This window comes from Nocardia speluncae NBRC 108251, from assembly GCF_001613245.1.
GTDB lineage: Bacteria > Actinomycetota > Actinomycetes > Mycobacteriales > Mycobacteriaceae > Nocardia > Nocardia speluncae.
Genome location: NZ_BDBZ01000028.1, coordinates 1 through 115,343, shown reverse-complemented (window position 1 = coordinate 115,343; position 115,343 = coordinate 1). Strand labels below are relative to the sequence as shown.

The following is a 115,343-nucleotide window of genomic DNA, read 5'->3' as shown; positions in this document are numbered from 1 at the left end:
GATGACGATGCCGACCACTAGCGCGGTCAGGATCCCCAGGGCCACCATGATCCACATCATCCGCTGCGACTTCTCGCGTTCGGCGGCCAGCAGTTCTGGGTCGGCCAGCGATTCGTCGGCCGGTGCCGGGGCGCGCTGTCCCAGCCGCAATACGGGGATGAAATCGGTCTTCTGGTCCACCACCGACGCTTGTTCCAGCACGTGCTGGATGGTGGCGGCAGTGCGAACGCCCTTGTTCGGTTCCAGAGAGCGTACGGCCACGGCCGAGATCTCGAAGGGGACCTCCGGCCGGATCTGGCGGGGTTCCACGGGGGTGCCGTCGGAACCGAAATCGGCCAGACGCAGCCCGCCCACCGTGGCGGCGTTCCCGCTGACGCCGACGGTCCGCAGTGGCCACCGGGCGGTGATGAGCGCGTAGAGCATCGCGCCCAGACCGCGGACATCGCTCTGTGGGTCGGCATCGCCGAGGGTTCCGGGGAACGCCAGTACCGCATCACCGTTTGCACTGATGCGGATCCGGTCCGGATGGTCGATGGACAGTGCGCCGCCGCTGCGGTGCGCCATTTCGGTGGCCGAGGCCAGTACTCGGATGGCGCGCGCGGCGCCGATCGGTGACGGGACGATCTCGGCCATTTCACGCAGCGAACGCCCCGGTGTCCATTCGGCCACCACGATGCCGCCGGAGCTGCCGCGCACCACATCCAGTACACGCGCCAAGCCCGGTGAATTGATACGGCCCAAACGCAGCGTGCGGGACAGGATGGCCTGCGGACCGTCCTGTCCGGAGTCGCTCGCCGCCCGCTGATCGGCGTCGACGAAGGTCAGCGCCACTTCCCGATCGAGCTTGATATCGAGCGCCTGCCAGAACTTCAGGCCGCGCGCGCCACCGTGGTCGGCGAGCAGCCGGTATCGCCCGCCGGCCACGGAAGCACCGGCGATGAGTTTTGGCCCACGCTGCACCCGGCTCGCCTGCGTAATCGGTGGTACGGCGATCATCCCGGTGTCGTAGACCGGATCGGTGGCCGATACCGTGGCGCCGGTGCGCTGAACGCGCTCCTCGGACAGGTGATCGTCGGGCTGCTCAGCAGCTATGTCGTCGTACTGTGGCCCGCTGTCCGGCGTCTGCTCGGGCGGGTGGGCGGATTCGGCGGAACCGGTATCCGCACGCTGGGTGCGCGCTTCACCCGGCTCCGAGCGCTCCGGGGGAACATCGGTGGACAAGCGTCCGCTCGCCGGATTCCGCGCAGGATCGGCGGCTGGGACCTTGCCCACCGCGTCGTCGCTCACCCTCGGACCTCCTTCGCCCTGGTATGCCGCAAACTGGGCGGGTCTGCCACTTGTGCCGGTCTGCCGATCAGGGTACGGGAACTGGCCCGGCGCGGTGCGATCAACCGAGTCCGGGCGAATCACCGGTAGCACCATTGTGCTCTGTGCGTCCATGGCCGAATCGAAGCCGGAGTACGCGAGATACGGGTCGGGCCGCCGCAGGATCCGCGTGGTGCGCTCTTCTTCGGCCGGTTCGTCGAGATCCAGCGGGGGCGCCGGTGGGGTGATGCCGAGCCGCCGCGAAATCGCGACCGTGATGGCGACGACCTCGGGGATCCCGGCCAGGCGCATCAGCCCGAACGCCACCGCGAACATCACGATCGCAGTGATCACCACCCGGATGAACGAGCCCGGCCCGCCGAGGGAATCGGTGAGCCGGTCCAGGCCCATCACCCGGTCGGCGATGAGCATGACGGCGCCGCCGGCCAGCGAGGACAGCAGCACCCGGCTGACCGTACGTCCCACATTGGCCATTCGCAGATCGCCCAAGCTGCGGTGCAGCAGCCAGCCGCCGATCACCGCGCCGGTGGTGAAACCGAGGCCGGTGGCGATACCGAGAACGATCACGACCTGGTCGCTGCTGTCGGCGATGAGCGGGGCCAGCGCCGAGAACAGGATCTTGACAGCAGTGATCCCGAGGATGATCCACGTCGGGGTCCACGCCTGTTCGCGTGCGTAGAAAACCCGCAGATGGATCAGTACGAGCGAGTACGGGATCAGGGTGAAGGCCGAGAAACTGACCGCCATACCGAGGCGAGAGGCGTCCTCGGCGAAACGTGCGTACCCGAACAGTGCATCGCCGACCTGGGGCCCCGCGAAGGTCAGGAAGGTGACGATCGGGATCAGCGCGATCATTGTCAGCCTGGTGGCAGCCGACAGGTCGTCGACCACCGCGGGGGTGTCGTCATTGGCGGCGTTACGGCTGAGGCGCGGCATGATCGCGGTGAGCAGGGTGACGCCGATAACGCCGTACGGCAACTGCAGCAACAGCCAGGCATTTTGGTAGATCGCCGGCCCGGCTTCATCGGCGCGCGAGGAGATGTTGTTCGCGAAAATACCGCCGATCTGGCTGATCAGCACGTACAGAATGATCGCCGCGGCCATGGTGCCGAACTGTTTGAGCCGGTTGTCCATACCCCAGAGCGGGCGCAGATCGATACCTTGGCGGCGGATGGCCGGCAGCAGGCTGACCGCCTGCACGATCACGCCGAGGGTGACGCCGCAGCCGAGGACGAGCAGTTTCGGATCGCTCATCCGGACCGGATCCAGGGTGATCTCGCCGGGTGTCAAGGCGTAGAGCCCGAGCACCACCAGCACCACCACATTGTTGAGGACGGGAGCCCACGCGCCGGGTTTGAACGCCCCTCGAGTGTTGAGGATGGCGGTGAACAGGGCAGACAGCCCGTAGAACAATACGGCCGGGACCAGCAGGAAGGTCAGTGCCGTGGTGAGCGACGTATTGACCTTGCCGTCTGCGGAGACGAAAACGTGGGTCGCCAGAACCGGCGCCGCGGCGGTCGCCAGGACGGCAGCGGTACCGAGGATGACGGCAGCGGCCGTGACGAGCCGCCGGATGAACGCGGCGCCCTGATCGGGGTCCTCCTGTTCGGCCCGGACAAGTGTGGGCACCACGATGGCAGTGAGCACGGCGCCGAGCACCAGTTCGGCGATCATGTTCGGAATCAGGCTGGCCGACGTGAACGAACTGGCGATGGCCGGGCCGAGCACCGCGAGCAGCAGCAGCTGTTTACCGAATCCGGTGATGCGGCTGATCAGGGTGGCGATCGCGATCGAACCGGAGTCCTTGAGCAGCCTGGACTGGCTGTTGTCCGGCTTGTCCCCCGTGACGCCCGCCTCGCCCGGCTCGGCCACGGCAACTGCGGGCAGCGGGCCGGTGCATGGCCGGTTACCGGCGGCCGCCGGAATCCGGTTGGGCGCGGCGCGCTGCGGTTCGCGTGCAGGGGGGACCTGGCGCAGCGGCTGCGACGGCGGCGCCTGCCGGCGCGGTGGGGGCTGCGGATTCCCGGGCCGCGGTGCCTGCGGCCCCGGCCGGTTCGGCTGCCGCGGACCGGGAGCACCCGGATTCTGTGTGGGTGCGGGGTTCTGCCGATCGGCCGGGCGCGATGGCCGTTCGGGAACACGATTCTGCTGGATCGGCCGCATCCGCTGGGCCGGAAATGGTTCGGAAGCGGGCCCACTCGGGGGAGCGCCGGGCTCGGGCCGCGGCTGTTGCGGGGGCAGGGGCGGAACGGAACGCCGGTGGCCGGCATCGGGTTGTGCCTCGTATGGCCGGCCGGGTCCTGGCTGCGGACGCCCGGCGGGGGGTGCGGGTGGCCGGAACGCCGAGGGGCGATTCGCGGGCGGCACTGCGGGATGCGGTGCCGAAGGCGGTGCGGACCGTATCTGGTCGGGCCGTGCGCCGGCCGGTGGTTCGAGCGGCGGCATACCGGGCCGACCGCCAGGCCGCGGATTCGCAGGAGGCACCGGGGGCCGGCCGCCAGGAGGCGGGGGCGGTACGGCAGGCCGCGCGCCGGACGGCGGGTTTTGCGGCCGACCGGGCGCTGGGTTCCGGTTATCGGGCGCGGGGGGCCGCTGCCGGTTCCCGGCATACCGATCCGCCCCTGGATGCGGGCCCGGACCGGGGTCCGGATGCCGGGCCGGCGGGCCGGGGCGGGGTCCGGGATCGGCCGGCCGGTCGGGCCGGCGCAGCTGAGGTGGCGGCTCGCGGAAGGAATCGCGGTCGGTATCGCGCGGGTGGCCGGTCATCTCCGGCTCCGCTCCGGGAGACGGAGGCACCCGCTCCCACGGTGCGCTGGGTGCCCGCCGGCCTCGTGGACCGTCGGGCTGTGTACCGGGCTGCTGCCGATGAGCGGAGGATTCATCGTCGCTCATCATGCCTCCTGTATCGCCCGGACCCCCGTTTGCCGGTTGTCCCCTGTGTCGTGCCGAACACTTCGCCGCCGCTGCTGCGCGCAACGAACTGTACGGTGCGGACGGCATGCCGTATCCGGCCGCGCACCGGTACCCCGGACGGACCCGAAGCGCCGGTGCGCGCACCCCTCTATCTTCCATGCGACACCCGCGCCGGTCATCTCCCCAGGTCGTCCGGTGGATGACCTATCCGCGACATCGAGGAGCCCGGTTTACACCCGTTCGCGGCGCTGCACCGGGTGGCGACCGGTTTCCTGCGCTTCGGCACTCACCTCGGGATCGGTGTGACGGGTTTTGCGCCGCCGGGCCCGGCCCAGCCGGATCACTCGCCGCCGGATCCCCGGATCCACGCCCTTGTCGGCCGGATCGCGTTCGCCGTGGAACCGGCGCCACAGCCTGCGGCCGGCGAGCAGGAACAACAGCGCGGCCGCGCATGCGGTGATGATCGCCAGAATCTGCCCGTAGGCGTTGGAACGCACCGAAATCGAGGTGGCATGGCCGAGCGGGACCCCTTCGGGTGTGCTCAGCGATATCGGTACGACGAGGTTGCGGCTGTCACTGACCTCGGTCGGGATCTGGAACGAGCGGGTTCCGCGGGGTGGGAGCAGCTGTTCGCCGATATCGGTGATCTTCGTTTCCGGCGGTGCGTCGATCCGGAAGCGGATCCGCATCGAAATGGGCAGGTCGTTGCGTGCCACCAGCAGCAGCGGGCTCGATTCCGAGGCCAGCGTGTACACCCCGCCCGGTGGCAGCACCGTCACCGCGCGGTAGATCTCGTCCACCGCCGCGGTGGTTTTCTCGATTCGCCGCTGCGCGAATACCTCGGCCTGCCCGGTGGGGCCGCCGCGCCGATCCGACAGCGACAGCGCACGCACCAGATCGTCACGTAGCGGATCCAGGTAGGCGCGGGGGGTCGGTTGCGTGTCGGGTACCTCCACCATGGCCTGCATCAGCTGGGACAGGCGGTGCGACTGATCGCGGGCGGGTATCGCGAAATGCCCGGGGACTGCCTCGAGCGCGGCTTCCGGGAACGGAGACAGTTGATAGGGCGCCGGGTCGGGTGCCTGCCCGACCAGATCGTCGAACGGACGCGGATTCACCAGTTTGTTGTCCACCAGCAGTTCGAGCTGGCGCAACAGCGCGACGGCCTCGTCGCGGTTGGCGCCCCACTGCTGGGGCGGCATGATCAGCTGGGAGCGCGGGCGCCCCGGGGCGGCGTGCAACGCCTGCCAGGAAACCGCGCCCAGCGCATCCTGCAAACGTGCGCTGCGCGAATCGTTGGTCACCGGATAGCGGGCCGATTCGGGGACGTAGGCCGGGGTCGGTGGGTTGGAACCGATACCGGCGAGTGCCGCGGCGGGCCAGATATCGTAGGTCGCGACTCGCAGCGCGGGATCACGCGTCGAGGCGCCACCACTACCCGCCTGCTTTTGCGGTGCCGCAGCGTCGGGGGTCGGGGGCTGCCCCTCGGCCGGTACCGGACCACCGGCGGGGACGGCCTGCTGTCCGGCCTCCGCCCCCGGTGCGGGGGCGGCACCCGCGATACCGGGCAACCGCACCACGTCCGGCACCGGGGCGTAGGGGTCACCGGCCCCGCCCTCCGGCGCTACCGCGTTCCCCGCGAGCACCGCGGTTTCGAAACCCTGTGATTTCAGGAGCTGTGCCGCGGCCGGGTCGAGGCTGCTCGCATCGGGCAGGCTCACTCCGCGCACGGACCTGGTGTTGAGGACGGAATCGACGATCTGCGCGGGAGCTTCCAGTGCCCGTGCGGTGAGCGCCGGATCGTTGGCCGCCGCCAGCGCGGAAATATCGACCTGCGCGAACGGCAACGCCACCGTGCACATCGACGAGGCCAGCCCCCGCACTCGATCCAGCCACTGTTTCGCCGCCTCGGTACCCGTACCCGGCCGCGTCGCGCCATCGGGATCCGACGGACTGGCCAGGACCCGGTAGTCCTCGGTCATCGCCCGCACCGTGAGCAGCAGATCGGGGTCGACGGCCAGGCATATCGCCGAGGCCGGACCGTCCGCCGAGCGGTCGTCACCGACGACCGATTCCAACGCTGCGATCAGTTCGTCCAACCGGCCGCCGCGGCTCAGCGAGGCCGCGAGCTCGTCGTCGGTCAGTTCGACCGTCCGGTCCAGCTCGCCGGTCTGACCGGCCACCATCCGCGGCCGGTCGGCCACCGGCCACAGCAGTGTCGTCGACACCGCGGGGTTGGCCGGCGCGGGTAGCGGTGGGGCGCTACCGTCCGCGGCCGCGGGCAGGCCGAGTACCGGTAGCAGGAAACGGGCATCGTCCAACCGTGCCTGGCCACCGTAGTCCGGGGTTCCGTTGACATTCAGCAGTAGCGGATAGACACCGGGTTCGGTGATGTTCAACGATTCCGCGGACGCGTCCCGCAACGGCACCGACAGTGTGAACTGCTGACGCCCGCCCGGCTCCAACCGCACCGCGATGTCCTGGAATGGAGTCGGGTGGTCGTAGCTGGCCTGATCCAGCTTCAAAGTGGTGCGCAGCTCGCTGGGATCGGCGATGGCCTGCGACCGCTGCACCCGGACCGTCACGTCGTCCACGCCGCGGTCGCCGATATTGGTGACGGTGCCGGTCAGTGTCAGCAGCGGTTCGCTCGCGGTGGTCACCGTGCCCGGACTCACCGAATCCAGCGACAATTTCAGGAACTGGGGCGCATCGGAATCCTCGGCCGACCCGGTCGGCTGCGCGTGCGCGACGGTCAGTGGCAGCGCGGCCAGCGCCGACACCGCACCGAGGATGGTCAGGATCACGAAGATGATCCGACTCGGTCCACGCGTCATCGCTTACCGGTCTCCATCCGGTCGATCAGGCGGTTCGCCACCTCCGCCAGCCTGCGCTCGTCGGCGTAGGCGAGCCTGGAGTTCAATTCGCTCAACGGCACCCAGTCCACCTGGGTGACCTCCACATCCGCGTCGGATAGTTCACCACCGACCGAACGCAGCAGAAAATGGTGCACTGTCTTGTGTACCCGCCGCCCCTCGGTGACGAACCAGTAATCGATACTGCCCAATTCGGCGACCACCACGCCCTGAATACCGGTTTCCTCGGCGACCTCGCGAATAGCTGTCTGTTTCGAGGTTTCGCCCTCTTCGATATGTCCTTTGGGCAGCGACCATAGCAGCCGTCCCCGGCGGTCCGTCCGGCCGATCAGGGCGGCGCAGCGCTTCTCGGGTGGACCGTCCAGCCCATCGACCACCAATCCCCCGGCCGATGTCTCTCGCACCGTGCGCATACGCGGTTTCGCCGCACCACCGGCCGAACCACGGCGCCGGGGCTGGCGACGTCGACTGTTCGCGCGATCGGCCGGAGACACTACGCAATACTAGAGCAGTATCTTTTTGCGCCGCCTCCGGCGGCGCGGGGTTTCGGCCCCCGCGCGCCCGAGTCGCGCAAATAAACACAGTAAGGTTTTGCTGTGGTTTCGACGGAGTCCGAGGATGTAGTGCTGGATCGCCGTACTCGTCTGCTGGCGGCAGCGGCTGTCACGCTGGGCCGGCTTTCCGAGGTGCTGACTCCGTTGGGGGAGATATTCGCCGCTCGTGGTTTCCACTTGTATCTGGTGGGGGGCAGTGTGCGGGATGCGGTGCTGGGGCGGCTCGGCACCGATCTGGATTTCACCACCGATGCACGGCCCGAGCAGGTCCAGCAATTGCTGGACGGCTGGGCGGATCAGTTGTGGGATACCGGTGGGCTGGCGTTCGGGACCGTGAGTGCGGCCAAGAGTGGTCAGCAGTTGGAGATCACGACCTTCCGTAGTGATGCCTATGACCGGGTTTCGCGGAATCCGCAGGTCAGTTTCGGGGACAGTCTGGAGGACGATCTCGTTCGCCGCGATTTCACCGTGAATGCGATGGCGGTGAAGATCGCGGCCGACGGCGCATTGGAATTCGTGGATCCGTTGAACGGGATGGAGGCGCTGCTGGCGGGGGTGTTGGATACGCCGGCGGCTCCCGAGGATTCGTTCAACGATGATCCGCTGCGGATGCTGCGTGCGGCCCGGTTCGTTTCCCAATTGGGTTTCACTGCGCATCCGCGGGTGCGGGATGCGATATCGGAGATGTCGGCGGAGATCGAGCGGATCACCCCGGAACGGGTCCGGACGGAGCTGGACAAGCTGATCGGGGGCGCCTACCCGATAGACGGCATCAACATGATGTGCGAAACGGGGCTGGCGCAGCGGGTGCTGCCCGAGGTCCCGGAGATGAAACTGGAGATCGACGAGCACCATCAGCACAAGGATGTCTACTGGCATTCGCTGACCGTGCTGGAGCAGGCGATCGATCAGGAGGAGGGCGATCCCGACCTGGTGTTGCGCTGGGCTGCGCTGCTACACGATATCGGCAAACCGGATACCAAACGCAATGAGCCCGGCGGCGGGGTCAGCTTCCATCACCATGAGGTCGTGGGCGCCAAAATGGTGCGTAAGCGGATGCGGGCGCTGAAATATCCCAAGCAGTTCACCGAGGATGTGGCGCGGCTGGTGTTCCTGCATCTGCGGTTCCACGGTTACGGGAAGGGACAGTGGACCGATTCCGCGGTCCGCCGCTATGTCACCGACGGCGGGGATCTGCTGCCGCGGCTGCACAAGCTGGTGCGCGCCGATTGCACCACCCGCAACAAGCGTCGCGCCGCCGCGTTGCGCGCCACCTATGACGATCTCGAGGCCCGGATCGCCGCCCTGCAGGAGCGGGAGGATCTGGCGCGGGTCCGGCCGGACCTGGACGGTAACGCGATCATGGAGTTGCTGGGGTTGCCGCCGGGGCCCGAGGTGGGCCGCGCGTGGCGTCATCTGAAAGAGCTACGGCTGGATCGCGGTCCGCTGACCCACGACGAAGCCGAGGAGGCGCTGCGGCAGTGGTGGCAGTCGCAGCAGTGAACCGGCCGGTCAGAACACGATCAGGGTGGTTCCGGCCACGATGGCCGCGCGGATCTGCGCCAGGTCGAACGATCCGCTGACGGGTGCCACTTCGATCCGGAAGCGGACGAGTTCGCCCTCGCGGGCAGCGCGCCGTACCCGCGCCCCGCTCGGCAGTTCCGGTATCCGGATGGGTTCGGTGGTCCGCCACCGACGGGGCACGGGCATACCGAACCAGGTGGCCCGGTGGACATCGAGTTCGAGGAAGTCGTCGGTGATGGAGGCGTCCAGTTCGGCGCTGATCCGCCGGCGTCGATGGACCGCGCGGACGCGTCCCTGCTCGGTCGGCGTCAATTCCCATTCCCGCGCGCGGTTCGCGAAGCGGCCCAGCAGTGTCGGCAAGGTGACGGTGCCGTCGATATCGACCCGGGCCGCGCGGATCCTGGTCGGTACACCCGGTACCAGCCGGACCTCGTGGGCGATGACGGTGACCTCGGCGAGCGCAAGGCCGTCCCAGTCCAGATCCTGCAGCACGGTCTTGGTCTGGAAATGCGCGCCGCGCCGGCGCACTTTCAGTACGTCGAGAGTGCCGGTGAGGTGATGATCGAGCAGGGTCGCGCTGATCTCCCTGCCGCCGAACCGGCTCAGGATCCCCTCGCTGAGGATGGCGAGCACGGTATCCGGCAGCAGTGCGGTGACAGTGCCGGCGCCGAGGTCGGCCATGGGTTCCACCCAGGTGGTGGTATAGGTGATCCACTGTTCCAGCCGGGACTGCTCGAACAGTCGTTTGCCGAGGTCGACCGCCCACAGAGGGGAGAACAGGGAGGCCGCTCGGGGGTCGGAATGTGCCGCCATGATCATCTCCGAGGGTACTGGCCCGGACCGGCACGACACCATATGTAGTCGGCTGCGTCACCGTGCTGGACGAATGAGCGATCCGTGGCATCCGGCCCGGCGTTACCGGTGCGTCCCGATCATCAATGAGCACGATAGCGGCGAGGCTCGGGTAGGTTCACTGCGACAATGGCACTCGACAGGAGACAGTGAGCTGTTGACCGAGGTGGTGTGGAGTTTCCGTCCGGGTCGTTGCCGGCTCGTATTCCTCGGATTGGTACTGACGGGGTATGTGGGGATACCGGTGCCCGCACAGGCGGCGCCGCATCCGTGGGCTCCTCTGCCGGTGAACGAGTGCGGTGAGGCCGGGTTCGATCCGCTCGACCGCGCACCCGATCCATCCGCGCCTCCTCCCCCGCTGGTCCCGGTGCCACCACAGATCGATATCCCGATCCCGGTACCGCAGCTCACTCCCGTGCCGGTTCCCGATCCACCGCACGACAACACCCGGATCGTCGCGGATCCGCTTCCTGCCGACCCGTGCCGTAACCCGTGTCCGGATATCCGCGATACTCCCGAACCGGAGTCCTCGGACGAGGACGAGGACGGGGCCGCGCCGCCGGAGTCCGGTTCCGGCAGCGGTTCGGCCGCCGGTAGCAGTTCGGGTAGTGGTTCCGGTGATCCGGTGAAGTTGCCGAGAATCCAGATCGAACCGGAGATCGAACCCATTCCGATCCCGGTGCCCGGCGGACCGGGTGAGCCACCGCAACCCGCCCCGCCACCCGTGGTCAATCCGGCCGAACCAGGTCCCGTCGCGAGTCCGGCGGCGCTGCCCCGGGTGGAGTCGGCGCGCCTGGTCGAGCAGGTGACCGGGCACGGGTCACCCAATCGGACCGATATGCGCTGGCAGGTCGACGGAACCGATCTGGGTTTGATGTGGGAGACGAAACCCGGCGAGATCGCGGTGGTGTTCGGCGATACCTTCGGTGCGGGGTGGGTGCCCGGCGGCGCCGGCGGTGACGACGCGGATTGGCGCAGCAATATCCTGGCCTACAGCACCGACCGCGACCTTTCCGACGGGCTGCGCCTGGACACCATGGTGCAGGACAGTCGTTGTCATGCCGCCGAACTCCTGGGCAGCCGCAAGATCGAGAACTGGGAGACCACAACCATTCCCACCTCGGGTTTCGCCCTCGGTGAGCGCCAGTACATGAGCTATATGTCGGTGAACCGCTGGAGTCGCATACCGGGCCTGTGGTGGACGAACTACGGCGGTATCGCCTACTCCGACGACAACGGCAGCACCTGGGTCAAGGATCAGCACGCCAAATGGGAGAACCTGTTCGGGCTGAGCCGGTTCCAGGTCGCGGCGATGGTGCCGCACGGCGACCACGTGTATATGTTCGGAACACCCAACGGCCGGGTCGGTGTGATCGGGCTGGCCCGGGTGCCCAAGGACCACGTGCTGAACAAGACCGCGTACCAGTACTGGGTGAACGGCACCTGGGCGCCGGCATCGGAGAACTTGGCCACTCCGCTGGTTCCGGGTATCGCCAGTGAGCTCTCGGTGCGGTTCGATACCGAATCGGGACTGTGGCAGATGTCCTATCTGGACTCCGCGCGCGGTGCGATCGTGTTGCGCACCGCCGCGCAGCCGCAAGGACTCTGGACAGAGCCGGTGCCGCTGGTTTCCACCGCCGACTATCCCAAGGCGTACGGCGGGTTCATCCACCCCTGGTCCACCGGCCGGGATCTGTACTTCACGCTCTCGGAGTGGGATTCCTACAACGTGTACTTGATGCACGCCCGCCTGGCTCCGCCGGACTGATCCACCACTCAGACCGTACCGGCGCATCGGAACCGTATCCGCTGACCAGGCCGGGCTTGCGCAAACAGGTCGATATCGGCGTCCAGGACCACCGCGATCACCGGATAGCCACCGGTGATGGGGTGATCGGCGAGGAAGACCACCGGTTGCCCGCCAGGAGGCACCTGCACAGACCCGAGCGCCACCCCCTCGGTCGGCAACTCCGTTGCGCAGGCTTGCTGTAGTGCCGGCCCGTCGGCGCGCTCCAGGCGTGCTCCGACGCGGTCGGTGTCCCGCCCGACCGTCCAATGCCCGGTGAACAAGGCCGCCGGGTCGGTGAACCAGTCGTCCCGTGGGCCGAGCAGGGCACGGACCTCCATGAGGTCCGGGAGGCCGGGTTGTGGTGCCTGATCGATGTTCGGCCAGTTCAGCGGCGGCGGACCAGTGGGCAGGCGGGTCCCGGCGCGTAGCGGCGGCGGCCCGATACCGGAAAGGGTGTCGTAACTGCGTGAACCCAGGACCGGTGCGATATCGATGCCGCCGCGTACTCCGAGGTATGCGCGCAGGCCGGCCTGCGCGAAACCCAGCCGCAGGACCTGCCCCGCATTCAGGTACAGCACGCCGGCATGGCCGACCGGAGTCCCGTCGACGGTCGCCGGTGCCCGCGCCCCCGTGACCGCGACCAGCGTCCGCTCCTCGGCACGTACCACCAGGCCGCCGAGGAGAACCTCGATACCCGCATCGTGCTCCGGGTTTCCCACCAGCCGGTTCGCCAGCCGCAGTGCCCCGCGGTCGGCCGCTCCGGCCGGTCCGACACCGGAATCGAACCAACCCGGCCGCCCCAGATCCTGGACGGTGGCCGTTGGGCCGACTTCCTCGATCACGATCATCGGTCGACAGCCGCATCGACGAAGCGGACGAGTCCACCGGCCCGGATCAACGCGGGCGGGTCGCGTTCGGTATCCCACATGACCAGATCGGTACGGCCGATGAGTTGCCAGCCACCCGGGCTTTGCCGGGGGTATACGGCCGAATAACCGCCGGCCAGCGCTACCGAACCCGCCGGAATCCGGGTGCGCGGTATCGGCCGCCGCGCGACAGCGAGCCGTTCGTCCGGGGGTTCCAGATAACCGAAGCCCGGCGCGAAACCGACGAAGGAGCACCGCCACACCGTGCCGGTATGCGCTGCGACGACTTCGTCGGGACGCAGGCCCAACGCACCGGCCACCGCAGACAGATCCGGCCCGTCGTAGTGGACCGGAACCCGTACGGTTTCGTCGCGTGGCAATGTTCCACGGGAAACATCGCCGGGAACGGCCTTGTTCACCGCGGCGACCAGCCGCTCGATTTCCGGTCGCAGCCGATATGCCGACTCCGGCGAATCCAGGGTCACCAGAACGGTTTCCGCTGCGGGAAGTAGATCGACAACACCGGGCAATGACCGTTCGCGCAGCTCCGCGGCCAGATCGGCTACCCGGTCCGCGTTCGGGATGCACAGGTATGCCCGATCACCGGCGGGCCGCAGCAACGGACCGGCCTCGTCCCGGCTGCGTGATGACCGTGACACCGCACTCACCTCGTTCCCGCTCGTTCAGGTGAACGACGCTACCGCGATCCCCCCGTCCTCGAGGGTGGCCCGGATCCGCCGGGCCATCTCCACTGCCGCCGGAGTATCGCCGTGTACGCAGATACTGTCGGGCGACACCGTGACCGTGCCGCCGCCCGCGGCTCGCGCGGTCCCGGTTTGCGCCAGCGTCACAGCTTGGGCGAGTGCCGTATCGGCGTCCAGGACCGCCCCCGGGGTGTCGCGCGGAGCCAACCCGCCGGTCGCGGTGTAGGCGCGATCGGCGAACCCCTCACTCACGAACCGGATACCCGCGAGCGCCGCCGATTCCGGCAGGTGAGTTCCTGCCGGTCCGAGCAGGACCAGCGCAGAATCGTATTCGCGGAGCGCGGCGACGAGGGCGTCGGCGAGGGCCGGCTGCGCCGCCGCGGCATGGTAGAGCGCCCCGTGCGGTTTCACATAACGCACCCGATCCCCTGCGGTGCGGGCGAAACCGTCCAATGCGCTGATCTGGTAAAGCGTTTCGTCCCGTAGTTCCGCCGGGTCGACGGCCAAGGCTCGCCGGCCGAACCCCGCAAGATCCCGGTAGCCGATATGCGCTCCGATCCGGACACCTCTCTCCACGGCCTGCGAACAGGTGTGTCGCATGATGGAAGGGTCGCCGGCGTGGAACCCGCAGGCGATATTTGCGCTGGTGACGATATCCAGCATGGCGGCATCGTCGCCCATTTTCCAGGCCCCGAACCCTTCGCCGAGGTCGCTGTTCAGATCGAGTCCCACTTCGGTCCTCCTTCCGCCTGCTCCTATTGTTCCCGCCCGCCGGCCAGGCGACACCCTCGACCGGCTCGTGCCTGTGGGCCGGATTCGAATAGTGCGGTGAGAAGCATCGATGTGTTCAATTTCCGGGTCGCGATTGCGGCGGTCCGGTCACCGGACGATCGCTCTCGAATTTTGGGCAGTTTTCGAGTATCTGCGCAGTCGCCGGCGACGTTTGTCTACGCCGGCTCACCGAATGTGCGGCGGGTGATACTTTTCACACAATAAGTCGGCTTCGTATGGAACCGGGGCGGACGCATGGGAATTTCATCCGATGATCACCACGGCAATTACCGGGTGCCGGCGAATCGGTGGGAACTGCCGGCAATTGCTGTGCGGCCGGACTTTCGGCACGAGTACCTCGCATTGTCCGGTTTTCAAGTGTTCTATCGGCCCATGAGGCGATCATAAAGTTATTCCGTGGCAAATTCTCGGACGCAGAAGCCGAAGCCGTTGCCGCGCATCAGGGCTCGAACAACCTCGCCGAAGTTGCGGAATCCGATCGGGCCCGTAGTACTGTCTGGCCGCGGCCGGCCCAATACAGGGTGGCCGAATTCTGGGGAGGATCGAAATGAAATTAGGAAAATTCGGTGCTGTCGCATTCATGGCAGTCGCCGCCGTCGGTATCACCGCCGGTGCCGCGAACGCCGCGCCCGCCACGGCCGAGGGGGTGACAACCGCTGGACAGCAGCAGGGCATCGAGTACCAGAGCACGCTCTCCAGCGATGCGCGCGAGGTGACCACCACCGTCGACGCGGGAACGTTCACGCTCACCGACAACGGCACCACCGTCAGCCTGATCGCCGCCGACGGCGCGGAGATCGCCGAGGTCCCGCTCACCTTCGAGGTGGCGGGCCGGTCGATCCCGGTCGGTCACGATATCGCCGACAACGGCCGCAGCCTGACACTGACGCCGGAGGTCGCGCCGGCCGATATCGCCGAGCTGAAGAACATCAGCTCCTTCGACCGGTTCATCGACCAAGCCAATCAGAACCTGATCGGCATGATCGCCGGCGGCGTGCTCGGCGGCTTCATCGGCGGTCTGGTGGGCCTCGGCATCTTCAGCATCATCACCGGTCCGGTGGGCATGGTGACAGGCGCCCTGGTCGGTGGCGCCGCGATGGGTGGCCAGCCCTTCATCGATGCGCTGACCGCGGTCGCCACCGGTCAGCCCTGATCCCCGACCACCGCGGATCCAGCGGGCGCATCCCGGCCGGGATGCGCCCGCTGTCGTTTGTGGCGCCGGTTGTTCAGCAGCAGGGCGACTATGCCCGCCCCGTAGCACCCCGCCCCGGTCACGATCACCGCAACCGATCTGCCGTCCGCCGGGACGACCACCGCGGTCAGTGCGACCGCCAGCACGAACGCGATATTGAAGACCGTGTCCTGCAGGGCGAATACTTGTCCGCGGCGGTCATCGGCGATATCGATCTGCATGGCCGCGTCACCGGTGAGTTTGATGGTCTGGCCGGCCAGGCCGAAAAGGAATGCGCCGGCGAGCAGCAGGTGGTGCGCGCGGCGGGTGGCGTCGGCGGAATCGGCCAGGGCGGTCGGCAATACCAGCGCGAGTTGCACGACGATCGCGCAGGACAATCCCAGCAGAACCGTGCGTGCCCGGCCCAGCCGGGGAATCAGGAACGGGGTCAGCAGAGCGGCGAGCAGCATACCGGCGGCGGTGGCGCTGATCGCGACACCGAAACCGATGAGCCCGCCGTCGACCGTGGTCGCACCGGACGGCGATTCCCGCAGCACCAGCACCATGATCAGCGTGTTGGCGCCGAAAACGATGCGGTGGGCGCCGATACCGATCATCGCGGTGGATACATCCACCGAGCCGCGTACCGCCCGCGCCCCCACCAGCAGCCCGGTGAGCACCGCGCGCACAGCACCCGCCGTCCTACCGGGCTGCATTTCCGGCCCGAGGGTGTGCGGCCGGAACCCGGTGGCGAGTAGCGCACCGGCCACCGAACCGGTCGCGCTCAGCGCGACTGCCACCGCCGAGCTGGTATCGCCGGCCCCCACCGCCCCGATAACGGCTACCGCCGCAGCCGCCCCCACCGCCGCGCAGGCCGAGCCCGCTGTCGCCAGTACCGAATTGGCCGGCACCAGCCATTGTTGCGCCAGCACTCGGGGTAGCGCCGCCGAGACACCGGCCGCGGTGAACCGGCTGATCCCGACCACCGCCAGAGCCAACAGCAACAGCGGACTCGCACCGATGCCGGCCAGCAGCCCGAGCGTTACCGCGATGATCAGCAGCCCCCGCACGATATTGGCCACCAGCAACACCAGCCGCCGGTCCCACCGATCCAGCAGGGCGCCCGCATAGGGCCCGATGATCGAATACGGCAGCAGCAACACCGCGAAACCGGCTGCGACCGCAAGCGGGTCGGTCTCGCGTTCGGGGTTGAACAGAATCGCACCGGAGAGCGCGGCCTGGAACATCCCGTCGCCGAACTGGCCGGCGAACCGCACCAGGGTCAGCCGCAGTGCGCCGGGGCTCGCCCGGACCGCCGCGCGGATAGCCCGCAGGTCGTGTCTACGCTTGCCCGTATCGGCCACCCGGTCCGGTGCGGCAGGTTCGGGCGCAGCGGTGGACACGGCCGCGACGCTACCTGTTCGGCGGACCGGATCGTATTCCGGCGGGTCCGCACTCCTCGGTGATCAGCAGGTCCACGGCCTCGCGCATATCCGGGGCCATGGGCAGGGTGCCGAGGGCGGCGGCGTCTATCCAGGCGTAGGCGTCGTGCTCGCTGGGGTCCAGAGTTACTTCACCGGGTTCGGCTTCGGCCAGGAAACTGAATTTACGGACCTTCGGTTTCGTCCGGGTGGCGTAGTCGAACCAGCCGAGGAATTCGGTGACCGAACGTGCCACCAACCTGGTTTCCTCGAAGAGTTCGCGCACCGCGCTCTCGGTGAGTGTCTCCCCGTTCTCCACTCCCCCGCCCGGCAGTTCGTACATTCCGCCGAGGTCGGCGCCCGGCACCCGCCGGACCACCAGGAGCTTTCCGTTACGGAACACCGCGACACCGACCACCAGATCGGTGACACCGTCGCGGCGCGCACCGGCACGAAGCCGCTGCTCGATCCGTGCTAGTCCTTCGGGTCGCATCGTTCACCTCCCGGTCCGGTATATCCATTTTCGACGACCGCGTGCCATAGCGCCATTACCGTTCGCAGCTGCTCACCGGCCGTTCACCCCGAGGTCGCTCGCGTAAAATACCGGGAGCGGACAATCCGACCGAGTGGGGGTAATCGGGGTGTCCCTGCGGAAAAGGTAATTGTGCCCGAGAGCCGGAAGGGAGGCGTGTGATGTCCACACCGCCCACCTCGCATATCGATGTCCATCGTGGCGGCGATCGGATGAAAACGCGGATATCCTGGCTCGACTCCAAACACTCGTTCTCCTTCGGCGAGCATTACGACCCCGAGAACACCCATCACGGCCTGCTGCTGGTGAATAACGACGATATCGTCCTGCCCGGTCAAGGCTTCGACACCCATCCACACCGGGATATGGAGATCGTGACCTGGGTGCTGGAGGGCTCGCTGGTCCATCAGGATTCGCTGGGACACAGCGGTGTCATCTATCCGGGCCTCGCGCAGCGGATGAGTGCCGGCACCGGGATCCGGCATTCGGAGAAGAACGATTCCTGGCGAGTCGACCCAGGCAGCGCCGTTCACGAGCAGCCGGTGCATTTCGTACAGATGTGGGTGCTGCCCGACGAACCCGGTATCGAACCGGGCTACCAGCAGCTCGAGATCGACGACGAACTGGCCGGGGGCGGCCTGGTCACCGTGGCCTCCGGTCTACCGCGCTACCGCGACCGCACCGCGATCGCCATCAACAGCAGTCATTCGGCGCTGCATGTGGCGAAGCTCTCCCCGGACGCCGAACGCAGCGCCGACCTCCCCGAGGCCCCCTATCTGCACGTCTTCATCGCACGCGGCGCCGTGGATTTGGAGGGGGTGGGCCGCCTGGACACCGGCGATGCCGTGCGTCTCACCCATGCCGGGGGGCGGCGACTCACCGCTGCCGAACCGGCGGAAGTACTGATCTGGGAGATGCACGCCCGCCTCGGCGCCGGGTGATCCGTAACCGCTCGGCCGCGCCGAATCGGGTGCGGAACACACGGCTGCCGCGGTGACCGTCGACAATGGTGTAGCGAACTCCGCGTGTCGTTGCGGCGACACCGCGGCACTCGTGACCGCCAGCCGAGGAGGAACGATGACCTACCCACCGCCCCCGGGATACCCAGCCCCGGAGCCGTACCCGGGGCCCGGACAACAACCCCAGTACTGGCAGGAATCGCCCAAGAGCAAGGGACTCGCGATCGCCGCCCTGGTCTGCGGCATCCTGGCCGCGATCAGCTTCTGCACCATCGTCGGCGGCATCCTGTTCGGGCTCCTCGCCGTCGTCCTCGGTGCGATTGCCGCGGTGAAGGTCCGCCGGGGTACCGGAGGTGGCGGAGTGATGGCGGTGATCGCCCTGATCCTGGGCGTGGTGGCGATTGTCGCAGCGATCGTGTTCGGCGTGTTCTTCTGGAATTTCTGGGAGGATTCCGGCGGCAAGGATTTCACCGACTGCGTTTCGCGAGCCAATGGTGACCAGCAGCAGATCACACAGTGTGAGGACCAGTTCAATCAGCGTCTCGAAGACCAGTTCGGGGTGACGATGGTGCCCCCGGCTCCGACGAACTGACCGGCCCGGCCTCACAGATCGCATCGCACTACAGCGGACACCGGCATACTGGTTTGTGTGACTTCCGACGTGACCAGCCCCTCCGGTATCGATCTGACCCATCTCGACTCGGCCGTCCGGGTACAGGACGACCTGTTCACGCATGTCAACGGCGCCTGGCTGGCCGGGTACGAGATCCCGGCCGACCGGGCGGTCGACGGTGCGTTCCGCACGTTGTACGACCGCGCGGAGCTCGATGTGCAGGAGATCATCCGCACTGCCGCGGGCGAGCCGGGCAGCGTTGCCCGCAAGATCGCCGATCTGTACACCTCGTTCATGGACACCGAAACCGTCGAGGCGGCCGGTCTGACACCGGTGGCCGAGGAACTGCGCGCATTGGCGGCCACCACCGACCGTGCCGAGTTCGCCGCACTGATCGGCCGGTTGCAGCGGACCGGAGTTTCCGGCGCGGTCGCGGTCTACGTCGATACCGACGACAAGAACTCCCAGCGCTACCTCGTCAATGCGACCCAGTCCGGTATCGGGCTGCCGGACGAGTCCTACTACCGCTCCGACGAATACGCAGATATCCGGGAACGCTATATCGCGCATATCGATCGGATGTTCGCACTGGCCGCCGCCGACCCGGCCGTTGCGGAACTGCTCGACGTGCAATCGGCGGGGACGCGGATAGTCGAACTGGAACGCAAGCTTGCCGCCGGACACTGGGATGTGGTGCGCCGCCGGGACGCCGAACTCGGCTACAACCTGACGACTTTCACCGCGCTCGCCGAGCAGAATCCGGAATTCGATTGGGGCGCATGGGCAGATGGGCTGGCCGCCGGTGTTTCGGGCGAGGGTTCCCTGCTGCTGTCCGAACTGGTGGTCCGCCAACCCGATTACCTGCGCACTTTCGCGCAGGCATGGGAATCGGTGCCGCTGGCCGAGTGGCGGCTGTGGGCGCAGTGGCGGGTGCTGCGGGCGCGCGCACCGTATCTCACCGAGGCTCTGATCGAGGAGAATTTCGATTTCTACGGCCGCACCCTGACCGGCGCCCAGGAGAACCGCGAACGCTGGAAGCGCGGGGTTTCGCTGGTTCAGGATCTGCTGGGCGAGGCTGTCGGCAAACTGTATGTCGCCCAGCATTTTCCGCCCGAGGCCAAGGCGGCGATGGTCCGGCTGGTGGAGAACCTGCGTGAGGCCTACCGGCGCAACATCACCGAACTGGACTGGATGACCCCGGCCACCCGCAAGGCAGCGCTGGCCAAACTCGACAAGTTCACCCCCAAGATCGGGTACCCGGACCGCTGGCGTGACTACTCCGCCGTCACTGTGGATCCGGCCGATCTGGTGGGCAACTACCGTCGCGGGTACGCCGCCGAACACGACCGGGACCTGAACAAGCTCGGTGGCCCGGTGGACCGCGACGAATGGTTCATGACACCGCAGACGGTGAACGCCTACTACAACCCGGGGATGAACGAGATCGTCTTCCCGGCCGCCATCCTGCAACCCCCGTTCTTCGATATGAACGCAGACGACGCCGCCAACTACGGCGGTATCGGTGCGGTGATCGGCCACGAGATCGGGCACGGATTCGACGATCAGGGCGCGAAGTACGACGGCGACGGCAATTTGGTCGATTGGTGGAGCGATTCCGACCGCGCCGAATTCGGTAAACGCACCCGCGCGCTGATCGACCAGTACGACATCCTCTCCCCCGCCGATCTGGCCGATGAGCACACCGTCAACGGCGAGTTCACCATCGGCGAGAACATCGGTGACCTCGGTGGCCTGTCGATCGCGCTACAGGCCTACCGGATCTCCTTGAACGGGCAGGAGCCGACGGTGATCGACGGTCTGACCGGTTTGCAGCGGGTGTTCTTCGGCTGGGCCCAGGTCTGGCGGACCAAAGCGCGGCCGGAGGAGGCCGTGCGCCGCCTGGCCGTGGACCCGCATTCCCCGCCGGAGTTCCGCTGCAACGCGGTGGTCCGCAATATCGACGCCTTCCACGAGGCCTTCGAGGTGAAACCCGAGGACGCCCTCTTCCTGGCCCCCGAGAGCCGGGTCAAGATCTGGTAACCCACGCCCGGTGGAAAGAACGGTGGTGCATCCATTGGATGCACCACCGTTCAAAGTTTGTCCCGGTAGGTCCGCCGCGCTGGTGGCGCCGGACCGCTTCGAAGTTGCTCCCGGCCCCCAACCCCTGCACGCTGAGGTAGCCCCCAATCGTTCCCAGCGCGTAGGTGTCGGGTCGCGCCGGACTAGGCGGTGTTCCAGTCGCCCAGTCCGTCGCCCGCGTTCAACGTCGCGCCCTGGGTGTTCTGCACGATCACCGCGTCACCCTTGCCCACGTTCTCGTAGAACCATTTGCCGTCCTCGGTGCTCACGTTCAGGCAGCCGTGGCTGGTATTGGCGTACCCCTGCGATCCGACCGACCACGGGGCAGCGTGCACGAAGATTCCGCTGTTGGAGATGCGGGTCGCGTATTCGACATCGAGTTTGTAGCCCTCGGGGGCATCGACGGGGACCCCGTAGGTGGAGGAATCCATGACCATTTCGCGCCGCTGTTCACCCACGATGTAGGTGCCGTTGGGGGTTTCGTAGCCGGTTTTGCCCAGGGAGGTGGGCATGGTCCGCACGACCTCGCCGTTGCGGGTGACGGTGATGGTCTTGGTGTTGTCGTCGGCGGTGGCGATCACCGCATCGCCGACGTGGAAGGCGCTGCGGCTACCGCCGGCCTCTACCACCACATCGGTCTGCGCGGGCCAGAACTCGGTGGGCCGCCAGCGCACCTGCTTATCGCTCCACCAGTAGAAATTCCCGGCTACCTCGGTCGACGGGGTGATCTTGATGGCTCGTTCCGCCGCGGCGCGATCGGTGATCGGCTCCTTGAAGTTGATGACGATCGGCTGTGCGATGCCGACCTGTTCGCCCTCGGAGGGGTTGATTGCCGGCGGTGCGAAGTTCGCCGCCGGTGGGGTTGGCTCGGTGAACCCGGCCGCCGACCCCGTGGGCAGTTCCGGCAGTGCGTAGGCGGGCGCGGTGGCCACGGTGGTGGCGGTCGCGATCGCGGCCGTCAACAGGACACCCTGCCGGATCCGGCGCGCGACTCGGCGAGTGGTCGGCAGCGACCCGGTGTTCTCGGTGACATGCATAAGAGTGTTCGTCCGTCCATTCGACTCTGGAGCGTACGGCGGCCGGTGGCGCACCGGTACGTGGAGTTGCGGAGCGGTCCCGACGGGCGGTGGAGCATCGCGGAAGTCGTTCCATCCATGCTGGTGCGCCTCCGCTCCGAGCTCCTTCCTACTGCCTTCATCTCTTCGTGACCAACCTACGTTCCCGTTACATAGCTGTTATGCATGACCGGTGGTGTGAGCCACCTACGCCCGGTGATGGGATCGATCACGGCCCGCGCCCACCCGCTACCCGCGCCTTTTCCCGCCATCGACCGCCGTACGTCCGATAAAGGACACGTCGGCAGTCAAACCTGTGGATGACATATGTCACTCGGGCTCAGCGGTGACGAGACACGGTCGGCAGGCCCGGTGGGATCCCCGGTGGTGCGAGGTCTCACCGAGTCGACGCTCGCGCCGCCATGGTGTATTGATGGCGTGTTGTTCCAAGCAATAGCTGTAGTGAGGTTCGGATTCGACGGGGGAAGGGTTCGGCGTCGCAGCGGGAGGACTGTGCGTGTCAGGATGGACTTCGTCTCGATGGACGGTGGCGCTCGCCGGTATGGCGGCGGTGATAGCGGTGGCGGGTTGTAGCTCCACGATCGACGGCCGGGCGCTGCCGGCGACCGAAACCGGGACTGTGGATGCCGTGGATGTGACGACCACCCCCGATGCCGGTGACCGGACCACCACCACAACAACCACCACTGCCCCGACCACTACTGAAGCCGATGAGGACGGTATCGCCGGCTTCGATGCCGAGGTCGGCGATTGCGTACAGCTCGGCGGCACCACTACCGATGCCGATATCGAAGAGGCGTCGTGCGGTACCGCCGCTTCGAACTACCGGGTGATCAGTAAGGCCGCGCGCAGCAGCGACTGCGTCAGCGACGCCGACAACTACTACGCCGAAAGCCGCAACGGGGTCGAGACGGGCGCCCTCTGCCTGGATATCGACTGGGTGATCGGCGGCTGCATGGACGTGGGCAGCGGTAGCACCGGGCCGGACCGGATCGATTGCACCGAAACCACCGCGGTGGATGGGGTCAAGGTGGTCGCGATCGAGGAGAACGCCGACGATGTCAACGCCTGCGGGGCCGGCAGCAGCGGGTACGTGTATACGGAACGCCGCTTCGTGGTGTGCGTAGAGGAACTCTGAGCTTCGCGGGATACGAAAAAACGAGCGGGCCCCATGGGCTCGCTCGTTTTTTCGGTACCGGAGGATCCGGTGTCAGATGGGCCGGAAGCCCGAACCGATACTGGCCCGGCTGTCGATATCACCCATGATGGTGGAGATGTTCGTACCCACCTCGGGACCGAAGCAGGCGACGGCGAGATAGGCGTTGACCATGCCGACCAGCGTCGAACCGACGACGACCGGCGCGCCGGAATCGCCTTCCATCACACACATCTGGGACCAGGTCTCGATGCTGCTGGCAAAGATATCGCCGTAGGCGATTCCGCAGGTGTTGCCGGTGGTCCGGCCTTCCTTGCAGACGATATTCGGGAACTGTGCGGGCCCGCCGACTCCGGTGATGCTGAGGTTGCCGACCCGGTTGACCGGGGTGACCCGGCCCGGGTCGAACTGCAGGACCGCGTAGTCGAGTTCTTGGTTCGAGTGGACGAACCGGCCGAGCACTCCGGCCCCCGGATCCTGTTCGGAATAGATCTCGTGCCCAGGTGTACCGCAATGTCCCGCGGTGAGCCCGACCAGGCGGCCGGCTCCGTCGTGGCCGATCGTGGTGAGCGTGCACTGAATCGCCATATCGGACATGCGACCCGATTCCGAAGAGACGATCAGCCCTGATCCGCCGCCGAGTACGGGTCGGCCGGGATCGGCGACCGCCGCCCCCGGGCCGAGTAGTGCCGCACTCAGGGCGACGGCGAAGACGGCACCGGCCGCCTGGGCTAGTTTCCTGAACATATCCCTCCAGACCTCGAAGCCCGCACGATATCAATGTGTGGCACCTCATCGTGGCAGCATCGGCCGCGACGCGCGCCCCGAGAGCCTGTTACCCGCGGGTTGGCTTGCGGCCCTGGGTAATTCAGCTGTTCGGTCGAGCATTCGGCCGGTGAGCGCCATGTTCGGCGGAGACTGCGCGAAATTCCGGCCACGATACCTCCGGAAGAATAGCTCAACGCTATTAATTGCCCTCGTTCCTGCTACGCGCGTCGAGTAACGGTCGAATCTCCATGTCGGCGCGAATCGGTAATTTTCAGGAAAATCATCCGTTATTTATGTGAACGGCCATTCTTTGCGGATCTGCATCTCTGGCGCGCTTTATCCGCCGGTCAGCTGTATGTTCGTCCAAAATCGTGGAGCGCCCATTGGGATACGTACCAAGAAGCGCTGGATAACTCGATGGTCACGCCGCGGAGTGATGAACGTCTGTGATGGCCCTCACCCGTCTAAGGTGTGTTCCGCACTACTACGTAGTAAGGTTCCTCAAGCAAACCAGCCGTCGGGGTAGGTAACCGACGTCGAGAGGGGTTAGTCAGTGCAGTCGACCAAGAGTCCACCAACAGGTTCTCGGTTGAGCGGAGCGGTCGAGTGGACGCGGGACTACTGGCGCGACCACCCCAGGCGTTCTTTGGAGACCCTCGGTCGTCAGATGACGATGGGTGTCGAGGCCGTTACCGAGCTCGTGGTCAGTATCTTCCGCGGCCGATTCCCGCTCGCGGAGTTCATCAGGCAGTGCGCGTTCATGGCCAATGTGGCCGCGGCACCCACTCTGCTGGTGGCCATTCCGATCGGTGTGATCGTATCCATCCAGGTCGGATCGGTTGCACAGCAGGTCGGCGCCACCTCGTTCATTGGCGCGGCCAATGGTCTGGGCATCATTCAGCAGGGTGCACCACTGGTCACCGTTTTGATGATCGCCGGTGCTGTCGGTTCGGCCATCTGCGCCGATCTCGGATCCCGGACCATTCGCGAGGAAATCGACGCCATGAAAGTCATGGGTGTCGATCCGCTGCGCCGACTGGTCGCGCCCCGGCTCGGCGCGGCAATGCTCGTCAGCGTGCTGCTCTGTGGTTTCGTTGTCTTCGTCGGTTTTTTGACGGGCTACATTTTCAATATTTTCGTCCAGGGCGGCACCCCGGGGTCGTATATCTCGACCTTCGCATCGTTCGCAATTTCGCTCGATCTGCTTGTCGCTCTGCTGAAATCGCTGCTGTTCGGTCTGCTCGCGGCAATCATCGCCTGTGATACCGGATTGAATACCCGCGGTGGTCCGGGTGGTGTCGCCAACTCGGTGAATACCGCCGTTGTCATGTCCGCGGTGATGTTGTTCGGAGTGAATGTGATCTTCACCCAGGTGTACAACACCTTGTTCCCGCCTCAGGTGGTGTGAAGCGGTGTCCGCAACCTATGTACCCCCGCTGCTGAAACCCTTTCAGCAGCTGCGAAAAGCGGCCGGTGCTCCGGTCGATATGCTCGCGCGGCTCGGACACCAGGTCTTCTTCTTCCTGCGGGCCATCGGTTCCATGCCGCTGGCATTCAAGCATTACCCGAAGGAAGTGTGGCGGCTGCTGTCCGACGTCACCTGGGGTAACGGAAACCTCATCGTCGGTGGCGGAACCATCGGCGTAGTGCTCATCCTGAGTGCGTTCGGTGGTATCACGGTCGGACTGCAGGGCTACACCTCGCTCGACCTGCTCGGCCTGAGTCCGTTGACCGGCGCAATCTCCGCATTCGGCACGACGCGCGAATTGGGGCCCCTGCTCGCCGCACTGGCCTTCGCCGCCCAGGCAGGTTGTCGTTTCACCGCGCAACTCGGCGCTATGCGGATCTCCGAAGAGATCGATGCGCTGGAATCGATTGCGATCCGGCCGCTGCCCTACCTGGTCAGTACTCGGATGATCGCCGCGATGATCACGATCCTGCCGCTGTACTGCCTCGGCCTCGCGATGGCCTACATCTCCTGCTCGCTCACGGTGCAGGTGATCGGTGATACCGCCAGCGGAACATACCAGCACTATTTCTATCAGTTCCTGATCCCGACGGATGTCCTGTATTCGCTGCTCAAGGCAATACTCTTCGTCGCTATCACTACGTTCATCCAGTGCTACTACGGCTTTTTCGCCTCCGGTGGCCCCGAGGGTGTGGGTGTGGCGGCCGGTCGCGCGATCAAGATGTGCATCATCGTGGTCGTTTTCGTCGACCTCTTCATGACCTTGGCAATCTGGGGTGTCGACCCCGGTATCAGGATCTCGGGGTAGCGCCATGATCATCGATCCGAGTGGGCGTGGGCCCACGATGAAGCAATTGCTGATCGCCGGTGTATGCGGCCTGCTTGTTTTCGCAGTGGTGCTCGGTTTCCTGATGGCCCGTTATCAGGGCTTTTTCGTGGAGAAGGTGCGGGTCACCGCGAACCTGACCACCACCGGTGACGGGCTGCCACAGAAAGCCGACGTGAAGTTCCGCGGCGTCCTGGTGGGCGCGGTCGAAACGGTGTCGGTGGCCGCCCAGGGCGAACTTCAGCAGGTGAATATCGAGCTGAAGCCCGAGTTCGTCGAGCAGATCCCGGCGAACGTCACCGCCCGGGTGGTGCCCAGCAACCTGTTCGCTGTCACCTCCGTGGAGTTCCTCTACAACGGTCCCGCCGGGAACCACCTCGAAGAGGGTTCGCAGATCTCGGAGGACAAGAGCCAGGGCACCATTGCTCTCCAGGACACGCTGACCACGGTCCAGAACATTCTCGACCGGGTCGACCCGATGCAGTTCGGCCGTGTCCTGGGCACGCTCTCCTACGCCCTCGACGGTAGCGGCCGGGCGCCCGGATCGACCATCGAGCGAATCGACCACTGGTTGACCTCGGTCGACGAATCGATTCCGGACCTCGGCGTCTTCCTACAGGACTTCGCGAATTCGACGCATGCGCTCAACGAGTCGGCGCCGGAACTGATGGACGTTCTGGCCTCTTCGGTGCAGACGGCGAGCACCATCGCCGATCGGCGCGAGCAACTGGTCGACCTGATCAGCGGTGCCGGCAGCATGGTGGATCAGGTCAACGACCTGTTCGCGCGGAACCCGAATACCGGTAAAGAGCTCACGGTCGGACTGAACCAGACCTTCGGCGCGCTGGCCGCGAACCCCACCTCCATCACCAATGCGATCAGCAATCTGAACACTTCGTCACGCAACCTGCGGACGACGTTCAGCTGGGGTCCGCAGCAGCAGATGGTGTGGAACGCCGGGGTTTCCTTCACTCCGTTCAACCCGAACACCGTCGCGGACTGCCCCCGCTACGGTGAGCTGGCCGGACCGAGTTGCTTCACCGCGCCTGCCGTGGCCGATCCCGGGTACCTGCCCGAGCAGATGAAACCGCGCCGGCTCCCCGCCGCAGACGGACTGCCGGTGCTGCCGCCTATCCCTGGACTGCCGCCGATCCCCGGCATCACCACCGAGGCAGGTGCTCCCGCGCCGGCCGCGTCGCCTGCGAACAATCCGTTCGCCGGTACGCCGCTGGAGGGGCTGTTCCCGCAGGGGCTGCCGCAGATCCCCGGCCTGCCCGGCGTGCCGGCCCCCGCGCCGGCCGCCCAGCCCGGTGACCAGCCGCCGGCCCCGCCGGCCGAACCCGGTGCGGCGGCACCGGCAGCGGACAGCGGCAACGGCGCCGCGCCCGCGGCCCGGCCGATCGCCTCCTATGAGGGCGATGCCGCAGTGGCGGCCCTGCTCGGCCGGCAGCCCACCTCAGTGGAGTACCTGATGTTGAGTTCGATTCTCGAAGGCGGAACCTTGCGAGTGACCGAGGAGGCGTCCGCATGAAGGGGGTCCGGAAACCGCTGATCGGATTCGGCCTGTTCGCGCTGGTATCGGTGCTGGTCACCGTGCTGGTGTGGAATACGCTGGCCCGCACTGTGGACGGTGGTACGAAATCGTATTCCGCGGTCTTCACCGATGTGCTGGGTCTGCGTGAGGGCGACGATGTCCGGATGGCGGGTGTGCGCGTCGGGAAGGTCGAGAAGATCGAGCTGACCGGCGAGTCGAATGCCGAGGTGAGCTTCATCGTCCAGGACGATCAGACCCTGTTCGGTAATACCAAAGCGCTGGTGCGATACCAGAATCTGATCGGCCAGCGCTATGTGGCGCTGGCCCCCGGCTCCGGCGGGGATACGTCCCAGTTGGCGGAGGACGCCACCATTCCCGTCGATCGCACCGAGCCGTCCTTCGATGTCTCGGCGTTGCTCAACGGATTCCAACCCCTGTTCGAGGTGCTCGAACCCGAACAGGTGAACCGGCTCTCGGAGACCTTCATCCTTGCCCTGCAGGGCGACCGGGTCTCGTTGAGTTCGTTCATCACCCAGGCCGCCACCATGGCCACAGATTTCCAGCGGCGTGACGCCATTCTCAGCGATGTGATCACCAACCTCAGCGGCGTGATGGCAGGCCTGGCCAAACGGGGGGGTGAATTGGAGACGCTGATAACCCAGACGAGGGCGCTGATCGGCGGCCTGTACGAGCAGGGGCAGTCGCTGCTTTCCTCGACCGAGCAGATCGCAGGTGCCACCACTGCGCTCGTCGGGATGGTGGGCAATATCCAGCCCAAGTTGGAGGCGGTCCAGAATTCGACACGTGACGCTTTGACCCTGTTCCTGGCCAACGGTGCCAAACTGGATCAGGCCGCGATCGACCTGCCCGCGATCCTCGCCGACGCGGGACGCTTCACCTCCGAAGGCGCTTACGCGAACGCGTATATCTGCCGGTTGGATGTCTCACTGTACGGAGTCCTGTTCCCCCGCGGTCTGTTCTCGCAGATCGGCGGCAATTCGCAATCGGCGGTGTGCCGGCCATGATGACCGATTTCAAAACCTGGTTCAACAACAATCGCAACTTCGGGCTCGGCATCATGGGCGTCATCGTGGTTGCCGCCCTGGTCCTCGTGTCGAGTGGCTTCCGTAGTCTCGGTATCGGCGAGCAGTCGATCAAGGCCGAGTTCGTCCAATCCGCGGGTATCTCCGTCGGTGACAAGGTCAATGTGGCCGGTGTGCCGATGGGCCGGGTGTCGGCGGCCGAACTCGAGGGTGATCACGTTCTGCTCACCCTCCAGGTCTCCAACGATGTGGAACTCGGACCCGATGCGCGGGCGGCCATCAAGATGGCCACCCTGCTCGGCGCCCGCTACGTCGACCTCGTACCCGGTGACGGTACGGGCCTGTCCGACAACCGGATCCCGAAGACCAATACCGCGGTCCCCTACGACCTCGCCGATGTGGTCGACAAGGGCACCCCGGAATTCCAGGAGCTCGATCCCGGCAAACTGGCCGAATCGCTGAACCTGTTCAACGAACAGTTGCAGGGCTCCCCGGAGCTGGTCGTCCAGTCTCTGGACAGTATCGGCGCCCTGGCCAAGGTGATCGACAACCGCAAGGACGATGTCGAGCAGCTGCTGAAGGACCTCGACCGGGTGACCACCATTCTGGCCGACAACCGCAACAGTGCCCTGCTGATCATCACCCAGGGCGAGGCCATCGCCGCACGGGTGGTGGAACGCCAGCAACTGCTGCGGACCCTGCTGGACAATGTGGCGACCCTGACCGCGCAACTGCAGGCGATCGGCGCGCAGAACAACAACCAGTTCGGCACGACGCTCGATCAGCTCAACACCATGGCCGCAGGCTTGCAGAAGAACAAGGACAACCTCGACCGGTTGCTGTCGATCATGCCGCCGTCGGTGCGCTACCTGGCCAACGCCTGGGGTAACGGCAACTACGCCGAGGTCGGTATCCCCTGGTTGTTCCCGGACAACTGGTTGTGCTTCGCCCAAGTCGCCGAGGGGTGCCAGGGATGAATCCGTTGAACATCGACCTCGTGAAGAAGAGCGCGAAAGCTCTGGTCATCGGCGCATCGGCGCTGGCTCTGGGCAGTTGTTCGATGGTGAACAGTCTGGTCGGCGGCGATATGTTGATCACCGCGGATTTCGAGAACATCGCCGGTATGTACGAGGGCAACCCGATCACCGTGCTCGGGCTCGAGGTCGGCAAGGTCGACAAGATCATCCCGCACGGTGATCTCGTGGAAGTCCACATGAGCATCGACGGTGATGTGGAGATCCCGAAATCCGCCAAGGCCGTGGTGATCTCCCCGTCGATCGTCACCAACCGGCATATCGAGTTCACGCCGCGCTACGTCGAGGGCGAGACACTCGAAGACGGCGACCACCTGCCGCTGGAGAAAACCGATGTGCCGGTGGAGCTGGACACCATGCTCAAAACCATCGACCAGTTCGCCGATGCACTGAAACCGCAAGAGGGGCAGGAAGGTGTCGGCCCACTGTCGGGCCGGGTGCTGTATCCGATGCTCAACGGCCAGGGCGGGAAGATGCGCGACACCCTCAACGCGCTGTCCGGCGCGCTGAAGGTCGGTGTCGACAACAAGGGCGCTATCGCCAACATCATCACCAAGCTCAACGAGCTGACCACGATGCTGGCCGAGAACGATCAGGCCGTCCGCGATTTCAGCAATCAGGCCACTCAGATGACGACCATGCTGGCCGAGCAGGCGCCCGGCCTGCAGGCCACGCTGCAGCAGCTCTACGACTTCCTGAACAACACCAGTTCGATCTTCGGGCAGCATCAGGATCAGCTGGTGGACACGCTGACCAGGATGAACACGGTGATCGACCAATTGCGGCAGAACTCGCACGGGGTCACCGAAGTGGTCGACGTCGCGCCGATGCTGCTGCAGAACATCCACCGCTCGATGAACTACGAGCAGGGCTACGTCCGGTTGCACGCGCTGATCGGCACCAACCTCGCGGGCGGCGAAATCGTGAGCCTGTTCTGCGAACGGATTCAGATGCGATCCGACGGCTGCCGGACCGGCCGGCCCGAAGATTTCGGACCGGACTTCGGACTCACTGCCGCACTGCTGGGACTGACGAAATGATGCGAACAATCCGCCGCGCCCGCCGCACCGTAACCGCCCTGGTAGCGGCCGGTACGGTGGCGCTGGCCTCCGGTTGCGGCCTGACGGTGGAGGATATTCCGCTGCCGAAGCCGGGCGCGAGCGGGGAAACCCTCGGCCTGCGGGCGGTATTCGACAATGCACTGAATCTGCCCGACCAGGCCAAGGTGAAGGTCGGCGGTTCCGATGTCGGCGTGGTCACCAAGATCGAAACCAAGAATTTCCAGGCGATCGTGGATATGGAGATTCGCAAGGACATCGAACTCCCGGTCGGGACCACCGCCGAACTGCGCCAGGCGACCCCACTCGGTGATGTCTTCATCGCGGTCGCCAAACCACAGACCGAACCCGGAACGGCCCTACTCGAAGACGGCGACACCCTGCCCATCGAGAAGACCTCGGCCGGCGCCACGGTGGAGGAACTACTGCTGTCGGTATCGCTGATGTTCAACGGCGGCGGCATCGCCCACCTCACCCGGCTGGGCACCGAACTCGATTCCATTGTCGGCGGGCGCAGTGACCAGTTGGTCCATCTGGTCAACGAGATCACCGGCGTGGTTTCCAGTATCAACGCGAACTCCGCGCGGGTCGACAGTGTTCTCGGCGAATTCAGCGTGCTGGCAGGTACTCTCGAAACCCGCCGCAACGAACTCGGCCAGGTCGCCGATACGCTGCCGGATATGATCGGCGCGGTCGCCGAGAACAACCGGGCGCTGGGCGATCTGCTGAGCAAGATCTCCACCACCAGCGCGGCGCTCGGCGACTACGCGAACACCACCGGCGGCGATCTGGGGGGCACCCTGGACAGCCTGAACAGCTTGATGGCGGCGCTCGCGGCCACCGGGGACAAGTTCGGTGCACTGATGGATATCCTGCACGAACTGCGCGGTCCCGTGGATGCCACCTTCCGCGGAAGCAGCCTGGCCGCCCAGGTCAATGTGACCAATCTCGATATCGCGATGCTCACGGCCCCAGGCACCAGCCACTTCTACGATGTGCGCGATCTACAGGATTTCGCGGGCAGCCTGATCCAGATCCTCCAGGTCGTCCAGCAGCGTGTGGGAGGCCACTGATGCTGAAGAACAAGATTCTGTGGTCGAACCTCGGTATCGTCCTGGCCCTGCTCATCGGCGGAACCTATCTGATGGTCAACGTCATGCGGGTGAACCCGCTGCGCAGTACCTACACCGTCATCGTGAACCTGGATCGTTCCGGTGGCCTGCAAACCGGGAACGATGTCACGCTGCGCGGCTACCGGGTCGGCGAGGTGAGCAGTCTCGAACTCGTCGACAACGGCGCCGGAATCCAGGCCGAAGCCGAGATCGAATCCAAATGGGATATCCCGGTGGATACGAAGGTCGCGGTACAGGCCCTGTCCGGCGCCGGCGAGCAATACATCGATTTCCGGCCCGCCGGGAACCAGGGGCCGTTCCTGGCCGACGGTTCGGAGATCACCTTCGACCCCGAACGGGTCAGCACTCCGGTGCCGATATCCGCGGTCCTGGAGAACTCCAGCGACCTTATCGCGCAGGTGAACCCGGAGCATTTCTCGGTGATCCTGAACGAACTCGATATCGCGCTCAGCGGTGGGCCCGATCAGCTGCGTTCGCTGATCGAAGGCGTCAGCCTCGTATCGGCCGGGCTGGAGAATCTGCTGCCGCAGACCACGAACCTGATCACGAATCTGCGCACCATTGTCGCGACCACATCCCAGGCCCAGCCGGACCTGGGCACCCTGACCGCGAACTCGCAGGTTCTGTTCGACCAGTTCAACAAGGCGAATGCCGAACTGGTGAAGGTGCTGGATCAGGCGCCCGGACAGTTCGCCAGTGTTACCGCGACGCTGGATGCCACCAGCGATCCGATAACCACGCTGGTGAACAATTTCGTCGCCGTCACCCGTGCGGCGCAACTGCGCCAGCCGGCGCTGGCGGCGCTGTTCCCCGCGCTCGAACTCGGTGGCGCGGCATTGGGTGTACCCGCCCATGACAACGAGTTCCACGCCATGCTCGATATCTGGTTCCGGCCCTACTGCCAGTACCAGTCCACTCCGGTGAAAACACAGGTCGTCCAGGACGGCACGCTGCCGAAGTGGAACTACTGTGACAACCCAGGACCCGGTCAGCAGATCCGCGGCGCGGCCAACGCACCGCGACCGGACGTGCCGGACAACGGCGCGCACATCCCGCCGGGTGTGGATCCGAACGAGCGTACGCTGCCGCCTGTGCGGTAGTAGGAGACCGGTCGTCCGGTGCCGGGTGCGACGGTGCATACTCTCGCAGAGATGCCCGCCACACCCGGCGCTTGTCTTCCGGCCGGCAGATTACGGCGCGTCCGCAGAGATGCGCCGGGAAGGTGTGAACAGTACAGATGTCCTCGAAAAAACCCAGCTCCGACCCATTGGAGCCGGAAGGCACTGGTGTGCCGGCGGACGACGCGGCTGAGCACACCACCTCCGGTAGTCCATCGACCGACAGTGCTGCGACCGCAGACTCGACCGGTTCGGGTGAACCCGCGGATAAAGCAGCCGGGGAGTCCGCTGATCCGGACGCTACGGTGAAGGTCGACAAATCCGCCGATCCCGACGCTACTGCGAAGGTCGACCCCCCGGACTCGGAACCGACGGTTGCGCTCGGGAAATCCACGGCCGGAATATCGGGCGAGCCGGGGAGCGAAAACACCGTGCAGTCGGCGCAGCAGTCCGGTGCCGGCGAACCGGAAACCGGTGCGGAAGAAAAGAAGTCTTCCGGCCGGTTCCCGCTGCCGGTGCTGGCCGGGGCGGCCGTGCTGGTGATCGGTGCCCTTGTCGCGGTCGGTGTTTTCTTCTATCTCGCCAATGATCGCCAGTCCGAGCTGGACCGGCGTGCCGCGGCCACCAAGGCCGCCTGCGATTTCGGGAACAGCTTCGCCACCTACACCGGCGACGAGGCCGACGACTACGTGAGTCGGCTGGATCGGACTGCGACCGGTGACTGGAAGAAACTGGTGTCGCAGATCGGACCCGATCTGAAGGCCCGGTTCGCCGAAACCCAGGTCAACTCCACCGCCAGCGAGGTGCAGTGCGGATACGAATCCGGTGACGGCGACAAAGCGCGCGTGGTGCTGGTGATCGACCAGCAGTTCACCACCGTCGGCGGCCCGCAGGAGCAGGGGCCCGGCCGGGTCAAGGTGGCGGCCAATGTCGATATGGAGAAGGTCGAGGGTCGCTGGCTGGTGGCCGACTTCGATACGCCGATGATGCAGCAGTAGTGGCAGCCGCGAGACGAAACAGAAGTTAGGACTCGAAGCTATGGCGAAGAACGAGACCGCGGCAGCGCAGGACCCCGACGGCAAATCCGGTCTGCTCCCGGTGGTGATCGCCTTCGTCACCGGTGTGGTGCTGGTGGCGCTGGTCACCGCGGGGGTGCTGTATTTCCGCGCCTACCAGCAGAACAGCGGTGAACTCGCCACGCAAGACGAATCCACGCGGGCAGCATGCGATTTTGCCCGGTCGACCAACACCTACGATTTCGAGGGTGATCTCGACGGGTTCCTGAAGGCCATGAAGGACGGCGCCACCGACGATGTGGTGGGCTCGATGGAGCAGAACTGGGATGTCCTGCGCCAGCTGCTCACCGAATCCAAGGTGAAATCCTGGGTCGACGAAACGACCTGCGGTTTCCAGTCCGGCGACGAGGAAAGCGCCAAGGTCCTGGTGAATATCGGCCTGATGAAGACGAATGCCGTGACCCCGGAACCGAAGCGGCAGGACATCGCGGTGGTCGCGGGGCTGGAGAAAGATGGTGACCGCTGGATCGTCAACCAGTGGGATCTGGCCATGCTGGCGGGTGGAGCCGCGGGCCAGCCGGCCCCGGAGGGTGAGCCGGCACCGGCGCCGTTGCCGGGCAACTGATTCAGGCGCCTCCGTTGGTGGCCGCGCCACCAACGGGGGCCCTGGTCGGGGCGATTTCTAGGCTGTTTGGGCACACTCCGCCGGAGCGTAGGCGGTATGAATGCCGTCGGCCGGCTTGTCCAGGTCCGTGTCGAACAGGTCCGTGTATACCTTCAGCGTGATCGCGCGATTGGAGTGCCCGGCATCCTCGCCAGGGCGGTCGTTGCGGGATGGCCGCTGTCCCGCTGGACTCGAGGCCAACTACTGTCCGACGCCGCACCACGCAGCGAAGCCGCGCAGGCTCTCGGTACTCCGTGCTTCCTGCCGCGCCAACACCCGCACCGTCTCGTGCACCATCGGGTGATACCGGGTCTGTATCGGCGCCGTCTTCCGGGCCGTGTTCAATGCGTCCAGAGTCTTTGCCCGGTCGCCGTGCAGCAGGAAGCCGCGCGCCAGGTCGATATATAGATGACCCGCCCGAGACTTCGGCGTGGACGCCGGCACCGGCAGATTCCGGGCCCGGTTGATCCCCTCGGTACCGTCCAGCATCTCTACAGCCAGCCCGACCGACCAGATACCGACATTCGTCGGGCCGAAGTAGAACACCGGTTCGTGGTAGTTCGGATCCCCGACCCGCGCGGCCGTCTCCCGCGCTTCGGCCAGATGAGCGTCCGCGGTATCCCGATCGCCGGCGCGTGCAGCTGCCAGACCGGATTGCAGGTGTAGCCCGCCCCAGCTGACAAGATGCTCGATATCGTCGCTGGCCAGTTCGGATTCCAGTTCGGTCCGGCAGCGCTCGAGGTAGACCAGTGCGGTGTTCCAATCGCCGGTCGAGGTGAGGATCGATGCCCGGAAGTACTGCGCCGAGGTCACCCATAGCCGGCTGCCTGTGAACGCGGCCGCCCACCCGAGACGCTCGATAGCCACCGTCATCAGATCGGTGTATCCGAGCTTGTGCGCCAGCCCGCGGGCGCACAGGTACATCTCGCACAGCAGGCGATATGCGCGCTGCAGGTTGCCGCCCTGCTCAGAATGAACCAGGGCACGAACTTCGGTCATGAGTACGGGCAGGTCCTGCGACATCTGCCGCAGACTCGACGCGCGCCGCAAGGTCCGCATTCGCTCCACGTCCGCGGCTATCTCCGCGATTGACCGTGGCCGGAGCCCGGCCGGCGGAATGTCGTACGCGGCAAGTTCGCTGCGGATCAACGCGATACCGGAGGATACCTCGGTTTCGTCACGTGTCGTTCGCGGGTACGGCTGGCCGAGGATTTCGGCCGGACTGGTCTTGAATGCCTTGGCGACCGAGGATACAAACGCTGGTGAGGCCGGCGCCCGTCCCTGCTCCACGGCGCGCACCAGCGACACCGACACGTTCGCTTCCTGAGCCAACCGGGGCTGTGTCCACCCGGCAAGCTTTCGTTCTTCTGCTACCCGCTGGCCTATGCCACGCTCCATGTCCCTGCTCATCGTGGCTCCCATCGTGACCGTCCCCTACCAACCAGTGTGACAAAACAATTGGTAATCCACAGCCGGGCCGAGGTTGAACCTGAAATCAGCACGCGGGGCGGGTACCCCGCGCGCGAGGGTGGGGCTACCCGAACTTGGGTAGTGCTCGACCTGCTCAGTTGTGCCAGGAAGCCGGTATCGACCGGGTGACATGGAATGCTCGGCACGAGAACGACCCTTGGGGTGTCGGATCGACCTCGATATCCACTGGCATGCCGATATCGGCGGTGCCGTCATCGAGCGCTGATATGTGGAACCAGACGAGCGTTCCGGGGTCGGTGCGAACTACGCCGGTGCCCTTGGCCGGGTTCCAGCGCCACACGATGCCGCGTTTCATGTCGAGCCTTTCTCGATGACCCTGTGCCACGCGACCGCGCAGGTCACCCAGCTTGTCCACGTCGACAACCTGGGGTGATTCCGAATCACACCAGGGGCACACCGTCAGAGTTCTCGGCGATCGCCGGAATCGGTACCCCGTGGGCACATTTTGGGCACAACTTCTCGTGATTCGGGGTGATCTGGAGTGAGGTCGAATCCGCTATCACGGCACGTAGAGATGCATTTCCCCTGCCCCGGGCGCCTCCGGCGGTGGGTCGAGCCACCACCGCCGGAGGCTATTCGGGCGGTATCCAAATATCCGTACCACGACGACAACAGCGCGGGCGCCGCATCTGATTCAGAACAGGTGCAGCGCCTGCGCTGTTGTCGCGTAGTCGGCGGCCGGGCCGGCCGCCGGTTCCGCAGCCTTCCCTGCTGCCGCGGAGGTCTCGAGCACCGGGCGCGGACCGGACGGGTCTCCGGTGGACGTGCCGATGGTGGTTTTCTCGCTGATGGACGGGCGGGCGCCGGTGGCAGGGCGGTTGTCGCGCGGCGCGGTTGCCGCTGCCTTGCGGGCGGCGGCACCGGCCAGTGCGTCGGCCTGCTCGTTGAAGTAGTTGCCCACATGTCCGCGCACCCAGCGGAACCGGACCGGGCCCGGCCGGGCGGCGATGGCGTGGTCGATATTGCGGATGAGTTCGACATTCTTCACCGCGCCGCCGGTGGAGGTACGCCAGCCGTTGTTACGCCAGTTGTGTAGCCATTCGGAAGCACATTTGATTGCGTAGAGCGAATCGCTCTCGATCAGCAGTGGGTCGGAGCCGGGGTGGGACCGGATGGCCTCGAGAACGGCTCGTAACTCCGCGATCTGATTGGTACCCGTTGCGGCGCCGCCGCTTTCGGCGCCACCCGCATGATCGACCCATGCCCAGCCGATAGCCCCGCCGGGGTTTCGCAGGCATGAACCGTCGGTACTCACGATGATCATGGCAGTACCCTACGCAAGTCGGCCGACAAGGTCTGTACCGTGCAATTCTTCGATGGCCGCGCGCAACCTCGATTCGCTGCGGCGCAGTGCGTTGCGCAGCAGCGCCTTGCGTGGACGGTCGCGCAAGGGGGCTGCGAAACCCCGTGAACCGGTGTAGTCGAGCTCCGAGGTGAGCACAGATCTTCCGCGGCCCAGTGGGTCGAAACGTAGTGTCAGACAGGCGGTGAGCGGCCCGCCGACCAGGGTGTAGCCGATTACCGCGTCCTGGCGGTGCTCGGTGACCTCGCAGTTCAACACCGGACGCCACAGCCCGAACCGGAACCGGATGCCGTACTGGGCGCCGAGCCCTCGGTCGGCTTCGCCTCGGCGTGAGACGTGTTCGGCACCTGCCAGCCACTCCGTCATGGACCGGGGATTGTCTGCATAAGCGAAAGCCACGGTGATCGGCGCCGTCACATCGCTTGCGTACTTGATGAAGCCCACGGGCCCTCCCTCCACGGCTGCCCGACAAAAATACTATAGCCTTCCGCTTTATTTGTGGCAGTCCGGGAATCGATAGCCATGCGACGCATATGTGATGTACGGCCGAATCGTGCCGGAATCCTATCAGAGCAGATGGGTATCGAACCTGCTGTGACCAGCATACGTTTTGCGGAGACGAGCGTCACAGTGGCGTCGCTGTCGTTCGATCCGGTGATCGGATGCGCCGCAGGTTTTCGCGGGCGCTGTCAGGGGTACATAACAGCAGCCGGCGAGCGCCGTACTCGACTGCCGCGCGCAGGCACTCCGGCCAATGATGTCCGGCTGCGCGGGAACCTGGTCCGGCGCTCGCCGGCCCCCGTCAAACCGGCATTCCGGGCTTCCGGCCTTCCCCCGGCGGCCCGGCGAAAGCTTGTGCGATGGTCAGCCATCGGGCTGCGTCGCTGCCGGTCGCCCGGAGCGCCAGATCGTCCGGATGGCGCCGCTGAGTCACCAGCAGGCAGAAATCGAGCGCCGGTCCGGTGACCCGCTGCTGAGCCTCCTGTGGACCCCAGGACCACAGTGTGCCCGAAGGCGCGATGAGCTCGACCCGGAATTCCGCCGCCGGAACCGGCAGCTCCCGGACGATGTAGGCGAAATCGCGGGTGCGCACGCCGATATGCGCGACGGCGCGTAGCCGATCGGTCGGTTCACGCCGGACGCCGAGCGCGTCGGCGATATCTTGACCGTGGGCCCACGTTTCCATGAGTCGCGCGGTGGCCATCGACCCCGGGCGCATGGGCGGCCCGAACCAGGCGACCTTGGCATCGCCGGGCACGGCGCGTAGCGCTGCGTCGAGGGCCGTCCGGCCGTTGCGCCAGCGTTGTAGTAGGTCGGGGACCGGCGTTTCGGCGGCTTCGGCTGCGGCGTCGTCGACGAAGGTGGCCACGCGGTCGGCGGCCTCGGTCAGCAGTTCGGTGAAGGTCGTACCCCCGGTGCGCGCGTCGGTGGCGGATAGGCCGGCGACCTCGTCGGTCCAGGCGAGATGGCCGATCTGATGGGCGACGGTCCAGCCGGCGGCCGGGGTGGGCCGGGTCCATTCCGCGGGTGGTAGCGGTGCGACCAGCGCATCGAGTGCGGCGCTCTCGGCGGCCAGGTCATCGAGCAGTGTGGACAGGTCGGCCATGTGCACAGCATTCCAGCGGCCCGGGTCAAATACAAGCAAGCGTGCTTGAATTTTCTGGCGGACGCCTACCAGCCGAAGATCAGCAGGTGGGTTGCGCCTACGAACAGGCCGAGTACCGCACCGTGCAGATACAACAGCCAGGCATCCTGTTCGACCGACGCGTAGAACATCTCCATGAACTCGCCGGGGGTCAGCAGCTGGAGTTTGCGGGCGGCGAACTCATCGATCTTCTCGGCCTGCTCCCGGATGAAATCGGCATCCCCGACCAGTGCCGGAGCCAGCCCCACGGCCGCACCGGCCGCACCCACTTTCAGATTGTCGAACTGCCGGCGCCCGAACGCGGCGCGCACCACCGAGGTGGTCCGGCCCAGTTGCCGGTGGATCTCGTCGGAAATGAGTTGTTCGAGCAGCAGCCGGGTCTTGTCGCCGTTCGGCCCGTTCAAAAGCTCATTGGACAGGTTCGGCAGGGTCAGTACCTGATAAGCGAGAATATGCGCCAGATCGGTGGCCGCCTGCGGCTGCCGTTTGGCCAGCAGGGCCTGTTTCCACAAATATTTGTAGCGCGGTTGCGGATCGCCGGGTGTGAACACCACTCGGATGGCGATGATATTCACCACCACACCGATGAGCGCGGTGACGAGCAGGACGATCACCCAAGCCGGAACCCAGCCCCAAACCGGGATGTCCTGGTGAATATGCAGATACAACGCGAGCAGCAATCCGAACGGCGCGCCGAGCAGACCGACCCGGACCATGAATTTCAGCTCCGGCGCCGCGATAGTGGTCGTGAGGTCTTTGAGGATATGAGGGTTGTCCTGAAGATAGCGGATCACGAAACCCTTGATATCGATCAGCTGATCGACATTGTCGCCGAGCGAGGTGAATGCCCTCTCACACAGTTCGGGCATCTCCCGCTCGACCCGCTGGTAGATGAGCTGGCGCATCGGCCGCGGCAGGCTCTTCCATAGATCCGGATTCTCCCGGTTCATCACCTCGTCCACGATGGATTCGACCTGTTTACCCGCCAATGCGGCGACATAGTCGGCGATGCCGTCGAGATCGAGCTCGTGGATGAAATCCCGCGGACTGCCGATACGCATCAATGCCTTGTCGACACAGATACTGGCCATTTTCTCGGCCCGAGCCGGAATGAAACCCTGGAAGCCGATCCGGGAGCCGTCCTCGGAGAATGTGGGCAGCACCTGCACTCGGCGCGGGAGATAGGGGTAGAGCACCGCGAGCCCCGGAATCCGGACCCCGCGGAACAACAGCGGCCAGAAGAGCATCACCACACCGGTCCAGTTGGTGAACCAGCCGGCCGCCGCGCTGAATATCGGAAAACTGATCAGGTCGACCACGAATTTGGACTGCCCGGTGAGTTCCTCCCAGTCGATCAACACTCCGGACGAGAGTGTGATCATCGCGCGCTCCCCTTGGGCCGGATTGTGGATTCGATGATCACATTGTCACCGGGCCGTCCCGAGTGTCAATCAGGGCCCCGCCCCCGGCGGTCGCCCATCGTCGCCGGGCCTGCGGCCCGAGGCCGGCATCCACCGCCCCACCGCGGTCGAACGGGAATAAGGTGCCCGTATGACCGATCCTCAGGCCGCAGCCACCGCGCTGTCGACCTTCCTCGACGCCGTCACCACCGGAGACCTGGAAGTGGTCGACCTGACTACCGCGCTGAGCAGTTCGACCCCGGCGCTGCGCCTGCCCGCCCCTTTCGCCAACCTCATCGATTTCAGCCTGGAGGAAGTCAGCGCCTACAACGAACCCGGCCCCTTCTGGCGGCACAACAACATCCATACCGGGGAGCACGTGGGCACCCACCTCGACGCACCGGTGCACTGGGTCACCGGCCGCCACGGCGACGATGTATCGCAGATTCCAGTGCGGCGGCTGATCGGCCGGGCGGCCGTTCTCGACCTCGCCGAGCAGGTCGCCGCGGATCCCGATTACCTGCTCACCGTCGCCGATGTGGAGGCATGGGAACGCAGCCACGGCCGGCTGACGACGGGTACATGGCTGCTGCTGCGCACCGGCTGGGAATCCCGGGGCGATTCCGAGGCGGCTTTCCTCAATACCGACGGGACCGGCTCCCATACGCCCGGCGTGGCGGTCGATTGTGCCCGGTGGCTGGCCACCGAACGCGAGATCACCGGGCTGGGGGTGGAGACGGTCGGGGTGGACGCGGGCCTCGCCGGTGGGTTCGACCCGGCCTTCCCGGTGCACCACTACTTCCTCGGCAACGACAAGTACGGAATCACCTCATTGCGCAATCTCGGCCGGCTGCCGGCGGTGGGTGCGATGCTGGTGGTGACCCCGTTGCCGATAGTCGGCGGTACCGGCAGCCCGGCGCGGGTGCTCGCCGTGATCGATCCGGACGGTGCGCTCGGATGACTGCTGCGCAGCGCGGCGCCGAGGGGGAGTCGAGCTACGGCCCCACCGTCGCCGATGTAGTGGGCCGTGCACTGGCCGACCTGGGTGCCGGGCATGTCTTCGGCGTCGTCGGCAGCGGGAATTTCGTACTCACCGAGGCGCTGCGCCGGGGCGGTGTGCCCTTCACCGCGACCCGGCACGAGGGTGGTGCCGCGACCATGGCCGATGCGTATACGCGGATGTCGGGGCGGACAGGTGTGGTTTCGCTGCACCAGGGCTGCGGATTGACCAACGCGATCACCGGTATCGGCGAGGCCGCCAAGAGCCGCACCCCGATGATCGTGCTGACCGCCGACAGCCCGGCCGCGGCGCTGCGATCCAATTTCCGGATCGATCAGGACGCGCTGGTCCGCAGTGTGGGCGCGGTGAGCGACCGGGTGTACTCCGCCGCGACCGCCGTCGCCGATGTGACGCGGGCGTTCCGGACCGCTGCCACACAGCGGCGCACCGTGGTGCTGAATGTGGCCATCGATATTGCTGCCGCGCCGTGTTCGGCGACCGGGCCGGTGGTGGCGGTGGTGGCGCCGGCGCGGGTCCGGCCGGATGGCGACTCGGTGGCGCGTCTCGCTGAGACGCTCTGTGCCGCAAAAAAGCCGGTATTCGTCGCCGGGCGCGGCGCCAGGTCGGCCGGACCCGATGTTGCCGAGCTGGCGCGGGCTTGCGGTGCGTTGGTCGCCACGTCGGCGGTCGCGAACGGATTGTTCGCGGATGAGGAATTCGCTCTGGGCATCTCCGGTGGTTTCTCGTCCCCGGCCACGGCCGAGCTCATCGCCGGCGCCGACCTGATTGTCGGCTGGGGGTGTGCGCTGAACGACTGGACCATGCGGCACGGCCGCCTGATCGGTCCGGGTACCCGGGTTGTTCAGGTCGATGATGATATCGATGCCATCGGTGCGCACCGCCCGGTCGATTTCGGGGTGTTGGGCGATTGCGCCGCGACAGCCCGGGATGTCCTCGCCGAATTGCGTTCGTCCGCTTCGGCCGGCCAGATCGGTTACCGCACCGGCGATATCGCTCGGCGGATCGCAAAATCATCTCGCTGGCAAGATGTTCCGGTTTCGGATAGTTCCACCACGGAACGGATCGACCCGCGTGTGCTGACGATCGCGCTCGACGAGATCCTGCCGCCGGAGCGGATCGTTTCGATCGATTCGGGGAACTTCATGGGCTACCCGGCGACCCATCTGTCGGTTCCCGACGAGTTCGGGTTCTGTTTCACCCAGGCCTTCCAATCGATCGGCCTCGGACTGCACACCGCGATCGGCGCAGCCTTCGCGCAATCCCGGCGGCTCCCCGTGCTGGGTGTCGGCGACGGCGGATTCCTGATGGCGATCGCCGAACTGGAGACTGCGGTCCGTTCCGGATTACCGCTGGTGGCGATCGTGTACAACGATTGCGCCTACGGCGCCGAGGTTCATCATTTCGCCGATGCCGACCACACCACCGTCACCTTCCCGGAAACCGATATCGCCGCCATCGCCGCGGGTTTCGGTGCCGCCGGGGTGACGGTACGCACGGTCGAGGATCTGGCGCCGGTCCGCGAGTGGGTCGAGCGGTATCGCACGGATGGGCAGTCGCGACCGCTGGTGATCGACGCCAAGATCACCAGCGACGGCGGTGCCTGGTGGTTGGCGGAGGCGTTCGCCGGCCACTGATCAACCTCGATGGTTGCGTTTCACGGCCGGTGGGTCACTGCCGGGGCCGGGCTGAGGGGAAAAGTCACGCCGGTGAGTTCCTCGGAGATCGTCCACAGGCGCTGCTGGACCGCTCGGTCGTGGGAATCGGGGCTGGAGGCGACCGGTTTCGGATATCCCCGGATCTCCCCGCGGCCGCCGGGACCGTAGTACTGCCCTCCGGCGACGGCCGGGTCGGTGGCAGCGCGCAGGGTGGGCAGGGCGCCCATTTCGGCGGTCTGGGTGAGCAGCGGCGCGAGCCAGGTTACGGGCAGGCGGAGTGCGGTGGGCGTATTGCGGACGAGTTCGGTGTTGGATACGCCGGGATGGGCGGCGACCGCGACGGTGGTGCCGTGCGTTGTGAGACGGCGCTGAAGCTCGTAGGTGAACATCAGGTTGGCGAGCTTGGCCTGGCCGTAGGCGGCCATGCGGCTGTAGGAGTGCTCCCACTGCAAGTCGTCGAAGTGAATGGCGGCCCGAATGCGGTGGCCGGTGCTGCTGACCGTCACGACGCGGGAACCGGGGACGGGCAGGAGCCGGTCCAGTAGCAGGCCGGTCAGGGCGAAGTGGCCGAGGTGGTTGGTGCCGAATTGCAGTTCGAAGCCGTCGGCGGTGGTCTGGCGCGGGGTGTACATCACGCCCGCGTTGTTGATCAGCAGGTCGATGCGCGGGTGAGCGGCGCGTAGGTCGGCCGCCGCGGACCGGATCGATTCCAGGGAGGTCAGGTCGAGGGGCTGGACGGTGACTTCGCCGGTCATGCGCGAGGCCGCCTGCCTGCCCTTCTCGAGGTTGCGGACGGCCAGGACCACCGCCGCCCCGCGTGCGGCGAGTATCCGGGCGGTTTCGAAACCCAGTCCGGTATTGGCGCCGGTCACGATTGCCACTCGGCCGTGCTGGTCGGGGATGTCCTGCTCGGTCCAGTTGCTGTTCATGCCGCGCTCCTTATTACGAACCATCGGTCTCTTATGTGCACCAACATAAAAGACCGTCGGTCTTCTGTCAAGGGACCGGCGGTCTTTAAGTTAGGGTGAGGGCGTGACATTCCAACGGGCACGCAGTGAGGAGCAGCGGGAAATCCGCCGCCGGGCGATTCTGGATACGGCGGCGGCGATGCTCCACGAGATGCCCGTGGCCGAGGTGAGCCTCAATGAGCTCAGCCGGCGGGTGGGCCTGGCCAAGTCGAACGTCCTGCGGTATTTCGAGTCGCGCGAGGCGGTGCTACTCGAACTGCTGGACGACTTCCTGGGGAGCTGGCTCGCCGAGCTGGCGGACGAACTGGCCGCAGGTATCGACGCGCAGGCGGCGCCGGAGGTGCGGGCGGATCGGCTGGCCGAAATCCTCAGCCGGTCATTGGCGGAACGGGTGGTGCTCTGCGACCTCTTCGGTGCGCAAGGCGGCGTCCTCGAGCGCAACGTTTCGGTCGAGGTCGTCAAACGGCACAAACGTTGCTCGCTCGCGAGACTCGCGGCCATGGTCGATCTCATGCGCCGTCATCTGCCGGAGCTGGGCGACGACGCGCAGCTGTTCTGCCTGATGAGCCTGGTCTCGGCGGGTGCTCTGTCGGCATACTTCCCGCCGCCGCCCAGCGTCCTCGCTGCCTATGCGGACGATCCCGCCCTCGGCGTCCTCGATACAGAGTTGCGCGACGCTCTGCGGCACTCGTTCACTGCGGCGCTCGTGGGCGTGCTGCCGCGCACCTGAACATTCCGTTCGCGGCAATGCAGAGTCTGGATACTTGCCCCGGCCGCCGCGGCGAGTTCGCTGGTACGCAACCCGCTCATCGCGCGCCGCCGAACCCGGCCTGCACCCGGGCGGCGAAGGCATCGAGGACCTCGGCGTAGGCGGCGGCAACATCGACGCCCACCACCGAACCGTCGGTGGTGGGCGGCCCGGTCGGCCGAGCGCGACGTCGAGGCTGCAGTGAGGTCGTCGTAGCTTCACCCCATCCGGCTTGTATTTCGAACATGCGCTGATACATCTGCTCGAATCGCCCCTGCTGGGCGGCCGCTTCCACAGCCCGCGCGGCACGTTCGGAGTTGAAGTGCGAGGGAATAGGGAAGTAGCGCACGACGAAGGTCACTCGCCCATCCGGAGCAGTCGATAGCCGGTGGCTGTCGGCCCGCGCCGCGGAGGCCGGCGCAGCGCCGGGCTCGCCCTGAGGGGCCTCGTCGTCGTTGCTACGGGCCGCTGTGATCGCCGCGGCCGTGATCAGCACCGCGAGCACGGCCGCGAGGGTAGCCGAGATCCGCAGTTTCCGCGAGGAACACCGGACCAGGCGCCCTGGTGAGTGGGCGCCTGGCCCACGGTGCCGAGATCGGCCCCGTACCGTCCGATCAGCGTTGGGTCAGCGGGTTATGGAGACGCTGACGCCGGGAGTGCTCGCCACCGGTTGATCGATCACCACCGACAGTGTCGAGCCGGGGGTTCGGGCTGCCCGGGCGGCGAATCGGGAGATGTTGTCGGCGAGAGCTTGTTTGGCTTGCGGAGTGAAACCGGGAGGCAGTGCCCCCAGGACAGGGCCCAGATCGAATGCGGTGATCGCTGCGGCTTCGGCCTGGGTCAGTTTCACGGTGACCGTGCTGTCGGACGGCGTTACCGATACTGCTGCCGCCGGCGCGCTCGTCATCAGAAGACAACCGAGAGGGGCGGTGAGAACGGTAAGTGCAGCGAAGAGTTTCACAGTATTCCTTTGCTGTGGTGGCCGAACAGGAGGGATTCGGAGGTTGAACCGTCAGACCGGTGCCGGCTCCGGCTGGGTCTGTTTCACAGGGCGGGACCGATCGAGGCGATGCAGAGCCAGGACGGAGACCGCGCCGATAGCGGCGAGGCCGACCCAGACGAGGATTTCGGCATCGGCTTCTCGGGCGGCGCCCAGGACCGCCCCGGTGGCCAGGTTTCCGATCAGGATGCCGACACCGACGATGGTGTTGTAGAAGCCGTAATGGGTTGCGACGAGCCGATTTCCGGCCAGCGAGACCACGCTGTCCATTTCGAACGGGAACACCGTGGCCGTACCGACGGCCAGCAACGCAGCCGAAATCAGCAGCGCGGCGTAGGCGGCGACCACGCCGAAGGTGCCGACACCCGGCACGATGGCCAGTGGTAGGAACGCGACGGTGAGAACGCACATGCCGATCACCAGGGAGCGCCCGTTTCCGAAGCGGTGGCCGAAGAACGCGGTGATGCGCAGTTGCCCGGCGATCGCCACGACCGCGGACACCACGAACACGGCGGAAACCAGAATCTGGGCACGATCGCCCGCGATGGCCTCGGCCTGCAACGGTAGTGCCAGATAGGTCTGGAACGACAGCACATAGGACCCGATCATCGCGACGGAGAACCAGACGAAGCGGCGATTGCCCGCAACGATCCGCCAGTCGTGGAGCACCGAGGTCTTTTCCGGGGTCTCCGGGGCCTGCCGGGTGGGCAGAGCGCACAGTTGCGCCACGGTGAGTGCGGCGAAGACCACGGCCGCGGCGCCGGCGGTGACGCGGAAGTCCAGCGCCATCAGTGCCAGCCCGACCAGCGGGCCTGCCAGGATTCCGGCCTGGTAGAACACGTTGAATACGGCGAAGGCCTCGACACGGCGTGCGCCGGTATCGGCGGCGAGGTACGCCCGGACCGCTGGGTTGAACAGCGCGCCCGCGAAACCGGTCGCCGCCGAGGCGATCAGTATCGCCGGTAGTGATGTCGCGAAGACGAGCAGCGCGAAACCGCCGGTGCGCAGCAGGCATCCGGCGACGATGAGCGGTTTGTAGCCGAGTCGGTCGGCGAGGGTGCCGCCGATGAGGAACATGCCCTGCTGGGAGAAGTTGCGGACCCCCAGCACCAGGCCGACTGCCCACGCGGCGAGGCCGAGGGGACCGGCCAGGTACCCGGCGAGGTAGGGCATGAGCATGTAGAAACCGAGATTGATGCCGAACTGGTTGATCATCAGCAGTCGGGCCGGCAGGTCGAAGCTGCGGAACTTGCCCAGCAGGGTCATCGCGTCACCTCGGAGTAGGTCGTGAGGGCGCGGGGGTCGACCACGGTGGTGCACCGGGTCCAGGTCTGCACCACCTGTTGCTCGGGATGATCGATGGTTTCCGGGGCGAGTGGGGGTTCGGCGTCGAGTAGTCCGTGCTCGGCGCAGTAGCTGTCGTTGTAGACAGTGTCGAAATAGCGGTGCGGTCCGTCGGGGAACACCGTGGCGATCCGAGTGCCGGCCGCGTGCGTGCGCGCCACCCATCCGGCCACCAGCGCGGCCGCGCCCACGCTCCAGCCGCCGCTGGCGTAGTGCGTCTGGGCGAGGGCGCGGCAGGCCCAGACGGCGTCGGCCGGTCCGACCCAGTGCACTTCGTCGAAGGCGCCGTAGTCGACGTTGGCCGGGTAGATACTGGAACCCAGGCCGCGCATCAGGCGCGGCTGCGCTGGTTGACCGAAGATGGTGGAGCCGATGGTGTCCACCCCGATGAGTTTCATTTTCGGCTGGAACCGCCGTAGTACGCGGGCCACCCCGGCGGAGTGGCCGCCGGTGCCGACTGCGCAGACCAGAACATCGACGGCACCGACCTGGTTCACGAGTTCCAGTGCCAGCGATTCGTAACCGGCGACGTTGTCGGGGTTGGTGTACTGGTCCGGGCACCACGAGCCGGGCTCGGCGGCCAGTAATTCTTCGACTCGGTCCCGGCGGGCCTGCTGCCAGCCGCCGACCGGATGAGGTTCGGTGACCAGTTCGACCTGTGCGCCGTAGGCGGCCAGCATTCGAGAGACGATCGGTTCGAGTCCGGGATCGGTCACCACCGTGGTCGGGTGCCCGGTGACGATCCCCGCGAGCGCCAGTCCGAGGCCCAGAGTGCCGCTGGTCGATTCGATGACCCGCGCTCCGGGCGCCAGATCGCCGCGTACCTCGGCCTGCCGCACCATGTGCAGAGCGGGTCTATCCTTCATTCCGCCCGGGTTCGTGCCTTCGAGCTTCGCCCAGAACCCTCGGTCCGGAGGTGCCAAGGGCATCTCGATCCATTGCACCGGGGTGTTACCGATCAATTCGTGGGGAGAACGGGCGCGGCGTAGCGCTTCTCCCCAGGGCTCGGTGAGGTCCGTCAGGGTTCCGGACACGACGACATCGTCCATGGGTGTCGCTTTCTGTATGTGCGCCGATGCGGCGCAGACGATTTCGGGCAGCGGGCACCGGCCGCGCGACCTGCGTGGGTCGTCGGCCTGGCGCTGGCCTGTCAGCGTCTGGAGATACAGAAACGGGTCAAGGTGTCACGGCCACCCGCACAGGTCGGTGGGCCGGTAGTGAGCGGAAAGGCGGACGGCGCGAGTGCGCCCTCGACCGCAGCGTGCCCGCGCTGATCGGGGGCGATGCGAGCTTTCGGGGTATCGGATCCGGCGGCAACGAACTCGTCGGAGGCGATGTGGCGGGCGTGCGGTTGTTCGTCGGGCCTATCCGACGGGGTGCAGAACTCGGCTTCTTCGGGGCCGAAAGTCTCGGCGCCGGCGAAGGAGGTGGTCGTCTGGTGGAGATAGTCGCGTTCGCCGTCGCAGCCCGCCAGCGAGAACACCAGAACCAGAATCGCGGTAACCCATGTCACGGCAACGCGGCGGTATGGCTGGTGTCGAGGGCTCGCCGGAGTCTCCACCCGGTATTTCATCGCTAGCGGGTGACGAGCTGTTCTATGCGCAGGTGCACTGTCGCGGCGGAGCTGCCGGCCAGAGGTCTCGCCGCCGGTACAGGAAAAGGATGATGCCCGGGTCGTTGCGCTGGGGTCCGCTCCGAGACGTGATGCGCCGAGAAGTTGTGTACCTCGTTCGCTGCGCGGCAATTCGTGAAGGCCCGGCCGAAGCGAGCCTTCGAATTTGCCGGGGCCCGGAGAGCACAGGATGTGCCGGGTGAACCGGTGCGGGTGTCGAGCACGGGTGAACCATAGATGCCCACGCCGCCGCGTCCTGTGTCCGTGATCACCGTGTACAGCCATTCTCAGAAAATTCTCAGTCACGTGCCCGGCACGCGATTCGTGTCATGGCGAGGTGATCGTGATATTGCCGAAATGGGCAAGGGTTGTTTCGGTAGCAGGCCGCACCGGCCCCGGCCAGTAACCTGCGCCGTGAGGCGGTCATGGCCGAACCCCTTTCGATCTCTGTCGGCGTCCGTATCGGAGCATCGGTGGCCGTGGCGGGGACGCGGTTGCCGGCACGAGTATCCACACCTGTTGGCGTGTATGCAATTTCGCGAATTACCCACCAGTGGAAGTCCGGCGGTAGGTGAGCACTACCTCTTCGCCCTGGGCGAACACGGGGCCGGGTTGGAACAACAGCGAACCTCTCGAAGTTGAGTCGAGATAGCTCAACTATTGGAGGTTGTGTTCGTGACTACACCACTGAATCTTCCGGTGCTGTTCCTGACCGATCCCATCGTGCTGCCGGGCATGGTCGTCCCGATCGAACTGGACGAATCAGCGCAGGCGGCGATCGATGCCGCGCAGGCCGCGAAAACCGGAACCGTACTGCTCGCCCCCCGCCTGACCGAGGGGTACGCCGCCTACGGTGTGCTCGCCACCATCGAGCAGATCGGCCGGATGCGCGGCGGTACACCTGCCGCCGTGCTCAAGGCGGAACGGCGCGCGAAGATCGGCCACGGGGTTACCGGCCCCGGCGCCGCGCTGTGGGTGGAGGCCGAACCGGTCGAGACCCCCGACGCCGACGGCCGCACCCGTGAACTGGCCGACGAATACAAGAAGCTGGTGGTTTCGGTACTGCAACGCCGTGAAGCGTGGCAGGTAATCGATGCCGTCAACCAGCTCAGCAACCCCTCGGCCATCGCCGATACCGCCGGTTACGCCGCCTACCTCACCGCCGAACAGAAACGGGAACTGCTCGAAACCCCCGACGTCGCGGCGCGGTTGAACCAGCTCATCGAATGGACCCGGTCGCATATCGCCGAGGCCGAGGTCACCGAGAAGATCGGTGACGAGGTCCGCGAGAACATGGAGAAGAGCCAGCGCGAATTCCTGCTGCGCCAGCAGCTCAACGCCATCCGCAAGGAACTCGGCGAGGACGAGCCGGACGGTGCCGATGACTACCGGACCCGCGTCGAGCAGGCCGGCCTGCCCGAATCCATCCGGGAGGCGGCATTACGCGAGGTGGCCCGGTTGGAGCGGTCCAGCGACCAGAGCCCGGAAACCGGTTGGATCCGCACCTGGCTCGATACCGTGCTGGAACTGCCGTGGCAGGTGAAGACCACCGACTCCACCGACGTGGCCGCCGCTCGGGCCGTGCTCGACGCCGACCACCACGGCCTGGACGAGGTGAAGGACCGGATGGTCGAGTACCTGGCGGTCCGGGCGCGGCGTGCCCGGCGTGGGCTCGAGGTCGTCGGCGGGCGCGGGTCGGGCGCCGTGCTGGTACTGGCCGGACCTCCCGGCGTGGGTAAGACCTCGCTCGGCGAATCGGTCGCCCGCGCGCTGGGCCGCAAGTTCGTGCGGGTCGCGCTCGGTGGTGTACGGGACGAGGCCGAGATCCGCGGTCATCGGCGCACCTATGTGGGCGCGATGCCCGGCCGGATCGTGCGGGCGATCAAGGAAGCGGGTTCGATGAACCCGGTCGTCCTACTCGACGAGGTGGACAAACTGGGTGCAGACTTCCGCGGCGACCCCGCGTCGGCGCTGCTCGAGGTACTCGACCCGGCCCAGAACCACACCTTCCGGGACCACTACCTGGATATGGACCTGGACCTCTCCGATGTGCTGTTCCTGGCGACCGCCAACGTGATGGAAACCATCCCCGGCCCCCTGCTGGACCGGATGGAAGTGATCACCGTGGACGGCTACACCGAGGACGACAAGGTGGCTATCGCCCGCGACTTCCTGCTGCCTCGCCAGCTGGAACGCAATGCGTTGACCGCCGAGGAAGTCCAGGTCACCGATGCCGCACTGCGTGAGATCGCCGCCGATTACACCCGGGAAGCCGGGGTTCGGCAGATGGAACGGCTCATCGCCAAGGCGCTGCGCAAGGCCGCTACCCGGTTGTCCGAAACCACGATGTCCGCTGCGAGCGGCTCCGGCGCAGACGCCGCCGGCGATGAGGATGCCGTGCGCGGTCCGGATTACGACCTCGAACTCGGGTACAGCCCGGTCGGCGGGCACCGGGGCGGTACGACCGCACTGGATACCGGCGGACCCCGGGAAACTTTGCGTATCGATGTCGCCGACCTGAAGGAGTACCTGGGCCGTCCCCGGTTCACTCCGGACTCGGCGGAACGCACGGCCGTGCCGGGTGTGGCGACCGGACTCGCGGTCACCGGACTCGGGGGTGACGTCCTCTACATCGAGGCGAACACCGCGGAGGGAGAACGCAATCTCACCCTGACCGGTCAGTTGGGTGATGTGATGAAGGAATCGGCGCAGATCGCGCTGACCTACGTGCGCTCGCATCTCGGCGAGATCGGTATCGAGCCCGGTGTCCTGGACCGCAGCCTGCACCTGCACGTCCCCGCGGGCGCGGTACCCAAGGACGGTCCCTCCGCCGGGGTCACCATGGTGACCGCGCTGGTGTCGCTGGCGCTCGGGCGTCCGGTGCGGTCGGATGTGGGTATGACCGGTGAGGTCACGCTGAACGGCCGGGTACTGCCGATCGGCGGGGTGAAGCAGAAACTGCTCGCCGCGCAGCGTGCGGGTCTGAAGACGGTGTTCATCCCGGCACGTAACGAGGCCGATCTGGACGATGTCCCCGCGGATGTGCTGGCCGAACTGGATGTTCGTCCGGTGGCCGACGTGGCCGAAATCCTGGCCCACGCCATCGAGCCGATCCGGGAACCGGCCTTCGACAACCGGTCCCTGGCGGCCACCGCCTGACCGTTGCGCAGTTCCGCGGGCCGCGGCAGCCATCACCGGCTGCCGCGGCCCGCACTCGTTCAACCGAATGGTTCCCATCCGCCCGGCAGGTCCACCCGAACTCCGTCCAGCAATGTTCGCGGTACGACCGGCAACGTGGTCGTCCTGGCCGAAAGTGATGGAAACTCATGAAAAGCATGCAACGCGCTGTGCTTCTGGCCGCGGTGGTCTCCACAACCGCACTTCTGGGGGCGACAGCATGTTCCGGTGACGAAGGGGAAACGGCAGCATCGACGAGCAGCGCTCCCATGTCGTCGGCGGCGACCGAGCCCGCCGCCGGTGATCCCGCGGCCGGCCTTGTCGGGCCCGGCTGTGCCGATTACGCGGCTCAGGTGCCCGACGGTGCGGGATCGGTCGGCGGGATGGCGCAGGATCCGGTCGCGGTGGCGGCCTCGAACAACCCGATGCTGAAAACCCTCACCCAGGCTGTGTCGGGCGAACTGAATCCGCAGGTGAATCTCGTCGATACGCTCAACGGCGGCGAATTCACCGTTTTTGCTCCGGTCGATTCGGCCTTCGCGAAAATCGATCCGGCGACTCTGGAGTCTTTGAAAACGGATTCCGCCACGCTGACCGATATCCTCACCTACCACGTGGTACCCGGGCAGATCGCGCCCGACGATATCGCCGGGGATCATGCGACCGTTCAGGGGGGCACGGTGACCGTGACTCGCGAGGGCGAGACGATCGAAGCCGGGAAGGCGTCGGTGGTCTGCGGCGGCGTGCAGACCGCGAACGCGACGGTCTACATGATCGATGAAGTCCTCATGCCGCCCGCGTAACCGATTTTCGTGCGCGCCGGCGCCGGGTGCCCGAGACTGGGCCCATGACGCATCGCGGCCGTAGGTGTGACCTGTGCTACAACCCGGGGTCGGCGTCCATCCTCGCCGCCGCGGGTGGCGAACACCTTGCCATGCAGTCGAGGGCACGATCATGACGAAGTGGCCGGAATCCGGCTCCGGGGCGATCCGGCTCCGCAGCGTCGACGCGGAGCATGCCGGTACTGAAGACGGGGCGGCCTGCCCCGCCCGCCGCGCCGGCCACGACGACGGCGCAACCCAGCGCCGGCTCGCCGATCTGCTGCAGGCGGCCGGCAACGGTGACCGAGAATCGTTCACCCTCTTCTACCGGGAGACCAGTCCTCGGGTGTTCGGGCTGGCGCGGCGGATTCTGCGCAGCCCGGCGGCGGCCGAAGAAGCCACCCAAGAGGTGTATCTACAGGTGTGGTCGGCCGCCGCTCGCTACGACCCGGCGCGGGCGAGCGCGATCGGATGGTTGATGATGATCGCCCACCGGCGAGCCGTCGACCGGGTCCGCGCCGAGGAATCGGCCGCCGTCCGGGATGTCGTCTACGGCCACACCCATTTGGGACGCGACCATGACATCGTCTCCGAAACGGTGCACCAAAAGTTCGACGAGCAGGCTGTCCGCGATTGCCTCGAGGTGCTCACCGCCACGCAGCGGGAGGCGGTCGCGCTCGCCTACTACAGCGGGCGCACCTACCGTGAGGTCGCCGATCAGCTCGAATCCCCACTGCCCACCATCAAGAGCCGCATCCGCGACGGTCTGAAACGGCTCCAGAACTGCCTCTCAGGGGTTGTCTCCGATGCCTGATACTTCACCGCCCGATTCGCCGGACAACCACGGTGACCTAGTGGACCTGGCCTTCCCCTATGCACTCGACGCCGTCTCGGCGGTCGAGAGCGCCGATATCGAACAACGATTGCGCGCCGCCGATCAGGGCACTGTCCGCGCATTCGACAGTGTCGTACGCGATGTCCGCGAAGCGATGGGCGCCTTATCGGTGCTCGACGCGCAAGAACCGCCCGCCTCGGTGGAGGCGCGCATACTCGCCGCCCTCGGCTCCCGCCCCGGCGCACGTTCGGATGTACACACCGGTGCGCGCAGACCCGGTCCCGGTGAACTGTCGCCATCCAGGCAGCCGCAGGATCCGCGGGCAGATGCAGCAGTATCCGACCCTGGCGGCAGACCCGCGGACGCCGATGAACTGGCCCGAGCCCGTCGGCGCCGGCGTCGGCTGTCGGGACTTGCGGCCGCGGCCGCGGTGGTGGTGGCCATCGGTATCGGTTTCGGGGTCCTCGGCCGGCAGACCGGAGACGAACCGGGCGGAGCCGTCACCGCGCAGCAGATTCTCGCGCAGCCCGACGCCCGCACATCCACCACCCCTATCGGTGCCGGCGGGACCCTCACAGTGCACTTTTCCGCCGAACTGGGCGCGGTCACCGTCGCCTTCGATGCCGTACCGGCCCCACCGGACGGCAGCGACTACCAGTTGTGGTTGATCGATGCGACCGGTGTTCCGCAACCGGCCGGGGTGCTGGCCGAGCTGCCTGCGGCGAACGCACCCTATGTCACCGAGTTCACCGGTTCCGAACAGCTCGCGGTGACGCTCGAACCCGATGGCGGATCGCCCGCCCCGACCAGCACACCCCTCGGGGCGGTCGCGCTGGGGTGAGCCACCCGGTCGGCTCCGGCGAGAAACAGGGCACCTGCTTTCCGTGTCCGGCCGGGTCACTGCGTGGCCAAGGCCGGCCGCCGATTCCTGACGGTTCGGTGACGCTGTGCCCGCGCATCTTCCCGAACCGTGCCCGCAATGACACCATCCGCACCTGGGTAGTACGACGAACACCGAGGCAGGCGGGCCCGCCGGGGCCCGATGGCGGAACGAGGGTGCTGATGCAGGACGTACCGGACCCGGCCGGGATCGCGCAACGACCCCGGGCGTCGGCGGCCGACCCCACTCCCGGGGCGGTAGCGGCGGGTTTGTGCGGTCTCGTGGCCGCCGGGATGGTGCTCGGTATCGCGGAACTGATCGCCGGACTGATCGATCCGGACGCGTCACCGTTCGTCTCGACCGGCGCCACCGTGGTCGACCACACACCGAAAGCGGTGCGTGAGTTCGCCATCGAACAGTTCGGCACCGCTGACAAAGCCGTGCTGTTCGCATCGATGGCGGTGGTGATGGCCGTGCTCGCCGTCGTGGTGGGCCTGCTGGAACGGCGGCGGCCCTACGGAAGTGCGTTGCTGATCGCCTTCGGGCTCATCGTCTGCGTGGCCGTGCTGGGCCGGCCCACCGCGACTCCGGTGTTCGCGATTCCGATCCTGCTCGGTGCTGCGGCGGGTGTTGTCACCCTGCGCTTTCTGATAGCGCGCGCCCCGGATCCGAAGCCCGCGGACGAAGTATCGGCCGACGACCCGTCTCGGCGCCGGTTCCTGGTGCTGGTGGCCGGTGCCGCCGTTGTGGCGGCCGGGAGCGCGGCCGCCGGACGCTGGGTCGGTGAACGGATGCGGGCCGTAACCGCCGATCTGGAGCGTTTCGTGCTGCCGCGTCCGGTGACAGCGGCTGCCCCGCCACCACCGGGTACCGATCCGCCGGTACGCGGTCTCACCGAATTCGTCACACCCAACGAGACGTTCTACCGGATCGACACTGCCCTGCGTATTCCCGCGGTGACCAGCGAAGACTGGCGGTTGCGGATCCACGGAATGGTGGATCGCGAGATCGAACTGACAATGGACGAGCTGCGCCGCCGGCCCGCGGTGGAGAAGATGATCACCCTCACCTGTGTCTCCAACGAGGTCGGCGGCGACCTGGTCGGAAACGCTCGCTGGATCGGATACCCGCTGGCAGACCTGCTCGCCGAGGCCGGGGTTCGTCCTGACGCGGATATGGTGCTGTCCACCAGCGCCGACGGATTCACCGCGGGAACACCGGTGGCGGCCCTCACCGACGGTCGCGACGCGCTGCTGGCCGTCGGGATGAACGGGGCCCCGCTGCCGGTCGAGCACGGATATCCCGCCCGGCTGGTGGTCCCCGGGCTCTACGGCTATGTGAGCGCGACCAAATGGGTGGTCGATCTGGAGGTCACCAGATTCGACAGGGCCCAGGCGTATTGGACCCGGCGCGGCTGGTCTGCGCGCGGCCCGATCAAAACCGCCTCACGAATCGACGTACCCGCCCCGTTCGCGAAGATCGCACCCGGGCCGACCGTCGTCGCCGGTGTGGCCTGGGCGCAGCAACGCGGTATCGCCGCTGTCGAAGTCCAGGTCGACAACGGACCGTGGCAGCCTGCCGAGCTCGCGCCGGAATACTCCTCGGACACTTGGCGGCAGTGGACCTGGCGCTGGGACGCGGTCCCCGGCGACCACACCCTGCGGGTCCGCGCCACCGACGGGGAAGGTCGCGTACAGACCGAACAGCGGGCCGATCCGGTACCCGACGGCGCCACCGGCCGGCATACCCGAACCTTCCGGGTCGAGTAAGTGCCGTACCGGTGGTTCCACGCCTGGGTGACCACTCTGCCGCACTCTCGTGGACACTTCAGCGCACGGCGGGCGCGGCTCACACTGCGGCCGGTTCCGGTGCGCCGGCGAATTGGGTGCGGTAGAGCTCGGCATAGCGGCCGTCCGCCGCCAGCAGTTCCGGATGTGTTCCGCGCTCCACGATCTGTCCCGCTTCCACCACCAGGATCTGGTCCGCTGCGCGCACCGTGGAGAGCCGATGTGCGATCACCAGGGCAGTGCGGTCCTGCAATGCCTCGCTCAGCGCTGCCTGCACCGCCGCCTCGGAAGTGGAGTCCAATGAAGCGGTGGCCTCGTCGAGAATCACTACCCGCGGCTGTTTGAGCAGAAGCCGGGCGATGGTGAGACGCTGGCGTTCGCCGCCGGAGAGCCGATAGCCGCGTTCACCGACCACGGTGTCCAGGCCGTCGGGCAGCGAGGCGATCAGATCGCGTAGCCGCGCGCGGCCGAGCGCATCCCACAACTGCTCCTCGTCCGCTTCGGGGGCGGCCAACAGTAGGTTGGCCCGGATGGTGTCGTGGAACAGGTGCCCGTCCTGGGTTACCAGGCCCACCGTTTCCCGGATCGAGGCCGTGCTCAACTCGCGAACATCGGTGCCGCCCAGCCGTACCGAGCCCGAGTCCACGTCGTAGAGTCGCGAAACCAGCTGGGCGATGGTCGATTTACCGGCACCGGATGATCCCACCAGGGCGATGAGCTCACCGGGTTCGGCGCTGAGGCTGATTCCGTGCAGCACCTCCTCGCCACCCCGGGTGTCCAGGGTCGCGACCTCCTCGAGCGAAGCCAGCGAAACCTTGTCCGCCGCGGGGTAGCCGAAGCGCACATCGTCGAATTCCACCGCGACGCCGCCGGCCGGAACCGGCCGCGCATCGGGTGCGTCCTCTATCAGCGGTTCGAGGTCGAGGACCTCGAAGACGCGCTCGAAACTGACCAGGGCGGACATGACCTCCATCCTTGCGCTCGCGAGCGCGGTGAGCGGCGAGTACAGCCTGGTCAGCAGCAACGAGAGCGCGACGACTGCGCCGGCGTCGAGCTGCCCGCGCAGTGCGTACCAGCCACCCAGGCCGTACACCAGTGCCACCGCGAGGGCCGAGACCAGTGTCAACGCCGTGACGAACACGGTTTGCAGCATGGCGGTGCGTACCCCGATATCGCGCACCCGCCGCGCGCGCAGCGCGAATTCGCCGGACTCTTGATCCGGCCGGCCGAACAGTTTCACCAGGGTCGCGCCCGGTGCCGAGAAACGTTCGGTCATCTGGGTGCTCATGGCCGAGTTGTGTCCGGCTGCCTCGCGCTGGATATCGGCCAGCCGGTCACCCATCCGCCGGGCCGGTATCACGAAGACCGGCAGCAGCAGCAGGGCCAGCAACGTGATCTGCCACGACAGCTGGAGCATCACCACCAGTGTGAGTAGGACGGTCACGAGATTGGCGACCACCCCGGAGAGAGTGTCGCTGAAGGCACGCTGGGCCCCGATCACATCGTTGTTCAGGCGGCTGACCAGGGCACCTGTCCGGGTCCGGGTGAAGAACGCGATCGGCATGCGCTGTACGTGATCGAACACGGCAGTGCGCAGATCGAGGATCAGTCCCTCCCCGATGCGGGCCGACAGCCACCGGATCGCCAGCCCCAGCCCCGCATCGAGAACGGCGAGGCCGGCGATGGCGAGGGCCAGCATGATCACCATCCGGGTGGTGGAGCCGTCGATGATCTCGTCGACCACCCGGCCCGCCAGCAGCGGTGTGGCCACCGCGAGAACCGCCGCAACGACACTGAGTATCAGGAACGCGCCCATCCGGCGCCGGTGCGATCGCGCGAATGCCGCGATGCGCCGCGCTGTAGCGAGGCTGAACGCCCGCTGTTCCTCTGGGGCGTGCATCCGCCGATACATCTGATCCCAGGCAACCGATTCCATGCTCATCCGACATGTCCTTCCGCTCCGGAGCCCGATTCAACTCCAGTGCACCGACACTAAAAGCTCAACCATTATTTAGGTCAAGCCGGCGGGTCGGGAACAGGCGCCAGTTCGAGCCGGACACCGAGGAGCCGGATCGGACGGTCCAGTGGAAACCGGTCCAGAATGCGTAAGGCGGTCTCGACGATCGTGGCCACATCCGTGGTGGGTTCGGCGAGTTTCGACTGCTTGCTGCGGGTATAGAAGGTGCTGGTCCGCACCGTGACCGCCACCCGAACTGCGATCCGGCCCGCCGCGGCGATCTCCGCGGCGACGTCCGAAGCCAGCCGGGCGACCTGCTCGCGCATCTCGTCGCGCTCGGTGAGGTCGCGCGGGAAGGTCTCCGATTTGCTGCGGCCCACCGGTGGCGGCGGTGCGGTCACCACCTCGGTATCGCCGGCCCCACGTGCCATGACCCACAGATACGGGCCGTTGCTGGGCCCGAACTCGGCGGCCAGCACGGCCCGGTCCGCGGCCATCAGATCGCCGATGGTGTGGATCTCCAATTCGGCCAGGCGGGCCGCGATCCGGGTACCTATTCCCCACAGCGCGTTCGTCGGCCGATGCGCCATCACCTGCGACCAGTTCGCCGCCGTCAACCGGAACATGCCGGTGTGGGCTCCCAGTTGCTCGGCCGGCGCATCGGCGGATTTGCCGACCGATTTCGCGAAACCGGTGGCCAGTTTGGCGGTGAGCTTGTTGTCCCCGATACCCACCGCGCAGGTCAAGCCGAGTTCGGCGACCTCCGCGCGGATCGTGGTCGCCAGGCTTTCCGGGTCATCGGTCTCGGCCGCCACGAACGCCTCGTCCCAGCCCCACACCTCCACTTGATCGGTAAAGGTACGCAGCAGCGCCATGACCTGCTCGGAAGCCTCGTCGTAGCTGGGCGGATCCAGGGGCAGGAAAACCCCTTCGCGACATTTGCGCGCCGCCGTCCGCAGCGGCATCCCGGCGCGGACCCCGTATGCCCGAGCCGGGTAGGACGCGCAGGTCACGACCTTGCGAGGTTCCTCGGGGTCGCCGTTTCCGCCCACGATCACCGGCAGTCCACGCAGTTCGGGATGCCGCCGGAATTCCACCGCGGCCTGGAATTGGTCGAGGTCGACATGCAACAGCCATCTGGCCACGTCTGCAGTCTTACTCCTCCGGGGTGACAACAAGGTGGATGTCGCCCGGAGTGGGCGGCGTATTCGCCGGACTATCCGGAGGCATGCGCAGGCTCCATGCATTGCACGAGCCCTCAGGTCCGCCGGGAGGCAGACTGGACGCGCCGCCCCGGCACGGCTCGATTCAGTGGTGTTTCACCGAGCCACCGCGCGGCATACTCGTTCACCGACCGAAAGGCGAAGATGTCCGATCCAGCCCCCCTCGATTTCGACATGGCCGCGAAAGTGCTGGCCGCCCAGCCGTTCGCGAATCTGGTCGGCACCGAGCTGGCCGCCTTCGAAACCGGTGCAGCGACCCTGATCGTGCCGGTCCGCCCAGAACTCGCCCAGCAGTTCGGCTATGTCCACGGCGGCGTGCTGTCCTACCTGGCCGATAACGCGATCACCTTCGCCGCCGGAACTGTACTCGGCGCGAATGTGCTCACCGGCGGTTTCTCGGTCACCTACCTGCGTCCTGCCCGTGGCGACCGCCTGCGGGCCGTCGCCACGGTCGCTGGATCCACCCGGCGCCAAGCCGTGGTGAACTGCGTGATCACCGCCGAATCGGAGGGGTCCGACCCGGTGCAGTGCGCGCTCGCCCAGGGCACCGTGCGCTCCGTCGAACGAGACCTCGGCGACTCCTGATCCGCGCCGTGCCTGCGCTCCGATCGTCGGCACCGGCCGGATCCGCGGGACCAGCACAATTCGCTCGATATCGCGGCAAGCCTCGGCCGTTTCGTCCGGGCCTCGGGGATTGTCCGGTCTCGGAGGGCCTTCCATCGGGTGGCTTGTCGGGCCGGCCCTTCGTCGTGCACTACGGCCTAGGCTGGTCGTCGTGACCGACCACGACAGGCGGCGGGATGTGCTCGCGCGGGAGCTGCGTGCCCGGCTCGGTGCGGATGCGGTGGATATCTCTCATCGCCGCCGGGTGGAGTACTCCTCCGATGCGTCGAACTATCGGGTGCTGCCGGAAGTCGTCGTGTTTCCTCGCGGGGACGCCGATGTGGCGGCTGCGCTGGAGCTCGCCCGTTGCGAGGGTGTGCCCTTCACCCCGCGCGGCGGTGGGACTTCCGTGGCCGGTAATGCCGTCGGGCCCGGTATCGTCTGTGATTTCAGCAGGTACATGAACGGTATCGCCGGAATCGACACGCAACGTCATACCGCCCGGGTGCAGCCCGGTGTCGTGCTCACCGATCTGCAACGCCGGGCCCGTGCGCACGGTTTGCGGTTCGGTCCGGATCCCTCGACACAGGACCGCTGCACTCTCGGCGGGATGATCGGCAACAACGCCTGCGGTCCACATGCCATCGCGTGGGGACGGACCTCTGATCGGGTTCGTGAACTGCGGATTCTCGACGGAACCGGGGCCGAGCGCCGGCTCGCCGACGATCTGGCCGCGGTGCCGGGATTACCCGAATTCACCAGCGCCTCGCTCGCGGTTCTGCGCACCGATCTGGGCCGGTTCGAGCGGCAGGCCTCCGGCTACGGTCTGGAGTACCTGCTTCCGGAGCGGGGTAATTCGGTCGCCGGCGCCTTCGTCGGTACCGAGGGCACCTGCGGTGTGCTGCTGGAAGCCGAAGTGGAGCTGGTACCGATACCCGCCGCGACTCTGCTCGTCGTCCTCGGCTACGAGGATCTGGCGACTGCGGCCGACGATATCGCCGCGGTGGTCTCGGTGGGGCCGGTAGCAGTCGAGGGTATCGATGCGCGCCTGGTCGATATGGTGCGCGCCCACGGCCGGCGCGTACCGGATCTTCCGCGGGGCCATGGCTGGTTGTTCGTCGAACTGGCGGGTGCGAGCCCGGCCGATGCCCGGGCTGCCGGCGACCGGTTGTGCCGGACGACCGGTGCTCTCGACGTCCGTGTGATCGACGAGCCCGGCGCCGCCGCGGCGCTGTGGCGGATCCGCGCCGACGGTGCCGGGCTGGCCGGACGTACCCGCGACGGGCAGCCCGCCTGGCCCGGTTGGGAAGATGCCGCCGTGCCGCCCGCTCGGTTGGGTGCCTACCTGCGGGATTTCGAGGAACTGACGCGGGAGCACAAGGCCGACGGGTTGCTCTACGGGCATATCGGCGACGGTTGTATGCATGTGCGGCTGGATCTGCCCATCGCCGACGCGCCCGGCCGCTTCCGCGCATTCCTGACCGATGCAGCGCATCTGGTCGTGCGTCACGGTGGTTCGCTGAGCGGTGAGCACGGCGACGGACGAGCCCGTTCGGAGCTGCTGGAGATCATGTACTCGCCCGAGGCGCGCGCCGTTTTCGCCGGTTACAAGGCACTGTTCGATCCGGCAGGTGTCCTCAATCCGGGAGTGCTGGTGCAGCCCCGGCCCCTCGATGCCGATCTCCGGTTACGCGGGCTGGGGCCGGTGGCCCCCGCTGGTGGTTTCGCGCTCGACCGCGACGGTGGCGACTTGTCCACCGCGGTGCATCGCTGCGTGGGGGTCGGCAAATGCCGGGCCGATACCCGCGCGGCCGGCGGCTTCATGTGTCCGTCCTATCTCGCGACGGCCGATGAGAAGGACACCACCCGGGGCCGGGCCAGGGTGCTGCAAGAGGTGGTCCGGGGGGAACTCGACTGGTCCGCGCCCGAGGTGACCGAATCCCTGGATCTGTGCCTGTCCTGCCGAGCCTGCGGTACCGACTGCCCGGCGGGCGTCGATATGGCCACCTACAAATCCGAGACCCTGTACCGCCGCTACCGGCGCCGTCCCCGCCCGCGCGACCACTACGCGCTGGGTATGCTCCCGCGCTGGCTTGCCGGAGCGACTCGCCTACCGCGTCCGGTGAACGCCGCGGCACGGGTGGAGCCGCTGCGCCGCTGGGGTATGCGCGCGGCGGGCGCAGACCCGCGGCGCCCGGTGCCGAAGCTCGCCGCCCGCCCGTTCCGCCGCATCTGGCGAAAGGAATCGTCGCAACAGCAGGTGAGAGGTCCGGAGGCGGGCATCGTGATGCTCTGGGTCGATACCTTCACCAATGCTTTCGACCCGGAGATCGCGCAGGCCGCCGTCACGTTGCTGAATTCGCTGGGGTACCGGGTCGTATTGCCCGAGCGGCAGGTGTGCTGCGGGCTCACCTGGATCAGCACTGGGCAATTGGACGGGGCGCGGGCCCGGCTACGGCGGACTCTCGACCAGCTCGACGCTCATGTCGGCGCCGGCGGCCTCGTGATCGGTCTCGAACCGTCGTGCACGGCCGCGCTGCGCGCCGACCTACCGGAGCTGCTCCCCGACGACGTCCGTGCCCGGCCGGTCGCTGCCGCCGTGCGTACGCTCGCCGAGTTTTTGCTGGCGCAACCGGATTGGTGTCCAGCCGTCCGCCCCGAGCACCCGATAGTGGTGCAACCGCACTGCCACCACTATTCCGTTCTGAGCTTCGAGCCGGATCGCCGAATATTTGCCCGAATGGGTATGGATGTGACCGAAATCGCAGGATGTTGCGGGCTTGCCGGTAATTTCGGAATGCAGCAGGGGCACTACGAAATATCGGTGTCGGTGGCCGAAAACGGAATGCTACCGGCGCTGGCGAGTGCAGCCCCGGATGCAGTGTTCGTGGCCGACGGCTTCTCGTGTCGTACCCAGGCTGCTCAGCTGGCTGCCGTCCGCGGCCGGCACCTCGCTCAGATCCTGTTGGACCACTGGTGATTTCAAATATCCAAGGTTCGGCCGTGCGCGCGGGTGACCGAGCGCCCGGCGCCCGGTCACCCGCTGTCGGGGATCAGCTTCCGGACGGCAGAGTGCCCGGCTGGATTTCGTAACCGGAACTACCGGCGAAAACACTGCCCCACAGATCGAGCATCCAATTGAGTGCCTCGGTGATCATGAAACCCTCCAATCGTGGCAGCAGCCACATATTTGCTCAACTCGGTTCATATCGTCCCGCAAACCACCGTCGTTACCGGGCAAGGAAACGACCGAGTTCTCTCTTTGCGGGCACAATGGCGGAGTGCCTCATCGATCCGCAGGATCCCCGGCCGAGTCCGTGCGGACCACCCGTGTGCTGACGGCCGGTGGGCCCGTCCACCTCGCGCATACCCTGGCGCCGTTACGCCGCGGGCCCGCCGACCCCTGCCATCAGATCGACGGCGACGGCGCGCACTGGCGGGGATCGCGGATGCCGGCCGGGCCCGTGACCTACCGGCTGACCCAGACCGCACCCCACATCGTCACGGCGGATGCCTGGGGCCCGGGCGCCGCGGAATTTCTGGACCGGCTCGATTCGATGTTCTGCCTGGACGAGAATGTGGACGATTTCGTGCCCATCCACCCGACGATCGCCGCCGCTCATCAGCGGCACCCGGGTTTGCGCATGCTGCGCACCGGACGGGTGTTCGAGGCTCTCGTTCCGGCGATCCTGGAGCAGAAGGTCACCATCGTGTCGTCGCATGCCGCGTGGCGGACACTGGTACATCGTTTCGGTGATCCGGCGCCCGGCCCCGCACCGGAGGGGATGCGGGTTCCGCCGGACGCCGCGACATGGGCGCGAATACCCTCATGGAGCTATCACCGCGCCAATGTGGGTCCGCAACGCTGGCAGACCATCGTACGGGCGGCGCGGGTGGCCGATTCGCTGGAGCGCACGGCGGGACTCCCGCCGGCGGAGGCCGCCCGCAAATTGCGAACCCTCCCGGGGATAGGGGAGTGGACAGCCGCGGAAACCGCGCAGCGTGCGTTCGGTGATGCCGATGCCCTGTCGGTGGGCGATTTCCACCTGGCATCGGTGGTGGGCTGGACCCTGCTCGGCCGGGATATCGACGATACCGAGATGGTCGAGTTCCTCGAGCCGGTGCGTCCGCATCGTTATCGGACGATCCGGTTACTGGAGATCAGCGGTCAGGCCCGGAAACCGCGGTTCGGCCCACGCGCTCCGATCACCGACCACAGCCGGCGCTGAGCTGTATCTATGGCGCCGCCTTCGGCGGCGCGGGGTTCGGGGCCCTTTGGGTCTCGTTCTTCACTCCGACGCTCCTCCGCAACGCTGCACCGCTCTGTCGCTCCAGAACGAGACGGGCCCCGAACCATTGGGGTGGGCCGGTGGGTCGTGGCGGTTGTGGCGGCGGGGGTGGGGTGACCTATTGGAGTGCGCGATTGTCCAGGACGCAGCGGCCGGAGTCCACCAGTGTCGCTCGGGCCCGGCGGCGTACCCGGCACATATCTACCGTGCAGTCCAAGTGCAGTTGCATCGCCGAATGCGCTTGTTCGGCGCTCATGTCTCCCGGATCGTCCCCGCAGTCGAGCAGGGTGGGGATCTGGGTACTCAGATTCAACCGCATCACACACGACCTCCTTGTGAACCCGCGGCGATCCTGTTGCCCGCGGTGGGTTTCCGGGTGTGCATATACGACCAACAGCTCACCATAGGCCGAGAACCTCCCGGAACGGGTGATATTCGGTGGTTTTGCCCGCATCGAATTCGCATTGCACTGATACACCACCGCTATCCGCACCGGTGTGGCCGTCCGTGCGCGTAGCATCGCGCTCGGTACCGGCGCCGGGTGGCGCCGCCCCTCGACGGAACGTATTGCGGCTGACAGAGGAGAACCGAATGAGCGTCGACAACGGTACAAATGTGGATCTTTCCGGCGCCGAATGGCTGAGTAGCCCCCCGGACGGTGCGCCCAGTTCGGACAGTGTGGAGATCGCGATGCTCGCCGAAGGTCATGTGGGTATGCGAGACGGAAAGAATCCCGACGGTCCGGTGCTGGTCTTCACCCCGGGGGAGTGGGCGGCATTCACGGCCGGCGTACGGGACGGTGAGTTCGATCGTCCGTGACCTCTCCGGGCCGTGTGAATCGTCCGATACGACCCGATCACGGTGGGTTTACCAGGTCGTATAACGGGTAGACAACGATATGTGGACCGAGGAATCAAGAATTCCCATCCTCGGCTGCGCAAGTTGGGGCCCAGCGACGGTGTGGCGTGGCTGATCGTCGGGCTGCTCTTCGCGGCGGCTGCGGTGGGGGTGTTCGTACTCACCGGATCGGTGCTTTCGGCACTGTTCATCGGTGTGCTCGTGGCTTTGGTGGCCACGGGTGTGGTCACAATGCTGTGACCACTCCCGAGCGTTCGTGAACGCTGTCGCCGCGTCTGTACTCAGCGCCGGAACAGTTTGTTGCCGAGCCAGACGATCGGGTCGTACTTGCGGTCGGCGACCCGCTCCTTCATCGGAATCAACGCATTGTCGGTGATCTTGATGTGCTCCGGGCACACCTCGGTGCAGCATTTGGTGATATTGCAGTAGCCCAGGCCGTGCTGTTCCTGCGCCTCGTCGCGGCGGTCGGCCACATCGAGCGGATGCATCTCCAGCTCCGCGATACGCATCAGATACCGCGGCCCGGCAAACGATTCCTTGTTCTCTTCGTGGTCACGGACCACATGGCAGGTGTTCTGGCAGAGGAAGCATTCGATGCATTTGCGGAATTCCTGCGAGCGCGCGACATCCACCTGCTGCATCCGGTACTCGCCCGGTTTCAGATCCGCCGGCGGCCTGAAAGACGGGATCTCCCGCGCCTTTTCGTAGTTGTAGGACACGTCGGTCACGAGGTCGCGGATCACCGGGAAAGCCCGCAGCGGTGTCACAGTGACAACGTCTTCGGGGGTGAAGGTGGACATTCGGGTCATACACAACAGGCGCGGCCGGCCGTTCACCTCGGCCGAACACGACCCGCACTTCCCGGCCTTGCAGTTCCACCGGACAGCCAGATCAGGCGCCTGTGTCGCCTGCAGCCGATGGATGATGTCGAGAACCACCTCGCCCTCGTTCACCGGCACCGTGAAATCTCGGAGCTCCCCGGTCTCGGAATCGCCGCGCCATACGCGGAACTGGGCGTCGTAACTCATCGCCTCACGCCTCCTCGGTCTTCGCTTCACGGCCCGGCCCGGCCGTACCGTCCTGAGCCGCCGGATGCCCGGCGAGTTCGTCCGGGGCGTAGTACTTCTCGAGCTCCCCGAAGTCGAACAGGGCCAGCAGCTCGGGCCGCATCGGCGTTTGTTCGAGTTCGGTCACCGAGATATCGGGGACACCCGCTTCGGCCGCTTCGCCGTCGATCGCGCAGACCAGCAGTTTGTTGCGCCACTGCGGGTCCATGCCCGGATGGTCGTCGCGGGTATGGCCGCCGCGGCTTTCGGTGCGCAGTAGTGCTGCCTGCGCCACGCATCGACTGACCAGCAACATATTGCGCATATCGAGGGCGAGGTGCCAGCCCGGATTGAACTGCCGGTGCCCTTCGATGGTGACGTGGGCGAACCGCTCCCGCAGCTCGTCGAGCCGGGCGATCGCCTCACGGACCTCCTGGTCTTTACGGATGATGCCGACCAGATCGTTCATGGTCTGCTGCATATCGGTGTGCAAGGTGTAGGGGTTCTCACCCGAACCGCCTTCCGGCGGGTCGAACGGGGCGAGCGCGATATCCGCCGCGGCGGCGATATCGGTCTCCGATACCGCGGGCCGGCCGGACAGCTGCCGGACGTACTCGGCCGCGCCGAGCCCCGCCCGGCGGCCGAACACGAGCAGATCCGACAGTGAGTTGCCGCCGAGCCGGTTGGAGCCGTGCATACCCCCGGAACATTCCCCGGCAGCGAACAGACCCGGTACGTGCGCCGCGCCGGTATCCGGGTCGACCTCGATACCACCCATGACGTAGTGGCAGGTCGGGCCCACCTCCATGGGTTCTTTCGTGATGTCCACATCCGCCAGCTCCTTGAACTGGTGATGCATGGACGGTAGCCGGCGGGTGATCTCCTCGGGGGTCAGCCGGGAGGCGATATCGAGGTAGACGCCGCCGTTCGGGGTGCCCCGGCCGGCCTTCACCTCCTCGTTGATCGCCCGCGCCACTTCGTCACGGGGGAGCAGGTCAGGGGTGCGCCGGGCCGAATCGTTGTCGCGCAGCCACTGATCGGCCTCCTCCTCGGTTTCGGCGTACTGGCCTTTGAATACCGCGGGAATATAGTCGAACATGAAGCGTTTGCCGTCGGTGTTCTTCAGCACCCCGCCGTCCCCGCGCACTCCCTCGGTGACCAGGATGCCCTTCACGCTGGGGGGCCAGACCATCCCGGTGGGATGGAATTGCAGGAACTCCATATTGATCAGCCGAGCCCCGGCCCGCAGGGCCAGCGCGTGCCCGTCACCGGTGTACTCCCAGGAGTTCGAGGTGACCTTGTAGGATTTGCCGATACCGCCTGTCGCCAGGACCACCGCCGGTGTTTCGAACAGCACGAACCGTCCGGATTCGCGCCAGTAGCCGAAGGCGCCGCTGATCCGGTCGCCGTCCTTGAGCAGATCGGTGACGGTGCATTCGGCGAAGATCTTGATCCGCGCCTCGTAGTCACCGGTTTCGGCATAATCCTCCTGCTGCAGCGAAACGATCTTCTGCTGCATGGTGCGGATCAGTTCGAGACCTGTCCGGTCGCCGACATGGGCCAGCCGGGGATAGGTGTGGCCACCGAAATTTCGCTGACTGATCCGGCCGTCGGGGGTTCGGTCGAACAGGGCGCCATAGGTTTCCAGCTCCCAGACGCGGTCCGGCGCTTCCAGCGCATGCAGTTCTGCCATCCGCCAGTTGTTCAGGAACTTCCCGCCGCGCATGGTGTCGCGGAAATGGGTTTGCCAGCTGTCCTTCTCGTTGGCGTTCCCCATGGCCGCCGCGCAGCCGCCCTCGGCCATCACGGTATGTGCTTTGCCGAACAGCGATTTGCATACGACCGCCACCGAGAAGCCCTGTTCGCGGGCCTCGATCACGGCGCGTAGTCCGGCACCTCCGGCACCGATCACGACCACGTCGTAGGTGTGCCGTTCCACTTCGGGCATAGCCGTCCATACTCCTCAGTCGATGATGCGAAGATCAGAAATCGTGCCGCTCGCCACCAGCATCACGTAGAAGTCGGTGAGCACGAGAGTGCCGAGCGTGATCCAGGCCAGCTGCATATGCCTGGTGTTGAGCTTGGAGATCTGGGTCCAGAACCAGTACCGCACGGGGTGGGCCGAGAAATGCTTCAACCGGCCGCCCGCGATATGCCGGCAGGAATGGCAGGACAGGGTGTAGGCCCACAGCAGGATCACGTTCCCGGTGAGGATCAGGCTGCCCAGGCCCATCCCGAAACCACCGGATTTCCCGTGGAAGGCGCCGATCGCGTCGTAGGTGTTGATCACCGAGATGATCACCGCGGCATAGAAGAAATAGCGGTGCGCGTTCTGGATGATCAACGGCAGCCGGGTCTCCCCGGTGTACTTCGCGTGGGGTTCGGCCACGGCGCAGGCCGGCGGGGAGAACCACACCGACCGGTAGTAGGCCTTGCGGTAGTAGTAGCAGGTGAGCCGGAACCCGAGCAGGAACGGCAGCACCAGGAACCCGAGCGGAATGAACATCGGGAGATCGCCGAACGGCGTGCCGAAATGACTCGCGCCCTCGACACACGAAGTACTCAGGCAGGGTGAGTAGAACGGCGTCAAGTAGTGATAGTCGGGCACCCAGTACGCGGTGCGCACGAACGATCTGACGGTCGCGTAGACGACGAAGGCGCCCAGCCCGATCACCGTGATCAGGGGCGGTAGCCACCATCGGTCCGTACGTAGGGTGCGGGCGCTGATCCGGGCCCGGGTCTTGCTGAAAACACCTGTTCCCGATTCGGGAGCGGTCGTGGTTGTCGCGGCACTCACTGGTCGATGCCTCACTGATCGGCGGTGCGGAAGGCCGGAAGACCTCCGCGATCGAATGTGATGCTGAGCACCATACGGCAGGGTTGCTATCGGTCGAGCCGGGTCCGGGCAATCTCGAGGGCCCGTAGGCGTAGTGATTTGCGACACATTTACTGCCGATCTTGTCGGGTGAATACGCCGCAAACACGAGCGGCCGGCCGCCTTTCCGGCGACCGGCCGCTCTCGACGCCCCGGCCTGCGGCGCGGGGCGGAAGGTTCAGTTATCCGGTGGTGAACCCGGTGGCGCTACTGGGTGCGCGGCCGCGAATGGAAGCCGAGCCCCTCGTCTTGGGCGCCCATCCATGCCGATTCGTCGGATTTGCTGTCGGGTACGTAGATGGGCTCCTGGGCGCGCCCGGCCACTGGTGGCGGCGGGCTCTGTTCGAACTCGTCGGCATCGATGCAGAGCCGCTCCAGGTCGTTCTCCAGCCGACGGATCGTGCCCGCGTCCCCGTAGTGGGCGCGCAACACTCCGATGGACTGCCGTAGTTGGTTTACGGCGTACCGGAGTTCCGCGAAGTCGCTACGTGTCATGGATACCTCCTGATTTGCTCACCGGTCGCGGTAGGTGACGCCGCGTGGGCTGCACTGGCCATCCGGCGTAGCTTGTGACCGACCACACAAGGTGATCTACAACACAGTACGGCAAAAATCCGATTCCGGCTCGTCGGATGGTCAAGATCAGATTTCGGTTGGGAGCCGATGTGCACAACTGCCGGGTCCGGCGACGGCTGCGGCATCCGTCGGCGGAGATGTGCTGGTGGTGCCGAGGTGTTCCCAGGGGAACCTACGGTTTTTGCTAGAGCAGGGAATGAATACGCATACGGGCTGGAGGTGAGCTCGATATTCAGGTTTCTTGAGTAATCACTAGATACTGTTAGAAAGTCCGATCGTCGCGCTCATGATCGCGTGGTTCGGTGCGCAGCCGGCCCATCGGGTTCTCTGGCCTTGTCTAGCGCAACCGTTAGATGGCCGCATAAACCGGAATGAACGACTCAGGTGGTCACACTGCGCAGGTAACGCCCGAAATGGGGCACCGTGAACCCGATTGTCCCCCGCTCGGCGGAATAGATGAGTCCCTTTTTGATCAGGCCGTCGCGAGCCGGCGACAAGGATGCGGGTTTGCGAACCAGTTCCGCCGCGACCGCCGCGGTCGCGACCGGGCCCTCGTCACCGGACAGGTCGGCCATCGCGCGCATGTATTCGCGCTCTGCCGGGGTCGCGCGTTCATAGCGGGAACCGAAGAACCCGACAGCCAGCTCCTCCTCGGCGGTCGGCGCGGCGACGTCCACGTCCTCGGCGGTTATCGGGCTACCGGGTGCCTGGTCCCAGGTCGCCTTGCCGTAGGCCTGGACGAAATACGGATAGCCGTCGGCCTTGCGGTACAGCGCCGCCAGCGCCTCGTCGGAGAACTTCACGTCTTCGCGTTCGGCCGGGGCGATGAGGGCCAGATCGGCCGACTCCCGATCGAGCCGGTCGATCCGGTGATAGCTGAACAGTCGTTCGGAATAGCTCTTCGACGCCGACAGTACGGCCGGTAGGTGCGGCAACCCCGCGCCTACGACGATCAGTGGCGCGGCGTCTTGGCTCAACTCATGGCAGGCGCCGCAGATGGCCGAGATATCCGTCGCCGCGAGGTCCTGCATCTCGTCGATGAAGAGGGCAATACCCACACCGATATCCGCGGCCAGGCTCGCCGCTTCCGTCAGCAGTTCCACCAGATCGATTTCGATATCGCCGGAGTCGGCGCGGCCGGTGACGGCCGGGACGTCGATACCCGGCTGCCAGCGTTCCCGCATTCCCTTGTCTGCGGTGGCGCGCAGGGCGAATGCCTTGAGTATGCCGAGGAAATCGTCGACGCGTTCACTGTTGCTGTGGGTTTTCGCGATCGCGCGGGCAGCCATGTGCAGAGCCGATGACAGCGGCCGCCGCAGTTCCTGGTCCGGTCGCGCCTCGATCTTCCCGGTGCCCCACCCGCGCCCACCGGCGGCCGATCGCAACTGATTGAGCAGAACGGTTTTGCCGACGCCACGCAGTCCGGTGAGCATCACGCTGCGCTCCGGCCGGCCCCGCGCAATGCGTTCGCAGACGACGTCGAATGCGTCGAGTTGCTTTCCGCGCCCGGCGAGTTCGGGTGGACGCTGACCTGCGCCGGGTGCATACGGGTTCCGCACGGGGTCCATAACTGTCCCACCGTAGCGCGCCTATCCGGATTTATGGGCGAATCTACGCCGTGTCCTAGATACGGCTATCCGGCGACAGTCGGGGAGTCGCCTTCGCGTCCGTGGAGAGGCCCATAACGGAACGACACGCCCGCCGATATCTCGCCGTGATCTATCACCGTGCCGAAAAACCCTTCGCGCACAGTGCTTTACACCTGTACTCCCAGCTCGCGAGAAAAGTCGGCCCCTTCGGCTGGACAACACCGGGCAGGCATCGTAACCTCTTTGTGACTTAGTGGAGTCGAGTCGTTTCGTCAGTGAGGCGGCGCCACTGGTCGCTGCCATCGCAAGCCGTCGCGATATGCGTAGGACGTGCATCCGACGATGGTGGAAGAGTACGAGGATCGGAGACGGAGCTCGGTGGGTAAGCACAGCTTGCAGCGAGAATCCAGGCTGCCAAATTCTGTCAAGGGCGCGCTCGTCATGGGCACCCTCGCCGCGACCACGGGCACCATGCCCGCCATCGCGTCGGCCGCGACCACCACGATCGACGTTCCCGGTGTCGGCAAGTTCGACGTCGAGGTTCCGGATCAGTACGCAGCCCAGGCAGATCAGCTCAACCAGCAGCTGAACCAGGCACTCTCGGCGGCCCCGCAGGCGATGCCGTCGGCACCCGCACTGCCGAATTTCGCCCCGCCGGCCCAGGCACAGCCGCAGACGGCCGGTGATGTCGCCCTCGACGCGGCCAAGACGAAGGTCGGCGCCATGTACTCCTGGGGCGCCGCGGGCCCCTACAACTTCGACTGCTCCGGCCTGGTGCAGTGGGCGTTCAAGCAGGCCGGCGTCAAACTGCCGCGCACCAGCTTCGAACAGTCCCACGTGGGCGCGCCGGTGGCATTCCAGAATCTGCAGCCCGGCGATATCGTCATCACCAATGGTGGCGGGCATGTCGGCCTGTATGCCGGTGACGGCAAGCTCCTGAATGCGGTGCAGTCCGGTGACCCGGTGAGCTACACCAGCCTGTCGGCCGACGATGTGGTCACCGCGCGTCGCATCGCCTGAGGGTGAGTCCAGCTCCCACTGTTCCGGACAACGGTCCGGCTCAAGTCCGGGTCGACTCTTGGATATGGGCCGTGCGGTTGTTCAAGACGCGATCGGCTGCCGCGGCTGCGTGTCGTGGGGGTCATGTACGTGTCAATGGTGCAACAGCCAAACCGGCTCAGCCGGTGCGGCCAGGTGACGAGATCCGCATTCGCAGCTCGGGGATCGAGCGGATCGTCATCGTGGAACGGGTGATCACCAAACGGGTCGGTGCTCCGATCGCCGCCCAATGCCTGATCGACCGCAGTCCACCCCCGCCGACGCGGGAAGTCCTCGCCTCCCTTCCGCAGCGTGACCGCGGGGCCGGGCGCCCCACCAAGCGGGATCGCCGGGAAACCGATCGCCTGCAGGGGCGGACCGGCGACTGAATTCGCACCGCGATTCGCCCCCGACCGGAATCGTGCTCCGTCGAAACAGCTCCACCGGATGTGACCCGGGTACTGGGTTCCGCGCCCGGCCAGGGTACCTACCTCGGCGTATTTTCCGTTCCGGGCGACGAATCATGTCCGAGTGCCTCCACCGACGTGAGGGTGTTGATCTCCCGAGACGTCGCGATACCGCCGAAAGGTGTCGAGAACACGGCAAAGAACGTCACCGGATCGGCGGCGGTGAGCTCGATGAGGTTGGCCGCGGCCGGTGAGATGCGCGCGAATCGCCGCGCAAGTCGCCCCGCATCCAGTGCCGGCTCCGGCGATTCGGGTGGTGCCGGCCCTATCCGAGCGGACCCCGGCACGGCATTCGCCGAGAGCGCGGCGACCACGGTGTCCTCGAAAACCTGAGCCGCGTGGACGACGCCGCGGATGGTGCACCCCGATTCGCGGATATCGCGCAGTGCATTGTCGAGATCGTGACGGTCGGCGGTATCGCAGCGCACCACCACAACCCTGTCCTCGAATCCGTCGAGCAGTGGGGGCACCGGGCGCGGTGAACGGGTGGGCACCAGAACATCGCGGGCGCCGGATGCCAATAGCCGGCGCACTATGACCGAGCCGAGTGCGCCGAGCCCGCCACTGACCACATAGGTGCCGGCGGTATCGATCTGCATCGGCGGATCCAGTGCGACCTGGGCCGCCAGGAAGCGGATAGCCCTGTTGGCGTCGACCATTCGAGTCCATGCGATGATATCTGTGGGTGGGAGGTTATCGGTGGGCCGTATCGAAGCCAGCGTTCCGGCAGCCGTGGCCTCCGCCCGCATATCTCCCCGAACCGGGCCGATTCCCGCGACTTCCGGATCCTGATGGTCCCGGCCCGTCGACAGGCCGGCCGCCGTTTCCTCCGACGCCCCGGTTCCGGCCGAAGTAGCCGGAGTGGAAGCGATTACGTATCCTCCGCCGAACTGTGTCCGGCCGTTGCCCGTTCCGGCATACGGTCGGCGGCCGGTGAAGCTTTCCTGGAGCTGCCGCGTCCGGTGTGGTGTGGTCGCCCGAATCGCCTGCACCTGAGCCAGACAGGTCAGGAAGGTGGTTCCCTCGTCGTCGTCACAAGCGGTGGGGTAGGTCGTATGGGTGAACCGCGGGAGTTCGCGCACCACATCGCAGAGAATCGGGTGCGGGGCGACCTCCAGCACGATGGTCGTATCCGAGCCCGCGGCCCGGTCGAGTGCGGCCGCGAATTGTACTGGTTCGGTGAAGTTCTCGATCCAATAGCTGCCCGTAGTGATCGGTGCATCGATAATCGCACCCCGACGGACCGTGGAGTACATCGGGATATCCGGGGTGGTGGGGTGCAGCGGGCCGAGGGCGGCGAAGGATTCTGTCGCGGCCGCCGATCGGCAGATCGCCGGGGCGAACCTATCGCAACGCCACGCGGGGATATCGCGGCGTCCGGCCCGGCGCACCACGGCGTCGATATAGCGCGGCGGCCCGGAGACGAGTACTGAGCGCGGTCCGTGGACGGCGGCAACCGTGACCTGTTCGCGGACGGGATCCACCAGGCGCCGCACGTCGGGCACCGGAGCCTGCAGTTCGGCGACAACATCGGTCTGCGCCCCCCGGCGCGCGGCGCGGCCGCGGGCGAGGACTACGCGGACGGCGTCGGACAGCGGGAGAGCGCCGGCGGTCACCGCCGCCGCAACCTCCCCGATACCGTGCCCGATGACCGCGTCGGGTCGCACACCCCACGAGGTCAGCAGCGTCGCCGTGGCCACCTGGTGAGTGAACAGGGCGGTCTGGGCGAACACCGGGTCTCGCTGCCGCCGGTCCGGCCACTGCGGACCGCCGGGGTGGCGGAAGCCGTGGCGCGGAGTCCATACTCGCGGTCCGCCCGCCGCCACCACGGCATCACTGGTGTCGAGCACCGCCGCGGCGAAAGCGGGGTATCGCCCGGCCAGGGTGCGCCCCATCCGCGCGTGTTCGCCACCTTCCGGCGAGAACAGGAAAACCACGCCGCCTGCGGAATCGGTCATCGGCACGACAACAGGTACGACAGGGTGCGGCTACGGCCGTGGCGAACGGTGCGCATGCGCCACCGGCCGCTCGGCGAGCCGTGAATCCAGCACAGCAGCTGAGTGTCCCGCCTCACGCTACGATTATGCCGGAAGAATCCGCTGTGCCGGACCGGCCGCCGGTGACGAAACCCGCTGCTGTCCGAGAGAATTCGGCGCAAATGTTCGGCAAACATTCGGCGGCCGCACTGGATCCGGCGAACCGTGTCCCGGTCCGGCCGCCACCTCGGCGAGCGGCGGCAGCGGAGCGCGCTGTGGTGGTGCCGAAGCGCCGATACGGGCGACGATCTGTTATCGGCGGCCGGCCGCATCGACAATATCGAACCCGTCCTCGCCCTGGAGGAGAAATCTGTCTGCCGTCGCACCGGACCAGGTGTTCGACGCCCCGCCCGAGCCCCGGGCGGCCGGTACCGTGGCGATGTGGCTGCTTCCGCCGACGGACGAACCCCGACCTTTCCCACGCTGCTGCGTTGCTGCGCGGCCTTGGCGGCCACACCGGCGCGGCTGCTGCGGCCCCGCAAGGCCGACACTCTGCTGCTGGCGCGGCTGGAATCGGTTGCCCCGCCGCCGGCCCGGGTGAGCGTGGAACTGACCGTGCTGTTGCAGGGCCGGATGCAGGCGCCGACCGCCATCGTGGCCGAAGGTGTCCGCAGCCTCGGGCATCTGCCGATGGCGATGGGGGCCTATCTGGTCGAACACCCGAAGGCGCGATTCCTGGTCGATCCCGCGCTTTGCGCCCACGTTCATCGGCGGGTGCTGCCGGATCTGCCGTTCCCGATCCCCCTGCTGGTCGCGCCGGACAAGCCGGTGCTCGGCTTGGCCGATGCGCTCGCCGCCCGCGATATCGATCCCGCCACCATTGATTTCGTTCTACCGACCCACCTGCATTGGGACCATATTTCCGGCCTGCTGGAACTACCCGGATCCGTGCCGGTACGGCTGCCCGTGTCCGAGCTGAGCTGGGCACTGGAAGGTCCGCACGCGCCGGCCGGGGTGGTGCGGGGCCCGTTGCAGGGGCCATCGCTGGATCCGCTCGAGTTGGACGGACCACCCGTGCTCACCTTCGAGCGCAGCCTCGATCTGTTCGGCGACGGGTCGGTGCTGCTGGTGGACCTGGCCGGGCACACCCCGGGCAGTGTCGGCGTACTACTGGCGGCCGCCGGCGGTCGCCGGGTGCTGCTGGCCGGGGATGCGGTGTGGAACCGGCTGCAGATCGATCTCATCCGGGAGAAGGCGCCGATGCCCGGTCAGTTGTTCGACGCCGATCGGGACCAGGCCTTCGAGACCATTCACCGACTGCACGCGCTACCGGCCGATATCGAGGTGGTAGCCGCGCACGATTACGACGCCGTCGCCGCACTGGCCGCGCACTGATCCCGCCGGCGGGGCCGCAGGCATTCACGGCCGTGGACGCATCCGCTCGCGGAGGGGGCACACAGCACTCGGGCCGCGACGGCGGGTGGGGCGCTTCCGGCCGTGACGTGGCGACGTGCTCGTCGTCGAGCCGATGTGGTTACAGCGCGGGAAGCCGACTGCTACGAGACGGCTTCCCGCACCCGGCGCCGGATCGATCGCCATCCTTCCGGCGCGGCTTACGGGTCGATTCAGGCCGAAACGAACCGGGCCAGCCGGGCGTTGATCAGTTCCTCGGCCTCCGAAACCATCCGGCCGATCAGTTCGGCGCAGGTCGGGATGTCTTCGATCAGGCCCTGGCACAGGCCGACCGACCAGATCCCAGCGTCCAGATCGCCTTCCTCGAACACCCGCCGGCCGCGTGCGCCGGAGACCAATTCACGGACGTCTTCGAACTTGCCGCCGGCCTTCTCGATCTCGACGACCTTCCGGCTGATCTCATTGTCGGCGACCCGTGCGGTGTTGTGCATGGTGCGGAAGATCAGCTGGGTATCGCGCTCCGAGTTGGCGACGATCTGCTCCTTGACCTGCTGGTCGATGGAGGATTCCTGGGTGCACAGGAACCGGGTGCCCATATTTACGCCGTCGGCGCCCAGTGCGAGCGCCGCGACCATGCCGCGGGCGTCGGCGATCCCGCCGGAGGCGACGATCGGGATGGTGAGCGCGCGGGCGGCCGCGGGAATCAGCACCAGACCGGGCACATCGTCCTCACCCGGGTGTCCGGCACATTCGAAACCGTCGATGCTGACCGCGTCGACGCCGATCTTCTGTGCCTTGAGCGCGTGTCGCACGCTGGTGCATTTGTGCACAACCTTGATGCCCGCTTCGCGGTAGGCAGGCAGGAACGGCTCCGGGTTGCTCCCGGCGGTCTCGACGATCTTGATGCCGCTGTCCACGATGGCCCGCACGTACTCCTCGTACGGCGGCGGGTTGATCGACGGCAGGACAGTCAGGTTCACCCCGAACGGCTTATCGGTGAGTTCGCGTGTGCGCTCGATTTCGCGCCGGAGGTCGTCGGGGGTCGGCTGGGTGAGTGCGGTGATGAAACCGAGCCCCCCGGCGTTGGCCACGGCGGCGACGAGTTCGGCCCGGCCGACCCACATCATTCCGCCCTGCACGATCGGATGTTCGATACCGAAAATCTCGGTGAACCTGGTCCGCAGCATCGCCTGCACTCCTCACTTTCCGCGGATAGTCCGCGCATGCTGCATGGTGCCATGCCGATCATGACCCGATCAACCCCAGAAGTGAGCCGTGATTCGCATAAGTGACCGAGTTTGCCGGTAGCTGGCAGGTATGCCTCTGTGCCGGTATCGCCGCAAATACGCGCGTCAGCGCGTGTGAACCTGTTAACCGGACCGGTTCCTCGGAATTAACGGCCATTCGGGCTCGATTTCCTTGCCGGTGCCGATGTGAATTGTTATTCTGCCGACATGTTCACACCGCGTGTGGCGCCGGACACTCCGGTGGGTCACGCGGTACCGAGAGGAGTACGTGGGATGACCACCGGTGCGCAGGCCCTCGACGAGCCGATCCGTTCGCGTCGCAACCACTGGAACAACCAGATCGCCACGCATGCGGTGATGCGGCCCGACGAGGTCGCGATCCGTTTCCGCGGTGCCGACACCACCTGGCGGCAGCTGCACGAACGGTCGCAGAAGTTCGCTGATTCGCTCGCCCGCCGCGGCGTCGGCTCCGGCGACCGGGTGCTCCTCCTGGCGCTCAATCACCCCGAATACTTGGAAGCCGTTTTCGGGATCAACGCGCTCGGCGCGATCGCGGTCCCGGTGAACTTCCGGCTCACCCCGCCCGAGGTGGCTTATATCGTCGGCGACAGTGGCGCCAAGGCCGTCGTCACCGATACGGTGCTGCAGCCGCTGGCCACCGCAGTGCAGGCGCAGGCCACCGGGCTCGACCACTGCTTCGTGATCGGCGGGAGCAGCGGTGAAGGAGTTGTCGGCTACGACGACGCGATCGCCGAGGAGGGGGCCGCGCACACCCCGCTCGACATCCCTGAGGACACTCCTTGCCTCATCATGTACACCTCCGGAACCACCGGCAGCCCCAAGGGGGCGGTCCTGTCCTACGGCAATATGAATGCACAAGCGCTCACCTGTATCCGGGCGTTGGCGATCGACCAGGAATCTGTCGGTTTCTGCACATCGCCGCTGTTCCATATCGCAGGTATCGGCAGCCTCGCGCCGGCCTTCATGCTGGGTGCGAAAACGGTGCTGCATCCGCTGGGCGCCTTCAGCGCCACCGAATTCCTCGACGCCGTCGAGGCCGAGCAGGCCACCACGGCGTTCTGCGTACCGGCGCAGTGGCAGCTGATCTGCGACGAGCCGACGGTGAAACAGCGAAAACTGGCGCTGAAGGCGCTGAGCTGGGGCGCCGCTCCCGCGTCCGATACCGTGCTGAAGGCGATGGCCGACGCGTTCCCGGACGCGTTCAACGTGGCGGTGTTCGGGCAGACCGAGATGTCGCCGATCACCTGCGTTCTCGACGGTAAGGACGGCATCCGCAAACTCGGCTCGGTCGGCAAGGTCATCCCCACCATCCAGGCCCGGATCGTCGACGACGAGATGAACGATGTGGCGCCCGGCGAGGTCGGCGAAATCGTCTATCGCGGCCCCACCATGATGTCGGGGTACTGGAACAAACCGGAGGCTACTGCGGACGCCTTCGCCGGCGGCTGGTTCCACTCCGGCGACCTGGTGCGCCAGGACGACGAAGGCTTCGTCTACGTCGTGGACCGCAAGAAGGACATGATCATTTCCGGCGGTGAGAACATCTATTGCGCCGAGGTGGAAAACGTCTTGTTCGCGCACCCGAAGATCCGGGAAGCCGCGGTTATCGGCAGGGCACACGAGAAGTGGGGTGAGGTTCCGGTGGCCGTGGTCGCGCTGGACGATGCGGACGGCACGCTCACCCTCGAAGAATTGGAACCGTTTCTCAACGAGAACCTGGCCCGCTACAAGCACCCGAAGGAACTGGTGATCGTCGCGGAACTGCCGCGCAACGCCAGCGGCAAGGTCGTGAAGGTGGAACTGCGCAAGGACGGCGCGTAGTCCCCGTACCGCCTGAGCACGGGCCGGGTCGGGCCGGTTTCCGGCCCGGCCGACCCGGCCGGCATTTCTCGTAGCGCCGATGTCCTGGTTTTTCTCCGACCCGTTGTGCGGCCCCGCGGCCGATAGTCGATCATCTACGGCATGCCGGAACAAAACGCTGCTGTTCTCGCCCTGCACTGGCAGGTGAATGTCATTCGGCCGGAAGGCTTCTTCGGCCCGATGCTCGCCGAACCGGTGGCCGCCAGCGGAGTGGTGCAACGCGCCGCCGCCTTCCACAAACAGGCCGCTGAGCTGGGGTTACCGATCGTCTTCACCCGGTTCATCGTTCCCGAGGACGAGGGCCGGCTGGTACGCAACACCGGGTTGATGGAATCGGTCGGCGCGGCGCAGCACGAGTTCCGGCCGGATGCCGCCGGCAGCCGGCTCATCGATGAGATGGCCGACCAGGCCGACCATATCGTCGACAACCAGAAACTCTCGGGTCTGGCCGGGAACACCCTCCCTCGCTGGCTGGTGGAAAACGATATCGACACCCTGTACCTCACCGGTGTCGCGACGAACCTCACGGTCGAGCAGACCGCGCGCCACGGCACCGATCTCGGCTTCACGGTCTACACGGTCGCGGATTGCGTGACGGCGGCCGACCCGCACGTACACACCGCCTCGCTGGCCAATATCGCGCTGGTCAGCGCCGGCCTGCGCACCACAGCGGACGCCTTCGGAAGCAACTGACCCCTCCCCCCAAAAAAACCTCCGTTGCGGCAAACCCAACCCCGCGCCGCCGGAGGCGGCGCCATAGATACAGCTCAGATCATGTTTTTATCGGTCATCCATCGCATTACCTGCCAGCCGCAGAAAACCGGAATCCAGCAGGTGAGCACCCGGTAGAGCAGAACCGACGGCACCGCTACCTCGGCGGGCAGACCGAAGGCGGCCAGGCCACCGATCAGCGCGGCCTCGACCGCGCCGACACCACCCGGTGTGGGCGCGGCCGAGGCCAGGGTGCCGCCGATCATCGTGACGATCGTGACGGTGACGAATGTGGTGCCGCCACCGAACGCCTGCACACTCGCCCACAGGGCCAGCGCCTGCCCCAGGGTCAGGGCCGCGCAGCCGAGCACGATCACCGCGCAGCGTTTCGGGTCGCGGGCCAGCCGGGCCAGCTCCCCGACGACCTCCTGGAGCTGCGGTAACACCGAGGTGTTCAGCCAGCGGCGCAGTTTCGGCACGAACGTGAAGGTGCCGATGATGCCGACCCCCACGCCGCCGATCAGGTACAGCACGGTGGGCGAGGGCACGAAATGCGAGAGGTTCGCCGAGGTTCCGGCAGCCACACTGAACAGCACCAGCAGCCCGATATGGGTCGATACCTGTACTGCCTGCTGTAGGGCGACCGCCGCGGTGGCCCGGACCGCTCCGACACCGCCCTTCTGCAGGAAGCGCACGCTCAGCGCCAGGCCGCCCACCCGCGCCGGTGTGGTGGTGGCGGCGAACGTATTCGCGATCTGCATGAGCACCAATGGCCAGTACTTCACCACGCCCGAGGCGCACGCCCACAACGCGGCCGCCGTGCCGAGGTAGGTCAGCGACGACAGCGCCAAACCCGCCAGTGCCCACCACCAGTTGGCCTCCCGCAGCTGTGTGAAGAAGGTCGGCACCGCGCTGATGAACGGGTAGGCGACATAGACCAGGCCGATCAGCAGCACCAGCTGGAGCAGGCTCTTGCGGTTGAACCGGGTGATCTGCTCGGCTTCGATGCGGTCCTGGCCGGTTTGCGTCCGCACTTCCTCGCGGGCCGCGGTCACCACCGATTTCCACTCGGGAATGGAGGCTCGGATACCGCGCGGCATGGCGAATTTGGTGAGCCGGCGCGAGGCGGTGAGCACGGTCTGTTCGCCGAGGACCTCGATCGCCGCGCGCACCGCGGCTTCCGGCCCGAACACCGCGGTCATCGAGACGAGCAGCTGGGCGATATCGGATTGCAGCTGGGCGTCGGAGGCGCATAATTCGGCCGCTGTGAAACCACCGAAGACCGCGCCCTGCTCACCGACCCGAATCTCGGCGGGCCGTAGTTCGCCGTGCGCGATCCCGCGTTCCCGCAAAACCGTGAGGGCCCGCCAGACCGCGTCCAGCGCGGCGGTATCGGACGGATCCTGTTCGATCGAGCGGCCGGCGGGCAGGGTGTGGGCGTAGAGCATCCAGCCGCGGGTCAGCGCCGCCACTGTTACCGGCCGGTGCGCGGCCACCCCCAGTTCGTCCAGCGCGATCGCCATCAGGGCCCGGTGTTCCACGGCGCGATGCATGGACCCGTGCAGCGGCGCGGTCTCGCTGGAGCGGAAAGTGAGCCGGCGCCACAGCTGGCGCACCGCGCTGAGCGTGCGCTGGTTCTTTCCGTACAGTTCGACCACCAGCGCCCGCTCGCGCTCTTCGATCGTCGCCGACAGCATGAGCGCGCCTGGACCGGCCGGGCGGACAACAGTGAGCCGGTTGACGGTGTAGCCACGTTGGGCCAGCTGGCGGACCGCCGCCTCCAGCGGCACTTCCAGCGCCGGGGTCCCGACCAGCAATACGATCACCGCGCCCACCAGCCAGCCGACGGCCAGGCCGAACATGGCGCGTGCCGGGACGACGGTACTGACCACCAGGTGCATCGGCGCGAAGGCCAGGATCAGCGCCCACAACCAGCGGCGGGGTCGTACCGGCAGCCACGGACTCGACACGGTGAGCACCGCGGCGAGCATGGCAATCCAGCGTGGATCGTCGAGGAACTGCTGGAGAAAGGTTTTGTCGGCCAGATTCTCCGGTACCTGCAGATGCCACTGCGGGGCCGAGAAACCGTTCGGCGTGATGGACAGCAGCAGCCCGGCCACCAGACCGGCGGTGGCGTATCCGGTGAGCAGTTTCCACTGTCCGCCCCACACCAGCTCCACCAGGATCGCGAAGGGCAGGATCAGGATGGCGATTCCGTACAGCAGATAGACCAGGTTCGACTGGTCCGGGTTCAGGAAGCCGACGATATTGGACACGGAACGCTCCAGCGCCAGCCATTCGGGCCGGGTGATCAGCGATCCGGCGATGACTACGGCCACCCCGGCGATCGCGAAGACGACACGCAGAATATCGCTGGTCCGCCTGGTGAGCGGTTGTAGCAGGCTGCCCGTTACCGGGATCTCCCGCCCATCGACTCGCATGTCGTATCGGTACTTTCGGATCGAGGTGCAGCCGGTCGGCCGTCCGCACACACCAGTTCGTGAGTATGCAGGAGACCGAGCCGGACGATACACACCAACACGCTGCCAGAATCTGTGGGTGAGTAATGATCTGCGCGTCTGTTTCGTAGGGGATTCCTTCGTCGCCGGAGTGGGGGACCCCGAGGCGCTGGGCTGGTGCGGGCGGCTGGCGGTCGATGCGCACGCCGCCGGACTCGCGCCCACCGCCTATAACCTCGGTGTCCGCCGGCAGACTTCGACCGATATCGCGGGTCGCTGGCAGGCCGAGTGCCGGCACCGGCTGCCCCGGGAAGTCCAGGGACGGGTGGTGTTCTCGTTCGGGGTCAACGACACCATGCTGCTCGATGGCCGGGCCAGGGTGGGCGCCGGTACGTCGGTGGGGAACCTGCGCGAGATGCTCGCCGGTGCGCACGCCGAATCGTGGCAGGTCCTCGTGGTGGGCCCGCCACCGGTGGACGATGCGGAGCACAACAGCCGTACCGCCGGACTCGACGAGCGGTTCGGCCGGATCTGCGCCGAGCACGGCGTGCCCTATATCAGTAGTTGTCACCGGCTGGCGGCCGATCCCGCCTGGATGGACCAGGTACGGGCAGGCGACGGGGCACACCCGGCGGCAGCCGGATACGCCGCTTTCGCGGAACTGCTGCTGCCGGCCTGGCGCGAATGGCTGGGGTACTGACCCCGGACATCCGGGACGGTTGCTCCGCCGAATGGATTTCCGCCCCGGAAACGTCCCAGACGGTGCGGTTTTCTCCCCGGTACGTCGTGACTCAGCTCGCGGATACGTCCGATACGAAACCGTGCCGCACCGGGGCGAAGACCCCTCCGAGTTCGGGAACCGACCGCACCAGTTCGGCGCCGTAATCGCATTCGCATTCCAGCTGGCTCAACGTCCCGACCAGGGTGAGCGAGGCACGGGCGAACGGTGTGCACGCCGGTGGCAAGGTCAGCTCCCGCATCACATTGGTCAGCCGCAGGCTCGTGGTGCGCAGCACCTGCTTACGCAGCCAGGACGTGGTCAGCCGGAAACGGTCGTGGCGGACCGGCTCACCACAGGCCGAAAGCGCCGATTCCAGCGCGACCGGGTCGAACTCCCGGCCCGGTAACGCGAACCCGTGCGTACGCACCGCCGATTCCAGCGCCGCCGGCCCGCCGTTGAAGATCGCATCGCACATCTGCACGACCAAATCGATGAACCCCGGATGCGGCCATGGCGCGCAGGCCCCGAAATCTGCCACCCCCAGCCGACCGTCCGGCAGCAGGAACAAATTGCCCGGATGTGGATCGCAGTAAAGCAATCCGTGCCGCTCCCAGCCGGTGAGGACGAACCTCATCATCAGTTCGCCGACCCGGTCGCGCTGCTCCCGCGTACCCGAAGCGATGATCCGCGTCGCCGGTGTCCCCCGCACCCATTCCGAAATGAGCACATCGCCGCGCTGCTCCAGCACTGGCGGGACATAGAACTCGGCACTGTCCTGGTAGAAGGCCGCGAACGTTCGCTGATTCTCGGCCTCGCCCGCGTAATCCAGTTCCGTGCGCACGCTTTCGCACAACGCCTCGGTCACCGATTTCACATCCGCACCCGGCAGCAGCACCGACGCCAGGATCGAAACCCGCCGCAACTGCACCAGATCCGATTCCACTGCGGCCCGAGCACCCGGATACATCACCTTCACTGCGACCGCGCGGCCGTCGTGCCACACCCCGCGGTGCACCTGACCGATCGAGGCTGCCGCGGCCCGGCGATCGTCGAACTCCCGGAACAGGTCGCGCCAGTGCGGGCCGAACGTATCGGCCATCACCCCATGCACGGTCGGTGGCAGCATCACCGGCGCCGAATCCTGCAGCCGGGACAGCGCCGCCTGATATGGCGCCGCGATATCGCGCGGCAGTGCGAGCTGATAGATCGCCAGCAGCTGCCCGAGTTTGGCGGCGCAGCCCTTCAGTTCACCCAGCACCGCAAACATATGCTCGGCGGTGCGGCTCTGGATATCCCGGTTCACCTCCGGCGCGGGCCGCCCGAGCGCCCGGCGGCCCGCCCCGGCCGCCTGCCGGCCCGCATAGGCGACCGGCAGCGCCATGAGCTTGGCGCTGCGCAGGGCCGGGCGTACCGGAGGCGCGCCCGAATCGCGTCGATTGCTCATAATCCCAATCCCCGAACCGAATCGCTTGTTCTCCCGTGCAGTCTGGCATATTTGTGCATAGACTGTCTGGGACGTAACAGCTGCCGAGAGAGGTGTCTCCATGGGGTCTCGCACGGTGGTCGCTGACGTCGCCGACGAACTGGCCCGGCGGGTCGCCGCGGGGGAATACCAGCCGGGTGAACTGATGCCCTCGGTCCGCCAGGTCGCCGACGAGTTCGAAATGAACCGAGCCACCGCACAGCTCACGCTCGGCCGGTTGGAATCCTACGGCTTCGTGGAGGCCAGGCGCGGTAAGGGCTTCACCATCCGCGAGGTGCGTCAGGCCGGTGGTCTGGACGTCTACCGCCACCTCTTCCGCTTCTCCATCCCGATGCCCGAGGTCGCGATCGAGATGTTCCGGGATATCGTCGAGGTCGAGCGGGGGATCGTCATGGACGCATTACTCGCCTACACCGGCGCGGCGCCGGGCGGTCCCGTCGCCGCCGGCTTCGATCTCGCCGAACTCAAGACCGAAGTCGATGCACTCGAAACCCTCGCCCGCACCGATGTACCCGATCACCGCCGCATTCTGGCCATCGAAATCGGTATCGTGCGGCGGTTGCTCGTCACCCTCGAATCCAGCCTGCAACGCGCCATCTTGAATTCGATCGGCGATATGGTCCTCGAGGTGCCGCAGGCAGTCGAGGCATATTTTGCCGGGGCGGCCGATCTGCACGTACTGGTCTGGCGGGCGCTGATCGCGGTGTGGGAATCGGAATCCGGGCCCTCGGCCGCGCAACTGGCACTGTTCGAAGATCTCTTCGGGATCTATCACCACAAGGTGATCAATCGCTTCGAGGAACTTCTCGGAGCCCAGGGGCAGCCGGAGATCCACGCCGTCACGGCCTGAGCAGGCCGCATTCCGCAGGCGGTTCCTGCGGTGCTCGTCGGTCCCGGGAGCACTGTTGAGCGTGTGTTCTGGGTCGCTTCAGCGCCTACACGGGACTCGGAGCTCTGCGGGGCGGGGACTCGGTCTCGCCCGGATCGTTCGAGGTCGGCTGTCTCGATTCAGTGACTCCACCAGGGGCCGTTCGGCCGGGCCCGACCATATGGCCGGGCCTGGCCGAACGCGGCGATCACTCGGCGTTGTTCAGATTGTTCAGCCGCTCGCAGGCGTTGACGTAGTCCTCGATGAGGCGGTTCATCACGTCGGCCGAACGCTCGGTCTTGTTCATCATGCCGACGATCTGGCCCACCGGGTTGAAGTTCACGTCCTTGGCGGCCTCCGGGTAGCGGTGTCCGCGCTTCACGCCGTCCAATGCGACCATCATCTGTAGCGGCATGGGCAGCGGATCCGGATTGTCGGCCGATTCCCAGGCGTCGGTCCATTCGTTGCGCAGCATCCGGGCCGGTTTACCCGTCCAGGACCGGGAACGAATGGTGTCGTGGCTGGACGCATCGATAAGCGTCTGCATCTGCGCGGGTGGCACATTGGCCTCTTCCACGGTGAGCCAGATGGAACCGGTCCAGGCGCCGGCAGCGCCCATCGCCATGGCGGCCGCGACCTGGCGACCGTCGCCGATACCGCCCGCGGCCAGCACCGGCAGATCGCCCACGGCGTCGATGACCTGCGGCCAGAGCACCAGCGAGGAGACCTCACCGCAGTGTCCGCCGCCTTCGGTGCCCTGACACACCACGAAGTCCAGGCCTGCGTCCTTGTGGTTCAGCGCGTGCTTCACCGAACCGCACAGCGCGCCGATGAGGCGCCCGGACTCCTGGATCTGTGAGACGAACTCCGGCGGCGGGGTGCCCAGTGCGTTCGCGACCAGTTTCGCCTTCGGATGCCTCAGGATCACCTCGACCTGTGGCGCGGCGGTGGTGGCGGTCCAGCCGAGTAGCTGCGGGTGCACCTCTTCTTCGGGCAGCTTCGGTACGCCGTGGTCGGCCAGGATCTTCTCGGCGAAATCGCGATGCCCCTGCGGGACGTGCTTGGCGAGTTCGGTTTCGAGCTCTTCGGGGGAGAGCCCGTCGATGCCCTTGCCTTCGTACTTGGAGGGGATCACCAGGTCGACACCGTAGGGGTTGTCGCCCACGTGCTCGTCGAGCCAGGCCAGCTCGACCTCGAGTTGTTCGGCTGTGAACCCGACCGCGCCGAGTACACCGAGACCACCGGCGTTGCTGACCGCGGCCGCTACGTCGCGGCAATGGGTGAAGGCGAAGATGGGGAACTCGATCCCCAGCCGGTTGCAGATATCGGTACGCATGGCGCTGCTGGTCTCCCTATGCCTGGAACAAGTTACATAATTGCCGCGCGGCGGCTGACCCGGCCGCTGTCACCTCGCGGACCCGAAATTGCCGCGTACCGACGGTACGGGCGGTGCTTGCGCGCGGATCCGACAGGTGTCATACCCTGAATGTAACACGTTCTAGTTTTAATGGAACGGATTCGCCGGTGCGATTGCCGGCCCGGGTTCGAACCCGCCCGTCGGAGCCCCGGCCGGCGACACCCATTCGGGTGGCTTCCGCAGCGGAACCTTCAGGAACAGAACGAACAGGAACACCAGCAGAGTGGCCCGGCCCCACACTCCGAAGCGCACCACGGCTTCCATCAGCTCGACCGAATGCCCCGTGCCCATCGCATAGAAATAGCGGAAAACCCCCACCCCGATCGCGATATCGGCGACGAGATAGCTCCACACGACCGGCCACGGCACCGCCAGGACGACAAGGAACGGAATCAACCACAGTGTGTACTGCGGTGAATGCACCTTGTGGAACAGCAGGAAACCGCACAGCATCGCCCCGCTGACACCGATCCACGGATACACACCCGTTTCGAGATACCGGCGGCGCCCGATCCACAACGCCAGGACGAACGAGGCAATGATCAATATCGGCGACGCGATAGCCACGGTATCGGCGAACGCCGCAGCACCGGAGCGATCGGTGCCGAACAGCGGCCGCAGCCCCCAGAACCAGATCGAATTCGTGGTGATATCTGCCTGGCGCTGCTGCTGGAATTCGATCGACGCCCGCCAGCCGTCGTATCCGCTGAGCGCGAAGGGCAGATTGACCACGACGACGGTGGCCGCCGCGGCAGCACCGGTCCACAGTGCGCCCCGGATATCGAGGCGGGTGCGGCCGTTTTCGCCGGGACCCCGGTCGCCGTCGGTCAATACGTACAGCATCAACGGCAGCACGAAAATGGCCGGATAGATCTTGAAACAGAACCCTGTCCCCAGGAGTACCGCCGCGAATATCGCTCGCGACCGCACCGGCCGCCGGCTCGGCGCCATCACCGCCATCGCCGCCACGGTCGTGCACACCACCGGCAGTTCCCAGTTGTGGAATGCGTAGAGCACCAGCGGCGGTCCCACCGCCCACAACAGGGCGGCCCGGCCGGCCATCCGGGCCAGCAACCACGCCGTCAACAAGGCGAACGGGGCCAGCAGTAGCGCCGAATACAGCAGGAACATCGCATCGTTGTCCGCACCCAGGGCGCCGAGCCACATCAGCAGTCCGCTGAGCACCGGGTATTCCACGGCCCCGCCGATCAGGGATCCGTCGGCGGTGATGCCGCCGTGGACATACGGGAAAATATGCTGATCGATATCGCGCCCCAGCCAGAGGAACTGGATATCGGAGTAACAGACCCGGGCATCCTTCACATAGTCGAACGCGACACTGCGGCCGTCGGCGCGAAATGGCGCTCCGGCACAGCGGGCCTTGTTGAGAAACGCCACTGTCAGCGTGATCGAGCACAGCAGAACCGCCGCAATCACCGCCGTCTGCCGGGAAACGCGACCGGTCACGAACGCGCGCGCGGCCGCTCCGATCGACATACCGCTCACCTTAGTGGTCGTGGGTTCGGTGAAGAGCGGCCGAGCGCGAGCACTCGAACCTGTAATACCGGGTTGCACCCGGCCGTATCGGCGCCGAATTCCGCTTCATTCCCTATGCCGGGAAACGGACTTCCACACGGCCCGGAGTGTGGTCGCGAAGTCCGCTGGATCGATTTCGTGGTGACCTACCCCCTCAGGTAGTCTTGCCCGGTTGCTGACGCGACGACCTCCTGCCACGGACCGTCCGTGGCCGAATCCAGACCACAGGAGGTGATTGGTTCGTGCGTCATTACGAAGTGATGGTTATCCTCGATCCGAGCATGGACGAGCGCACCGTCGGGCCGTCCCTGGAAACTATGCTCAGTGTTATCCGCACCGAGGGCGGTAAAGTCGACAAGGTCGATATCTGGGGCCGTAAGCGCCTCGCCTACGAGATCCGCAAACAGGCCGAAGGTATCTACGCGGTTGTCGACCTGACCGCCGAGCCCGCCACGGTGAGCGAACTCGACCGCCAGCTGGGCCTCAACGAGCAGGTGCTGCGCACCAAGGTTCTGCGCAACGAAAAGTAGTTCCGGCGGCATCGCGGTTCAGTCGGAGTCTGTCTCTAGGCTCTAGCGCAAACAGCGAGTGCACCGGACTGCACACCGAGCAGGAGGAACCCACCATGGCAGCAGGCGATACCGTAATCACGGTCATCGGAAATCTGACGGCCGATCCCGAGCTTCGATTCACGCCCGCAGGCGCGGCAGTGGCGAATTTCACCGTCGCCTCGACGCCTCGCATCTTCGACCGGAACACCAACGAGTGGAAAGACGGCGAGGCACTGTTCCTGCGGTGCAATATCTGGCGCGACGCGGCGGAGAATGTCGCCGAAAGTCTGACCAGGGGCTCCCGGGTGATCGTCAGCGGACGGCTCAAGCAGCGCTCCTACGAAACCCGCGAGGGTGAGAAGCGCACAGTCGTCGAGCTCGAGGTCGACGAGGTCGGTCCTTCGCTGAAGTACGCCACGGCCAAGGTCAACAAGACCAGCCGCGGCGGTGGCGGTGGTGGATTCGGTTCCAACAGCGGTGGTGGTGGAAACTACAACGCCGGCAACAGCGGCGGTGGACGGTCCGAACAGGGCGCAGCGGAAGACCCGTGGGGTAGCGCGCCCGCGGCCGGCTCCTTCGGGGGCGGCGGCCGGACGGACGATGAACCGCCGTTCTGAGACGGCCCGCATAGACCCGCGTCGCCGGGTCACCAAGAAGACGGAGTGAACGAAAATGGGCAAGGCACCGGCGCGCGAAAAGGTGCTCAAGAAGAAGGCTTGCACTTTCTGCAAAGAAAGCAAGACCGGACCTGTCAATATCGACTACAAGGATGCGCCGCTGCTGCGCAAGTACGTCAGTGAGCGCGGCAAGATCCGTGCCCGCCGGGTCACCGGCAACTGCGTGCAGCATCAGCGCGATATCGCCATCGCGGTGAAGAACTCGCGTGAGATGGCGCTGCTGCCCTACGTTTCGACGGCTCGCTGAGGAAGGTAGGTCAAGCATATGAAGCTCATCCTGACTGCCGACGTCGACAATCTCGGCGCCCCCGGCGATACCGTTGAGGTCAAGGACGGCTACGGTCGCAACTACCTGCTGCCCCGCGGGATGGCGATCGTTGCCACTCGTGGTGCGCAGAAGCAGGTCGAGGGAATCCGCCGGGCCCAGGAGGCCCGCCGGGTGCGCGATCTCGGGCACGCCAACGAACTGAAGCAGGCGATCGAGAACCTGGAGTCGGTAACGCTGTCGGTGAAAACCGCCGGCACCGGTAAACTCTTCGGTTCGGTCACCCAGTCCGATATCGCCGCGGCGATCAAATCGGCCGGCGGGCCGGTGCTGGACAAGCGCAGCATCGAACTGCCGAAGTCGCATATCAAGGCCACCGGTAAGCATCAGGTTACGGTGCATCTGCACCCTGATGTCGCCGCGAAATTCGGCCTGGAGGTCGAGGCCGCGGGCTGACCGCGGGTATCGGCATGCTTCGACCGGGGATCACGTGATGCGTGATCCCCGGTCGGTGTGCTCTTTTCTTCGGGGGTGTTAGCCAGTAGTTGGCTGGTCTTGTTGGTGGATAGATCCTCACGGCTGCGTCGTCGAGGTTTGTCTTCGGCGTGTCTGCGTTATCCACAGGATGTGAATCCTGTGGATCAATCACAAAACCAACCGGGCGTATTGTGACCCAGCTCATAACTGTTCGCTCGTCTGTTAACTCAACACGCCCGGCTGTTCAACAACTACGACACGCCGACGCTTTGTTTATCCACACTGTGTCGACCTCGAAAACCCCGGTCTAGCTGGGTATTTTTCCGGCCTGACCTGCGTTTTCCCCAGGTTGTCCACAGGTTGTACACAACAGGGGGTGAACTATCCCCAGGTTGTCCACAGGTCTATCCACAGGGCTGTTTGGCATGTGGATAGAACCTCGCCTAGGTTCATCCCAGCACCCCGTCGACGCTTCCGCCGGAAGCCGGCGGAACGGATCTATCTGGGTGATAGCTGGGATGTCTGAACACTGGTCGCAGACAGTTCTCGCCCCGACGAAACTGTCGGACCCGTGCAGTAGAACCATTCGGCACAGGGGTGCGTCCGGTCTGGAGGAGAGGACGGTCGAGTCTGATGGCAGTCGTCGATGACCGCGGGCACACGGACTTCCCACCCGAACCGCCCGGTGAGGATTTCGGGCGTCAGCCGCCGCACGATATGGCCGCCGAACAGTCCGTCCTCGGTGGCATGCTGCTCAGCAAGGACGCCATCGCCGATGTGATCGAGGTGCTGCGCTCCGGGGATTTCTATCGCCCCGCCCATCAGGCGGTCTACGATGCGATCCTCGATCTCTACGGCCGCGGCGAACCGGCCGACCCGGTCACCGTCGCCGCCGGCCTGGACCGCAGCGGCGAACTGAAACGAATCGGTGGCGCGCCCTACCTCGTCACTCTGACCCAGACCGTCCCCACCGCCGCGAACGCCGGCTACTACGCCGAGATCGTCGCCGAGAAGGCGATCCTGCGCCGCCTGGTCGAGGCCGGCACCCGGATCGTGCAGTTCGGCTACGCCGGCGCCGACGGGCAAGACGTCGCCGAGGTCGTCGACCGGGCCCAGGCCGAGATCTACGAGGTCACCGAACGCCGGACTTCGGAAGATTTCCTCCCGCTGGAAGACCTCCTCCAGCCCACCATGGACGAAATCGACTCCATTGCCTCCCGCGGCGGTATATCCCTCGGTGTCCCCACCGGCTTCTCCGAACTCGACGAGCTGACCAACGGCTTGCACCCGGGGCAGATGATCATCGTCGCGGCCCGGCCCGGCGTGGGAAAAAGCACGCTGGGTATGGATTTCATGCGCAGTTGCTCGGTTCGGAACGGGCTGGCGAGCGTGATCTTCTCGCTGGAGATGAGCCGGACCGAGATCGTCATGCGTCTGCTCTCGGCCGAGGCGAAGATCAAGCTCGGGGATATGCGCTCCGGGCGGATGAGCGACGACGACTGGACCAAGCTGGCGCGGCGGATGAGTGAGATCAGTGAAGCGCCGCTGTTCGTGGACGATTCACCGAACCTCACCATGATGGAGATCCGGGCGAAGGCGCGGCGGCTCAAGCAGCGCCACGATCTGAAACTCGTGGTTGTGGACTACCTTCAGCTGATGAGTTCCGGTAAGAAGGTCGAATCGCGGCAGCAGGAGGTCTCCGAATTCTCCCGGCATCTCAAGCTGCTGGCCAAGGAACTGGAAGTTCCCGTGGTCGCGATCAGCCAGCTCAACCGTGGGCCCGAGCAGCGGACGGATAAACGCCCACAGGTCTCTGACCTGCGTGAATCGGGATCTTTGGAACAGGACGCCGATATGGTGATCCTGTTGCACCGGCCCGACGCGTTCGAACGAGACGATCCGCGTGGTGGTGAGGCGGACCTGATCGTCGGTAAACACCGTAACGGCCCCACGGCAACCATCACTGTCGCTCACCAGTTGCATCTCTCCCGGTTCGTGGACATGGCCCGCGGCTGATCCGTGGGGGCGATTGCCGCGGAATCGGCAGGTGCTGTAGCGGCCGGCCTGCACAGTTCACAGGGGTTCGAGGTCGCGAGGTAGACGTTGTACGCGGCGGCTGCGTGGCCGGGTTCGGGGAGTATCGCGGTGCGGTTTGGGGGCAGACCGGGCGGTAATTCCCGTGTCGTAACGGTTGCGAGGTGTGCCGCTGCAATTCTCGCTCCGCTTGCTTGAATACCTAACGGGGGTAATGTATTCATTAACTGTCCCGCCGCAGCCGTTCGGTCATCACTGTCACCGGACGTCCGCGGATACTCACCAGATCGGCAGGAAACGATATGAGTACCGAGATCATCACCGTCACCGGAATGACCTGTGGAGGATGCGCTTCCAAGGTCCGCAAAGAGGTCGGTGCCGTCGCCGGTGTCACCGGTGTCGACGCGGATCCGGCTACCGGCCGGGTCACCGTCGAGTCCGGCGGTGAGGTCGACCCCGATGCTGTCAGGAAGGCCGTAGAAGCCGCCGGTTACCGAGTCGTCGTCTGAGCAGTCCGCTTCCGGGGTGATCCCTGTACCTCGGCCGGGTGCGGCGACTGCTCGTCTCCGTGGGGGCGACGCGGACCGGAGGCACCGCTCCCGGCGTCATCGGTGGGTCCGGTCGCAGGAGCCCCGGCGAGGATGAGTGTGGCGAGTAAGTTGTTCGGTGACCGCTGCGTTTCCGTTCGCCGACACGGGTCCTCGGCGTGAGAACAATTGAGCGAGACGAAGGAGGTGGTGCGGTGCCCGAGATATTCGGATACGTCGATGTACAGCGCGAACGCTCAGATCATGCTCGACATCGCGGCGCACCGTCTCCGGAAGCCGGGGCGCCGATACGCGGCCGCCGGGGCTCGGATCCGAGGGATTCGCGGTGAACCTGTGGGTCCGTGTGCGACGCATATCGGTGGCGCTGGTGATGGCGGTGCTACTGATCGCACCGATCCTCGACTGCACCCTGCACCTGGCAGGCGAGCACAGCCCGATCGCCGCACCGGCCGCCGGTAGCGCATATGCCGGTCACCTGCACGGCGTGAGCGCTCACTTCGACCACTGTGATCAGCACATGATCCACTGCATCGAGAAATCCGTGCTGCCTTCCGGTAGCGGGACTGTCCAGCAGTTGCTGTGGATGGTCCTGATCGGGTCGGTCACCGTCGCCGCGATTGCCCTGGTCTTCGCCGTTGCGCGCGGAATAAGGGGTCCGCCCGGCGGCGGCTTACCGGTATTGAACGGGCAAGCCGTTCTCACGAATTTCTGTATCTCCCGACGCTGATCGGTCAGCGCCAGGCCGAGACATTCACGTCGTCGGCCGGTGTTCGCTGCCCGCTCACCGTCTCGGCCGCCCTGTGTGGCGGTTCGGATACAGAAAGCGACAATCATGAACGACATCGTGTTCGGCAGGTCTGCCGAATCTGTTTCGACTGTGCTCACCCCGCCTGCTCCGGTGCGGGAGTCGAGTTCGCTGGTCGGCAATACCCCCGTTCTGTGGGTGGGGGAGCCGCTGGCTCCCGCAGGCCGCGGCTTCTGGGCGAAGCTCGAGGGTTTCAACCCCGGCGGGATGAAGGACCGGCCCGCGCTGCACATGGTCCAGCGGGCGAAACAACGTGGAGACCTGGCACCGGGGGCCCGCATCATCGAATCCACCAGTGGCACTCTCGGATTGGGGCTGGCACTGGCGGGAGCGGTCTATCACCACCCCGTCACCGTGGTGACCGATCCGGGGCTCGAGCCGATCGTGGATCGCCTGCTCGCCTCCTACGGTGCGCGGGTCGAGATGGTGGCCGAACCCCATCCCAGCGGCGGCTGGCAACAAGCACGCCGCGACCGGGTCCTCGAACTCATGGCGGCCGAGCCCGGGGCATGGTGCCCCGACCAGTACAGCAATCCCGACAATATCGACGGATACGAATCGCTCGGACTGGAGCTGATAAAGCAGCTCGGCGAGGTAGATGTGCTGGTGTGCGCTGTCGGGACCGGCGGCCACTCCGCAGGCGTGGCGCGGGTGCTACGCCGATCCAACCCGGACCTGCAGCTGATCGGTGTGGATACGGTCGCCTCCACAATCTTCGGCCAGCCCGCCGGACCGCGGGTCATGCGCGGGCTCGGGTCCAGCATCTTCCCGCGCAATGTCGACTACTCGGCCTTTCGTGAAGTGCATTGGGTGGCGCCGGCCGAAGCCGTATGGGCGTGCCGGGCGCTGGCCGGAACGCACTACGCGACCGGCGGCTGGAGCGTAGGTGCCGTGGCACTGGTCGCCGGATGGGCCGCACGCACACAGCCGGAAGGCTCGCGAATCGCCGCGGTCTTCCCCGACGGCCCCCAGCGCTACTTCGACACCGTCTACAACGACGACTACTGCCGCGAGCACGGCCTGCTCGATACCGATCCGCCGATCGAACCGGACGTTATCGAGCATCCCGGTCAGCGGGTGGTGCGCTCGTGGACCCACTGCACCACCGTTGTCGACCCGTACGCCACCGACCCGGCAGGAGGAGCCGCATCGTGACCGTACTGAGGAGCTTCCGCAGCTTCGACCTCGCCGCTCGGTTACTGATGATCAACCAGTTCGGCATCAACCTCGGCTTCTACATGCTGATGCCGTATCTGGCCGGCTACCTCGCCGGACCGCTCGGCTTGGCGGCCTGGGCGGTCGGCCTGGTGCTCGGTGTCCGAAACTTCTCCCAGCAGGGCATGTTCCTCATCGGCGGCACCCTCGCCGACCGGCTCGGTTACAAACCCTTGATCGTCGCGGGCTGTCTGCTGCGTACCGGCGGGTTCGCGCTCTTGGCGTTCGCCACCTCGCTGCCGTGGGTGCTGATCGCATCCGCCGCAACAGGGTTTGCCGGAGCTTTGTTCAACCCGGCAGTACGTGCCTATCTGGCGGCCGACACCGGGGAACGGCGCGTAGAAGCGTTCGCAGTGTTCAATATCTTCTACCAAGCCGGCATCCTGGCCGGTCCGCTGGTGGGCCTGGCATTGATGTTCCTGGATTTCCGCGTGACCGCCGCGGCCGCGGCGGTCGTGTTCGCAGTCTTGACCGTTGCGCAACTGTTCGCGCTGCCGGCGCGCCGCGAGCAGAAGGCGGCCGAACACACCTCGGTGCTGCAGGACTGGCGCGCGGTGGCGGCCAACCGCCGCTTTTTGTTGTTCTCGCTGACGATGATCGGCTCGTATGTACTGTCGTTCCAGGTGTATCTGGCCCTACCGCTGCAGGCCGAATATCTGGCCGGTGCGCATGCACAAGTGCTTGTATCGGCGCTGTTCGTGGTCTCCGGTGTGGTCGCCGTAGCCGGGCAGCTGCGGATCACCGGATGGTTCCGGGCGCACTGGGGAACCGGGCGCAGCCTGGCGGTGGGGATGGCAATACTGGCTGCGGCGTTCCTGCCGCTACTCGTGATACCCGGCCCCGGGCGATTCGGCGTCCCCGCCGCGATCGTCGCACTACTCTTGTCCACTGCGGTGCTTGCGGTCGGAACCGCCGCGGTGTTCCCCTTCGAAATGGATACCGTCGTTTCGCTCGCGGACGGAAAACTGGTGGCCACCCACTACGGTTTCTACAACACGATCGTGGGTGTCGGAATCCTGGCAGGCAACCTCGCCACGGGCGCGGTCGTCGGGGCTGCGCGCGCCGCGGGTGCGGATTGGGCGGTATGGGCCGGGCTCGGCCTCATCGGGGCAGTGGCGGCCGTGACGTTGTATCGGCTCGACCGGTCGCAGCCGGAACAAGCAGCTGGTGAAGGCGTGCCCGGTATCCGAGGCGAACCGGTGAGTCCGATACGCCGCTGAGCCCGGCAGCCGGGTCCGGCGCGGCCCGCCCGTTCGGAGTACCCGCCGGGTGGGCCGCGGTGCTGCTCTGCTCGGGTCTCGATTCGGGCCGGTGACGAAGCCGGGACCGGTGGTCGAGCAGGCCGGTCGTGCCTGGCATGTGCAGGAACTCGCCCGGTTGTACAAGACCGGTACGGCATCACGACGGTTCGGACGGTCCGGTGGTCCGGTTCCGCCTCCTAGAGTCGCGGTGACCAGACTGGGAGGTAGGCAATGACCGCAGTTCAGGTGCCTGACGGGGCACAACCAGACCAGGTACGCCGCATCCGGACCGAAATTCCCGGACCACGTTCGATGGAGCTCGCACAGCGCCGGGGCGTTGCGCTGCCGGCGGGTTTGGTCAGCAGCGCGCAGGTGTACGTGCAAGCGGCGGGTGGTGGAGTGGTCGTGGACGCGGATGGTAACTCGTTCATCGACTTCGGTAGCGGTATCGCGGTGACCACGGTCGGGAACGCGGCACCACGGGTAGTCGAACGGGTGACCCGACAGGTGCAGGCATATACCCACACTTGTTTCCTCGCGACACCGTACGAGCCGTATATCGCGGTGGCCGAAGAGCTCAACGCAGTTGCCCCGGGAGACCACGCGAAGCGGACCGCACTGTTCAACACCGGCAGCGAAGCGGTGGAAAACGCGGTCAAATACGCGCGTGCGTTCACTGGGCGGCCCGCCGTGGTGACCTTCGATCATGCGTTCCACGGCCGGACCCTCATGACGATGAGTATGACGGCCAAGAATCGGCCGTACAGGCAGGCGTTCGGACCCTTCGTGCCGGAGGTGTACCGGGCTCCGCTGCCCTATCCGTATCGGTGGCCGAGTGGTGCGGCCGCTGCTGCCGACGAGGCGTTCGCACATCTGGAACTGCTCGTGGATTCGCAGGTCGGAGCGGAATCGGTGGCGTGCCTGATCATCGAACCGATCCAGGGGGAAGGCGGATTCATTGTTCCTCCGGATGGCTTTCTGCGGCGGGTATCGGATTTCTGCCGGGAACGCGGCATCGTTTTCGTCGCCGACGAGGTACAGACCGGGATCGGCCGGACCGGTGCCTGGTTCGCATCCGAACACGAGGCTTTGGTCCCTGACCTCGTGGTGACTGCCAAAGGGCTGGCGGGCGGTATGCCGCTGGGTGCGGTAACCGGCCGGGCGGACATCATGGACGCGGCCCCCCCGGGGGGGATAGGCGGCACGTACAGCGGAAATCCCGCGGCGTGCGCGGCTGCGCTCGCGGTGTTCGAGACGATCCGTGCGGATGGGCTTCTCGAACGTGCCCGCGCCATCGGCGCCGGGATGACCACCGAACTGACGGCCATGGCGCGGGATTGTGCCTCGATCGGTGAGGTCAGGGGCCGGGGCGCGATGATTGCGGTCGAACTCGTGCATCCCGGTACGAAACGCCCGGACGCCGCCGCGGTGGCGGAGCTCGGCCGGTACTGCCAGGAACGCGGCCTACTGACCTTGTCTGCCGGAACATACGGCAATGTGCTGCGTTTCCTGCCGCCGTTGACCATCTCCGACGAACTGCTTGCCGAGGGGCTCGGAATTCTCCGTGACGGCTTCGCCGCCAGGAGCAGTTGACGTACTGCTGCGGGGGTTGCGGCCCAGCGTGATTCGCCGATCGTGCTCGGGGTGCGCCCTACGGCGCCGGCGTGCCCTGAGGGTCTGCTGACCCCGGCCGCGGTGTTTCGCCGGTGACTCGGGCTGGGGAGAACTGTGGACAACCTCGGACCTCCACCGCCGATCGTCGCCGGGCAGCCTGATCTGCGATCCGGGAGTGGGATGCTGCGAGGTGTCCGGCGCAGAGTCAGGTCGCTGTTCTGCCGCGGAAATCGAAAGACGATCAACAATTCGGTCGCGGGCCGTGGTGGCTTTACCAGTGTTGGTAGCCGACAGCTATTTCAGATGTGAAATAGGGTTACTTGAACGAAATACACAATTGCAAACCCGCAGCTATCCTCGCTGGACAAGCTAGGAGGTCAGCGGTGGATTCGACGCTGCGCAGCATTGTCGGTAACGGGTCGCTCGGGATCAGGGTGCTCGTCGGGGAGGATCGGCTCGATATCGATGTGTCGTGGGTGGCGACCAGTGAACACGAAGACCCCACTCGCTATCTGAACGGCGGGGAAATACTGCTGACCACCGGTATGCAGTTCCCTGCCGGTCGTGATTTCGGCGGATATGTCGAGCGCTTGGCCAAGGTGGGCGTGGTGGCGCTCGGGTTCGGACTGGGGCCGGTGCACGACGCGGTGCCCGGGGAACTGGTCGCAGCCGCGCAGCGGTGGGGCATGGTGCTGTTGGAGATCGCCTCGCCCACACCGTTCATCGCGATCACGAAAGCGGTGGCGGATGTGATCGCCGAGCGCACCCACACTGTCGAGGCGCGCGACAACCGGCTACGCGAAACCCTCACCCGGGCAGCGCTACGGGGTGGTGCCGAGGGCCTCATCGATGTGCTCGCGAAACAAGGCGCGTCCTGGGCGGCGCTGCTGTCGCCAGTGGGGGTTGTTCGTACCGTCGCACCGCGGCGGGCGGTCCAGCGGCTCGACGATGTGCAGGATGTGCTGGCCCGGACCCGGGAAGCGGGAGCGTTCGGCAGTGCCTCGGTGATCGCGAATGGGGAACGGATCGAGATCCTGCCGCTGGGCGGGCGTTCCCGGCATCTCGGGACATTGGTGGCCGGCGGCCTTCCGGAACTCCCCGGGCAGCGTGACCGGCTCGGCTCGATCGCCGCCGACGTGCTGGGTTTCGAACTCGAGCTGGAGACCACCCGCAAGCTTGCCGAACGCCGGCGGATCGATTCGCTGGTGATGATCATGGACAATCGCCTGCTGCCGGCCGACCAACTCACCGTGCTGCTCGGCGACCCGCTCGCTTCCGGTCGGATTGCGGTCGCCGTGATCCACGTGCCCAAAGAAGAAATCGATGCGGTGCGCGGGGATGTCGAGGCGTACCGGTCGAATGTGCTGGTCGCGCGCTATAAGAGCCGGCTTGCGATGTTCATGAACGAGCGCCATCTGGACGCCGGCGCGATCGAGCGAACATTGGTCAACGCCAGCCGGCACGCCGTCGGAATCGTGGTTGCGTCCGGTATCGAGCATGCCGAGCGGGCGCTCAAACAGGCCGATCGAGCTGCCACCGCCGCGGCCGCCACCGATATGGGAGTGCTCGAGGTCGGTGGCCGGATCGGACCCACCTACTCTGCGATGCTGGTGGCGGCCGACGAAGGAGATATCGCGGCCAGCATCTTCGCACCGATCGAAGTAGCCGACGGCCGGCGCGCCGGAGATCTGTGCCGGACCGTCATCGCCTGGCTGGGGCTCAACGGTCAGGTAGAACCCACCGCCGAACTACTCGGCGTCCACCGGCACACCCTGCGCGCCCGGATCCGCCGGCTGGAGCGTCTGCTGGGCAAGCCGCTGTCGGATCCGACCCTGCGCGCTGAAGTCTGGTTCGCGGCTTTGCAGCGCTATCCGCAACTATCCGAACAGGCGATGGATCGAATGCGAAATTGTCCATTCGGGAGTGTCCGAGCCGTGTGACCCCGCTCTTATGGTTGACCCATCGACGGTAACCGGTGGTCCAACGCCACGGAAACCGCGGTCGAACTCTCGCTCTGCGGAGATCCGCCGACGACGCCATGTCGTCCCTCGTATCCGGGGCGAGAGACGTGGGAACAGGTCAACCGGTCAGGAAGGGCCCACACATGACACCTCAGCGAAAGACTACCGCCGGGCGAAGAGTGCGAATATTCGGCATCGGAGTCGTGGCCGCCCTCGCACTCACCGCCTGCGGAGCCTCGGGATCGGAATCCGATGGGCCCAAGGTTGTTGTCGGCGGCTCGGATATCGGGATCGCCGCGCTCATGGTGGAGGCGATCGAACAGGCCGGTGCGGAACTCGGTGTGGAGGTCGAGTACAAGCCGATGGCGCAGAAGACTGCGCAGATCGCCTTGACCAACGGCGATATCGACCTGGGCTTCATGAGCATGGTCAATCTGGCCGCGGCCCGGGAACAGGGACATGAGGTCGTGGGTATCGCGCCCACCTGGGCCGCCAACAGTTCGATGCTGGTGAAAGAGGATTCGCCGTATCGGTCCGCTGCGGAACTGAAGGGTGAGCCGGTGGCTTCGCTGCACCGGACGGTGAGCGTTTTCGCGGAGTCGTATTTCGTGCTCGGCGATATGGGCATCGATATGGAGAAGGACTACCGGCTGATGCTCGCCGATTCCGGCGGTTTGCTGCAAGGACTGCTCGACACCGGAGAGATGAAGGCGATCACCCAGTACGAGCCGAACTCCACCCGCATGCTGCACGAGGGCGGATACCGCGAGGTGTTCCACACCTCGCACTACTGGCAGGACAAGGGTCGTGCTCTCGTACCGTCACAGAACTGGGCGGCGCGCAAGGATTGGTTGCAGGCCAACGACGCCGGGCTCATCCAGCGACTGGCCACCCGGGCGACCGAGATCGCGAAAACCGACGCGTCCATCTACGAGGCGAATGCCGAGGCAGTGAATCTGCCCGCGCCCGAGGGCACCGCGCTGCTGTTCGAACGCTTCGCTCCGTTGCTGCTGCTCGGCTACACCGACGAGAATTTGGCGGCGGCACAGGAAGAGCTGGATCTCGCGAAGCGGCTCGGGTTGCTGCACGGTGAGCACGATGTGACCACCATGGTGCTGTCCGGCGGCGACGAGGCGCAATCGTGACCGGCCTGTCGACCGCGCCGAAACCGGCCGGGGTACGCACCGAACGGACGAGAGTGACCGACGCCGAGGCGAAACCGTCGCTCACCGCGCGGATCGCCGGCTCGTCGACTGTGTTCCGGCTGGCGTTCCTGGCGACCGTGGTGATTCTGTGGTCCATCGGCAGCGCGACTGTGCTGGGTGATGTATTGCCCAGTGTCACCGACACCTTCTCCGCGCTGTTCGAGTTGCTGACCGGCAGCCAGTTCTACGAGCATATGTGGCTCACCGTGCGCCGGGTACTGGGCGGGTTCGCCATCGCCTATATCGCGGCGTTCGTGATCGGCACCGCCATGGGTCGTTCGCGCAAGGGCGAATCCTTCTTCGAACTGTTCATTGTCACCGGTATGTCGCAGCCGGGCATCTTCATCGCGATGATCATCCTGATCGCCCTGGGGCTGAAAGAGTCCAGTGCGATCATCGCCATCGGCTATCTCGCGATCCCGATGATCGCGGTGAACTTCTGGCAGGGCACCAAACGCCTGGACACCGACCTCCAGGAGATGTCGCAGGTCTTCGGGTACTCCAGGGTCGCTCAGTTCCGGCACGTGATCCTTCCGCAGCTGGCCGGTCCGGCGATCACCGCGGCCCGGCAGGCCTTCGGCGTGTGCTGGAAATACGTGGTGATGATCGAGCTGCTGGGGCTTTCCGACGGGGTCGGGTACCAGGTGAACCGGGCTTTCCAGCTGTATGACCTGACCTCGGTAATCGCCTGGACCGTCGGCTTCATGATCTTCGTAGCGCTGTTCGAATACATCGTGCTGCGACCGCTGGAACACCGCGCCTTCCTCTGGCGCGAGCGGCCGATGGGCAGATCCGGCGGCCGGAACACCGTGATCGAGGACGGAGACGAGCATGTCTGAGCCCATCATCACTTTCGACAGTGTGTGCAAGAGTTTCGATATCGCCGGCGGGGATTCGCTGCAAGTACTCGACGATATCTCGTTCTCGGTGGGGGACGGTGAATTCGTAGCCGTGCTGGGGCCTTCGGGCAGCGGTAAGTCGACACTGCTGAATATCCTGTCGGGTCTGCAGAACCCGACGAGCGGCCTGCTCGACGCGCCGTCACCGGATGAGATCGGGTTCGTCTTCCAGCGGGCTCGGCTGCTGCCCTGGCGTACGGTCGAACAGAATTTGGCGATCACCCGGGCCGCTCGGGCAGAAGGCCGGCGCAATCCCTTCCAACGCGATATCGCCGACTACCTCGCGGCGGCCGGGCTGTCCGACTACGGCGGCTTCTATCCCGCGGCGCTGTCCGGCGGTATGCAGCAGCGGGTTTCGATCGCACGGGCATTGGCCACCGAACCGGCCATGCTGCTGATGGACGAACCGTTCTCGGCACTGGACGAGATGACAGCGCGCAAGCAGCGGGCGTTCCTGCGCGACCTGTGGTTGAAGCGCCGCTCGACGATCGTATTCGTCACCCACAATGTGATGGAGGCGATTTCACTGGCGACCTCGGTAATCGTGCTGTCGGCACGGCCGGGGCGGGTGCTCGACCACATCGCCGTCGACGCCGAACATCCGCGCAGTCTCACCGATCCCGCGGTCGAAGCGGTGTACGAGCGGGTCATGGGTCTGCTCGGGGTCGGCGAGCGCGACCGCGCGGCGCTATGACTCCCGGCGCCGTGAACACCGCAGTGGGTTCACTTCGGGAACAGATCGCCAGATTGCGCGAGCTGGGTGCGCTGAGCACGGTCGAGCGTCCGGTCTCGCCGGTACACGAACTGGCTGCGGTGGCGCAGCGCTGCGACGTCGAGAACGGGCCCGCGTTGCTGTTCACCGACGTCGGAAAGCGTTCCGGGCGGGTCGTGATCGGCACCGACGGAACTCGGGACCGGGTGGCCGCGGCGCTCGGCGTCGAGGTCGGTGAGCTCACCGAACGGTACGCGCGGGCCCTGACCGACCCGATCCGGCCGGTCGAAGCCGGCTCGGGTCCGGTGCACGAGAACGTGCGTACCGGCGATGAGATCGATCTGACCGAACTGCCGATCCTCACCCATTTCGAACACGACGGCGGACCGTATATCACCTCCGGGATCGTTACCTCGGTGCATCCACACACCGGTGAGCGGAACCTGTCCTATCACCGGATGCAGGTGAAGGGCGCCCAGGAGCTGCGCATGGTGATCGTCCCGCGGCACCTGCACCGCATCTATGAGGCGTACGAGGCGATGGACCGGCCGATGCCGGTGTCGATCGTGCTGGGCGTGGATACGCCGCTGCGGTTCGCCGCCGGCACCTCGGGCTCGGCGGTGCCGTTCGGTTTCGACGAATACGCAATAGCCGGCGGATTACGCGGGCGCGGCGAGGAACTCGTGCGCTGTGTCACCAACGACCTGCTGGTACCGGCCCATGCCGAGATAGTCCTGGAGGGATATGTACCTGCCCACGAACGGGCCGATGAGGGGCCGTTCGCGGAGTTCGCCGGGTACTACAAAGGGGTGACCCCCCGTCATGTGGTCCGGATCACCGCGATCACCCATCGCCACGATCCGGTCTACCAGGGACTGGTCTCGGGATCGGCCGAGCAACTGTTGCTGATGGGGCTGCCGAACGAACCGGCGATGCTGACCGCCATGCGCGGCGGAATCGCCGGGGTCCGCTCGATCAATGTGACCCAGGGCGGCCTGCACAAATTCCATGTCGTCGTCTCCGTGGACAAACAGCACGAAGGTGACGGCAAGGATGCGATCGTCGCCGCCTTCGCCGCCCACCGCGATGTCAAACTCGTCGTCGTCGTGGACCACGACGTCGATCCGTTCGATCCGGTGGCCGTAGAGCGAGCGGTCGCCACATGGTTCCGTGCCGGCGAAGATCTGGTGGTTCTCGCCGGCGGCAAGGGCAACCCGGTCGACAAGCTGCTGACGGCGGCGGGCACCACCACTCGAATGGGCATGGATGCCACGGCGCCGCTCGCCCCCGCCTCGGCCGATACGCGCGCGGTGATACCCGGCGCCGCGCATATCGATCTCGGTGAATGGCTCGTCGGCTGAGCCGGCCCGGCCGAACCGCTTTTCCCCGTAAACCGACCCGGCGTGCCGACGCGCGCCCGGTAGACATCCGAAGGAAGACCGACGTGACTCTGGCAGCAGAATCCTCAGCGGGCGTGGACCTCACGGCCGCAACGCTCGACCGGGCGTTCGTCGGTGGGCAATGGCTCACCGCCGACTCCGGCGCGGATATCGCCGTCACCGATCCGGCGACGGGGGAGCGCATCGGATCGGTCCCTCGGATGGGCCGCGCGGAAACTCTCGCGGCGATCGAGGCCGCGCACGCGGCATGGGGGCCGTGGCGCGCGCTCACCGCGTCCGAACGCTCGGCGGTGCTGCGCCGCTGGGCCGGTCTGGTGTACCTGCACCAGGATCGGCTCGCCGAACTGCTCACCGCCGAGCAGGGGAAACCGCTGGCGGAATCGCGGGCCGAGATCGGTGCCTCCGCCGGCTTTCTCACCTGGTTCGCCGAGGAGGGCCGGCGCGCCTACGGCCGCACCATTCCGACCGACCGCGCCGATCGCCGCCTGTCGGTGATCCGGCAGCCGGTCGGTGTGGTCGCCGCCATCACCCCGTGGAACTTTCCCAGTTCGATGATCACCCGCAAGGCGGGCCCGGCGCTGGCGGCGGGCTGCACCATGGTGGTGAAACCTTCCGAGGAGACTCCACTCTCGGCTCTCGCGCTGGCCCGGCTGGCGGAGGAGGCCGGTGTACCGGCCGGTGTGTTCAATGTGGTGACCGGTTCGGCGCGTGAGATCGGCGGTGCGCTCACCGATAGTCCGCTGGTGCGCAAACTGACCTTCACCGGCTCCACCCCGGTGGGCAAACTGCTGGCCGAACAGTCGGCGGCGACGGTGAAACGGGTCTCGCTGGAACTCGGCGGCAATGCGCCGTTCATCGTGTGTGACGACGCCGACCTGGATGCCGCCGTGGCGGGCGCGATCGGATCGAAGTTCCGCAACGCCGGGCAAGCTTGCGTCGCTACGAACCGCATCTATGTACAGGACGGCATCCACGATCGCTTCGTCGAGACGTTCACCGCGCGGGTACGCGAATTCGTGATCGGTAACGGCGCGGCCCCGGGGACGGAGGTAGGCCCGATGATCAACCCCGGCGCGGCGGCGGCGATGTCGGCACTGCTCGACGACGCGGTGGGCGGCGGCGCCCGGATCGTTACCGGCGGCGCCCCGCATCCGCACGGCGCGGCCTTTTTCGCGCCCACCGTGTTGGTGGACGCGGCAGACGATATGGACTGCTGCCGGGCGGAGACCTTCGGCCCGATCGCGCCCATCATGCGCTTCGGCGAGGACACCGAAGTGATCCGCCGCGCGAACGCCACCCCCTACGGCCTGGTCGCGTACTGCTACACCACCCATTACCGCAGGCTCAACCGGTTCGCCGAGGAACTGGATTTCGGGATGGTCGGAATGAACGATTTCTCGGTCTCCACCGAGGTCGCGCCGTTCGGCGGCGTGAAGGAATCCGGAATCGGCCGGGAGGGGGCGCAGGACGGGCTCGACGAATACACCGAGGTCAAATACGTCTGCACCGGCGGCATGAGCTGACCGGGACCCGTTCGGAACGCAGCGTGCGGGCCCGGGCAGTTCTCACCGAGGAGTGAAAATGAGGAAATCGATCGACGAACTGGTCGATGTCGACAACGAGGGCACCGTCGCCCGGGAGATATTCGTCGACGACGAATTGTTCGAGCAGGAACTCGAGCACATTTTCGGGCGGGCATGGCTTTTCGTCGGGCATATCGGACTGGTCCCGAACCCGAACGACTATTTCCAGTCCCGGATGGGCACCGACCCGGTGATCCTGACCCGGGACAAGGCGGGCGATATCCACGTACTGCTCAACACTTGTACGCACCGCGGGATGAAATTGTGCCGATCGGATCAGGGCAATACCCGGACCTTCACCTGCCCGTATCACGGCTGGAGTTTTTCCACGGACGGCCGGTTGGTATCCCGGCCGGGCGGACTCTACGGTGTGCCCGGCTTCGAGAAGCACTATCACTCCGAGCTCGACAAGCAGAAATGGGGACTGATTCCCGTTCCGCGAGTGGAGGTCTACAAGGGCACCGTATGGGCTTCCTGGGATATCGGCGCGCCGTCGCTGCTCGACTATCTCGGTGATATGCGGCTGTACCTGGACTACGCCCTGGACTATCGCGACGGCCGCCCCGACGGTGCCGAGGTGATCGGCGGCGTCCAGAAATGGCGGGTCAATGCCAACTGGAAGATGATCCCGGAGAACTTCATCGGCGACCTCTACCACGATGTGAGCCACCGGTCGGTGGACGCGGTGGGCATCGGGCCCAGCGGTAAGGGCCGTCGCGACAAATTCGGCAACCGGGTCACCCTGTGTTTTCCCCAGCACGGCCACGGGGTGATCGGCCAGCTTCCATTCTACGAAGAGTACGAGGGTGTTTCGGGCACCTGGGGTGACAGTCCCGAAGCGCGCGAGTATCACGAGCACGTGCACCGCAGCCGGGTGCAACGATTCGGAGACCGCATGCGGGTCGCGATGAGCGTGGGCACCATCTTCCCGAGTATGTCCTTCCATGGGCGGCAACCACGGACGATCGCCTGGGTACATCCCCTGAGCGCCACCGAGACAGAGATGTGGCGCATTTTCCTGGTCGACCGGGACGCGCCCGACACCGTCAAGGACGAGGCTCGCCGCTACTACATGCGGTACTCCGGGCCGGGCGGGATGACCGAATCCGACGATATGGAGAACTGGTCGTATGCCACCCGGGCGAGTACCGGCTGGCGGTCCCGGCAATTGCATTTCAACTACCAGATGGGTCTCGGTCACGCCCGTCCCGTTCCCGGGCTGGCGCACGCGGTGGAGAACGGTGAGTACAACGAGGAGAACGCACGTGCCTTCTATCGGCGCTGGTCTCAGTTCATGAACGCGTCTTCGTGGAAAGAGATTCCGATGCCGGACGGCACCGGATCCGAACTGGTTACCGACAGCGAGGCGCGACAGTGACGAGCACCGCGGCCGGGTTTCGTGGACAGGCCTACATCGAACTGATCCGGGAAATCGAAGATCTGTACTACCGCGAAGCGGATCTGCTCGACGATCGTGACTTCGAGGCGTGGCTCGAACTGCTCGACGACGACCTCGTGTACTGGATGCCGCTGGTGCGCAACGTATCGAGCCGAGAACAGAGCGCACTGAGCGAACAGGGCTCCGATATGGCGTGGTTCGACGAGGACAAGGAGACTCTGCGTAAGCGGGTCGCGCAGCTGCGCACCGGTATGCACTGGTCGGAGGAACCGGTATCCCGGGTAACCCGAGCGGTCACCAATATCCGGGTCGCCGAACATGATCCGGCACACGGTGAGATCGTCGTGCGCTCCAAGTTCGTCCTCTATCAGAACCGCCAGGAGGACGAGGTCAATCTGTTCGCCGGCAAACGGCGCGATACCTGGCGCCGTCGTGCCGCGGCGGACTGGGGGCTGCGCCGGCGAGAGATTCTGCTGGACCAGAATGTACTCCTGGCCAAATCGCTGACGGTGTTCTTCTGATGCCGGGCAGCAACGGCACTGTCGTCGTCGGCGGCGGCCAGGCCGGTGCGGAAGTGGCCTTCGCTCTGCGGGCGGCCGGATACCACCGGCCGATCACGCTACTGTGCGGTGAACGGTATCTGCCCTACGAGCGTCCGCCGCTGTCGAAAGGTGTACTCACCGGCGCCACCGACCCGGCGAAACTCGTCATCCGCGCGGCACGGGCATACTCCGCCAAACAGATCGACGTCCGGCTGGATACGCGGGTGGTCCGGATCGACCGCCGGTCACGCTGCGTGCACACGGAATCCGGGGACAGCTTCCCGTTCGACTCACTGGTCCTGGCCACCGGCGCCGACGCGGTCCGGCCGCCGTGGGCGGATACCGGCCGGGTACACACCATCCGCACCCTCGACGACGTTCGCGCCGTGCGGCCCGGCGTCCGCGACCGGGTCGCCGTGCTCGGCGGGAGCTTCCTCGGACTCGAGGTTGCCAGTTCATTGGCGACGCTGGTGAAGTCGGTGACGGTGGTGGAATCGGCCCGGCGAGTACTACCCGGGCGGGTCTCCGAGTTCACCGCGAACCGGATCCGCGCACTGCACGAACAGCGCGGAATCCGCTTCGTCCTGGGTTCCCGGGTCGACAGGGTCTGCGCGGCGCCGGCCGGTTCCGTGCTCGAATTGGCCGGCGGGGCTCGCGTCGAGGCCGATTGGGTCGTGCTGTCGATCGGTGCCACGCCTCGCGACGAACTCGCCCGCGACTGTGGAATCGCCACCGCGCGCGGGATCCTGGTCGATCCGTGCTGCCGGACCTCCGACTCCGGCATCTACGCGATCGGCGATGTGGCGGTGACGCCCGCGCCGGCCGGCACCGTGGTCGGAATCGAATCCGTTGCCAGCGCGATGACCCAGGCCCGGATCGCCGCTGCGGCGATCACCGGAACCCCACCCCCCGCGCCGCGGCCCGAAACGTTCTGGTCGGAGCAGTTCGGAACGCAACTCCGGATCGCCGGGCTGGTGGCTGCGGGCCGCGGCGTCACCGACAGCGTCACCGAATTCGAAGACGGCGGATTCGTGGTGCGGCGCGCATGTGCCGGGACGCTCGTCGCGGTCGAGACATTCGGGAGCCCGAAAGAATTCGCACTCGGGCTGCGGGAACTGACAACAACCACGACCGGCAGGTGATTCGGATGAAGATCGTATTCAACTACAAGACCGGCATGCCTTCGGTCTCACTCGATATCGACGAGGGACTGACGGTGATGGAGGGCGCCCGGCAGGAGGGCGTCGAAGGGATCGTCGCCGAATGCGGCGGTGGCGCTATCTGCGGCACCTGCCATGTGATCGTCGACAGCGAGTGGTTCGACAGGTGTGGACCGCTGGATCCCACCGAGGAGGTACTGCTCGGACTGAACCCGGAACGGGCGGCGACCAGCCGCCTCGCCTGCCAGATCGAAGCCGGCCCCGAGCTCGACGGAATCTCGGTCACCGTCCCGGAAAATCAGGTTTGACCGGCACCGCAACGTTTATCGCACAACATGTTCAGGAGAAGAAGATGACAAGCAAGTCCAAGGTTCTGGTGTCGGCCCCGCTCGCCGCCGATCTCCTCGCGCGGATCGAAACCGAGTACGACGTGATCCAGTTGCCCTCGGCGAATGTTCTCACCGCAGGTACTGCGGGTGAGTACGCGGAGGTTGTCGGATGGCTCACCACGGTGAAGCAGCCGGTGAACGCGGGCATTCTCGCCGAACTCCCGGCGGTGCGGACGGTGTCGAACTATGCCGTCGGCTACGACAATATCGACGTGCCGGCCGCGACCGGCCGCGGCGTCCGGATCTGCAATACCCCCGGGGTGCTCGACGATGCGGTGGCCGCGCTGACGGTCGGGGCGATCCTGAACGCTGTCCGCGGCCTGTCCCGCGCCGAACGGTTCGTGCGCAGCGGGCAGTGGGCCGCGGGCTCGCCGTTTCCGCTCACTTCCGATGTGCACGGCAAGACGATCGGCATTCTCGGTCTGGGACGGATCGGCAAGCGGGTGGCACCGGTGATGGCTGCGTTGGGTATGCGGGTGATCTATCACAACCGCAGGCCGATCGAGGGTGAGGTACCTGCCGGTGCGGAGTATGTCGGGCGTGCCGAACTGCTGGCCGGCGCCGATGTGGTGCTGTTGATGGTGCCGCTGTCCCCGGCCACCGAAGGATTCATCGGTGCCGCCGATTTCGCAGCCATGAAGGACACGGCGTACTTCGTCAACCCGGCGCGGGGCGCGCTCGTCGACGAACCCGCTCTGGTCGAGGCACTGCGCAGCGGCAGTATCGCGGGCGCCGCGCTGGACGTGATGGCCGTGGAGCCGCTGCCCGCCGACAGCCCGCTGCTCGAACTCGACAATGTCACCCTGCTGCCGCATATAGGCAGCGCCACCGTCGAAACCCGGCGTGCGATGGCCGAACTCGCGGTGGACAATCTGCTCGACTCGCTGGCGGGTCGGGACCCGAAGGGCGCGGTGAACGAGCTGCCGGCCGGGGCCTCGCTATGAGTCCCGCGGCGTCGCCGCCCGGCCCCCGCGGGATCGACAACAATCTCACGCACTACGGGGACCGCGGTTTCGCTGCCTATCTGCGGCGCAGTTTCACCAAGTCCATGGGGTACACCGAGAACAGCCTGGCCCGACCGACAGTCGGAATCGTGACCTCGGAGAGCGGTTTCAACAACTGCCACCGGCAGATGCCGGAGCTGGTGCGTGCGGTCGAACGCGGAGTGTTGCTGGCGGGTGGACTGCCGGTCGCTTTTCCGACCATCTCGCTCGGTGAGCCGTTCCTGTACCCCACTTCGATGAAGTTCCGGAACCTGATGGCGATGGATGTCGAGGAGATGATCCGGGCGCAGCCGGTGGACTCGGTCGTCTTGGTGGGCGGGTGCGACAAGACCGTGCCTGCTCAGCTGATGGGTGCTTTCTCTGTGGATAAACCCGCGGTCCAGCTGGTCACCGGGCCCATGATGACCGGTAGCTATCACGGTGAGCGGCTCGGCGCCTGCACCGACTGCCGGCGCTTCTGGGGCCGGTATCGGGCCGGGGACGTGAGCATCGAGCAGATCGGCGCCGTGGAGGGCAATCTGGCCACCACCTCTGGTACCTGTGCGGTGATGGGCACAGCCAGCACCATGGCCTGCCTCGCCGAGGCGCTCGGGGTATCGCTGCCGGGAACCGCCGCGATCCCGAATGTGCACGCCGACCGCCTGCGGGCCGGTGAGAACAGCGGAGCCCTGGCCGTCGAACTCGCCCGGACCGGTGTGCCACCGAGCGCTGTGGTGACCGAGGAATCGGTGGTGAACGCGCTACGGGTTTTGCTGGCGACCGGGGGATCCACCAACGCGGTGATCCATTTGACGGCAATGGCACGCCGCCTCGGTCTCGGCTTCGGTGCCCGCGAACTGAACGAACTGAGCGATACCACCCCGGTGCTCGTGGATCTCAAACCCTCCGGCGAGCACTACATGGAAGACTTCCACCGGGCGGGGGGTGTTCCGGCGGTGTTCCGGGAACTCGGCGAGCTCATGAATCTCGACTGCCCCACCGTCACCGGCCGTACCTGGCGCGACATTCTCGCCGATACCGACCCGTGGCGCGACGAGAGGGTCGTCCGGCCGCTGGGGGCACCGGTGTCACCGGTCGGCGGAATCGTCTCGCTGGCAGGCAATCTCGCTCCGTCGGGGGCGATACTCAAGCGTTCGGCGGCCGATGCGCGGCTGTTCGAATCGGAGGGCCGCGCGGTGGTCTTCGAATCGCTGGCCGATCTGGCCGAGCGGATCGATGCGCCGGATCTCGATGTGGAACCCGGGGATTTCCTGGTGCTCAAGAACGCAGGCCCGGTGGCCGAGGCGATGCCGGAGGCGGGGTACATCCCGATTCCGAAGGTGCTCGCGGAGAAGGGCGTCAAAGATATGGTCCGGATGTCGGATGCCCGGATGAGCGGGACCGCCTACGGCACGATTGTGCTGCACATCGCGCCGGAGGCCGCGGTCGGCGGGCCGCTCGCTCTGGTCCGCGACGGCGACCGCATCCGGCTCTCGGTGCGCGATCGGTCGCTGGAACTGCTGGTCAGTGCCGCGGAACTGGAGCGGCGCCGCGCTCAGTGGGCGCCACCGACCCCGGCGACGCCCGAGCGAGGCTACGCGCGGCTCTATCGCGAGCACGTCCTACAGGCCGATCAGGGCTGCGATTTCGATTTCTGCCTACCCGTGGCCGCGGAGGTGTGACATGGACGCACCGCGGCGGATAGTTGTGGGAATTTCCGGGGCCTCGGGCGCGGTACTCGGGATTCGCGCACTGGAGATGTTGCGCGCGGCCGGGATCGAATCCCATCTCGTGATCACCCGCAGTGGTAAGGCGACGATCGGTCAGGAAACCGACTACACGGTGGCCGAGGTACTGGCCCTCGCCACCCACACCTACTCCGATAACGATCTCGGTGCCGCGATTTCGAGCGGCTCGTTCCGGACCGACGGGATGCTGGTGGTGCCGTGCAGCGTGAAAACGCTTTCCGGGATAGCGAATTCCTATGATGAGAATCTGCTGGTGCGGGCGGCCGATGTCACCCTCAAGGAGCGGCGGCGCCTTGTGCTCCTGCTGCGGGAGACACCGCTGCACGCCGGGCATATCCGTTTGATGGGACAGGCGACCGAAGCGGGCGCGATCATCATGCCGCCCCTGCCCGCCTTCTACACCCGCCCGCAATCGGTGGCCGACATCATCGATCACAGTGTGGCGCGCGCGCTGGACCTGCTCGATATCCGCACCGGAACGGACGCCGGCTGGACCGGATGGCAGAGCTACGACCACCGGGAACCGCTGCTGCGGGACCGTACCGGCGGCCCTGTCGTGAGCGAGGCCCGGTGATGGGCGAAAGCGGCCCCTTTCAACACGATCGATCTACATCCGATATCAGCGCGGATGCCGCGCGGCATACTCCAGGAGGAACAGTGGGGGAACTGACCGACCGCGTCGTCATCGTCACCGGCGCGACCGTGCATCTGGGCCGCGCCTACGTGAGCGCGCTCGCCGAGCGCGGCGCCTCGGTCGTCGTGGCCGATCTGTCGGGCAGCGCGGCGGTGGCCGGCGAGATCCGGCGCGCGGGCGGAACGGCGATCGGTGTCGATATCGACCTCCGTGAACCGCGCAGTCTCGAAACGATGGCCGAACGTGCCTGGACGGAGTTCGGCGCGGTGCACGCGCTCGTGAACAACGCAGGATATTTCCGCACCATGTTCCGTGGCCCGTTCGAGTCCATCCCGGACGACGACTGGGACCGCTGCTTCGAAATCAATGTGAAGGGCACCTGGTATGCCATCCGTGCGGTGGTGCCGTGGCTGCGCAGATGCGGGGGCGGCAGCATCGTGAACATCTCCTCGGCCACCGCGTTCAAAGGGCTCGGGAATGTGGTGCACTACGCGGCCGCCAAGGCTGCGATCACCGGGATGACCCGGTCGCTGGCCCGGGAGCTGGGCGCCGACGGTATCCGGGTGAACGCCGTGGCACCGGACTACGTACCGGACGACGACCTGCACAACCGCAGCCCGGCGGCCGGGGACCGTGCCGTCGCGAACCGCTGCCTTGCCCGGAAACAAACGGCCGAGGATCTGGTCGGGTCCGTCGCGTACCTCGTCGGCGCGGGCTCTGCCTTCGTCACCGGCCAGACTCTGCACGTCAACGGCGGATCGTATTTCGGATGACCACCCGACTCTCTCGTCTCGCGCGCCGGTCGTGGCGCACTCCCAGGAGAACGCCCATGATGAATTTCGCGCATATCGACGGCATCGTCGTCAGTACCGACCACTGGATCGGCGGTGAGCGGGTGTCCTCGGCGCGCCGGTTCGACGACCATTCCCCGATCGACGGTGGTCTGCTGGCGCGGGTCTCCCGCGGTGGCGCAGCCGAAGCCGACCTGGCACTCTCCGCTGCCACCAAGGCATTCCCGGAATGGCGGGATACACCGATCGAGCGCCGCGCGGCGATCCTGCGGCGGATGCACGATTTGATCATCGACCGGACCGAGGATTTCGCACGGGTGGAAACCGCCGATCAGGGCGGACTGCTGTCCTACTACACGGGCGAGCGGGGGATTCGGCGATCGGCATCGAATTTTTCCGCCTTTGCGGATATGTTGCTCGAGCGGGCCGACCCGGCGTTTGCGGGCGACGGCCACCACAGTCGAGTGAGTATCACCGGAACGGGGCCGGTCGTGCTGATCAACCCGTGGAACGGTCCGCTGCTGCTCGAATCGTGGAAGGTCGCGCCGGCTCTGGCCGCCGGGAACACGGTGGTGCTCAAACCCTCGGAATGGACACCGCTGACCGCGTCGCTGCTGGCGGATATCTCGGTCGCCGCCGGATTGCCGCCCGGCGTCCTGAACGTGGTCCAGGGATTGGGCGAAGAAGTGGGCGCGCTGCTGGTCGCGGATCCGCGGGTGCGCCGGATCAGTTTCACCGGGTCGGTCCCCACGGCCCGCGCCATCGCGGCCGCGGCGGCGCCGAACCTCACGCCGTGCTCCTTCGAACTCGGCGGGAAATCACCGTTCGTCGTCTTCGCGGACGCCGACCTCGACGCCGCGGTGCGCACTGCCCGACGGCAGTACTCGAATGCTGGACAAGTCTGCCTGATCGGCAGCCGGCTGCTGCTCGCCGAGGAGATCTACGAGGAATTCCTCGACCGCTTCACCGCGGCGATGGACGGATTCGTGGTCGGTGACCCCCGTAACCCACATACCGATATGGGCCCACTGATCCATCACGAACAGTTCCAGCGGGTGGACGGATTCGTACAGCGCTCGCTCCGTGACGGCGCGCGTGCCGTTTTCGGCGGCGGTCCGCTGCGCGACGACGGCAGCCTCTACTACCGGCCGACTCTGCTGGTGGATATGGAGCCCGGCGCCGAGATCGTCACCGAGGAGGTGTTCGGGCCGGTACTCACCGCGCAGTCGTTCGCCTCGGAAGACGAGGCGATCGCGATGGCCAACGGGACCCGCTATGGGCTGACGGCCACACTGTTCACCGGCGACGAGATACGGGCCGAACGGGTGGCGGCACGCCTGGACGTGGGCACCGTGTGGGTCAACTGCTTCTGGATCCGCGATCTGCGGGCCCCGTTCGGCGGGACCGGGGAATCGGGTGTGGGCCGGGAAGGCGGCGAATGGAGTTTCGACTTCTACTCCGAGGTCAAGAACACCGTCACCGGCGAGTAAGGGCCGGGTTGCGGCATGACACACCTGGAGCGGCCAGATATCCACGATCCCTTGCCGAGGCCGGGACCCTCTCGCCCTTTCCGGTATTTCGCGCAAAAAACGCGGGAGCGGACCGTATGGTCCGCTCCCGCGTTCGGTTACTCGATTCGGGATCAGGCGACCGGGGTGGGCTCCGCGGTCGCGGGCTCCTTCGGTTCGCCTTCCTTGCGGTTGCGGCGGATGCTGGAGAACACCGCGG

General features: G+C 66.3%; 99 protein-coding genes (1 of these 99 running past the window's edge). 62 read left to right on the top strand and 37 right to left on the bottom strand.

What is annotated here, in order from left to right; all coding sequences use genetic code 11:
• From NS6_RS22270 to NS6_RS22260, 3 genes are all read right to left on the bottom strand, one after another.
• A protein-coding gene (locus NS6_RS22270) for a lipid II flippase MurJ (RefSeq protein WP_245669460.1) crosses the window boundary here: on the bottom strand, positions 1-3,198 show its 5' portion. It extends 582 nt beyond the left edge of the window; 3,198 of the gene's 3,780 nt are visible here — the first part of the coding sequence; the start codon lies at positions 3,196-3,198; the stop codon falls past the left edge of the window.
• A 1,271-nt stretch (positions 3,199-4,469) separates the two neighbouring features.
• Positions 4,470-7,073 carry a DUF6049 family protein gene (locus NS6_RS22265; protein WP_068044794.1) on the bottom strand — a complete coding sequence of 868 codons (2,604 nt, stop codon included), beginning with the start codon at positions 7,071-7,073 and terminating at the stop codon, positions 4,470-4,472.
• The gene (locus NS6_RS22260) at positions 7,070-7,606 is read right to left on the bottom strand and encodes an NUDIX hydrolase (RefSeq protein ID WP_084471300.1); all 537 of its coding nucleotides are present in this window, start codon (positions 7,604-7,606) and stop codon (positions 7,070-7,072) included. Before NS6_RS22260 ends, NS6_RS22265 begins: the two co-directional genes overlap by 4 nt.
• A 102-nt stretch (positions 7,607-7,708) precedes the next feature.
• Here NS6_RS22260 and NS6_RS22255 point away from each other — a divergent pair, with 102 nt between their 5' ends.
• Positions 7,709-9,169 (top strand): CCA tRNA nucleotidyltransferase, encoded by a 1,461-nt coding sequence (locus NS6_RS22255; protein ID WP_068044790.1) that lies wholly within the window; start codon positions 7,709-7,711, stop codon positions 9,167-9,169.
• Between the two features lie 9 nt (positions 9,170-9,178).
• Here NS6_RS22255 and NS6_RS22250 read toward each other — a convergent pair whose 3' ends face one another.
• Positions 9,179-10,003 carry a hypothetical protein gene (locus tag NS6_RS22250; RefSeq protein ID WP_068044896.1) on the bottom strand — a complete coding sequence of 275 codons (825 nt, stop codon included), beginning with the start codon at positions 10,001-10,003 and terminating at the stop codon, positions 9,179-9,181.
• A gap of 253 nt (positions 10,004-10,256) precedes the next feature.
• On the opposite strand from NS6_RS22250, the gene NS6_RS22245 reads away from it, so the two are divergent.
• Entirely contained in the window at positions 10,257-11,810 is a 1,554-nt protein-coding gene (locus tag NS6_RS22245) for a glycoside hydrolase family 183 protein (protein WP_084471312.1), read from the top strand.
• Positions 11,811-11,818: 8 nt separating this feature from the next.
• On the opposite strand, the gene NS6_RS22240 is transcribed toward NS6_RS22245, so the two are convergent.
• Genes NS6_RS22240 through NS6_RS22230 form a run of 3 tightly spaced genes read right to left on the bottom strand, consistent with a single transcriptional unit; the run spans position 11,819 to position 14,133 of the window.
• Positions 11,819-12,679, bottom strand: coding sequence for a 5-oxoprolinase subunit C family protein (locus NS6_RS22240; RefSeq protein WP_068044788.1), 861 nt, complete (start codon positions 12,677-12,679; stop codon positions 11,819-11,821).
• Positions 12,676-13,356 carry a 5-oxoprolinase subunit B family protein gene (locus tag NS6_RS22235; protein WP_068044891.1) on the bottom strand — a complete coding sequence of 227 codons (681 nt, stop codon included), beginning with the start codon at positions 13,354-13,356 and terminating at the stop codon, positions 12,676-12,678. Before NS6_RS22235 ends, NS6_RS22240 begins: the two co-directional genes overlap by 4 nt.
• Before the next feature lie 24 nt (positions 13,357-13,380).
• Positions 13,381-14,133 (bottom strand): LamB/YcsF family protein, encoded by a 753-nt coding sequence (locus NS6_RS22230; protein ID WP_068044787.1) that lies wholly within the window; start codon positions 14,131-14,133, stop codon positions 13,381-13,383.
• A 607-nt stretch (positions 14,134-14,740) separates the two neighbouring features.
• On the opposite strand from NS6_RS22230, the gene NS6_RS22225 reads away from it, so the two are divergent.
• On the top strand, positions 14,741-15,346 hold the full coding sequence (locus NS6_RS22225; RefSeq protein WP_068044786.1) for a DUF8020 domain-containing protein: 606 nt from the start codon (positions 14,741-14,743) through the stop codon (positions 15,344-15,346).
• On the opposite strand, the gene NS6_RS22220 is transcribed toward NS6_RS22225, so the two are convergent.
• A complete protein-coding gene (locus NS6_RS22220; RefSeq protein ID WP_068044889.1) occupies positions 15,337-16,728 on the bottom strand; it encodes an MFS transporter in 1,392 nt (463 codons plus the stop codon). The genes NS6_RS22225 and NS6_RS22220 overlap by 10 nt on opposite strands.
• Positions 16,729-16,777: 49 nt before the next feature.
• The gene (locus NS6_RS22215; protein ID WP_068044785.1) at positions 16,778-17,278 is read right to left on the bottom strand and encodes an NUDIX domain-containing protein; all 501 of its coding nucleotides are present in this window, start codon (positions 17,276-17,278) and stop codon (positions 16,778-16,780) included.
• Positions 17,279-17,478: 200 nt separating this feature from the next.
• Here NS6_RS22215 and NS6_RS22210 point away from each other — a divergent pair, with 200 nt between their 5' ends.
• The 3 genes from NS6_RS22210 (at position 17,479) to NS6_RS22200 (ending at position 20,929) form a co-directional block, all read left to right on the top strand.
• On the top strand, positions 17,479-18,258 hold the full coding sequence (locus NS6_RS22210) for a pirin family protein (RefSeq protein ID WP_068044784.1): 780 nt from the start codon (positions 17,479-17,481) through the stop codon (positions 18,256-18,258).
• A gap of 136 nt (positions 18,259-18,394) precedes the next feature.
• The gene (locus tag NS6_RS22205; RefSeq protein WP_068044886.1) at positions 18,395-18,868 is read left to right on the top strand and encodes a DUF4190 domain-containing protein; all 474 of its coding nucleotides are present in this window, start codon (positions 18,395-18,397) and stop codon (positions 18,866-18,868) included.
• Positions 18,869-18,925: 57 nt separating this feature from the next.
• Complete coding sequence (locus NS6_RS22200; protein WP_084471299.1) at positions 18,926-20,929, top strand: M13 family metallopeptidase; 2,004 nt, start codon at positions 18,926-18,928, stop codon at positions 20,927-20,929.
• A 182-nt stretch (positions 20,930-21,111) separates the two neighbouring features.
• Here NS6_RS22200 and NS6_RS22195 read toward each other — a convergent pair whose 3' ends face one another.
• Positions 21,112-22,005, bottom strand: coding sequence for a L,D-transpeptidase (locus NS6_RS22195; protein ID WP_068044782.1), 894 nt, complete (start codon positions 22,003-22,005; stop codon positions 21,112-21,114).
• Positions 22,006-22,540: 535 nt separating this feature from the next.
• Between NS6_RS22195 and lppU the strand changes: the two genes are divergently transcribed.
• Entirely contained in the window at positions 22,541-23,182 is a 642-nt protein-coding gene (gene lppU, locus NS6_RS22190; RefSeq protein WP_245669459.1) for an LppU family putative lipoprotein, read from the top strand.
• 72 nt (positions 23,183-23,254) lie between these two features.
• Here lppU and NS6_RS22185 read toward each other — a convergent pair whose 3' ends face one another.
• A complete protein-coding gene (locus tag NS6_RS22185) occupies positions 23,255-23,947 on the bottom strand; it encodes a chymotrypsin family serine protease (RefSeq protein ID WP_068044779.1) in 693 nt (230 codons plus the stop codon).
• Between the two features lie 610 nt (positions 23,948-24,557).
• Between NS6_RS22185 and NS6_RS22180 the strand changes: the two genes are divergently transcribed.
• The 10 genes from NS6_RS22180 to NS6_RS22135 all read left to right on the top strand — a co-directional run bounded on the left by NS6_RS22180 (position 24,558) and on the right by NS6_RS22135 (position 34,823).
• Positions 24,558-25,376, top strand: a complete 819-nt coding sequence (locus tag NS6_RS22180; RefSeq protein WP_084471298.1) for an MlaE family ABC transporter permease — start codon at positions 24,558-24,560, stop codon at positions 25,374-25,376.
• Between the two features lie 4 nt (positions 25,377-25,380).
• Entirely contained in the window at positions 25,381-26,244 is an 864-nt protein-coding gene (locus NS6_RS22175; protein ID WP_068044775.1) for an MlaE family ABC transporter permease, read from the top strand.
• Positions 26,245-26,248: 4 nt separating this feature from the next.
• The gene (locus tag NS6_RS22170) at positions 26,249-27,793 is read left to right on the top strand and encodes an MlaD family protein (protein WP_068044773.1); all 1,545 of its coding nucleotides are present in this window, start codon (positions 26,249-26,251) and stop codon (positions 27,791-27,793) included.
• Positions 27,790-28,821, top strand: a complete 1,032-nt coding sequence (locus NS6_RS22165; protein ID WP_068044771.1) for an MCE family protein — start codon at positions 27,790-27,792, stop codon at positions 28,819-28,821. Before NS6_RS22170 ends, NS6_RS22165 begins: the two co-directional genes overlap by 4 nt.
• The gene (locus NS6_RS22160; protein WP_245669458.1) at positions 28,818-29,816 is read left to right on the top strand and encodes an MCE family protein; all 999 of its coding nucleotides are present in this window, start codon (positions 28,818-28,820) and stop codon (positions 29,814-29,816) included. The genes NS6_RS22165 and NS6_RS22160 overlap by 4 nt, the downstream gene beginning before the upstream one ends.
• Positions 29,813-30,913, top strand: coding sequence for an MCE family protein (locus NS6_RS22155; protein ID WP_068044769.1), 1,101 nt, complete (start codon positions 29,813-29,815; stop codon positions 30,911-30,913). The genes NS6_RS22160 and NS6_RS22155 overlap by 4 nt, the downstream gene beginning before the upstream one ends.
• Positions 30,910-32,004 carry an MCE family protein gene (locus NS6_RS22150; protein WP_068044767.1) on the top strand — a complete coding sequence of 365 codons (1,095 nt, stop codon included), beginning with the start codon at positions 30,910-30,912 and terminating at the stop codon, positions 32,002-32,004. Before NS6_RS22155 ends, NS6_RS22150 begins: the two co-directional genes overlap by 4 nt.
• The gene (locus NS6_RS22145; RefSeq protein WP_068044765.1) at positions 32,004-33,164 is read left to right on the top strand and encodes an MlaD family protein; all 1,161 of its coding nucleotides are present in this window, start codon (positions 32,004-32,006) and stop codon (positions 33,162-33,164) included. Before NS6_RS22150 ends, NS6_RS22145 begins: the two co-directional genes overlap by 1 nt.
• A gap of 137 nt (positions 33,165-33,301) precedes the next feature.
• Positions 33,302-34,180: a prolipoprotein diacylglyceryl transferase gene (locus tag NS6_RS22140; protein WP_157112883.1), complete on the top strand. Its 879-nt coding sequence runs from the start codon at positions 33,302-33,304 to the stop codon at positions 34,178-34,180.
• 40 nt (positions 34,181-34,220) lie between these two features.
• On the top strand, positions 34,221-34,823 hold the full coding sequence (locus NS6_RS22135) for a hypothetical protein (RefSeq protein ID WP_068044761.1): 603 nt from the start codon (positions 34,221-34,223) through the stop codon (positions 34,821-34,823).
• Between the two features lie 240 nt (positions 34,824-35,063).
• Here NS6_RS22135 and NS6_RS22125 read toward each other — a convergent pair whose 3' ends face one another.
• From NS6_RS22125 to NS6_RS22100, 6 genes are all read right to left on the bottom strand, one after another.
• Complete coding sequence (locus NS6_RS22125; protein ID WP_068044757.1) at positions 35,064-36,272, bottom strand: helix-turn-helix domain-containing protein; 1,209 nt, start codon at positions 36,270-36,272, stop codon at positions 35,064-35,066.
• A gap of 154 nt (positions 36,273-36,426) precedes the next feature.
• Complete coding sequence (locus NS6_RS22120) at positions 36,427-36,708, bottom strand: cold-shock protein (RefSeq protein ID WP_068044756.1); 282 nt, start codon at positions 36,706-36,708, stop codon at positions 36,427-36,429.
• Positions 36,709-36,987: 279 nt separating this feature from the next.
• Positions 36,988-37,617, bottom strand: coding sequence for a ribonuclease H family protein (locus NS6_RS22115; RefSeq protein ID WP_068044754.1), 630 nt, complete (start codon positions 37,615-37,617; stop codon positions 36,988-36,990).
• A 9-nt stretch (positions 37,618-37,626) separates the two neighbouring features.
• The gene (locus tag NS6_RS22110) at positions 37,627-38,100 is read right to left on the bottom strand and encodes an SRPBCC family protein (protein WP_068044752.1); all 474 of its coding nucleotides are present in this window, start codon (positions 38,098-38,100) and stop codon (positions 37,627-37,629) included.
• Positions 38,101-38,458: 358 nt separating this feature from the next.
• Positions 38,459-39,262, bottom strand: a complete 804-nt coding sequence (locus NS6_RS22105; protein WP_068044751.1) for a TIGR03084 family metal-binding protein — start codon at positions 39,260-39,262, stop codon at positions 38,459-38,461.
• A gap of 65 nt (positions 39,263-39,327) precedes the next feature.
• Complete coding sequence (locus NS6_RS22100; protein ID WP_068044749.1) at positions 39,328-40,683, bottom strand: DUF445 domain-containing protein; 1,356 nt, start codon at positions 40,681-40,683, stop codon at positions 39,328-39,330.
• Between the two features lie 169 nt (positions 40,684-40,852).
• On the opposite strand from NS6_RS22100, the gene NS6_RS22095 reads away from it, so the two are divergent.
• Entirely contained in the window at positions 40,853-41,662 is an 810-nt protein-coding gene (locus NS6_RS22095) for a cyclase family protein (RefSeq protein ID WP_068044747.1), read from the top strand.
• On the top strand, positions 41,659-43,356 hold the full coding sequence (locus NS6_RS22090; protein WP_068044746.1) for a thiamine pyrophosphate-binding protein: 1,698 nt from the start codon (positions 41,659-41,661) through the stop codon (positions 43,354-43,356). The genes NS6_RS22095 and NS6_RS22090 overlap by 4 nt, the downstream gene beginning before the upstream one ends.
• Positions 43,357-43,376: 20 nt before the next feature.
• Here the strand turns inward: NS6_RS22090 and NS6_RS22085 are convergent, their stop codons facing one another.
• The gene (locus NS6_RS22085; protein ID WP_068044744.1) at positions 43,377-44,306 is read right to left on the bottom strand and encodes an SDR family NAD(P)-dependent oxidoreductase; all 930 of its coding nucleotides are present in this window, start codon (positions 44,304-44,306) and stop codon (positions 43,377-43,379) included.
• Between the two features lie 103 nt (positions 44,307-44,409).
• Here NS6_RS22085 and NS6_RS22080 point away from each other — a divergent pair, with 103 nt between their 5' ends.
• Positions 44,410-45,075: a TetR/AcrR family transcriptional regulator gene (locus NS6_RS22080; protein WP_068044742.1), complete on the top strand. Its 666-nt coding sequence runs from the start codon at positions 44,410-44,412 to the stop codon at positions 45,073-45,075.
• A 76-nt stretch (positions 45,076-45,151) separates the two neighbouring features.
• Here the strand turns inward: NS6_RS22080 and NS6_RS36480 are convergent, their stop codons facing one another.
• From NS6_RS36480 to NS6_RS22055, 5 genes are all read right to left on the bottom strand, one after another.
• The gene (locus tag NS6_RS36480; RefSeq protein ID WP_068044740.1) at positions 45,152-45,598 is read right to left on the bottom strand and encodes a DsbA family protein; all 447 of its coding nucleotides are present in this window, start codon (positions 45,596-45,598) and stop codon (positions 45,152-45,154) included.
• Between the two features lie 120 nt (positions 45,599-45,718).
• Complete coding sequence (locus NS6_RS22070) at positions 45,719-46,054, bottom strand: tautomerase family protein (protein ID WP_157112881.1); 336 nt, start codon at positions 46,052-46,054, stop codon at positions 45,719-45,721.
• Positions 46,055-46,105: 51 nt separating this feature from the next.
• Positions 46,106-47,359 (bottom strand): MFS transporter, encoded by a 1,254-nt coding sequence (locus tag NS6_RS22065; RefSeq protein WP_068044737.1) that lies wholly within the window; start codon positions 47,357-47,359, stop codon positions 46,106-46,108.
• Positions 47,356-48,399: a PLP-dependent cysteine synthase family protein gene (locus NS6_RS22060; protein WP_068044878.1), complete on the bottom strand. Its 1,044-nt coding sequence runs from the start codon at positions 48,397-48,399 to the stop codon at positions 47,356-47,358. The genes NS6_RS22065 and NS6_RS22060 overlap by 4 nt, the downstream gene beginning before the upstream one ends.
• A gap of 188 nt (positions 48,400-48,587) precedes the next feature.
• Positions 48,588-48,950 carry a hypothetical protein gene (locus NS6_RS22055; RefSeq protein ID WP_068044735.1) on the bottom strand — a complete coding sequence of 121 codons (363 nt, stop codon included), beginning with the start codon at positions 48,948-48,950 and terminating at the stop codon, positions 48,588-48,590.
• Between the two features lie 798 nt (positions 48,951-49,748).
• On the opposite strand from NS6_RS22055, the gene lon reads away from it, so the two are divergent.
• From lon to NS6_RS22030, 5 genes are all read left to right on the top strand, one after another.
• Entirely contained in the window at positions 49,749-52,208 is a 2,460-nt protein-coding gene (gene lon / locus NS6_RS22050) for an endopeptidase La (protein ID WP_084471310.1), read from the top strand.
• Positions 52,209-52,375: 167 nt separating this feature from the next.
• Positions 52,376-53,029, top strand: coding sequence for a fasciclin domain-containing protein (locus NS6_RS22045; protein WP_068044733.1), 654 nt, complete (start codon positions 52,376-52,378; stop codon positions 53,027-53,029).
• Between the two features lie 151 nt (positions 53,030-53,180).
• Positions 53,181-53,861 carry an ECF RNA polymerase sigma factor SigK gene (sigK, locus tag NS6_RS22040; protein ID WP_068044731.1) on the top strand — a complete coding sequence of 227 codons (681 nt, stop codon included), beginning with the start codon at positions 53,181-53,183 and terminating at the stop codon, positions 53,859-53,861.
• Positions 53,854-54,723: an anti-sigma factor gene (locus NS6_RS22035; protein WP_084471295.1), complete on the top strand. Its 870-nt coding sequence runs from the start codon at positions 53,854-53,856 to the stop codon at positions 54,721-54,723. The genes sigK and NS6_RS22035 overlap by 8 nt, the downstream gene beginning before the upstream one ends.
• 332 nt (positions 54,724-55,055) lie before the next feature.
• Complete coding sequence (locus tag NS6_RS22030) at positions 55,056-56,531, top strand: molybdopterin-dependent oxidoreductase (protein WP_068044875.1); 1,476 nt, start codon at positions 55,056-55,058, stop codon at positions 56,529-56,531.
• 79 nt (positions 56,532-56,610) lie between these two features.
• Here NS6_RS22030 and NS6_RS22025 read toward each other — a convergent pair whose 3' ends face one another.
• Both NS6_RS22025 and NS6_RS22020 read right to left on the bottom strand, forming a co-directional pair.
• The gene (locus tag NS6_RS22025; RefSeq protein WP_068044727.1) at positions 56,611-58,491 is read right to left on the bottom strand and encodes an ABC transporter ATP-binding protein; all 1,881 of its coding nucleotides are present in this window, start codon (positions 58,489-58,491) and stop codon (positions 56,611-56,613) included.
• Between the two features lie 74 nt (positions 58,492-58,565).
• A complete protein-coding gene (locus NS6_RS22020; RefSeq protein ID WP_068044725.1) occupies positions 58,566-59,651 on the bottom strand; it encodes a DNA polymerase IV in 1,086 nt (361 codons plus the stop codon).
• 222 nt (positions 59,652-59,873) lie between these two features.
• Between NS6_RS22020 and NS6_RS22015 the strand changes: the two genes are divergently transcribed.
• From NS6_RS22015 to NS6_RS22005, 3 genes are all read left to right on the top strand, one after another.
• Positions 59,874-60,314: a PaaI family thioesterase gene (locus NS6_RS22015; protein ID WP_068044723.1), complete on the top strand. Its 441-nt coding sequence runs from the start codon at positions 59,874-59,876 to the stop codon at positions 60,312-60,314.
• 190 nt (positions 60,315-60,504) lie between these two features.
• The gene (locus NS6_RS22010; RefSeq protein ID WP_068044720.1) at positions 60,505-63,312 is read left to right on the top strand and encodes an FAD-binding and (Fe-S)-binding domain-containing protein; all 2,808 of its coding nucleotides are present in this window, start codon (positions 60,505-60,507) and stop codon (positions 63,310-63,312) included.
• A 337-nt stretch (positions 63,313-63,649) separates the two neighbouring features.
• A complete protein-coding gene (locus NS6_RS22005) occupies positions 63,650-64,561 on the top strand; it encodes a DNA-3-methyladenine glycosylase family protein (protein WP_068044718.1) in 912 nt (303 codons plus the stop codon).
• A 178-nt stretch (positions 64,562-64,739) separates the two neighbouring features.
• Here the strand turns inward: NS6_RS22005 and NS6_RS34890 are convergent, their stop codons facing one another.
• The gene (locus tag NS6_RS34890) at positions 64,740-64,940 is read right to left on the bottom strand and encodes a hypothetical protein (RefSeq protein ID WP_068044874.1); all 201 of its coding nucleotides are present in this window, start codon (positions 64,938-64,940) and stop codon (positions 64,740-64,742) included.
• A gap of 272 nt (positions 64,941-65,212) precedes the next feature.
• Between NS6_RS34890 and NS6_RS21995 the strand changes: the two genes are divergently transcribed.
• Together NS6_RS21995 and NS6_RS21990 are read left to right on the top strand one after the other, a co-directional pair.
• Positions 65,213-65,440 (top strand): DUF397 domain-containing protein, encoded by a 228-nt coding sequence (locus NS6_RS21995; RefSeq protein WP_068044715.1) that lies wholly within the window; start codon positions 65,213-65,215, stop codon positions 65,438-65,440.
• An 81-nt stretch (positions 65,441-65,521) separates the two neighbouring features.
• The gene (locus NS6_RS21990) at positions 65,522-65,719 is read left to right on the top strand and encodes a hypothetical protein (RefSeq protein WP_068044712.1); all 198 of its coding nucleotides are present in this window, start codon (positions 65,522-65,524) and stop codon (positions 65,717-65,719) included.
• A gap of 41 nt (positions 65,720-65,760) precedes the next feature.
• Here the strand turns inward: NS6_RS21990 and NS6_RS21985 are convergent, their stop codons facing one another.
• The 5 genes from NS6_RS21985 to NS6_RS21965 form a co-directional block, all read right to left on the bottom strand.
• Positions 65,761-66,507, bottom strand: coding sequence for a succinate dehydrogenase/fumarate reductase iron-sulfur subunit (locus NS6_RS21985; RefSeq protein ID WP_068044710.1), 747 nt, complete (start codon positions 66,505-66,507; stop codon positions 65,761-65,763).
• Positions 66,508-66,511: 4 nt separating this feature from the next.
• Positions 66,512-68,473 carry a fumarate reductase/succinate dehydrogenase flavoprotein subunit gene (locus tag NS6_RS21980; protein WP_068044708.1) on the bottom strand — a complete coding sequence of 654 codons (1,962 nt, stop codon included), beginning with the start codon at positions 68,471-68,473 and terminating at the stop codon, positions 66,512-66,514.
• A 15-nt stretch (positions 68,474-68,488) separates the two neighbouring features.
• Positions 68,489-69,322 carry a succinate dehydrogenase subunit SdhC gene (sdhC, locus tag NS6_RS21975; protein ID WP_068044706.1) on the bottom strand — a complete coding sequence of 278 codons (834 nt, stop codon included), beginning with the start codon at positions 69,320-69,322 and terminating at the stop codon, positions 68,489-68,491.
• 285 nt (positions 69,323-69,607) lie between these two features.
• A complete protein-coding gene (locus tag NS6_RS21970; protein ID WP_033246586.1) occupies positions 69,608-69,895 on the bottom strand; it encodes an Rv0250c family protein in 288 nt (95 codons plus the stop codon).
• Positions 69,896-70,356: 461 nt separating this feature from the next.
• Positions 70,357-71,544: an ATP-binding protein gene (locus NS6_RS21965; protein ID WP_068044704.1), complete on the bottom strand. Its 1,188-nt coding sequence runs from the start codon at positions 71,542-71,544 to the stop codon at positions 70,357-70,359.
• A 399-nt stretch (positions 71,545-71,943) separates the two neighbouring features.
• On the opposite strand from NS6_RS21965, the gene NS6_RS21960 reads away from it, so the two are divergent.
• Positions 71,944-72,585 (top strand): C40 family peptidase, encoded by a 642-nt coding sequence (locus NS6_RS21960; RefSeq protein WP_068044873.1) that lies wholly within the window; start codon positions 71,944-71,946, stop codon positions 72,583-72,585.
• Positions 72,586-72,587: 2 nt separating this feature from the next.
• Complete coding sequence (locus tag NS6_RS21955) at positions 72,588-72,992, top strand: RNA-binding S4 domain-containing protein (protein ID WP_068044702.1); 405 nt, start codon at positions 72,588-72,590, stop codon at positions 72,990-72,992.
• A 98-nt stretch (positions 72,993-73,090) separates the two neighbouring features.
• Here the strand turns inward: NS6_RS21955 and NS6_RS21950 are convergent, their stop codons facing one another.
• Positions 73,091-75,028, bottom strand: coding sequence for an acyltransferase domain-containing protein (locus NS6_RS21950; RefSeq protein ID WP_068044700.1), 1,938 nt, complete (start codon positions 75,026-75,028; stop codon positions 73,091-73,093).
• Between the two features lie 459 nt (positions 75,029-75,487).
• On the opposite strand from NS6_RS21950, the gene NS6_RS21945 reads away from it, so the two are divergent.
• A complete protein-coding gene (locus tag NS6_RS21945) occupies positions 75,488-76,441 on the top strand; it encodes an MBL fold metallo-hydrolase (RefSeq protein WP_174552617.1) in 954 nt (317 codons plus the stop codon).
• Positions 76,442-76,671: 230 nt separating this feature from the next.
• Here the strand turns inward: NS6_RS21945 and NS6_RS21940 are convergent, their stop codons facing one another.
• Positions 76,672-77,646, bottom strand: coding sequence for an NAD(P)H-dependent flavin oxidoreductase (locus tag NS6_RS21940; RefSeq protein ID WP_068044871.1), 975 nt, complete (start codon positions 77,644-77,646; stop codon positions 76,672-76,674).
• A gap of 333 nt (positions 77,647-77,979) precedes the next feature.
• Between NS6_RS21940 and fadD5 the strand changes: the two genes are divergently transcribed.
• Complete coding sequence (gene fadD5, locus NS6_RS21935; protein ID WP_068044698.1) at positions 77,980-79,548, top strand: fatty-acid--CoA ligase FadD5; 1,569 nt, start codon at positions 77,980-77,982, stop codon at positions 79,546-79,548.
• Positions 79,549-79,689: 141 nt separating this feature from the next.
• Positions 79,690-80,280, top strand: a complete 591-nt coding sequence (locus NS6_RS21930) for a cysteine hydrolase family protein (RefSeq protein WP_068044696.1) — start codon at positions 79,690-79,692, stop codon at positions 80,278-80,280.
• Between the two features lie 74 nt (positions 80,281-80,354).
• Here NS6_RS21930 and NS6_RS21925 read toward each other — a convergent pair whose 3' ends face one another.
• The gene (locus tag NS6_RS21925) at positions 80,355-82,739 is read right to left on the bottom strand and encodes a lysylphosphatidylglycerol synthase transmembrane domain-containing protein (RefSeq protein WP_068044695.1); all 2,385 of its coding nucleotides are present in this window, start codon (positions 82,737-82,739) and stop codon (positions 80,355-80,357) included.
• A 118-nt stretch (positions 82,740-82,857) separates the two neighbouring features.
• Between NS6_RS21925 and NS6_RS21920 the strand changes: the two genes are divergently transcribed.
• Complete coding sequence (locus tag NS6_RS21920) at positions 82,858-83,457, top strand: DUF459 domain-containing protein (protein WP_068044693.1); 600 nt, start codon at positions 82,858-82,860, stop codon at positions 83,455-83,457.
• Positions 83,458-83,548: 91 nt separating this feature from the next.
• Here the strand turns inward: NS6_RS21920 and NS6_RS21915 are convergent, their stop codons facing one another.
• Complete coding sequence (locus tag NS6_RS21915) at positions 83,549-84,922, bottom strand: ABC1 kinase family protein (protein WP_245669455.1); 1,374 nt, start codon at positions 84,920-84,922, stop codon at positions 83,549-83,551.
• Positions 84,923-85,022: 100 nt separating this feature from the next.
• On the opposite strand from NS6_RS21915, the gene NS6_RS21910 reads away from it, so the two are divergent.
• Positions 85,023-85,811, top strand: a complete 789-nt coding sequence (locus NS6_RS21910) for a winged helix-turn-helix domain-containing protein (RefSeq protein WP_068044691.1) — start codon at positions 85,023-85,025, stop codon at positions 85,809-85,811.
• A 226-nt stretch (positions 85,812-86,037) separates the two neighbouring features.
• Here the strand turns inward: NS6_RS21910 and NS6_RS21905 are convergent, their stop codons facing one another.
• On the bottom strand, positions 86,038-87,165 hold the full coding sequence (locus tag NS6_RS21905) for a nitronate monooxygenase (protein ID WP_068044690.1): 1,128 nt from the start codon (positions 87,163-87,165) through the stop codon (positions 86,038-86,040).
• A 168-nt stretch (positions 87,166-87,333) separates the two neighbouring features.
• Positions 87,334-88,743: a glycosyltransferase family protein gene (locus NS6_RS21900; protein WP_084471290.1), complete on the bottom strand. Its 1,410-nt coding sequence runs from the start codon at positions 88,741-88,743 to the stop codon at positions 87,334-87,336.
• Positions 88,744-89,024: 281 nt separating this feature from the next.
• Between NS6_RS21900 and rpsF the strand changes: the two genes are divergently transcribed.
• From rpsF to NS6_RS21775, 25 genes are all read left to right on the top strand, one after another.
• Entirely contained in the window at positions 89,025-89,312 is a 288-nt protein-coding gene (gene rpsF / locus NS6_RS21895) for a 30S ribosomal protein S6 (RefSeq protein ID WP_068044688.1), read from the top strand.
• Positions 89,313-89,407: 95 nt separating this feature from the next.
• Complete coding sequence (locus NS6_RS21890; RefSeq protein ID WP_068044685.1) at positions 89,408-89,950, top strand: single-stranded DNA-binding protein; 543 nt, start codon at positions 89,408-89,410, stop codon at positions 89,948-89,950.
• Positions 89,951-90,005: 55 nt separating this feature from the next.
• On the top strand, positions 90,006-90,257 hold the full coding sequence (gene rpsR, locus NS6_RS21885; protein WP_068044683.1) for a 30S ribosomal protein S18: 252 nt from the start codon (positions 90,006-90,008) through the stop codon (positions 90,255-90,257).
• 18 nt (positions 90,258-90,275) lie between these two features.
• The gene (gene rplI / locus NS6_RS21880) at positions 90,276-90,731 is read left to right on the top strand and encodes a 50S ribosomal protein L9 (protein WP_068044681.1); all 456 of its coding nucleotides are present in this window, start codon (positions 90,276-90,278) and stop codon (positions 90,729-90,731) included.
• A gap of 654 nt (positions 90,732-91,385) precedes the next feature.
• Entirely contained in the window at positions 91,386-92,768 is a 1,383-nt protein-coding gene (gene dnaB / locus NS6_RS21875) for a replicative DNA helicase (RefSeq protein WP_068044678.1), read from the top strand.
• A 320-nt stretch (positions 92,769-93,088) separates the two neighbouring features.
• Positions 93,089-93,295: a heavy-metal-associated domain-containing protein gene (locus NS6_RS21870; RefSeq protein WP_068044676.1), complete on the top strand. Its 207-nt coding sequence runs from the start codon at positions 93,089-93,091 to the stop codon at positions 93,293-93,295.
• A 364-nt stretch (positions 93,296-93,659) separates the two neighbouring features.
• Positions 93,660-94,061 carry a putative copper homeostasis (lipo)protein LpqS gene (lpqS, locus tag NS6_RS21865; RefSeq protein ID WP_068044674.1) on the top strand — a complete coding sequence of 134 codons (402 nt, stop codon included), beginning with the start codon at positions 93,660-93,662 and terminating at the stop codon, positions 94,059-94,061.
• A 105-nt stretch (positions 94,062-94,166) separates the two neighbouring features.
• Positions 94,167-95,294, top strand: coding sequence for a PLP-dependent cysteine synthase family protein (locus tag NS6_RS21860; protein WP_084471289.1), 1,128 nt, complete (start codon positions 94,167-94,169; stop codon positions 95,292-95,294).
• Positions 95,291-96,574 (top strand): MFS transporter, encoded by a 1,284-nt coding sequence (locus NS6_RS21855; protein ID WP_068044672.1) that lies wholly within the window; start codon positions 95,291-95,293, stop codon positions 96,572-96,574. Before NS6_RS21860 ends, NS6_RS21855 begins: the two co-directional genes overlap by 4 nt.
• Before the next feature lie 252 nt (positions 96,575-96,826).
• A complete protein-coding gene (gene gabT / locus NS6_RS21850) occupies positions 96,827-98,188 on the top strand; it encodes a 4-aminobutyrate--2-oxoglutarate transaminase (protein WP_068044670.1) in 1,362 nt (453 codons plus the stop codon).
• A gap of 404 nt (positions 98,189-98,592) precedes the next feature.
• Entirely contained in the window at positions 98,593-100,149 is a 1,557-nt protein-coding gene (locus tag NS6_RS21845; RefSeq protein ID WP_068044667.1) for a PucR family transcriptional regulator, read from the top strand.
• Between the two features lie 224 nt (positions 100,150-100,373).
• Positions 100,374-101,315, top strand: coding sequence for an ABC transporter substrate-binding protein (locus tag NS6_RS21840; RefSeq protein WP_168443497.1), 942 nt, complete (start codon positions 100,374-100,376; stop codon positions 101,313-101,315).
• Positions 101,312-102,214, top strand: coding sequence for an ABC transporter permease (locus tag NS6_RS21835; protein WP_068044662.1), 903 nt, complete (start codon positions 101,312-101,314; stop codon positions 102,212-102,214). The genes NS6_RS21840 and NS6_RS21835 overlap by 4 nt, the downstream gene beginning before the upstream one ends.
• Positions 102,207-102,968: an ABC transporter ATP-binding protein gene (locus NS6_RS21830; RefSeq protein WP_068044660.1), complete on the top strand. Its 762-nt coding sequence runs from the start codon at positions 102,207-102,209 to the stop codon at positions 102,966-102,968. The genes NS6_RS21835 and NS6_RS21830 overlap by 8 nt, the downstream gene beginning before the upstream one ends.
• 11 nt (positions 102,969-102,979) lie before the next feature.
• A complete protein-coding gene (locus tag NS6_RS21825) occupies positions 102,980-104,347 on the top strand; it encodes a UbiD family decarboxylase (RefSeq protein WP_168443498.1) in 1,368 nt (455 codons plus the stop codon).
• An 83-nt stretch (positions 104,348-104,430) separates the two neighbouring features.
• Positions 104,431-105,909 carry an NAD-dependent succinate-semialdehyde dehydrogenase gene (locus NS6_RS21820; protein WP_245669454.1) on the top strand — a complete coding sequence of 493 codons (1,479 nt, stop codon included), beginning with the start codon at positions 104,431-104,433 and terminating at the stop codon, positions 105,907-105,909.
• Positions 105,910-105,967: 58 nt separating this feature from the next.
• The gene (locus NS6_RS21815; RefSeq protein WP_068044654.1) at positions 105,968-107,347 is read left to right on the top strand and encodes an aromatic ring-hydroxylating dioxygenase subunit alpha; all 1,380 of its coding nucleotides are present in this window, start codon (positions 105,968-105,970) and stop codon (positions 107,345-107,347) included.
• Positions 107,344-107,889, top strand: coding sequence for a 3-phenylpropionate/cinnamic acid dioxygenase subunit beta (locus NS6_RS21810; RefSeq protein ID WP_068044652.1), 546 nt, complete (start codon positions 107,344-107,346; stop codon positions 107,887-107,889). The genes NS6_RS21815 and NS6_RS21810 overlap by 4 nt, the downstream gene beginning before the upstream one ends.
• On the top strand, positions 107,889-109,052 hold the full coding sequence (locus NS6_RS21805) for an NAD(P)/FAD-dependent oxidoreductase (protein WP_068044650.1): 1,164 nt from the start codon (positions 107,889-107,891) through the stop codon (positions 109,050-109,052). Before NS6_RS21810 ends, NS6_RS21805 begins: the two co-directional genes overlap by 1 nt.
• Positions 109,053-109,057: 5 nt before the next feature.
• Complete coding sequence (locus NS6_RS21800) at positions 109,058-109,378, top strand: 2Fe-2S iron-sulfur cluster-binding protein (protein ID WP_068044647.1); 321 nt, start codon at positions 109,058-109,060, stop codon at positions 109,376-109,378.
• Between the two features lie 44 nt (positions 109,379-109,422).
• On the top strand, positions 109,423-110,403 hold the full coding sequence (locus NS6_RS21795) for a 2-hydroxyacid dehydrogenase (protein ID WP_068044864.1): 981 nt from the start codon (positions 109,423-109,425) through the stop codon (positions 110,401-110,403).
• Positions 110,400-112,124, top strand: a complete 1,725-nt coding sequence (locus NS6_RS21790; RefSeq protein ID WP_068044646.1) for a dihydroxy-acid dehydratase — start codon at positions 110,400-110,402, stop codon at positions 112,122-112,124. The genes NS6_RS21795 and NS6_RS21790 overlap by 4 nt, the downstream gene beginning before the upstream one ends.
• A 1-nt stretch (position 112,125) precedes the next feature.
• The gene (locus NS6_RS21785) at positions 112,126-112,764 is read left to right on the top strand and encodes a UbiX family flavin prenyltransferase (protein WP_068044644.1); all 639 of its coding nucleotides are present in this window, start codon (positions 112,126-112,128) and stop codon (positions 112,762-112,764) included.
• An 83-nt stretch (positions 112,765-112,847) separates the two neighbouring features.
• Positions 112,848-113,597 carry an SDR family NAD(P)-dependent oxidoreductase gene (locus NS6_RS21780; RefSeq protein WP_068044862.1) on the top strand — a complete coding sequence of 250 codons (750 nt, stop codon included), beginning with the start codon at positions 112,848-112,850 and terminating at the stop codon, positions 113,595-113,597.
• A 56-nt stretch (positions 113,598-113,653) separates the two neighbouring features.
• Positions 113,654-115,105, top strand: a complete 1,452-nt coding sequence (locus tag NS6_RS21775) for an aldehyde dehydrogenase (protein WP_068044642.1) — start codon at positions 113,654-113,656, stop codon at positions 115,103-115,105.
• Positions 115,106-115,343: the final 238 nt, after the last annotated feature.

Bases quoted from the DNA above. Each gene is read 5' to 3' on its own strand.
- NS6_RS22265 (WP_068044794.1), bottom strand. From the start codon at position 7,073: ATGACGCGTGGACCGAGTCGGATCATCTTCGTGATCCTGACCATCCTC.
- NS6_RS22250 (WP_068044896.1), bottom strand. From the start codon at position 10,003: ATGGCGGCACATTCCGACCCCCGAGCGGCCTCCCTGTTCTCCCCTCTG.
- NS6_RS22240 (WP_068044788.1), bottom strand. From the start codon at position 12,679: ATGATCGTGATCGAGGAAGTCGGCCCAACGGCCACCGTCCAGGATCTG.
- NS6_RS22225 (WP_068044786.1), top strand. From the start codon at position 14,741: ATGAAATTAGGAAAATTCGGTGCTGTCGCATTCATGGCAGTCGCCGCC.
- NS6_RS22215 (WP_068044785.1), bottom strand. From the start codon at position 17,278: ATGCGACCCGAAGGACTAGCACGGATCGAGCAGCGGCTTCGTGCCGGT.
- NS6_RS22210 (WP_068044784.1), top strand. From the start codon at position 17,479: ATGTCCACACCGCCCACCTCGCATATCGATGTCCATCGTGGCGGCGAT.
- NS6_RS22205 (WP_068044886.1), top strand. From the start codon at position 18,395: ATGACCTACCCACCGCCCCCGGGATACCCAGCCCCGGAGCCGTACCCG.
- NS6_RS22195 (WP_068044782.1), bottom strand. From the start codon at position 22,005: ATGCATGTCACCGAGAACACCGGGTCGCTGCCGACCACTCGCCGAGTC.
- NS6_RS22185 (WP_068044779.1), bottom strand. From the start codon at position 23,947: ATGTTCAGGAAACTAGCCCAGGCGGCCGGTGCCGTCTTCGCCGTCGCC.
- NS6_RS22170 (WP_068044773.1), top strand. From the start codon at position 26,249: ATGATCATCGATCCGAGTGGGCGTGGGCCCACGATGAAGCAATTGCTG.
- NS6_RS22165 (WP_068044771.1), top strand. From the start codon at position 27,790: ATGAAGGGGGTCCGGAAACCGCTGATCGGATTCGGCCTGTTCGCGCTG.
- NS6_RS22160 (WP_245669458.1), top strand. From the start codon at position 28,818: ATGATGACCGATTTCAAAACCTGGTTCAACAACAATCGCAACTTCGGG.
- NS6_RS22155 (WP_068044769.1), top strand. From the start codon at position 29,813: ATGAATCCGTTGAACATCGACCTCGTGAAGAAGAGCGCGAAAGCTCTG.
- NS6_RS22150 (WP_068044767.1), top strand. From the start codon at position 30,910: ATGATGCGAACAATCCGCCGCGCCCGCCGCACCGTAACCGCCCTGGTA.
- NS6_RS22145 (WP_068044765.1), top strand. From the start codon at position 32,004: ATGCTGAAGAACAAGATTCTGTGGTCGAACCTCGGTATCGTCCTGGCC.
- NS6_RS22140 (WP_157112883.1), top strand. From the start codon at position 33,302: ATGTCCTCGAAAAAACCCAGCTCCGACCCATTGGAGCCGGAAGGCACT.
- NS6_RS22135 (WP_068044761.1), top strand. From the start codon at position 34,221: ATGGCGAAGAACGAGACCGCGGCAGCGCAGGACCCCGACGGCAAATCC.
- NS6_RS22125 (WP_068044757.1), bottom strand. From the start codon at position 36,272: ATGAGCAGGGACATGGAGCGTGGCATAGGCCAGCGGGTAGCAGAAGAA.
- NS6_RS22115 (WP_068044754.1), bottom strand. From the start codon at position 37,617: ATGATCATCGTGAGTACCGACGGTTCATGCCTGCGAAACCCCGGCGGG.
- NS6_RS22105 (WP_068044751.1), bottom strand. From the start codon at position 39,262: ATGGCCGACCTGTCCACACTGCTCGATGACCTGGCCGCCGAGAGCGCC.
- NS6_RS22100 (WP_068044749.1), bottom strand. From the start codon at position 40,683: ATGATCACACTCTCGTCCGGAGTGTTGATCGACTGGGAGGAACTCACC.
- NS6_RS22095 (WP_068044747.1), top strand. From the start codon at position 40,853: ATGACCGATCCTCAGGCCGCAGCCACCGCGCTGTCGACCTTCCTCGAC.
- NS6_RS22090 (WP_068044746.1), top strand. From the start codon at position 41,659: ATGACTGCTGCGCAGCGCGGCGCCGAGGGGGAGTCGAGCTACGGCCCC.
- NS6_RS22085 (WP_068044744.1), bottom strand. From the start codon at position 44,306: ATGAACAGCAACTGGACCGAGCAGGACATCCCCGACCAGCACGGCCGA.
- NS6_RS22065 (WP_068044737.1), bottom strand. From the start codon at position 47,359: ATGACCCTGCTGGGCAAGTTCCGCAGCTTCGACCTGCCGGCCCGACTG.
- NS6_RS22045 (WP_068044733.1), top strand. From the start codon at position 52,376: ATGAAAAGCATGCAACGCGCTGTGCTTCTGGCCGCGGTGGTCTCCACA.
- sigK (WP_068044731.1), top strand. From the start codon at position 53,181: ATGACGAAGTGGCCGGAATCCGGCTCCGGGGCGATCCGGCTCCGCAGC.
- NS6_RS22035 (WP_084471295.1), top strand. From the start codon at position 53,854: ATGCCTGATACTTCACCGCCCGATTCGCCGGACAACCACGGTGACCTA.
- NS6_RS22030 (WP_068044875.1), top strand. From the start codon at position 55,056: ATGGTGCTCGGTATCGCGGAACTGATCGCCGGACTGATCGATCCGGAC.
- NS6_RS22025 (WP_068044727.1), bottom strand. From the start codon at position 58,491: ATGAGCATGGAATCGGTTGCCTGGGATCAGATGTATCGGCGGATGCAC.
- NS6_RS22015 (WP_068044723.1), top strand. From the start codon at position 59,874: ATGTCCGATCCAGCCCCCCTCGATTTCGACATGGCCGCGAAAGTGCTG.
- NS6_RS34890 (WP_068044874.1), bottom strand. From the start codon at position 64,940: ATGCGGTTGAATCTGAGTACCCAGATCCCCACCCTGCTCGACTGCGGG.
- NS6_RS21995 (WP_068044715.1), top strand. From the start codon at position 65,213: ATGAGCGTCGACAACGGTACAAATGTGGATCTTTCCGGCGCCGAATGG.
- NS6_RS21985 (WP_068044710.1), bottom strand. From the start codon at position 66,507: ATGAGTTACGACGCCCAGTTCCGCGTATGGCGCGGCGATTCCGAGACC.
- NS6_RS21980 (WP_068044708.1), bottom strand. From the start codon at position 68,473: ATGCCCGAAGTGGAACGGCACACCTACGACGTGGTCGTGATCGGTGCC.
- NS6_RS21970 (WP_033246586.1), bottom strand. From the start codon at position 69,895: ATGACACGTAGCGACTTCGCGGAACTCCGGTACGCCGTAAACCAACTA.
- NS6_RS21965 (WP_068044704.1), bottom strand. From the start codon at position 71,544: ATGGACCCCGTGCGGAACCCGTATGCACCCGGCGCAGGTCAGCGTCCA.
- NS6_RS21950 (WP_068044700.1), bottom strand. From the start codon at position 75,028: ATGACCGATTCCGCAGGCGGCGTGGTTTTCCTGTTCTCGCCGGAAGGT.
- NS6_RS21940 (WP_068044871.1), bottom strand. From the start codon at position 77,646: ATGCTGCGGACCAGGTTCACCGAGATTTTCGGTATCGAACATCCGATC.
- fadD5 (WP_068044698.1), top strand. From the start codon at position 77,980: ATGACCACCGGTGCGCAGGCCCTCGACGAGCCGATCCGTTCGCGTCGC.
- NS6_RS21930 (WP_068044696.1), top strand. From the start codon at position 79,690: ATGCCGGAACAAAACGCTGCTGTTCTCGCCCTGCACTGGCAGGTGAAT.
- NS6_RS21925 (WP_068044695.1), bottom strand. From the start codon at position 82,739: ATGCGAGTCGATGGGCGGGAGATCCCGGTAACGGGCAGCCTGCTACAA.
- NS6_RS21915 (WP_245669455.1), bottom strand. From the start codon at position 84,922: ATGAGCAATCGACGCGATTCGGGCGCGCCTCCGGTACGCCCGGCCCTG.
- NS6_RS21910 (WP_068044691.1), top strand. From the start codon at position 85,023: ATGGGGTCTCGCACGGTGGTCGCTGACGTCGCCGACGAACTGGCCCGG.
- NS6_RS21905 (WP_068044690.1), bottom strand. From the start codon at position 87,165: ATGCGTACCGATATCTGCAACCGGCTGGGGATCGAGTTCCCCATCTTC.
- NS6_RS21900 (WP_084471290.1), bottom strand. From the start codon at position 88,743: ATGTCGATCGGAGCGGCCGCGCGCGCGTTCGTGACCGGTCGCGTTTCC.
- NS6_RS21890 (WP_068044685.1), top strand. From the start codon at position 89,408: ATGGCAGCAGGCGATACCGTAATCACGGTCATCGGAAATCTGACGGCC.
- rpsR (WP_068044683.1), top strand. From the start codon at position 90,006: ATGGGCAAGGCACCGGCGCGCGAAAAGGTGCTCAAGAAGAAGGCTTGC.
- rplI (WP_068044681.1), top strand. From the start codon at position 90,276: ATGAAGCTCATCCTGACTGCCGACGTCGACAATCTCGGCGCCCCCGGC.
- dnaB (WP_068044678.1), top strand. From the start codon at position 91,386: ATGGCAGTCGTCGATGACCGCGGGCACACGGACTTCCCACCCGAACCG.
- NS6_RS21870 (WP_068044676.1), top strand. From the start codon at position 93,089: ATGAGTACCGAGATCATCACCGTCACCGGAATGACCTGTGGAGGATGC.
- NS6_RS21860 (WP_084471289.1), top strand. From the start codon at position 94,167: ATGAACGACATCGTGTTCGGCAGGTCTGCCGAATCTGTTTCGACTGTG.
- gabT (WP_068044670.1), top strand. From the start codon at position 96,827: ATGACCGCAGTTCAGGTGCCTGACGGGGCACAACCAGACCAGGTACGC.
- NS6_RS21830 (WP_068044660.1), top strand. From the start codon at position 102,207: ATGTCTGAGCCCATCATCACTTTCGACAGTGTGTGCAAGAGTTTCGAT.
- NS6_RS21815 (WP_068044654.1), top strand. From the start codon at position 105,968: ATGAGGAAATCGATCGACGAACTGGTCGATGTCGACAACGAGGGCACC.
- NS6_RS21805 (WP_068044650.1), top strand. From the start codon at position 107,889: ATGCCGGGCAGCAACGGCACTGTCGTCGTCGGCGGCGGCCAGGCCGGT.
- NS6_RS21800 (WP_068044647.1), top strand. From the start codon at position 109,058: ATGAAGATCGTATTCAACTACAAGACCGGCATGCCTTCGGTCTCACTC.
- NS6_RS21795 (WP_068044864.1), top strand. From the start codon at position 109,423: ATGACAAGCAAGTCCAAGGTTCTGGTGTCGGCCCCGCTCGCCGCCGAT.
- NS6_RS21790 (WP_068044646.1), top strand. From the start codon at position 110,400: ATGAGTCCCGCGGCGTCGCCGCCCGGCCCCCGCGGGATCGACAACAAT.
- NS6_RS21785 (WP_068044644.1), top strand. From the start codon at position 112,126: ATGGACGCACCGCGGCGGATAGTTGTGGGAATTTCCGGGGCCTCGGGC.
- NS6_RS21775 (WP_068044642.1), top strand. From the start codon at position 113,654: ATGATGAATTTCGCGCATATCGACGGCATCGTCGTCAGTACCGACCAC.